The following is a 113185-nucleotide window of genomic DNA, read 5'->3' as shown; positions in this document are numbered from 1 at the left end:
CTGCCGCGCCTGGGCTCGACCCGCAACAAATCCACCGCCCATCCCATGGCCGACCTCGCCGAGGGCGTGCGCGCCGTCTTCCGCTCGCCGGTCCTGATGCCGATGACGGTGATCATGATCGCCATCGGCCTCCTCGTCGTGGGCGGCTCCTTCCTGGTGCTGATCCCGCTCCTCATCCGCGAAACCTATGGCGGCGGTTTCCCCGAGATCGCCAGCCTGATGGTGGCCTTCTGGGTCGGCGCCTTCCTGGCCAATGTGGCACTGGCGAGCTTCCCGCAGATCGAGCGCCCCGGCCGCGCCCTGATCATTGCCCAGAGCGTGACCGTGCTGGCGACCGGCGCCTTTGCCCTGCCCCTGCCCTTCTGGTCGCTCTACATCCTCGTCTTCGTGTGGGGGCTGGGCGCCGGCGTGGCGATCTCGCTGTCGCGTTCGGTGGTGCAGGAACAGGCCCCGCCGGACAAGCTGGCGCGGGTGATGTCGGTCTATCAGCTCGGCCTGTTCGGCGGCATGCCGGCCGGCGCCGTGCTGATGGGTTTCATGATCGGCTTCCTGGGACCACAGACCTCGGCACTGATCCCGATGATCGGCCTGGGGCTGGTTCTCGTGGTAATTTCCCTGACGACGCCCATATTGTCCGTCCGGCGCGGCCTTTCCCATCCGGCCGCCCTGCCGCCGAACGAGGACGCGCGCGACCATGCCGAAACTGACTGACGCCGAAATCGATGCCCTGAAGGCCCGGCTCGATCCGCAGACCTATGCGATCGCCTTCGAGGAAGGCACCGAGCGCGCCTTCACCCATCCGCTCAATGCGGAAAAGCGCGGCGGCGCCTATCACTGCAAGGTGTGCGGCGAGGCGCTGTTCTCGGCCGGGCACAAATACGAGAGCGGATCGGGCTGGCCCTCCTTCTACGATGTGATGGCCCCGGACGCGGTGGAGACGAAGACGGATTTCCGGCTGCGCCTGCCACGCACCGAGATCCACTGCGCCAACTGCGGCGCGCATCTGGGCCATGTGTTCTCCGACGGTCCCAGACCGACCGGACAACGCTATTGTACCAACGGGACCGTGCTGGATTTCCGGCCGGAGGAGACGGGCGGCGACTGAGGCCGGCCCTTGCACGAGGGGAAGACGATGACATCGCGAAAACTTGCCGGACGGATCGGCGCCGGGCTGACCGCCCTCGCGCTGGCCGCCTGCAGCCAGGAGACTGACATGACCGCCGACACCACCGCTGCCGCGCCGCAGACCTCGGCCCTGATCGAACGGGCACGGGGACTGGAAGCGCCGCGCGCCGAACAGCGCCCCGTGGAGATCGAGCAGCTGGGCTTTACCCGCGTCGACGAATACCAGTGGATCAAGGACGATAACTGGCAGCAGGTGATGCGCGAGCCGGATGTCCTGGACAGCGATATCCGCGAGCTGCTGGATGCCGAGAATGCCTATCTGGACGCGGTGATGGAGCCGACGGCCGATCTGCAGGAGCGGATTTTCCAGGAGATCCGCGGCCGCATCAAGGAAGACGACAGCTCGGTGCCCGAGCGCGATGGCGGCTATGAATACTTCACCCGCTACCGCGAAGGCGGCCAGTATCCGATCTATGCCCGCCGCCCGATCGATCCGGAAACCGGCGAGCCGGCCGGCGAGGAAGAGATCCTGGTCGACGGCGACGCCGAGGCGGCCGATTTCGACTATCTCGACTTCTCCTCGATGGAGCACTCGCCGGACCATCAATATGTCGCCTTCGGCGTCGATATCCGCGGTTCCGAATACTACGAAATCCGCATCCGCGAGATCGCAACCGGCGCCATTGTCGCCACGCTGACGGACGAGAGCTCGGGCGACTTTGTCTGGGCGAATGACTCCGAGACGCTGTACTGGGTGTGGCGCGACGAGAATTCCCGCTCCAAGCGCGTCTACCGCCAGTCGCGCAGCGGCGGCGCCAGCGAGCTGATCTATGAGGAGCCGGATGACGGTTTCTTCGTCTCGGTCGGCACCTCGGACGGCGACAACTACGTCGTCATCAATGCCGGCGGCCACACCTCGAACGAGCTGCGTCTGATCGACGCCAATGATCCGACGGCCGAGCCGCAGCTGATCGCGCCGCGCGAGGAGAATGTCGAATACTATCTCACCGAGGCCCGCGACCGTTTCTACTTCCTGACCAATGCCGACGGTGCGGTGGACTTCAAGATCGTCGCCGCCCCGATCGACAATCCGGGCCGGGAGAACTGGGAAGATGTCGTCGCCCACCGTCCGGGCACGCTGATCAATGCCGTCATCGGCTTTGCCGACTGGCAGGTGCGCATGGAGCGCCAGAACGCCCTGCCGCGCATCGTGGTGCACAATTACGAGAGCGGCGAGGAATACGACATCGCCTTCGACGAGGAGGCCTATTCGCTGGGCATTTCGGAAGGCTATGAGTTCGAGACCGACACGCTGCGCTTCTCCTATGAAAGCCCGTCGACGCCGGAAGAGACCTATGATTTCGACATGGCGTCGCGCGAGCGCGTGCTGCTGAAGCGCCAAGAAGTCCCCTCAGGTCACAATCCGGAAGACTATGTCGTGCGCCGCATCATGGCCCCGGGTCATGACGGCGTGGAGATCCCGGTCACCATCCTGCACCACCGCGACACGCCGGTGGACGGATCGGCGCCGCTGCTGCTCTACGGCTATGGCTCCTACGGCATCACCATTCCGGCCGCCTTCCGCGTCACCCCGCTGCCGCTGGTCGATCGCGGCATGGTCTATGCCATTGCCCATATCCGCGGCGGCATGGCGAACGGGTATCAATGGTATCTGGACGGCAAGCTGGAGCAGAAGATCAACACCTTCCGCGACTTCGTCTCGGCCGGAGAGGCCCTGGCCAGCGAAGGCTATACCAGCCGCGGCAATATCGTCGCCTATGGCGGTTCGGCCGGCGGCCTGCTGGTCGGTGCCGCGATCAATCTGCAGCCCGACCTGTTTGCCGGTGCCATCGCCGCCGTGCCGTTCGTGGACGTGATCAACACGATGTCGGACGCGGAACTGCCGCTCACCCCGCCGGAATGGCCCGAATGGGGCAATCCGATCGAGAACGCGCAGGACTATGAGACGATGTACGCCTACAGCCCCTACGACCAGATCCAGGAGATGGACTATCCGCACGTCCTGGCGACGGGCGGGCTGACCGATCCGCGCGTCACCTACTGGGAACCGACCAAGTTCGTCGCCCGCCTGCGCGACCGGCGGACCGATGACGGGCTGACCCTGCTGAAGATGAATATGGGGGCCGGCCATGGCGGCGCCTCCGGCCGCTTCGACAGCCTGCGCGAAACCGCCCTCAACTGGGCCTTCGCCCTGATGGTGGTCGGCCTCGCCGACGAGGAAGTCGAGGCGATCGCGGCCGAATAGGCCGCCCGCACGTCTGAATGAGGAAGGGCGCGTCCGGCCTGGACGCGCCCTTCTTCTGTCGCCGCTATTCCTCCAGCGAGAAGACGAGCTGGGTGGTGGCGCCGCGATAGATCACGGGCTCGCCGTCGCGAACCTGGGGATCATAGCGCCAGCCGGAAACCGCATTGATGGTCGCCCGCTCGAAGGCCGGGCTGGTGCAGTCGCGGGCCTGGATATTGGCCGTGCGGCCTTCGGCGGTGATGTCGAACACGACCGTGCACACGCCATTGCGGCCGCGTGACGCCTCATTGGCCGGAAAGACCGGCTGGACGCGCACGCGCGGCGAGGGCTGGCGGTCGATATTGACCAGGCCGCCACCCGTGCTGATCTCAACCGCCTCGATCGGCGGCAGGGCCCAGCGCGACCCGTCCGGTATGGTTTCCACGGCGGCGCGATCTGTCTCGATGGACGGTGGCCGCGGCGGCGGATCGAGCTCCGTGAACTCCGTCATCTCGATACGATCCTCGATCTCGACGGGATCGACCTCGAAACGGATCTGGACGGGCGGCAATTCCTCGACCGGTTCGGGCACGTAAGGCCCGATATCGATCAATTGCCGCATCAGCAGGAAAAGACCGACGGTAACGGCGCCGGCGGCCGGCAGCACCAGCGGTGTGCGGACGGAATGAAAGGTGGCTGTCATGATTACAGGCTCCCCGGTACGGGCGGCCCTGCATGGCCCCGACAGTTCTGCCCCCTGACCGGCCAGGCTCCCGGCGACGGTCATCGCGGCCGGGCGGGCCGGAGCGGACGGGGGCGCCACAACTCGGCGCCTCCCCCTCGGAACTACAACTCAGCTCCTTGCCGCAGGATCATGAGACCCTGCTGGTCCGGCGAAACCGGGGCGCAAAAAGGGTCAAATATGGCGGTCTCGGGGAAACATGCGGGCGAAGCGGACCGGGCCCGTCCACCTGGATGGACGGGCCCGGCCGCTCGATTGCCCTGAAAGGATGCAGGGTCAGGCCCGCTCGAATTCCGGTTTCAGACGGCCATTGACGTCGAAATAGGGCTCGCATTCGGCCGAGAGGTCGAAAATGCGCACGCCTTCGCTGTCGAGCTGATCCTCGGAGATCACCGGGCCACGCCGCATGCGCTCGATCTCCAGCTCGCACGCCTCGATCGTGGTGAGTTGGGCAAACCGCTCGCCATCGCGCTGGATGGCGATTTTCTGCTCGATGAAACCGATCCAGCCCTGGGCGGTGGCGCGGGAATAGTCCCACTCCAGCCCGCGCTCGAAGGCATCGATGGCGCCGAGAAGATCATCCTGTTCGACCCGCGTATTGCCGACCAGCGTCCACGTATCGCCCGGGCGGTTGAGCCCGCCGCGCGACAGGGCCTGCACGAACATCGCTTCGGCCTCGGAGAACTCACCGGCGCGGTAGAGGGCCTCGCCGAGGCGCTCATAATCGGCACCGGCACCGGTCAGGGTCGCAACCCGCTGCAGGACGGGCCGTGCCCGCTCCCACTCGCGCGCCTGGCGCCACAGGTCGGCCAGGAGGCGGAAATGGTCCGGCTCCGGCTCGACGCGGCCCGCATTGAGCTCGCGTTCCAGCATGGAGGCCCCGCCGAACGGGTATTCGTAGTAGGAATAGTATCGGGCGAGACGGATCAGCTCGTCGCTGTCCGTCAGCATGCCGTTGAGATAGAGGATGCGGTTCACCTCGAAGGCATCGGCCTCGCGCCCCGTACGTGCCAGCAGCGAGGCATAGCTGGTCCAGTAGGCTTTCTCGTCCGGCCAGCGGCCCACCATCTGCCCGAGAAGACCCGTCTGTTCGGGCAGCATGTCCAGTTGCTGGTAGAAGAAGAGCAGCAGCGAGAAATGCGGCCGGTCCGGCGTTTCCGCCAGATCGAAGGCCTGGCGGGCATAGTTGAGACCGGGGCCATAGGCCTCCAGCTGGCCATAACCCTGGGCCAGGCGCATGGCGAGATCCGCACCGAGCGGCACACCGCGGGCCAGGGCGGTCTCCATCAGATCGATCCCGGCCCGGTACTCACCCTCGGCCAGCAGCAACTGGCCGGTATTGATGCGCAGCGTATTGGCGTCCTCTTCCGGCAGTGCATTGAGCGCGATGGCCGCACGCCAGGCCGCGATGGCCTCGCGCGGATTGTCCAGCTCCCAGGCGCTGCGGCCGGCCAGCTGCAACAGCATGGCGCGTTCATAGGGGGTAAGGCCCTCGGTCTCGAGCATCTGGCGATAGCCCGCCAGCGCGGCGGCGTGCTCGCCGGCGCCCTCATGCTCCATCATTTCAAGAATACGCTCGCCGACACGCTGCGACAGCGTTCGTTCGACGGCTTCCGGTGGCCGGTCCGGCGCGCTTCGCTGCGCCGCTGCCGTCGGGCCGAGCGTCGTGAATGCGATGATGAGCGCGGCCAGACCGCCAGCCGCACCGGTGGTGAATTTCGGGTATCCCATGTGCACCTCCCCAGCACATGACGCGAACTCCCCAGCCCCGGTGCAACGTCATGATGCGGAAAGCTTGCTGTCACAATCGGGCGAGAATGGGGCACCTGCGATTGAAACCGGCCGGAAATCGCGCACAGGTTGGCTGCAGCCAATGCGGCAAAGAAAAACGCCCCGGCCACGCGGGCCGGGGCGTTGATCCTGTCACCGGATGACCGGACGCCTAGCCGGCGTCGGATTCGGTGTCGTCCTCGGCCGCTTCGGCCGGAGCCTCTTCGCCCTCGGCAACGTTCTGGTTCAGACGTTCGCCGTACTGGTTGTAGAGGTCGGTACAATTGTTCGGCACATCGATCACGATACGGCCGTTCTCGTCGACATCGCCCAGCAGGGTCGCGGTCTCACGCAGATCCTCGACCGCAAAGCGGCATTCGTCGAGGCGGACCCGCTCGCGGATCCGGACCCGGTCGGCCGCAGCGGCCCGCTGGTTGGTGATGAAGGTGATCCAGCCATTCGCCGTCGTGCGCGAATAGGGATAGCGCGCGCCTTCGCGGAAAGCGGCGAGAGCCGCATCCGTCCGGCCCAGCTCCTGGCGCACATTGCCCAGAAGCGTCCACGCCGTCCCCGGACGGTCGAGACCGCCGCGGTTGAGCGCTTCCTGGAAGGCATCCTCGGCTTCAGCCATCTGCCGCTGCTGGTACAGCGCTTCGGCCAGCTTCAGATAGTCATCCCCATCGCCGGTCATCTGGGCCAGCTGGCGCAGGACCGGGATGGCGCGTTCCCATTCACGCGCCTGACGCCACATGTTTGACAGCAGCTGCAGGTTTTCGCGGGTGCGCTCGACAGCACCGGCATTGAGCTCGCGCTCCAAGATCACAGCACCCCGATAGGGATATTCGTAATAGCTGTAATACTGCGCCACCGCCACAATTTCGCGGCTCTCGGTAAGCATGCCGTTGATATACATGATCTTGTTGGCTTCGAACGCATCTTCCTCACGGCCGGTCTGGGCCAGGAGGGAGGCGTAGGAACGCCAGTTATTCTTCTCGGTGGGCCAGCGCGCAACCATGCCCTCGATGATGCGGAACTGGTTCGGCACATCGTCGAGCTGCTGGTAGTAGAACAGCATCAGCGAATAGTCGCCGCGGGTCCGCTCGGCGGCCGGGCGCAATTCCCAGAAGCGTTCCGCCCAGCGCAGACCGTCGCGGTAGCGCTCGGCCTGGCCGTAGGCCTGGGCCAGCATGCGGGCCACGCCGACATTGACGGCGCTTTCGCCGCCCATCTCGACAGCCTGCTCGAGCGAGCGGATGCCCTCGTTATACTGTTCGTTGGCAATCAGCAGCTGACCGATATTGATGCGCATATTGACGATTTCCTCGGGCAACATTGCGCCCGTGGCAATCGCGGCCTGCCAGTCCTGAACAGCCTGGGTGCTGCGCTCGGTCTCGTAATAGGCCCGGCCGCGCAGCTGCAGACAGATCGACCGCTCGTACGGATTGATGTCGCTGATCGCAAGCGCACGGTTGAGGGTCTCGATCGAGGCCGTGAACTGGTCATTGCTCTGCTGTTCCTGGGCTTCCAGCACGATCTCGCCGACCCGGGCGGTGAATGTCCGGTCTGCACCGTCATTCTCCTCTTCCTGATCGCGATTGCGGCGCTGGGCATCGGCGTCGGCGAGCACGACCGTGGTCATGGCCGCAGCCAGGGCAAGCGTCGCGACGGAGCGCAACAGGCCCGATGTATCGAAACCGTTAAAACGGATCATCGATGGCTCCTTCATACCGGCCCAACTCCCCGAACCGGCTTTGACAATTCCTCCGGAACCACTCCAGCCCGAAGGCTTTCAAGTTCCGTCCCGCGGGAGGGCCGGACGGATGTCTTCGACACCCGCCCGTCTTCCCATTAATCGGACAGCTGGAAGTCGAAACGTGTTTCCACGCCACGACGTGCCACCGGCACCCCGTCCTCGACCTTCGGATTGTAGCGCCAACGCTCCACCGCCCGGATCGACGCACGCTCGAAGAGCGAGCTGTCGCACTGGTAGATGTTGATATTGGTCGGCGTACCGTCCGGGGTCACGTCGAAGCGGACCCAGCAGCTGCCTTCGACACCGCGCTCCGCAGCCCGCATCGGGTATTGCGGCTCGATCCGGACCAGCGGCTGCGCATCGCGGTCGGAGACCGAGAAGTTCACGCTGTCGCTGTTCAGCTGCGGCGCCTCGAACTCGGGAATGGCACCCATGACGGTGGCCAGACCTTCGGACGGCTGTTCCGCACGCTGCCGCTCGATCTGCGGCGGCGGGGGTGGCGGATCCACCTGCTGCACGTCCTCGATCGTGGTGTCGCGGCGGCGGGCTTCGATCTCCGCTACCTCGTCGTTGATCGAGAACTGGCGGTCTTCGACGTCTTCCGCAGGCGGGGCCCCTTCCACGAGGATGAGGCGGGTCATGACGAAGAACAGCACGATCGTGACGAAGGCGGCGATCGGAACGCCGATGATGAGACGGACAAGATTACCCATGTTGTCTCCTCCCTACGTCTGGAGTGTCGAAATATGCACTTCGACATCCATCTCGATGAGCAGTTCCTGGACGTCGAGGATGAGACCGATATTGGCTCCCTCATCGCCCTGGATCATTGCCCGGCCCTTGGGGTTCTCTTGCAGCAACTGCTCGATAACCCCGCGAAGTTCGTTCATCTCGTAGACCCGGCGGTTGACCCAGACCTCGTTCTCCGCTGTCACCGCGATCAGCATCGACGGATTGCGGTCTTCCTCGGTCATGGCGTCCGGGCGGGTTGTGTCCACACCGGGCTCCTTGATGAAGACCGAGGTGACGATGAAGAAGATCAAGAGGATGAAGACGACGTCCAGCATGGGCGTCATGTTCAGTTCGATCTCTTCCTCACCGGTATTCACTCGACTGACGCGTCGCGCCATGGCTTCCTCCCGGTCTAGCTGTCTTCATTCGTGCGCTGGATCGACACCGGCACGCCATTGGCGCCCATCTCGTCCCAGATCTGCACGATGATGCCGTGGTCGGCCTCGTCCTGGACTTCCAGGAGCACGGCGCTGTTCGGCTCTTCCGCCCGGAAGCGGTTGACGGCCGAGAGCACGCGATCGACATCGGTCCGCGTCCGGTTGACGAAGATATTATTATCGTCGTCGACCTGAACCACGATCGGAGGCGGGGCTTCCGCATCCGGCGGCGTGTCCGAGTCGGGCGGCGGGCGCATGTCGAGGCCTTCTTCCGAGAGGAAGGTGGCAGTGACGATGAAGAAGATCAGCAGGATGAACACGATGTCGAGCATCGGCGTCATGTTCACTTCGGCCTGATCGTCGTGGTGCTTGTTTCGGCGTCTCATGACTCGACACTCCCTTCACCGATCTCGAGCGAGTCGGCCAGTTTCGCAGTGCGCGACTGGGCGAGACGTTCGATCTGGTTGGCGAAGATGAGTCCCGAAAGGGACGCCACCATGCCGGCCATGGTCGGGATCGTGGCGCGCGAGACGCCGGCAGACATGGCCTGGGCATCCGAAGAGCCCGAGATTGCCATGACGTCGAACACCGAAACCATGCCCGTCACTGTGCCGAGCAGTCCGAAGAGCGGGGCGACAGCGACGAGGGTTTTCACCAGCTCGACATTCTGATCGCAACGCTGTTTGACCTCCGAGATGAGTTGGTCGCGGATGGCATGGGCATACCAGGACTTCCGGTCTGCCCGTGCATTCCACTCCCGCTGCGCCTGCTTCGCTAGCCCATCCTGGGCAAAGTAGAAGAAGACGAAGCGCTCGAGGATGAAGGCCCACATCACAAATGTTGTTGCCATGATGACAACGAGGACGGGGCCTCCCCGCTCGAGGAACTCCTGAAGGCCGGTTGATACGGCCTGGAAATCCATAGCGGTTCCTCCGATTAACCGTGACGCTCTTCAGCGTGACGCGCGACCATGCCTGCGGCCTGTTCTTCGAGCACTTGCTGAACGCCGCGCGCGAAGGACTGGGCGAAGGAGTGAATGAACAGCAGCGGGATGGCGGCAATAAGGCCAAGCACCGTGGTCATCAGGGCCTCGGAGATACCGCCGGCCATGATGCGCGGGTCACCGGTACCGAACAGGGTGATCTGGGTGAAAGTCTTGATCATACCCGTAACCGTACCCAGCAGACCCAGCAGCGGAGCAATACCGGCAGCCAGCTTCAGGAAGTTCAGACCGAATTCCAGCTTCGGCGATTCCTGCAGGATGGCTTCATCCAGCTTCAGTTCCATCGTCTCGACGTCTTTGTCCTTGGCACCTTCATAGGCCAGCATCACGCGGCCCAGCGGGTTGGACTTGGAACCGGACGACTTGCGCTTCTGACCGGCCACGGCGGCTTGCGTCAGCAGCAGCGAGACCAAGCGGAACAGACCGAAGACAGCGGAGATGACCAGCAGGCCGATGATGACCTTACCGACATTGCCCGACTGTTCGATACGCTCTTCCAGGCCCGGAACGTCCTTGTAGATGTCGAGGAGCGGACCGCGGGACGGGTCAACCACGCCCATGACGATTTCACCCGGATCGGCATTGTACAGGTTCGAGGCGCCGCCCACGAAGTTGGCCGGCGGCTGGGCCGGCAGGTCGCGCAGCGCCCAGTTGCCGGTCGTGTCGTTTTCCTGCCACAGGGCGAAACGCTGGTTGTTGTTGTGGTTGGTGAACACAACGAACGGACCGACGCGGGTGGTCGGAACGGCTTCGCCGTCGCCCAGGCCGGTGACGCGGGCGTTGAAGGTGACGACCTGCTGTTGCTGGATCATCTCCTCGATCACGCGGCGCCAGATGTAATCCAGCTCTGCACGCGTCGGCAGGGTACGGGAGTTGGACAGTTCTTCCAGCGCATCGGCGCGGCCCGGGAACTGGGCCGAGATGATGGAGCTGTCGATGATGGCGGCAAATTCGCCGGCGGCCTGGCGGGCAGCACCGAACAGTTCACCGAAGGCCCCCTGGCGCTGACGCAGCTCGGCATCGAGTTCGTCGATGCGGGTCTGGTTGGCTTCGAACTGGGCCGACAGCTGGTCGGCCTGGTTACGCAGCGCGCTCAGTTCAGCCCGCGCCTGGCTCAGCAGCGCCTGCTGCTGATTGGTGCTGGACTGGAACTCGCGAAGGCGTGCCTGGTTTTCAGCGCTGGCTTCGCGGGCATCGGAACGCACGCGCTGCAGAAGTTCGTTGAGGGATCCGGCCGGCTGGGTCTGTGCCACGGCACCGGCAGTGAGTGCCACGCCCATGGAAACGGCGGCGGCGAGCATCTTCATCGTGGTTTTCATAACTTTCACTCTCCGTTCCAAGCCGTTACTGGGCAACTGCCGGGCCAGGCAGCGGCGCCAGGAAGACGGACGGCGTCGTCACTTCCTGGGCGATGCGGATGGCGCGGGTCACATTGGCTTCATAGCTGCCGGGAAGCGCTTCCCAGTCGCTGGAACCGTTATGACGGATCGTCATGGAACCATCGTCATACTGGCGGATCATGGCGACGCGGCCGATCTGCAGCACGGTGACGTTCACCGGAACACCTTCTTCAAGGACCGTATCCTCATAGGCGTTCAGCGAACGGCCGTAGGAGGCTTCGATCTCGTAGGCGTTGAGAATGACGCGATAGCGCTCGGCCGGCGAGACGTTCGGGTCGTCAACCAGCTCGTAGAGATTCTCGATGCGGGCCAGACGGCCGTTCTCGCCTTCCAGGCGGAAGGGCAGGTCGAGGTTCACGAACTCTTCGAGGTTCTGAACCATCTCGCGCATCATCGGCGCCAGGTCGGTCTCGATGCTGTCGACGCGGTTGATCTGCGCCTGCAGCGATTCGACTTCATTTTCCTGCGAGCGGATGAAGACTTGCTGCTGCTCGACGAACAGACGCTGCGATTCGATCTGCTCGAGCAGAGCGCGATACTCCAGCTCGATATCGGTCCGCTGGTCGTCCAGCTGGTCGATGCGGCGCTGCGTCTGCGCGCCTTCCTGCGTGTTGTTGCGCGCAACACTGAGCGTTTGGTCCAGCTGCGCAACGGCGGCACCGCCGAAGGCGCCCGCCGCAACCGTCGCCATAAGCGACGCGCGAACCAAATTCTTCAAGTTCACCATTTCTCGCCTCACAATGGTCAATGCGGGTTCCCGTGCAGGTCCCCCGCCCCAAAAAAACTTCGATGCTGACCGGCAAAAAACCTGCCGGTTAGGCCCCCTACCCTCGTTCTCAAGCGGCCCGGTCTGAGCGGCCTGCAGACAGCGACCGCACAGGGCGGTTATGTGTTCCAGTCTTCGAAGGTATCGCTCCAGCAACCCTTCGAAACCCCGTGATGGTTGGCCCATCAACTTATAGGCGCATGCACGCCGCTTGCGAATTGGCATGAACGCTAACACCAGCGTTACACCACGATCAATACATCTTTGTGGCTGGAATGCGGCCTCAGCTGCGCTCAAATCGCCAAGATTCGCGTATCGCGACCACCCCCGGCCTGTCATTCGCGCAAAAATGGTATTCCGTTTCCGGTACGGTTGCACAGCGAAACGGGACGAAACGCGACATTTCGGGGACAGGCGAAAAATCGGAGTGGGTGTGCGCACGCGGACCGTGAACCGGACAGCCCGCCAACATCACAATCTCGCGATGCCGGCATGACCGACCGGTCATCCGGTACGGTCTTTTCCGGTATGATCTGGAAAGGAATGGCTGGGGCGCCAGGATTCGAACCTGGGAATGTCGGTACCAAAAACCGATGCCTTACCACTTGGCGACGCCCCAACCGGGCCCGTCAGCGAGGACGGAGCGCGGTAAATACATAACCCCCGGGGGGGATGCAACGGGGCAATGCCGTTTGCTGCAGCGCAAACTGCACATGACGCATGTCCACAGGTGAATCCGCGCGGCCCCGGCCCGGCTCCGGGGCGGACTGCAGCTTGCCTGTCATTGGCGCGTTGCGCCGTACAAAAGAGTTGGCTATAAGCCGCGCCTCGGTTCGGAGTATAGCTCAGCCTGGTAGAGCACCGTCTTCGGGAGGCGGGGGTCGCAAGTTCGAATCTTGCTACTCCGACCATTCACTGTCCCGCCCCTGATCTCACTGCACAGCATCCGCTTCCGGCCGCCGGACTGCGCCGTATTGCCGCCAGCGGGACTTTGCCGGACACGATCCCTCGACCCAAATCCCCGCGCGCCCTACATTATGGTGCAAAAGGGGACCGCATCTTGCACTGCGGCGTCTCCGTGTGTCTGCGTGGGTCAAAAGGGCTTCCATGAAACAGTTCTGGGTAACGTTCTTCGGATCGATTGTCGGCGTGGTCGTCGGCTCGGTCCTCACCGTCATCGTCGTCTTCCTCATGATCGGCGCCATGATCAACTCCGCCATGGAAGGCGCCCAGCGCGAGACCGCCCTTCCCCATGACGGTATTGTCCTGGAACTGGATCTGCGCACACCGCGGCTCGACAGCCCGTCGCGCTCCCCCTTCGCCTTCGCCGAACCGCTCTCGGTCGTCGATATCGTCCAGACCCTGGAACGCGCCGAAGACGATGCGCGCGTCCAGGGCGTTTTCATTCGCGCCAACGAGTTCGGCCTGTCGCCAGGCATGGCCGAGGAGATGCGCAACGCGATCGCCGATTTCCGTGAGGCCGGCAAGTTCGTGATCACCCACGCCCAGGGCTTCGAAGGCACGAGCGTCACCGGGTATTTCGCCGTTTCCGGGTCCGACGAGATCTGGCTGCAGGACACCGCGTCCTTCACCCCGGCCGGCCTGGCATCCGAAGTGATGTTCCTGGGCGGCCTGTTCGAACACTTCAATGCGGAACCGCAATTCGAGCAGTTCCACGAGTACAAGAACGCTGCCAATACCTACACCCAGACCGGTTTCACCGACGCACACCGCGAAGCGGCCGAATCCTATCTGGGTTCCATCTACGACACCGCCGTTGCCGCGATCGCCGGCGACCGGGGCTTCTCGACCAGCGAGATCCGCAGCGTGTTCGAAACCGCGCCGCATACGGCTGAAGAGGCGCTCGATGCCGGCCTTGTCGACCGTCTCGGCCATGTCGTCGAAGCCCGCGAAGCCGCCCTCGACCGCGCGGGTGCCGGCAGCGAGGTAGTGGAGATCGCCGTCTATCACGAGCAGGCCTCGCCTGCCTGGAGCAATGCGCCGGTTATCGCCCTGATCGAAGGCCAGGGCGCCATCGTGACCGGCGATGCCGATGCCAGCCCGCTTGGCGGCGACGAGATGATCGGCGGCGACTTCACGTCCGAGGCCATTCTGGCGGCCGCTGACGATCCGAACGTCCGCGCCATCATCATCCGGGTCGATTCGCCCGGCGGATCGGCGATCGCGTCCGACCAGATCTGGCACGCGATCAACCGGGCCCGCGAAGCCGGCAAGCCGGTCGTGGTGTCGATGGCGTCTCTCGCCGCATCCGGCGGCTACTACATGGCCGCGCCGGCCGACTATGTGCTCGCCCATGCCACCACGCTCACCGGTTCGATCGGCGTTCTGGGCGGCAAGATCGTGCTGGACGAGACGTTCGGCATGGTCGGCCTGAATGTCGAGACACTGTCGGTGGGCGGCGAATACGCCACGGCCATGTCCAGCCAGGAAGCCTGGACGGAAAGTCAGCGCGCCGCCTTCCGCGCCCAGATGGCCAACGTCTACGAGGACTTCACCCAGCGCGTGGCCGATGGCCGCGATCTGCCGCTGGAGCGGGTGCTGGAGATTGCGCGCGGCCGGGTGTGGACGGGTGCCCAGGCGCTCGATCTGGGTCTGGTCGACGAAATCGGCGGTTTCCGCGACGCCGTCGACGCCGCTCGCGAGCTCGCTGGCCTGGCACCGGAAGACGCGGTGCGCCTGCGCCGTTTCCCGCGCCAGCGCACCCCGCTGGAAGCCTTCCAGGAGCTGTTCGGTGTTTCAGCCGAGTCTGCCGAGACGGCCGCGCGCCTGAACGCGCTCATGGAGCTGCCGGAAGTGCGTGCCGCCATCCAGGCCCGCCAGGAAGCCAGCCAGACCGGCGTGCAGATGCGCAGCCGCGTGGCCGTGCCGCAATAACGCACCGGCCATTGCTCAAGACAGGAAAGGGCCCGCTCCGGCGGGCCCTTTTTTGTGTCCGGTATGAAGGCGGAGCGCGCTGGCTAGGACGCCGTAAACAAGCCGACGAAAACCAGCACCAGCACCCCGAAGCTCAGGACAATCATGTAGAGAAAATCCATGAAGACCGTCCGCAGGAAGGACGAAAACCGGCCGTGGGCATAGACGGTGCGGTGCAGCCTGTAGAGGTAGTAGTTCGACCACACGAAGAAGACCAGAAAGGCGAGCGCGGAATCGATGACCAGGCTGACCACCCCGACCACGATAAACATGAAGAAGAGGAAGGCGTGGAAATGCAGCGTCACCACGAGGTGGTCGTAGAAATAGAGCCCGCGCTTGTAGAAATGCGTGACCGCCAGCAGCAGGGCATAGATCGGCAACAGACCGAACATCAGCCGCGGAGCCCAGGTTTTCATGGCCGCCCAGAGGGCCTGCCCCTGTGAATCGATGACCGCATCAATTCCATCGGCCAGGCGCAGCCGGAAGCTGAGCGGCAATTCCTCGATCCCCTCGAAATTCATCTGCATGCCCTCGGATATCTCGACAGTCTCGTCAGGGTCCAGGGCAGCTGCCTCGCGCGGATAGTATTCCGGCAGCAGACCATAGCGAACGCGCTGTTTGAGCTCGTCGCGCTCGGCCCGCTGGCGCAGTTCGCGCGCCTCGGGAGTTTCTGCGCTTTCTGCATTCTCGGCATCGTCCAGCGCGCGTTCGACCTGGCCGATCACCTCCTGTCGCGCGTCCTCGGGTATCATGGCGAGCTGGGTTTCCAGGTCACCGGACTCCAGGGCCTCGCGCGTCTCGGCAATCTCGGGACTGCCGGCCGGGTCCGGTCCGGTGTTCAGCCCCTCATTGACCGCAAAGAAAGCCAGGAAGAACAGCACACTGGCGGTCAGATAGAGACGGAAGGGCATGACATAGCGTGCCCGCACGCCTGTCAGATAATTCATCGTCAGCTTGCCGGGCTGGAACATCAGCGGCGGCAGGGTCCGCCACAGGCGCCCCTCCAGCCCCAGCAGACCGTCCAGCACGTCGAGCACAAGGTCCCAGACCGGCCGGTGGAAGGTATCGGAGGCCTGGCCACAGCTGTGGCAGACCGGGCCCGACAATTCCGTGGCACAATTCGAACAGGTACCGGCAGGCGTCGGTGAGCTGAAAACGGAAAACCGGTCGGACTTGCGGCGGCGCGATGACCGGATCGCGTCTTCCAGTTCGCCGGCGGCTGTGCCGCCGACTACGGCATCACTGACGACATCACTTCCAGACATGACGTATCCCCCGGCCTTGCCCTGTTATGCGCAGGCTAGGTCGGGGGTATGTCGTCTGGCAAGAGCGGCTAGCCGTCTTCGCCTTCGGCACCGGCCTCGCTTGCGCTGGCCAGGCAGAGATAACGCGTGCGGTGCAGGTCGACGATATTGTCTTCCCAGCCGGTCACGTCCGGGTTCACCAGATTCTTCGAGACATAGTAGACGATCGGAATGATCGGCATGTCGTCGACATACATCTGCTCGGCCCGGGCCAGCATTTCCCCGCGCCGTTCGAGATCGAGCTCGCGGTTCGCCTCGGTGACCAGCGCGTCATACTCCGGATTGTTGTAGCGGGAGTAGTTCATCGGCACCGAGCTGTATTCGCCCAGGAAGAGGAAGTTGTACGGGTCGTTATAGTCCGCGATCCAGCCGCCATCGGCGATCTGGAAGTCTTGGGCCCGCAGATTGTCGTAGTGGATCTGGGTGTCGTTGACGATCAGCTCGGGCTCGACCCATTCGGCAATCGCCGACCAGTCATTCTGCACCACCGGCGCAACGCGCGGATTATCGCGGGTGGCGCGATAGGTGTATTCGAAGCGCAGCGGATTGTCCGGACCGTAGCCGGCCGCCTCCAGCAGTTCGCGGGCCCGTTCACGGCGCGCCTCGATCGGCATGTCAGCCCACTGGGCGCGCACGCCGCCCGGATAGTTGGCCACGCCCGGCGGAACCAGCGAATAGGCCGGCTCGTATCCGGCACGCAGGATCTCGTCGGCAATGAAGTGGCGGTCGATCGCCATGCCCAGCGCATTGCGGACATCGGGATTGGAGAAGCCGTCCAGATCCGTGTTGATGGAGAAATAGATCGTGCCCATGTACGGCGCGATCCGCACATAGTCCGGAATTTCGCGGCGCAGGAAGTCGAGCTGCTGGCCCGGGAAATCATTGTTGATGTGCAGCTCGCCATTGCGCACCCGGCGGCCGGCCGCCGAGTTGTCGACAGTCGGGTAGTAGTACACGTCGTCGATACAGACGTTCTCGTTGTCAAAGAACATCTCGTTGCGCTGCAGGTGCACGAAATTGTTGGTGCGCCAGTCCTCGAGGCGGTAGGCGCCATTGACCTGGATATTCGCCGGGCGCACCCACTCGTCGCCATACTGCTCGACCACGTGCTGCGGCAGCGGGAAGGTCGTGTAGTGGGTCAGGAGACCGGGGAGATAGGGCGCCGGATTGACCAGATTGATCTCCAGCGTGCGGTCGTCGATCGCGCGCACGCCGATATCCTGCGGATCGAGCTCGCCCCGGGTCGCCGCTTCCATGCCGGCGATCGGATACAGGAGAGAGACATATTGCGCGCCCGTCGCCGGCGACGCGATACGGCGCCAGGCATAGACGAAGTCGTCAGCCGTCACCGGTTCGCCATCCGACCAGACAGCTTCACGCAGGGTGAAGGTCCAGGTCAGACCGTCTTCGGAGACATCCCAGCTCTCGGCCATGCCCGGAACCGGCGTCCCCGACACATCCTCGGTGAACAGACCGATGAACATGTCACCGATAATGTTGTTTTCCCACGTACCCGAGGCCTTGTGCGGGTCCAGCGACAGCGGCTCGGAGGAATTGCCGCGGTGCAGGACGACCGCATCGCTGTCGGTCGGCTCGCCGCCGCCGCAGCTCGCCAGCACAAGGGCGGAAGCGGACAGGAAAAGGGTGCTGATAATGGCTTTGCGGATCACGGTTCGGTCTCCCCTCCGACGCGTCACTGGAAGAAGTGACTCTCGTTCTAGCCGAACATGACGGGCCGGTCGACAGCCGCCTGCCGGTCGCGCATAGTTCGAAGCGAGCGCAACTTGACGGAAAGAAGATGAACGCCCGATTACTCCTTGTGATATCGCCACTTGTCCTGACACCCGTCGCTTATGCGCAATCCGGTGACTCGCCCCTGCAACCGCTGTTCGAGTGCCGCAACATCGCGGACGATGACGCGCGCCTGGCCTGTCTCGATGCGGCGGTGGAAACCCTTTACGGAAATGCCGAGTCCGGCGAAGTCGTCGCGGTCGATCGCGGCCAGATCGAAGCGGCGGAAGAATCGGTTTTCGGTCTGAGCCTGCCCAACTTCTCCATCCCGGGACTGGGCCGCCGCAGTGGCGGGGGCGAAGACGATCTGGTCGAGGCCGATGCAACGGCCCAGTCGCCGGACCGTATCGTCCACCGCACCGAAGACGGCGATATCGAGCGGATCGAGAACCTGTCGGTCACCGATATCGAGATCAATCGTTCCGGCGATGCCGTGGTCACCCTTGCCAATGGCCAGGTGTGGCGCCAGACAGACAGCACGCGCATCCAGGGCATTCGCAGCGGTGTCCGCCCCGGCCTGACAGCCAATATCCGCAGCGGCGCCCTCGGCTCCTACTTCATGCGCCTGAATAATGGCGGGCGCTGGTTCCGGGCCGAACGTGTCCAGTAGTTACACCAATAGGATTTCAGCCATGTCTGCTCTTTCCCGACTGACCCTGTCCGCCGCCACAATAGCACTTCTCGCCCCGGCAGCTCTCGCGTTCCAGGGCGATCCGGTGGACGATGTGCTCGCCTGCCGCTCGATCGCAGACATTGAAACCCGTCTGGCCTGTTTTGACGAGACCTCGACCCGGCTCGCCAACGCTCGTGATACCGGCGACATTGTGGTTGTCGAGCGCGAGGCGGTCGAAGCGGTCGAGCGTGACAGCTTCGGTTTCAACCTACCCAGCCTGCCGCGTTTCGCTCTTCCCAATCTGTCTTCAGGGCGCGAACAGCACGAAGCTGTAGCCGGCGCAGAGGGGACCGCGCCAGCGACGCCACAAGCACCGACGCCCGGTCGGGAGGCTGCCCCGCAATCAGCGACCGAACTGGCAGAGGAAGAGGTCCGCGTCGTTGCCCGGGACGACGAAGGAAATGTCGACACAGTCACGATGCGACTGGAACGCATCCGTATCGTTGGCTACGACACGATGCTGTTCGAAATGGAGAATGGGCAGGTGTGGCGGCAGACCGACGATGGTCGAAGAATCCGGCTCCGTGGCCGAGGGCCCCATTTCGCGGAAATCCGGCGCGGTGCGATGAGCAGCTACTTGCTCCGTGTAGACGGTGAGGGACGCGCTGTCCGCGTCCGCCGCGAGGAGTAGCAGTACATACAGACCGCCCCAGCTCACGGAAGAGCCGCCCCCTTCAGGAGCGGCTCTTCCGCGCGGCATGCGCAACCGCGCGTCCGGCGGGCTTTCTACCTGTCCTTCGGGTCGATCGCGTCGCGAAGGCCGTCGCCGATGAAGTTCAGGCAGAACAGCGTGACCATCATCGTCACCGCCGGACCGATCAGCGTCCAGGGCGCCGGCTCCATGTCCTGTGCACCGGCCGAGATCAGGCGGCCCAGCGAGGTCAGCGGCTCCTGCACCCCCAGTCCGAGGAAGGACAGGAAGCTTTCGGCCAGGATCACGACCGGGATCATCAGCGTGACATAGACCACGACCGGCCCGAGCACGTTGGGGATAATGTGACGCTGGATGATCTTGAAGCGGGACACGCCGGCGGCCTCGGCGGCCTCGACGAATTCCATATTCTTCAGCGCCAGCGTCTGGCCGCGCACGATCCGGGCCATGGTCAGCCATTCCACGGCGCCGATGGCCACGAAGATCAGGATGATATTCCGGCCGAACACGACCATCAGCATGATCACGAAGAAGATGAAGGGCAGCGAGTAGAGGATGTCGACGAAGCGCATCATCGCCTGGTCGACCCGGCCGCCGATAAAGCCGGCCGTCGCGCCCCAGGTCACACCGATCAGAAGCGACACGATGGTCGCCACCACGCCCACCATGAGCGACACGCCAAGGCCCACGAGGATACGCGCAACCATGTCGCGGCCCTGCGCATCGGTGCCCAGAATGTGCCAGTCTTCCCAGGTCGGTGCGATCCAGACCTTGTCGCGATAAATCGTGTCGTAGTCGTGCACCCAAAGCGCCTGCCCGACTGTCGCCAGCAGGATCAGGATGCCCAGGATCACCATGGAGGTGACGGCGGCACGATTGCGCATGAGGCGCGCCAAGGCATCGTCCCACAGGGAGCGGCCCTTCACGGAGGCGGCTTCGAGGATTTCCGCCTTTTCCCCGGGCGTCGACAGCAACGTCATTATTCGTACTTCACTTTGGGGTTGAGGACGCCGTACAGCAGGTCGGCGAGCAGGTTCAGCACGATGATCAGCGTGGCATAGATGATCACCACGCCCATCACGACCGTGTAGTCACGCTGAAGGGCGGCATCGACGAAGTGCTTGCCGATACCGGGCAGCTGGAAGACACGTTCGATCACAAGCGAACCGGAAATCACGGCGGCCGAAGCCGGGCCGAGATAGCTCACCAATGGCAGCACGGCAGAGCGCAGCGCATGCCGGAAGATGACGGCGTGGGCGGACAGGCCCTTGGCGCGTGCGGTTCGGATATAGTTCGAGCGGATCACCTCGATCATCGAGGCACGCATCAGGCGCGCGATGATCGCGATCTGCGGCAGTGCCAGCGTGATGATCGGCAGGATGAGCCGGTCCGGCGTCATGCCATAGCGCGGATCAAGGCCTCCGGTCGGCACAAGACCGAGATAAAGGCCGAAGACCAGCGCCAGGATCGGCCCCATCACAAAGGGGGGAATACTGATTCCCACCATCGCGAAGGTCATGACCGAGAAATCGCCCGCCGTGTTCTGCCGCAACGCCGCCACGGAGCCGAGGAAGGAACCGAGCGTGATCGCCAGCAGCATGGAAAACAGGCCGATCGTCGCGCTGACCGGAAAGCCTTCGGCGATGATCTCGTTGACCTGTTTGTCGCGCAGCTTGAGCGACGGTCCCAGATCGCCGCGCGCGAGATCGCCCATATAGTCGAGATATTGCCGCCACAGCGGCTGATCCATGCCGTAATTGGCCAGCAGGATCTGCCGCGTCTCCTCGGGCATGGGCCGTTCCAGATCGAAAGGCCCGCCGGGAGCGGCACGCATCATGAAAAAGGCGATCGTGATGATCACCAGGATAGTCGGGATGGCGACGCCTACGCGCCGGAGTACAAAACCAAACATGCAGTAATCGGCTCGTTCCGGAGTTCGCCGCAGTTTCAATGGGGCGCAGGCATTGTCAATGAAGCCTCTGCCGTTACTCCTGCATCAGGGCGGTGTCAGCCGGGGGCAAGGGGGCCGTCCGCGACAGTGCTGCCTGATCTGTCGCACCACTGACAAAAGACTCGGCCACGATCAGCAGGAGGACGAGCCAGCCCAGGCGCAGGACGCGCTTGCTTATGAATTCCCCGACGTTCACATTCGCCTCGCGTGTTCGGCTTCGCGCCATCTCACGCAAGATCCGCGCCGTCCGTGATCCAGCGTGAATTGCATGTGTCCGGCACATGCCTAGGATGCGGCGTGACGACAGGAGAAAGGCCCTTCCATGCACAGCGCGCTGTGGTGGCGAGACTTCGAATTTCAGGACGGTGTCGTCACCGTCAAGAAGACCGGGGCACGCCTGCGTCTCGAACCGGGGCTGATCGGCGAAGTGCTGGCCTGGTTCCCCTTCTATTTCGTGGTCGAGTCCTGGCGGCTGAAGGCGGCGGCACAGTCCGGCCCCCGCATCTGGTTCACCCCGGACCGCCCGCGGCCCTGGTATCTCGTCTGGTCAGTGCTTCACGCGGCAGGCGCCCGCATCGCCGATAGCCCCGAGACGGCCGACGCCGTCTTCGTGTTCGACGATTGTACAGTGTGCCACCCGGTCCAGGCACAGCCCGGCACACGCCTCATCAATGCCGGCTGCCAGAGCATCGCCAAGAGCCATGTCGCCCGCGTCTTCGAGCAGTGTTTCGGCTACCCGCTCTCGGTCGATCCGGAAAGCTGGACCGGCCCTATGGTCGAGAAATCCGAAACCAATGGCGCCCATGACGGCCGCATTATCCAGGGCCCGGCCCCGGCCCGCCACGGACATGTCTATCAGCGCGTGATCGACAACCGCAATGGCCGCGGCCTGGTCGAGGATCTGCGCTGCCCGATGATCGGCGGACGCATCCCGCTGGTGTTGCGCAAGCGCCGACGCGAGGCCGTGCGCTTCTGCAATTCCAATGACGAGGTCGACTTCGCCGAGACCCATACCGTCTTCACCCCGGCCGAGCAGGACAGCCTGATCCGCTTTGCCCAGGCCATGCGGCTGGACTGGGGCGGGCTGGACGTGCTGCGCGACCGCACCGATGGCCGCCTCTACGTCGTCGATGTGAACAAGACAGACATGGGTCCGCCCATCGCCATGAAGCTGCGCGACAAGATCACCGTGACCCGGCGGCTTGCCGCGGCTTTCCGCGACCTGGTCCGCCCCTCCCCGACCCAACAGCCCGACAGGCTTTCATGACTGCCATCCCCTTCGTCCGAGACTTTGAATTCGAGTATGGCCGCTGCGACCGGCTGTCAGGCCGGATTCGCCGCGTTGTCGCGCCCAATCCCGGCCCGTTCACCTATACCGGGACCGGTGTCTATATTATCGGCCATGGCGAGGTTGCCGTGATCGATCCGGGTCCGGTCCATCCCGACCATATCGACGCCCTGGACCGCGCGCTGGATGGCGAACGGGTAACGCATGTCTTTGTCACCCATCACCATCTCGACCACTCGCCCATGGCGCATCCGCTCGCCGAAAAACATGGCGCGACCGTCTATGGGTACGGCCCGCAGATCACGCCGCCCGCCGGCGGCGAGGTCCGCCTCGAGGCGGGCGACGACACCGGCTTCAAACCGGACGTCCAGGTGCGCGATGGCGAGGTTTTCCGGGGCAAGGACTGGTCCATCGAAGCGCTTCACACGCCCGGCCATACGTCCAATCACGTCTGCTACGCCCTGCTGGAAGAAAACACGCTGTTTGCCGGCGACCATGTCATGGCCTGGTCGACCAGCGTGATCAGCCCGCCGGACGGTCATATGGGGGATTATCTGCGCGAGCTCGCCCGCATCCGCGACCGCGATTTCGACATTCTCTGGCCGACCCATGGCCCGGCGATCACAGAGCCGCGGCCTTTCATCCAAGCCTATATCGACCACCGCATGCAGCGCGAGGCGCAGATTCTCGAACAGGTCCGCGCCGGCCGCCACCGCGTGCGCGACATGGTCGAGGCGATGTATGCCGATGTCGACAAACGGCTCCATCCCGCCGCCGCCCACTCGGTCCTCGCCCACCTCATCCACATGATCGAAACCGGCCGCATCGCCTGCACAGGCGAGCCGGGACTGGAAGCGGAATACACTCCGGGCGAGGCGGTGGCCTAGCGAGCGTCGTCCGCGATCGCCGCGCTGAACGCCTGGACGCGCCGGGCGTTGCGGCCGAGATCGTGGATGGGCTGGCGGGCGAGGGAGCGGATGTCGACGAGGCTGCCGCCCTCCCCGTCATCGCGCACGCGGACGACAATGTCGTCGCGCAGACCGTACCAGAAGCTCTCCGTGCCTGCTTCGAACATGCCGGCGCTTGCCGAGGCTGTCCCGACGCGCCAGCGATGCGTGTGCGCATAGCGCAGCGCGTCTGCAAAGACCGCCTCCGGCGCCCGGTCAACATGAACCGTGGCCAGCGCCGGATAGGCGTCGGCCTGTACGGCGGCGAGCGGACGCCCGTCCGCGCCCAGCTTGCCTTGATATTCGAGCGCCTGGTGATGGGCGGAGCGGCGCGCGGCGAAGGACGGCGTGAAGTGCGGCGGGCTTTCGATATCCGTTGTCACGTCCAGCAGCAGCGGCTGGGCGCCGCGTTGCCGGTCGATCTGCCAGGCCCAGCCCAGCCCTGCGACCCCGACCCCGACGGCGAGCACGGGAGACAGGAAGGCGCCGAAAAGGCGCCGGCGGGCGATCAGATGCACAAGCGACAGAAACAGGCTCAATCCGCCAGCCACGAGGCTTGCGAGCAGAAGCGGCCGGCCGATCGTGTGCGTCATCCACCCCAGGCCCGTCGCCAGGTCGATGAACTCCCACTTGGTCCCGAAGGCCGCCAGTGCGAACCAGAGCGGCACACCCAGGGCCAGAAGGGCACACACCCATCCGAGCGGGACGAGGATCGCCCGCAGGAATTTGCCGAAACTGCGCATATCAAGCCCCCGCTTGGCTTCGTATCAAGGATACAGCCGATCGACCTGCCAAGGCGAGTGTGAATCCGGTCGCGAAAACGTCATCCGGTCGTGCAGGCGGAAGGGCCGGTCACGCCAGAACTCGATCGACACCGGCACGATCCGGAAACCGGACCAGTGCGGCGGGCGCGGCACTTCGCCCAGACCGAAGCGCGCCGCCTCGCGAGCAACGGCCTTTTCCAGGGCGAAGCGGCTTTCCAGCGGGCGCGACTGTTTCGAGGCCCAGGCGCCGATCCGGCTGTCCCGGGCGCGGGACGCAAAATACGCGTCGGCCTCATCGGCGGAAACGGGCTGGACAAGCCCCCTCACCCGGACCTGGCGGCGCAGGGACTTCCAGTGAAAGCACAGCGCCGCCTTGGCATTCACCGCCAGCTGCTGACCCTTGGCGCTTTCCAGATTGGTGTAGAAGACGAAGCCGTCCGGATCGACATCCTTCAGGAGCACCATGCGCACATCCGGCAGGCCGTCGGCATCCGCCGTCGCCAGCGCCATCGCATTGGCGTCGTTCGGCTCCTTGCGCTTGGCGTCCTCCAGCCAGTCGGCAAACAGGGCGAACGGATCCTCGCGGTCGAAAATCTCCGCGGCATTGGCATCGGCGGTCTTGGCATATGCTTCCGCGTCCGGCGAGGGCGGAATGAGACCCGGCTTCGACTTCGACATGATTCACCTCCGGCGTGCTTGCCGCCTAGGTACGCTCAAAGTCAGCGGCGTCAACCTTTCGGGAATCTTCTCGGCCTAGATTCACGCTATGACAGCGCGTGTTACGAGTATCGGACAGGCCTATGCCGCCCTCGGACTCGCGCCCGGTGACGGGCGTGAGGCGGCCAAGTCTGCCTTTCGCGCGCTCGTGAAGACCCTGCATCCCGATGTCACACCCCCGACACCGCAGACGCTTGCGCGACTGGCGGAAATCGTTGCGGCCATGGACCTGATCAAGGCCAATGCACCGGTCTGTCTGGATATCGAGATCAGCCGGACCGAGGCCGCCACCGGCGTCACACGGACCCTGCGCCATGGCGAGCGCCCCGTCCTGGTGCGCATTCCGGCCGGCACACGCGACGGCGAACGCGTTACAGCGGTGGGCGAACCCGGTACGATCATCACGATCCGCATCGCCGCAGCACAGGAAACGGGGCCGTCCGACATCCCCTCCCTGCTCGACCGGGCGGATCTGGAAGCCTTCATCCACGAATATTCCCGTCCTTCCGCCCATGCGCGCCTGGCCCGCTGGATCCGCAAAGCGCAGTCGGCTGCGTGACGGACGCCTGATCCGCGACTAGTCTGCGCCAAAATGCGGATTGATCATGTCTCACAACTCATTCGGACACTTGTTCAGGATCACCACCTGGGGCGAAAGCCACGGACCGGCCATCGGTGCCGTTGTCGATGGCTGCCCGGCCGGAATTCCCCTGAGTGAGGACGATCTCCAGCCCTGGCTGGACCTGCGCCGCCCGGGCTCCAGCCGCCATGTCACACCGCGCCAGGAACCGGATCGCGTGCGTATTCTCTCCGGCACGTTCGAGGACGACCGCACGGGAGGCCCTGTCACCACCGGTACACCGATCGGGCTGATGATCGAGAATGTCGATGCACGGTCAAAGGATTATGGCGATATCCGTGACAAGTGGCGCCCGGGCCACGCCGACTACACCTATGACATGAAGTATGGCGTGCGGGATTATCGCGGCGGCGGGCGTTCGTCGGCCCGCGAGACGGCCATGCGCGTGGCTGCCGGCGGTATTGCCCGCAAAGTGCTGGGCGACGGGATCACGATCCGCGCCGCGCTGGTCCAGGTCGGCGCCCGCGCCATTGACCGCTCGCGCTGGGACTGGGACCAGGTGAACGAGAACCCCTTCTTCTGCCCGGACGCGGAAACCGCTGCCCTGTGGGAAGCGGACATGGACGCGCTACGCCGCGACGGCTCATCGACCGGTGCCATCGTCGAAGTCGTGGTCTCCGGCGTACCGGCTGGCTGGGGCGCTCCGGTCTACGGCAAGCTGGATAGTGACCTCGCCATGGCGATGATGACCATCAACGCGGTCAAGGGCGTGGAGATCGGTGCCGGCTTCGGCTCGGCTGCCCTGCGCGGCGAAGACGCAGCGGATGAAATGCGCATGGGCGAGGACGGCCCGCACTTCCTGTCGAACCATAACGGCGGCGTGCTGGGCGGTATTTCGACCGGCCAGGACCTTGTGATCCGCTTCGCCGTCAAGCCGACCTCCTCGATCCGTGTGCCCCGGCGCACGCTGGACCGCGACTTCAATGAGACCGAGATTGAGACCCGCGGCCGGCACGACCCCTGCGTCGGCATCCGTGCGGTCCCGGTCGGCGAGGCGATGGCAGCGCTCGTACTGGCCGATCACAAGCTGAGGCACGCCGGACAGAGCGCGTTCTGAACGGTTTTCCGGGTTCGGACGAAAGATGAAGGCCCTGTTCATGCTGGGCTCATCCGCGCCGAATTAACCTTCGGTCAACCTGGCCGGGTCCGTCCCGGCGTAGACCCGGAGGCGTGTCCCATGACATCACGCAAGCACCACCTGCTTGGCACCGCCCTTGTCGCCCTTGTCCTTCTGCCCGCCACTCTGGCGGTGGCCGCACCGGCGGACGCCCAGCGGCAGGAAAGCGGTAACAGCTATGGCGATCCCGACCGTCGCGAACACCGTCGCGCCGGCCGCGAAGCCCGGCGCGAGCAGGCCCAGCCTGATCGTGGCAACCGGGATGCACGCGAACGGCGCGGCCGGGACCGGGGCGACGCCCGCCGTGAGCGCCGCGATCCCCCGCCGGGAACGGGACGAGGCGATCATCGCCGGGACGGTCAACCGGGCGGACAGGATCGCAATCGCCGCGGTGCAGGCGATCATGATCGCCGTGACCAGGCCGGTGACCGCAACCGAAACGGCCGGGGTCCCGGCTGGGACAATAACCGGCGCGACCAGCGCAACTGGGACAATAACCGGCGCGACCAGCGCAACTGGGACAATCGTCGCGATCAACGCGATGCCCGGCGCGACCGCAATGGCCGCAATCCGGGCTGGGACAATAATCGCCGTGACCAGCGCGACTGGGACCGTCGCCGGGATCATCGCGATGCCGGCCGGGACCGCAATGGCCGGAACCCGGCCTGGGATCGCCGCGATCAGCGCCGGGACTATCATGACAATCGCCGGGACCGCCGGTGGGACAATGATCGCGGCCGCCGCCCCGGCGCCCATCACGACCGCCGCCGATGGGAGTATGCCCAGCGCCGCCGCGATTTCTATCGCGACCGGGCACGCCGCCAGGCGCGCCTGCACTGGGTGCATCACATGAATCGCGGCTGGTCGAACGCCCGCTATTACGGCCATTGGGGTCCGTCGGACCGCTGGCGCTATCACCGCCAGTATTACAGCCATGGCTATGAGGGCCGCCGCTTTGCCTATTATGACGGGCTGTGCCGCTATGACCGCAATGGCAGCGACGGCGCCATCGTCGGCGCCCTGCTCGGGGCCCTCGTCGGCGGTGCGGCTGCGGGCGATGACAGTGTCGGCGCCGGCATCCTGCTGGGTGCAGGGTTCGGCGCAGCCCTGGGCAGCAGTCTCGACCGCATGGATAACTGCGACCGGGCGCAATACCACTACGCCATGAACTATGCCTTCGAGTATGGCGAACCCTATTACTGGGCGAACCCGTATTCCGGCGTGCGCGGCACGATTGTGGTCCGCGAGACCTACTACACTGCCGGACGGGAATGCCGGTGGGGCGATGCCGAGATCTACATGCCTGACGGCACCTATAATTATGACCGCGTGCGCATGTGCCGCGACGGTTATGGCGACTGGCAGGTTGCCCACCGCCAGTAGATCTTCCACATCGGGCGCATGTCAGACGGGGCCGGTCATCACCGGCCCCGTTTGTGCATGTGGAAACCGTATCCGGAGGATTGCGAAGCCGTCACCTGCCCGTTCATCCTGGGCTCATCGCCGGCCGCCTAGGATCAGCTGGACATTGGGACAAAGCACTCCCGACGCATGGAGGCACACGATGAAACTGCTGACCCCCGCCCTGCTCGCCGCGACGGCGCTTTCGGCAACCCTGCCGGCCGTCGCCGAAGCCCAGTCCTATGGCGCCCGTTCGGGCCAGACCTATCAGGATTGTGAAGCCAGCCGCCAGAACCGGCAGGTTGCCGGCGCCCTGATCGGCGGCATTCTCGGTGCCGTGATCGGCAATGAGCTGGCTGACGACAGCAATAATAACCGCCATGGCCGTCCGGACCGCTGGGACCGTCACGCCCGCTGGGACGATGCCCGCCGCCATGGCCGGGGCTATTACGGCCGGCGCGACCGCCGCTATGAGCACCGCGATCGCGGCAATGCCGAGGAAGTCGGCACGATCGCCGGGGCCGGTGTCGGCGCCCTGATCGGGGCCGGCATCGCCAGTGGCGAGGACTGCGGCAATACCCGTTATCCGTCCAACAACCGCTACCCGGACAACCGTTATCCGGGCAAGCCGGACGGCTATTATGGCGACACCGGCTATTACGGCGACGATCCCTACTATGAGGATGACCGCTACTATGACAGCAATGCCGGTTATGGCGACGACCGCTATTACGATGACGACTACGGATCCTCGGGCGAACTCCTGGGCGGCCAGCGCAATGAGCCGGCCCGCACCTATTCGGCCTCGTCGACCTATACGACGGTGTCGGCAACGGGCCGGTGCGAGTGGCGGCGGACCCAGAGCGTCGACAGCTATGGCCGGGCCGTGAGCGACCAGGTGCAGATGTGTCAGGGTGCCGACGGTATCTGGCGCCCGGCTGACACCTACTGAGCCATTAAATCGCGGTCATTTCGAGCATTCATACTGGGTTCGAGCGGGTGGCGGCCATAAGGTATTCCCTGTTGCCGTCACCCCCTTCGACTGGACTGTCGATGACCGCGCCGACCCTGAAATCCGAACCGGCCTCGAGCCCGGAGCAAACCGCGTCAACGGCGCGCTGGCGATCGGCGTCATTCTTTACGAGACCGCCCTTGCCGATGGCCGCCCTGCCGACCTCGAACTGGGGTTTGATCAGGGCGATCAGTTCGGCGCTCGGTGCAGCCAGTTCCAGCGGCCGCATGATCACCTTGAGCAGCGAAATGAAGCTGGCGTCGCAGACCACGAGCGATGGCGGTTCGCTGAACACATCCGCCTCCAGCGCCCGCGCGTCCATGCCTTCCAGGGAGGTCACGCGCGGGTCGAACTGAAGCCGCGCGTGCAGCTGATCCCGCCCGACATCGACCGAATAGACATGCCGCGCGCCGCGTGACAGCAGGACTTCGGTGAAACCGCCCGTCGAGGCGCCGACATCGAGGCACACCCGCCCCGCCGGATCGATGTCGAAGGCATCAAGCGCCGCTACCAGTTTCAGCGCTGCACGCGACACCCAGGGAAACGCCTCTTCCGCCTCGATCCGGGCGCCGGGCGCGATCTTCTGCGAAGGCTTGCCGACCGGTTCGCCATCGGCCCGCACCTTGCCGGCCGCAATCGCGGCCTGCGCCCGGGCGCGGGTCTCGAAGTAGCCGTGTTCGACAAGGTAACGGTCAGCGCGCATCGACGTCCTGCGGATAATAAGTGACTGCGGTCACCAAACTGCGCATCCTGCGCCGATGACCGGCAAGAGAGAAAGCAAAAAGCGGGCGGTTCGCAAAGCCCTCTATGACGCAGCCCACACACTGATCGAACGGGACGGCTATGATGCCGTCAGCGTCGACCAGATCGTCGCGGCCGCCGGCGTGGCCAAGGGGACCTTCTTCAACCATTTTCCGAGCAAGGCCGATCTGCTTGCCGAATGGTATGCGGATGTCATCGCGCGGACACGCATCGAACCCCCGGAGCTGACCAATGCGCCCCTGCCCCGGCGCCTGACCGCCCTCGCCCTGCGCAGTTCGGACTTTGCCGCAGCATCCCCCCGGATGTGGCAAGCCAAACACATGCATGCGGTTGCGACACCATCCGTCCAGGCTGCCGAGCGCCAGGCCGACCAACTGGTCGCCGGGGACATGGCTGAGATGATTGCCGCAGCCCGTGACGCGGGCGCGCTTCCCGCATCGACCGATGCCGAGGCCATGGCGGATCTGGTTGTCACGCTGGTCACGGGCTCCATTCGCGAATGGCTGACTTCGGGTCAGAGCGGCCAGCTGGAAGACCGCGTGGAGCGGCGGCTGTCACATCTGTGTGCGCTGGCAGGCTATCAGGCCCTTGCCCACGAGCCGGCGGATCGCTAAAAGATGACCGTAGTCATTTTTTGAGCGTCCCATGTCCCGAGCTTCCTCTCTTGCGATCTGCGCAGCACTGAGTCTGGCCGCCTGCAGCGAGACCTCCGCGCTCGCCCAGCCTCAAGAAATCTTCGACGGAAACGGCACAATCGAGCCGGCGCGCGGCATCTGGCACTCCGCCGAGTATGGCTGGGTCCTGGAGATCGACGCTGAAGGAATCACGCGCTGGCAGGATACGCCCGCCGGCTGTTACGCGGCCGAGCAGCACGGTCCGACCCTGATGAGCCAGGTGGAGTATCGCTACATCACGCCGCTGGGCTCAGACCGCGCGAAGTTCGAATACCTGCCCAGTGACGGCAATACGGTTTTCGAACGGCTGGACGCTTTGCCGGACTCCTGCGGCGCACAGGACCTTTCGAGCCGGCGCGCGACCTTCGATGTCTTCACCTCGATCTTCGAACGTCACTACGCCTTCTTCGAACGCCGCGGTGTCGACTGGCCGGCCCAGGTCACCGAGGCACGGGCCCGGCTGAGCGACGATATGAGCGATGCGGACGTCTTCGCCCTTCTCGCCAGCCTGATCGAACCGCTGGGCGACAGTCACACCAAGCTGATTGCCGAATTCGACGGCGAGCGTCATCGCGCCCAGTACGGGCTGGGGACCACCCTGCCCACGATCACCGGCGGTATCGGTGAAACGCCCTGGCTCATCGGCCTGATCGAGCAGACCCTAGGCGAGGTCCTCGACCCGGGCGCACGTCATATCGGCAATGACCGCGTAATCACCGGCATGATCGACGGCCGTGTCGGCTACATCCAGATCTTCACCATGGGCGGCTTCACGGACACGCAAACGCCCGGCACACCGGAATGGGCCGCCGCCGAGCTCGCTGCCCTGGACACCATGCTCGACGAAGCGCTGACCGGGTTTGCCGATGCGGATGCCGTCATCCTCGACCTGTCCAACAATCGCGGCGGCTATGATGCCGTGACGCGTGCGATCGCCAGCCGCTTCACCGACACGCCCTTCACCGGCTATACGGTCCGTACAGGCTGGAGCGATGAGCCCGATGCGGTTTACCGCATCGAGCCGCATGACGGGCCGCGCTATACCGGGCCCGTCTACGTGCTGACGAGCGACGTGACGGTGTCCGCTGGCGAGATCACGACGATGATGCTACGGCAATTGCCGAACGTGACACAGGCCGGCACCACGACACGCGGCGCCTTCTCGACCCCGTTGGCCAAACCGCTGCCCAATGGTTGGTATGTCGAGCTGGCGAACGAGATCTTCGCCGACGCCGAAGGCGTGGTGCACGAGGGGCGCGGGCTTGAGCCTGAAGTCCCGCTCGACGTCTTTGCCGCGGACGATCCCGTCGGCTCACACGGGCGGGCTGTCCAGGCGCTCGCCGAGCACGCGCTCACCCGCCTCGACTGAGCGGTCAGCTTGCCGCAAGCGCTGCGGCGATGCGTTCGGCGGCGGCTTCGTCTTGGCCCATCGCTTCGAGCGCACGGGCCGCGATGTGACGGGCGTTGAGGCCGGCCTCTTCATACATGTTGAAGGGCGTGTCCTGGTCCTGGAAGACGTCCGGCAGGGTCATGGTGCGGATCTTGAGCCCGCGATCCAGCGCGCCTTTCTCGGCCAGCATGTGCAACACGAATGCACCGAAACCGCCCCGCGCGCCCTCTTCGACCGTGATCAGGACTTCATGCTCGCGCGCCAGGCGCAGGATGAGGTCTTCGTCGAGCGGCTTGGCAAAGCGTGCATCGGCAACCGTGGTGGAAAAGCCCTGGGCCGCCAGCGCATCGGCAGCCTTCAGGCTCTCGGCCAGCCGCGTTCCCAGCGACAGGATGGCGATCCGCGAACCCTCGCGCACGATCCGGCCCTTGCCGATCTCGAGCGGCTCGATAACGTCCGGCATCTCGATACCCGTGCCATTGCCGCGCGGATAACGGAAGGCGGACGGACGGTCGTCGATCTGCGTCGCCGTCGCCACCATGCGCGACAGCTCCACCTCGTCTGCCGCCGCCATCAGCACCATGCCGGGCAATTGTCCGAGATAGCCGACGTCGAACGAGCCGGCATGCGTGCAGCCATCGGCCCCGACAAGGCCCGCACGGTCGATCGCAAAGCGGACCGGCAGGTTCTGGATGGCCACATCGTGGACAACCTGGTCGTAGCCGCGCTGCAGGAAGGTGGAATAGATCGCCGCGAAGGGCTTCATGCCATCGGCCGCAAGACCGGCCGCGAAAGTCACCGCGTGCTGTTCGGCAATGCCGACATCGAACATGCGCTCGGGGAAGCGCTCGCCGAACAGGTCGAGCCCGGTCCCGCCGGGCATGGCCGCGGTGATCGCCACGACACTGTCGTCCTTCTCGGCCTCGCGGATGAGCTGCTGTGCGAAGACCTTGGTGTAGGACGGCGGACCGCCCTTCGACTTCTGCTGCTCGCCGGTCACCACGTTGAACTTGGCGACGCCGTGATACTTGTCGTCGGCCGCTTCGGCGGGCGCATAGCCCTTGCCCTTCTGCGTGACGACGTGAACCAGCACGGGGCCATTGTCGCCGTCGCGGACATTGCGCAGCACCGGCACCAGCTGATCGAGATCATGGCCGTCGATCGGGCCGACATAGCGGAAGCCCATCTCTTCGAAGAGCGTGCCGCCCATGGCCATGCCGCGCATGTATTCCTCGGCCCGGCGGGCGGCCTCCTCGACATGCAGCGCCTTGGCCACGCCCTTGCCCAGCTTGCGCAGGCTCCGGTAGCTCTTCGAGGAGACCAGCCGCGCGAAATAATGGCTCATCGCACCGACCGGCGGTGCGATCGACATGTCGTTGTCGTTGAGGATGACGATCAGGCGGCCGCCGATATGGCCGGCATTGTTCATCGCCTCATAGGCCATGCCGGCCGACATCGACCCGTCGCCGATCACCGCGATGACATTGCGGTCCTCATGCTTGAGGTCGCGGCCCACGGCAAAGCCCAGCGCCGCCGAGATCGAGGTCGAGGCGTGCGCAGCGCCGAAGGGGTCGTATTCGCTTTCGGCCCGCTTGGTGAAACCGCTCAGCCCGCCGCCCTGACGCAGGGTGCGGATACGATCGCGCCGGCCGGTGAGGATCTTGTGCGGATAACACTGGTGCCCGACATCCCAGATCAGCGTGTCGCGCGGCGTATCGAAGACGTGATGCAATGCCGTGGTCAGCTCGACCACACCCAGACCGGCGCCCAGATGCCCGCCCGTCACCGAGACCGCGTCGATCGTCTCCGCCCGCAACTCGTCGGCCAGCTTGCGCAGCTGGTCGATCGAGAAATTGCGCATGTCGGAGGGATCTCGGACCTGGTCGAGGGTCGGGGTGGTGGGTGCCATACGGGTCCAGCCTTTCACGAGCGCCGGTCGAGGATGAAGTCGACGGCCTCTCTCAAAACATCTGCTCTCGCGCCGAAGGGTTCAAGGTGGTCCTTGGCCTGTGCGGCCAAGTGCCGCGAACGGGCTCGCGCGCCGTCTACCCCCAGAATGGTGACGAAGGTGGCTTTTCCTTGACCGGCGTCCTTGCCGGCCGCCTTGCCCATCTCCGCCTGGTCCCCCGTCGCATCCAGAAGGTCGTCCGTGATCTGATAGGCCAGTCCGAGGTCGTGAGCAAATCCTTCCAGCGCCCGGCGGATGTGATCTTCCACCTCGCGCAGGATCGTGCCGATCTCGACGGCATAATTGATCAGCGCGCCGGTCTTCATCCGATGCATGCGGGTGACGACCGAGATGTCGAACTGTTCCGTCTCGGCCCGGATGTCGATCATCTGGCCGCCCACCATGCCATAGGGACCGGAGGCGCGGGCGAGACGTTCGACCAGGCGCGAGCGCACGCTGCCGCGCTGATGGGTGTCGGGATGCGCAAGAATCTCGAACGCCGCCGACTGCAGGGCATCGCCGGCCAGAACAGCCGTCGCCTCGTCATAGGCCTTGTGGACCGTGGGACGGCCGCGGCGCATGTCGTCATCATCCATGCACGGCAGATCGTCATGGATCAGCGAATAGGCGTGGATGCATTCCAGCGCACAGGCCGCGCGCAGGACGCCGCGCTCGTCGGCATTCACCAGCCGGCCGGCCTCGACCGCCAGGAAGGGGCGCAACCGCTTGCCCGGGCCAAGCGCGGCATAGCGCATGGCCGAATTGAGATGCGCTTCGGGACCTTCCGCGCGCGGCAGCAGGGCATCCAGCGCCACGGTCACCCGGTCGGCAGCTTCATTCAGGCGTTGTTCGAAAGAATCCATTCGGCAGCCCTAATGCATCCGCGCGCCGTTGGGCACGGGCTTGTCCGGCGCCAGCAGGATGATCGCGCCCTCCGGATCGGATGCCCCGAGAACGAGGATTTCCGACTGGATGGGGCCAATCTGGCGCGGCGGGAAGTTGACGACAGCAAGCACCTGACGACCCACCAGGTCTTCCGGCTTGTAGTGCACGGTGATCTGGGCCGAGCTTTTCTTCTCGCCCAGCTCGGGTCCGAAATCGACCCACAGCTTGATCGCGGGTTTGCGCGCTTCCGGGAAAGCCTCCGCACGCACGACCGTGCCGACGCGGATATCGAGCTTCAGGAAATCCTCGATCGTGGCGAGCGGTCCCGCCGGCTCGTCCTGCGCCATGTCAGTCGAGCCCGGCCGGCTCGGTGGCCGGCTGGCCGTCCTCGCCCCGCACGATCTTCTCGACCTTCAGTTCGGCGGTCTTCAGCTTGCCCTCGCAATGCGCCCGCAGGGCCGCACCGCGCTCGTAGATCTGGATCGACTTCTCGAGTTCGACCTCGCCCGATTCGAGCTGCTGCACGATGCGCTCGAGCTCGGCGAGCGCCTGTTCGAAACTCAGCGTCTCGATGTCGGGTAGCGGCGTATCGGACATGGCTTCCTCTCATCTCGGGGCAGCATAGAAAGCGGACTAGGGTGCGGCAATGCCGCGATTACGGGCTCAACGCGGCCGGTATTCATAACGGCGCCAGGACCAGTAGGTATCACCGCCATCGCGGACACACACCCACCCGGACCCGCGCAATTGCGGACGCAGCATGCGGTTGAACCAGCCATGGGCGCACAAGACAACCGGTCCGGCTGCAGCCGCCTCGATCAGCTGGTCGGCGGCCTGTCTTGCCCGGGCCTCGGCGTCGACCCGGCTTTCCCGGCCGCGTGACCAGCCCATCCACCAGGAACAGCGCGCAAACACGCCCCAGGTCTTGGCCATGTAGCGCCCCGGCATGGGCGGCGGCGGCAGTTCGGCCTCGATGAAGACCGGATCGATAACGGGCGCCCGGTCAGGTGACACAGCCTGCGCCGTCTCGATGGCGCGGCGCAGGGAACTGGCAAAGACGGTGTGTGATTCTGCGGCAGCCTGGATCAGCGCGTCGGGCACGGACTGGCCATCGACCAGCCCTGCTGGCTGATACTCATTATCCCACCAGTCCTCGTATCCGCGCCAGTCGAGCCAGCGCTCGCGATTGGCGTCCGGACGGCCGTGACGGGCGATGGTGATACTGCCCGGCGACAGGCTCTGTAGGTCTGTAGAAGAACGGGTCATCGGGGTCGCACGGGGGAGAGTCAGCCAGCCGGTACGCCCCGTCGTTACCTGCCGACACTTCAATCCTGTGATGACGGGGAATGCCCGTCCGCTCAGGCCCGGGCAAGCGCGCGGACAAAGGCCGCGGCCGACCGGCCCAGTGCCGGGCAGTCGTATCCGCCCTCCAGCACGGAGACAAGCCGCGAATGCGCAAATTCCGATGCCAGGGCAGCCAGGCGTTCGGCCGCCCAGGCATAGTCCTCGTCGACCAGGCCAAGCCCGCCAAGCGGATCGTCCGCATGCGCATCGAAACCGGCGGAAACGAGAATGAGGGCCGGCTGTGTCTTGCGCAGCGCCGGAACGATTTCGGCCTCGAACGCAGCGCGCCAGGCCGCGCCGTCGGTTCCGTCGGGCAGCGGGACATTCACGACATTGCCGCCCAGGCCGGTTTCCCCGCGATGTCCGGTGCCCGGATAGAGCGGCGACTGGTGCAGCGAAGCAAACAGGACGCGCTCGTCGCGCTCGGCCAGGCATTGCGAGCCATTGCCATGGTGCACGTCGATATCGACAATCGCGACCGATGGCAGGCCGTGGACCTCGAGCGCATGCATGGCAGCGATGGCGACGGTGTTGAACAGGCAGAAACCCATCGGACGGTCGGGTTCGGCATGATGCCCTGGCGGCCGCGCCAGCAGGAAGACCGCCCCCTGCCCGTCCCGGATCACCGTATCGACGCCGGCGATGGCCCCGCCGGCCGCTGACAGCGCGGCCCGCGCCGACTGGCCGCAGACGATGGTGTCCGGGTCCAGCCCGACAAAGCCCTCGACACCCGCCTCGGCACAGGCCGTCAGCACGCGATCGACATGCTCGACCGTATGAAACCGGGCCAGGGCCTCGACCGGCGCCTGTTCGGCTTCCGCCCAGACCGTGCCGGCAATCCCGGCCAGGGCCTCATGCACCGCAGTATAGCGGCCGTCATGCTCGGGATGCCCGTCAGGCAGACGATGGGCGAGACTGGCGGGGCTGTCGATGAGGGTCGTCTTCATGGCCATCTGTCCGCTGGCTGCTGCAATCGGCACCCTAGCGGAGACCGGCGTCCTGTGCAGCCGCGGAACGGGACGGCGTTGCAGCCGTTGCGACGCTGAGGGGCGTGATCGCCCCGCACCCAGGCTCAGCCACGACCCAATGGAGGCTTCCATGACGTCACGCATTCTCATCCTCACGACCTCCCACGGCACGCTCGGCGAGACCGGCAAGCCGACCGGCTTTCACTGGCAGGAGCTGACCGATCCCTACTGGGCTTTCCGGGATGCCGGCGACACGGTCGAGATCGCCAGCGTGCATGGCGGCCAGCCGCCGGCGGATCCCGGCTCGGATGACGGCGAAGGCGAGCGCCCCCAGTCCGTGCAACGCTTCATGGATGACGAGAACGCCATGCGGGCCCTGAAGCAGGCCCGGCCGGCAGCCCATCTGACGCCCGGCAAATACGACGCCATTTACCTGCCCGGCGGCCACGGCACGATGTGGGACCTGCCCGACAGCAAGGCGGTTGCCGAACTGATCAGCAAGGCGTGGGAAGCCGGCGCCATCGTCGCAGCAGTCTGCCATGGCCCGGCCGGCCTCGTCGGCGCCACGCTCGCCGACGGCACGCCCTTGGTGAAAGGCAAGCGCGTCAACAGCTTTACCGATGCGGAGGAGCGCAAGGTCGGGCTGGATGAGGTCGTGCCCTTCCTGCTGGAAAGCCGCCTGCGCGAGCTGGGCGCCATCTTCGAAGGCAATGACGAGGCTTTCGGCCCCCATGTCGCGCGCGACGGCCGCCTGATCACGGGCCAAAACCCGGCTTCGAGCAAGCCGCTCGCAGACCAGGTGCTGGCCGCGCTCAAGAACAGGCAGTCGGGACCGGCCTAGCGCGCCGGGCTGCGGCGGGTCTAACCGCTGACAGCGGCGATCCGCGCGGCCTGCCGGCGCCGGGCCGGTGTCGGCAGCAGCACGACATTCTCCATGAACTGGCTGTAGTCGCACAGGATTTCCTCGCCCTGGGCGATATCACGAATGGCGACGCCGCTTCCGTCAGCGGCCGAGAAGTCGAGGTTCGGCGTGCTGGAATGGTTCAGGAAGCGGGCGTGATCGCCATCGAGCAGATAGCCGTTCAGGCTCCGGTCGAAATAGGCGTAGCGCTGGATATAGCCACGGTAGACCGGCGGCCGTTCCGCCAGTTGCGCCTCGGTAAGCACGAGATCGGTCGCCGGATCGAGCATCCACATCAAAGTGCCCTTGCGGATCCGCTTGGCAGCAAACACGCCCAGCCCTTCCAGCGGGCTGGGTTGAAGATAGGTTTCGACCAGAAGCATGGGTCTGACACTCCGGCCGGCCGCGTCGACGGCCGGCGAGAATGAAGCGGCCGGGCCAGCCAGCCGCAGAGTGCGACGCTCCAACGCTCATATTGGCGAATTTTCGCGCGATGCAAGCGGTATTTTGAACCCGGGCGATCACCGCGCCGGCATCAATGCCCCAGCGTGACGTTCATGATTTTTACGCCCGGCGGTGCGGGCACATCCTCCGGCACGAAGAAGTCGGGCAGGAGCTCGATTTCGGGATCATAGGAATACTTGTCGAGATCGCGCTCGCCCTCTTCCCAGAGGAAGGTGTCGTCGATGATGAAATTGCCGGTGAATTCGGCCGCCGGCTTGTTCAGCACGGCATAGGCCGTATCGGCGAGGATTTCCGGCTTGCGGCAATTCTTCATCGCCTCCTCGCCAGCCAGCACGTTGGAGATCGCGGCTGTCGCGACGGCGGTGCGCGGCCAGATCGCATTCGCGCCAATCTTGCCCTTGAATTCCTCGCCCCAGCCCAGCACGCACAGGCTCATCTGGTATTTCGCCGAGGTGTAGGCGACATGGGGTCCGAACCACAGGCCACGCATGTCCAGCGGCGGCGCCAGGGCGATAATGTGCGGGTTCTCTGCCTTCATCAGGTGGGGCAGGCATTTCTGGGTGGTCAGGAAGGTGCCGCGGCCATTGACCTGGTGCATGAGATCATACCGCTTCATCGGCGTGTCGGCCGTGCCCCGCGGAAAGATTGCCGAGGCATTGTTGATCACGGCATCGATACCGCCGAAACGGTCAACGGCAGCAGCAACCGCGGCCTCGACCTCCTCCTCGTGACGGATATCGCATTTCACGGCGAGGGCCTGGCCGCCGGCCTTCTCGATGGTCTCGGCAGCCGTGTGGATCGTCCCCTCAAGGCGCGGATCCGGCGTGTCGGACTTCGCGGCGATGACGATATTGGCACCGTCACGCGCACAACGCTCGCCGATCGCCAGGCCGATACCGCGGCTGGCACCCGTGATGAAGATCGTCTTGCCCTTGAGGCTCATGGCCATGTCTCCCCGGCTGGATGTATCCGGAGAGGTTAGAGCGCCGCTACAGCCCGCGCCAGACCCGACCGCGCGGGCAGTACAGGCCATCCTCGTGACGGCATTGCTCGAACGTGTAGAGAACGGTCTCGGCCCGGCCGACAATATTCTCGAAACGCACAAAGCCCGGCCCTTCCGGCGCACGGCTGTCGGCGGAATTGTCGCGATTGTCGCCCATGACGAAGACATGGCCCGCCGGCACGACGTCCGGCCCGTACTCGTCCAGCCAGTTATTGTCGCCGCGCTCGTAAATCGGGTGAACCCGGCCGCCGGGCAGACGCTCTTCATAGAGACGCACGCGGATCGCGTCCTGCGGATCAGCATTCTCGCGATAGGTCCGGTCCTCGACGAGCGTGCGGTCGACCTGGGCCCCGTTGATGAAGAGACGGCCATCGCGCATCGCCACGATATCGCCGGGCAGGCCAATCACCCGCTTGATCAGGGTCAGATCCTGGCGGTCATCCCACAACACCACGACATCGCCGCGCCGCGGGCTGCCCCAGCCGATACGCCCGTCCCAGCTGTCAGGCAGGAGATTGCCCAGGCCCAGCGGCAGGGTGTGACGCGAATAGCCATAGGCCCATTTCGACACCACGATCCGGTCGCCCACTTCCAGCGAGGGCTGCATGCTTTCCGACGGAATATAGTAGGTCGCAAAGGCCAGCGAGGTGAAACCGAACCAGACCGCCGCCACGCCGGCGAACATGTTCACCGCCTCGCCGACCTCGGCCCCGATCCGGGCGGCCCGGATACGCAGACGCCGGAGCGAGGATTGTTTCATGACCTAGAGACCGCGCCAGACCCGCCCGCGCGGACAGTACAGCCCGTCTTCGCGGCGGCAGCGTTCGAAGGTGAACAGCACCGTTTCCGCCCTGCCGACAACATTCTCCAGCGGCACAAGGCCCGGCCCGTTCGAGGCCCGGCTGTCATTGGAGGCATCCCGGTTGTCGCCCATCACAAAGACCGTGCCCGGCAGGATCGTCACCGGCCCGTAGCTGTCGAGCTGGTAGTTGTCACCGCGCTCATAGATGGGGTGATCCCGGCCGCCCGGCAGGGTTTCCTCGAACAGGGTCGCGGTGACGATATTGTCGCGCGGATGATCCCGGTAGGAGCGCACTTCGATGAGTTCGCGCGGCACCGGCTCGCCATTGAGGTAGAGCTGGCCCTGGCGCATCTCGATCACATCGCCCTCGATACCGATGACGCGCTTGATCAGATTGCGCGGCGGCGACTGGCGCTCGTCACGGAAGACGACGACATCGCCGCGCTGCGGATCGTGCCAGGCCAAGCGGCCATTCCAGTTGTCCGGCAACATGTAGCCGATGCCCAGAGGCAGGGAATGGACTGAATAGCCATAGGCCCATTTGGACACCAGAACCCGGTCGCCGACTTCCAGCGAGGGCTGCATGCTTTCCGACGGGATGTGGAAGGCGGCGAAACCGAAGGTCACCAGCCCCAGCCAGACGGCCGCCACACCGGCGACAAAGCGCACGGTTTCCACAATCTCGCTCGCAGCCCGGCCGGCCAGGCGCTTCATCAAGGCACTCATTTCAGTTTTACCGCCGTTCCGTAGGCCAGGATTTCCGCCGCACCTTCCATCACCGACGAAGTCGACAGGCGCACAGTCACAATCGCGTCGGCGCCGAGCTCTTCGGCGTGTTTCGCCATCCGGTCGAGCGCGGTCTCGCGCGCTTCGGACAGAAGGTCGGTGTATTCGGGGACTTCGCCGCCGACGATATTGCGCAAGCCGGCGATGAAATCGCGGCCGAAAAAGCGGGCCCGGACGACATTGCCGCGCGCGATACCGACCACACGGTCGATCTCGCGGCCCGGCACGGCATCCGCCATGGTGACAATCAGGCTCATTCCTCGTCTCCGTCTTCGAACACGATCCGGTTCTCCCGTGCGCGCAGGAACATGATCGCCACGCCGGCAGCCGGCATGCCCGTCACCAGCAGCCAGAAACCGCTCACCGGGTAAGGCAGATACCAGCGGCCGATCAATCCGGCTGCCAGCAGAATGACATACCCCGCGATCCCGCCGAGAAGCAGGACGATACCGGCATGGTCCAGGAAACGCGCCAAGGGCACCCGAACACCTCCCGTGCTCACGCATCAGCCTTCCGAATACGTCGAAACGCCGTCACAACCAAGGCTTGGGCGCGGAGATGACAGCATTTTCAGCCTGCCGTGGCATCGCCGCCGCAGCCACACCGCGCAGAGACGGGGGACGGCAAGGTGTCGCATCCCCTGTCACGTGCCGCGCTTTGGCCATCTTCGTGGGAAAGGATCGATATTATGAACCAGACCATCTACGAACCGACCTCGACGCCGGCTGCCGACCGGGACGACCGCCTTCTGGCGGGGCTGAACTATGCCCTGCTGCTCGTCGGCAATATCATCGGCGTATCCAGCCTCGTCGCCGTGATCATCGCCTATGCCCGCCGCGACGGCTCCCCGCACTGGCTGCAATCCCACTTCACCTACCAGATCAAGAGTTTCTGGGCGGCGATCGTCGGCATTGTAGCCTGTACCGTCATGGTTCTGACGGTAATCCTGGCGCCCTTCGGCCTGATCGGCTTCGCCCTGATCTGGCTGTGGATGCTGGCGCGGTCGATCGTGGGCCTGGTCCGTCTCGTGGACGGACGCGGCCACCCCGACCCGCACGGCATGTGGATGTAGGGCGGCGGGCCGGTCACCGTCAGACGGAACCGGCGCGACGTTCCAGAGCCAGCGCAAAGGCCGCGACCTTCTCCGCCATCACGGGTTCGTCGAGATCGGCCTTGCGGGCCACAAGTGTTGCCGCTGCAGACTTGCCGATAATGTCCTCCATCTCCGCCAAGGCCCCTTCGGCCGGCGAGCCCTGATGGGTCAGGAAGACGGCCGTACGCGGCAGTCGCAAAACGGTCTGACGCAGGAAGCGGCGCACGGGCGGCGTAGGATGCGAGGCCCAGATCGGCCCGCCCACAATGACCAGATCGTAAGCGGTCACATTGCGGGCCAGTGGCTCGATGGGCGGCAGGTTGTTGCGCAGGCTGTCGTACACGGCCCGGATCATGCCCCACACGCCCCGCCCATAACGGGTGCAACCAATCTCCGCGAGATCGGCCTTCATCTGGTCGGCAATCATCTCGGCCACGGCCCGCGTGGTTCCGGTCAGGGAATAGTAGACAACAAGGGTTTTCATGACGGCATCTCCGCAAACCTGCCCGCAAGCATTGCGGGCCGTTGCCGCCGTCGCATTGACCTGGCGCAAGATATCAAAAAGGGACACCTGTCCCCTTTTGATCAGACGCCGAAGCCGACCTCGTCGATCATCTCCGCGCCCATGGTGACGTCGTCGACGCGCGACGGTGCCAACGTCATCACCGCTTCGGCATAGAAGTTCGCCAGGGCTATCCGCTGGGCCGCGAAGGCGGGGTCGCCGATATTCTCCTTCTGACGCCGGCGAGCTGCGACGGCCCCGACGCACAGCAGCCAACCGCCGATCGTCTCGCCCGCCAGGGTGAGGAAGGGGGTGGCGCCGGCCAGCCGGTCCTTCATGTCGACCTCTTTCAGCCAGTCGACTGCTTCACGCATGGCATCCAGACTGTCCTGCAGGCGATCGCCGAGTGGCGGCAAGTCCGGGTGTGACGAGGTCGTGCAGGCCTCGATGGTCTGCCCGATATCCGAGAACAGCTCGTCAAAGGCCGCGCCGCCATCCATGTTCAGCTTGCGGCCGACCAGGTCGATCGCCTGGATGGCATTGGTGCCTTCATAGATCGGCGTGATACGGGCATCGCGCAGATGCTGGGCCGCACCGGTTTCCTCGATATAGCCCATGCCGCCATGAACCTGGACGCCCAAGGACGCGACCTCGACGCCGATATCGGTCGACCAGGCTTTCGCCACCGGCGTGAGCAACTCCTCGCGGCGCTTGGCCGCGGCGCGCTCGTCGGCGTCCTCGGCATGCTCGGCCATGTCGGTCGCCACGGCGCAGGACACGCAGATGGCCCGCGAGGCGGCGATCTTGGCCTTCATCAGCGACAGGGTGCGCTTGATGTCCGGGTGATGGATGATGGCGTGCGGTGCCGGGCCCTCGGCGTCGATGGCGCGGCCCTGCTTGCGGTCCTGTGCATAGGCCAGGGCCTGCTGGAAGGCCCGCTCGGCGATGCCCACCCCCTGCACGCCGACATTCAGACGCGCCGAATTCATCATCGTGAACATGCAGCGCATGCCGGCGTTTTCACCGCCGATCAGCCAACCGGTCGCGCCGGTGTATTCCATGGTGCAGGTCGGCGAGCCGTGAATGCCCAGCTTGTGCTCGACCCCGATGGCGCGCAGGTCGTTGCGCGACCCGTCCGGCAGGATTTTCGGTACGATGAAGAGCGAAATACCCTTCGTGCCCTCCGGCGAACCCGGCGTCCGCGCGAGCACGAGATGGATGATATTCTCCGCACAGTCGTGTTCGCCCCAGGTGATGAAGATCTTCTGGCCCGAGATCGCCCAGCTGCCGTCGGCATTCGGTTCGGCCTTGGTGCGCAGCGCGCCCACATCCGACCCGGCCTGAGGCTCGGTGAGGTTCATCGTGGCCGACCACTCGCCGGTGAGCAGCTTGCCCAGATACAATTCCTTCTGCTCGTCAGTACCGTGAGCGATCAGCGCCTCGATCCCGCCATAGGTGAGCATCGGGCCGAGACCGAAGGACAGGTTCGCGCCCTGGATCATTTCCAGCACGGCCACGCCCAGCGCCCGCGGCAGCCCCATACCGCCCAGCTCGGCCGGGAATTGCAGCCCCTGCCAGCCGCCTTCGACGAATTGCGCATAGGCCGCCGGGAAACCGGTCGGCGTGGTGACGGCGTCATTCTCGAGCTTGCAGTGCTCGGCGTCGCCGACGCGGTTGAGCGGCGCGAGCACATTTTCCGCCAGCTTGGCAGCCTCTTCCAGAATGGCCGCCGTCAGATCGGAGGTGAAGTCCGGGAAGGCGCCCGTCGCCTTCAGCCCCTCAACAGCCGCAACTTCTTCCAGCGTGAAGCGCAATTCATCCAGCGGTGCGCGATATGTCATGGCCGACCTCCGTCATCATTTTTTTGTGGCCGGAACATAACCCGCCTTCCCGCCGATGCGAATCCGGAAACAGTGTTTTGTCCAGCCCGCGACTTTGTGTGGCTTTTCGGACGCGCAGACAGCGGGCATATACTGTGACGAGAGCCGCCCCCGCACGGGCGGGAAAGCCGTTGGGGGAGCCCGAACCATGACCGACACGCCACGCTACACCGCCGTCGCCATCACCCTTCACTGGATCCTCGCGGTCCTGCTGCTCGGCATGGTGTTTTTCGGCTGGTACATGGAAGACCTGCGCGAAGGCCTGTTCGCCGGCACCGTGCCGCTGGAAGAGGTTCAGCAGGCCTACAATCTGCACAAGACGACGGGCATGGCGATCCTGGTCCTGTCGCTCATCCGTCTGGCCTGGCGCCTCACCCACAAGACACCGGGCATGCCCGAAGGCATGAAACCCTGGGAAAAGCTGGCCGCCCACGCCGTGCACTGGGCCTTCTACGTGCTGATGATCGGCATGCCGATCATGGGCTGGATTTCCGCCTCCGCCTCGGAACTGCCCTCTTTCCTGTTCAACAATCCCGACATGCCGCTGCCGCGTCTGCCGGTTCCGCAAAGCGAGAGCCTGCACGAAGTGTCCGGCTCGATCCACGGGGCCGGCGGCTGGCCGATCCTGATCCTGTTCGGCCTGCACGCTGCAGCGGCCCTGAAACACCAGTTTTTCGACCGCGACGGGCTGATCGCCCGCATGATCCCGGTCCTGAAAGGATAAGTGCCGATGTTGCGTTACGCGTTTCTTCTCCCGCTGGCCCTCGCTGCCGCTCCGGCCAGCGCCCAGTCCTGGCAGGTCGATCGGGCCGACAGTTCCGTCGGCTTCGAGACGACGGTGTCCGGTGGTGCAGTGACGGGAGAGTTTTCGGACTGGACGGCCGAGATCGTGCTCGACCCGGCCGATCTGGACAACGCCTCGATCTCGGCCCGCGTGCTCACCTCCAGCGGCACGACCGGCAATGGCCAGATGGACAGTTCCATGCTGTCAGATTCCGGCCTGAACCCGTCGGAGTACGAGGCCGCGACCTTTGTCTCCGAGGATATCCGGGCAACGGATGAGGGCTATGAAGCGCACGGCACGCTCGCCATGGCCGGCACCGAACGCGACATCGTGCTGCCCTTCACCCTGGCGATCAATAGCGGCCGGGCCGTTGCGGACAGCCGCTACACACTCGCCCGCGCCGACTACGGCGTCGGCTCGTCCAGCTGGGGTTCGGCCGCGGCCGAGGTGACCCTCGTGCTGCATATCGAGGCCGATGCCGCCGAGTAGGCTTGCGTGGCAGGGGCGTGAAGCGCTAGCTCACGCCCCATGACCGCTCCGATCAAGCCTGCCAACTCTGCCGAAGCCATTGCCGAAGCCGCCGCCATCCTGCAGGCGGGCGGTCTCGTGGCCATGCCGACGGAGACCGTTTACGGCCTGGCTGCCGATGCTGCCAACCCGGACGCCGTCGCGCGGCTCTACGCCGCCAAGGGGCGGCCGCGCTTCAACCCACTGATCGCCCATGTCACCGGTCCGAAAATGGCCCAGCGCATCGCCGAGTGGCCGGAGCTGGGGGCAAAACTCGCCGCGACCTACTGGCCGGGGCCGCTCACGCTGGTTTTGCCGAAAAAGCCGGACGCCGACATCGCCGACATCGCCAATGCCGGACTCGACAGTATCGCCCTGCGCGCGCCGGCCCACCCGGCAGCCCGCACGCTGATCAGCGCTTTCGGCGCGCCCCTGGTGGCGCCCAGCGCCAACCCGTCAGGCTCGATCAGCCCCACCACGGCCCAGCATGTCGCCGACGGCCTGGGCGACAAGGTCGACCTCATCCTTGATGGCGGCGCCTGCCCCGTCGGGGTTGAATCGACCGTCGTCGCCATCGACGGCAAGCGCGCCATCTTGCTGCGGCCCGGCGGTCTGGCCCGCGTGCACATCCAGCCGATCACCGGACCTCTGGAAACTCCCGGGCCCGACGCCCCGCTCGCCAGCCCCGGCATGCTGAAAAGCCATTACGCCCCCAATGCAGCGATGCGGCTCAATGCCAGCGAAGCCCGGCCCGGCGAGCTGTTGCTGGGCTTCGGCGCCATCGGAGGCCATATCAACCTGTCGGAGGCCGGCGATCTCGCCGAAGCCGCCACACGCCTGTTTGCCGCCCTGCGTGATCTCGACGCACGCGGGCCGGAACGCATTGCAGTTGCGCCCATCCCGGATCAGGGTTTGGGTGAAGCCATCAATGACCGCCTGCAACGCGCCGCTGCGCCCAAGGACGACCCGACGCCATGACTGCTGCCGTGACCCTGCCCGCCGACCTGATCGACAATCTCAAGGCCGCTCTTGGCCCGAAAGGCTGGAGCCAGGATCCGCAGGAACTCGAACCGCATGTCCACGACTGGCGCGGCCGCTACAAGGGCGAAACGCCGATTCTGCTCAAACCAGCCTCCACCGGGGAAGTCTCGGCTGTGGTCAAGCTGTGCGCCGAGGCCGGCGTGGCGATCACGCCCCAAGGCGGCAATACCTCGCTGTGCGGGGCTGCGACGCCCCAAGGCGAAGTGCTGATCTCGCTGAAGCGCATGACCGCCGTGCGCGAGATCGACACCGACAATGATTCCATGACCGTAGAGGCCGGCTGCGTACTGGAAAGCTTGCAGCAGACGGCAGAAGGCGCCAACCGCCTCTTCCCGCTCTCGCTGGGCTCGCAGGGTTCGGCCATGATCGGCGGGCTGATTTCCACCAATGCCGGCGGCGTGCATGTCCTGCGCTACGGCATGACGCGGGAACTGGTCCTGGGACTGGAAGCCGTGCTGCCGGACGGCACGATCTGGTCCGGGCTGACAGGCTTGCGCAAAGACAATACCGGCTATGATCTCAAGCAATTGCTGATCGGCGCCGAAGGCACGCTGGGCATCATCACTGCCGCCACGCTGAAACTCTTCCCACGTCCCGGCCGCATGGAACTGGCCTTCATCGGCATGAACTCCGTGGACGATGCGGTGAAATTTCTCGGCATGGCGAAACAGGTCTCGGGCGGCGCTGTGACCGCCTTCGAGGTCATGCCGAACCTCGCGCTGGAATTTGTGCTGATGCGGATTCCCGGCACACGCGACCCGCTTGAGGCCAAGCATCCCTGGTATGTGGTCTGCGAGATGAGTTTCGGCCGCCCGGACGGCGCGCGCGAGACCATGGAGGCCGCGCTGGAGCAGGGCTTCGAGGCGGGACTGGTCCAGGACGCCGTGATCGCGGAAAACGAAGCCCAGATGCAGGATCTCTGGCGCCTGCGCGAAAGCATCGCCGAGGCCGAGCGCGGGCAGGGCCTCGCCGTCAAGCATGACGTGTCGATCCCGGTATCGAAGATGTCCGCCTTCATCGACGTCGCGACGCAGCGTGTGAACCGGGACTTTCCGGACGGGATCGTCGTCGCCTTCGGCCATGTCGGCGACGGCAATGTTCACTACAACATCGCCTGCATCGATCCGGACGCCCATGCCGGCTTCATGGCCCGCGCAGGCGAAATGTCGAAGATTGTCTATGACACGGTGGACGAGTTCGGCGGATCGATTTCCGCCGAGCACGGCATCGGCATCCTCAAGCGCGAGGAACTGGCCAATCGCAAGCCGGTCGACGTGAAGGTGATGCGGGCGATCAAGCAGGCGCTGGACCCCAAGGGCATCATGAACCCGCGGGTCTTGTTCTAAACCGTTCTGGACGCCAGGTATTCGCGCCCGAAATCGACTTTGATCGCCGCCCATAGCGGCAGATGGTCGGACATCTGGTGCGTGCGCCAATAGGTCCGGTAATAGAGCGATTTATTGCCCCGCGGCTCGCCCCGCGACGTGGTGTGATAAGCCTCGCCCATATCGGGCACGTACAGCGCCTCGTCATCCTCGCAATAGACGCAATCGTAGAAATTGAAGGCCCCGGCGGCGATGATCTGGTCGCGCGTCAGGTTCGGCGTCATGAAGGCCATCTGGTCGAAAAAGCGCTCTTCCCGCCCGACATTGGTGACCTGCTGCAAGCCTTCGGGGATGACGAAACCGGCATCGGTCAGGGCCGAGAAGGTGACATCGTCAGGTGCGAAAATGTTGAAATCGCCCAGAAGGATGAGATTGCGCGCCCAGGCGTGATCCTCCTTTGCCCGGTCCGCCATGAAGCGGGCCAGTTCGCGGATTTCGCGCTCGCGATCGGGATCGTCGGCCCGGCTCTCGCCATAGAGGATATGCACGGTCGACAGCATGAATTTGAACCAGCCGGCCTCGAAACCCACGACATAGGGCGTGCGGGCAAGCTGGCTCGCTGGCGAATAGACCAGCCGGCCCGACTCGTCGCGCGTCTCGATCGGCGGAATGACGATTTCCCCCGCCAGACCGCCAAAGCGCACCTTGCGGCTGTCATAGAGGAAAGCCATCCGCTCCTTATTGCCCCGGGTGCCGTCGGTGACATCGGTCACCAGGTATTTCCACCAGGGGCCAAGGAGCTCGCGCAGCCTGTCCAGCGGCGCAGTATCAAGCCGAACTTCCTGCAGCGCGACCAGATCGAAGCGCGAGATAATCTCGGCGATGTAATGGTAAGGCTCCATCCCGCGCAGACCATAGGCGGGACTATCGAACTCGCGGATATTCCAGGTCGCCAGCAGGAGGGTGGAGTCCAGTGTCTTGGCGGGAATTTCGGCGTCGAGCCGGGCGCCCAGTCTGAGGAGGCGCGCCGCGATGCGCCGCTGTACCGGATTCGTCTTGTCCAGGCTGTAGAAGAACGACATGGCGACACCTCGCAGATTGCCGCAACCATACAACCAAAACGGGAGGCGCGCCATTGGCTGCACGCCTGCCTCATTGGAAATTCCGTGGCCGGACATTGAGAAAACTCATAGCAAGAGCGGCGCCCGGTGCCTTTTCCTGCCCGACCGCCTCCCCTACCTTCGGAGGAGAAGGAGGCCTGCCATGCTGATTCTGCTGTCGCCTGCCAAGAACATGAATTTCGACCCGGTCGAACGCGATCTGCCCGCCACCGAGCCGCCGCTGATCGGCGAGACCCGCATCCTGTCGAAGACGACGCGCCAGCTGACGGCGCCGAAGATCAAGGCGATGATGAAGATCTCCGACGATCTGGCGCGCCTCAACCGCGAACGCTTCCAGGCTTTCGATGCCGATACACCGGGCGAAAAGCAGGCAGCTTTCGCGTTCAATGGCGAGGTCTATCGCGGGCTCGAGGCCGGCAGCTTGCCGGACGCCGATCTCGACTATGCCCAGGACCATCTGCGCATTCTGTCGGGCATGTATGGCGCGCTGCGTCCGCTCGATGCCATCCACCCCTACCGGCTGGAGATGGGCCGCAAGCTTCACACGCGGCGCGGCGAGAACCTCTATGATTTCTGGGGCGACCGGATCGCGAAACATCTCAACACTCTGCAGGAGGGCAAGGACGATCCCGTCGTGCTGAACCTCGCCTCGAACGAGTATTTCAAGTCGGTCGACCGCAAGAAGTTGAAGGGCCGCGTCATCACGGCGAACTTCAAGGAAGAGAAGGATGGGCAATTGCGCGCCCTGATGGTCTTCGCAAAGAAGGCGCGCGGCATGATGGCGCGCTGGGTCATCCAGAACCGCGTCGAGGATCCGGCCGAACTGCGCAAATTCGATCTGGGCGGCTATCGTTTCGAGGCGGACGGCTCCAGCGAGGACGAACTCCTGTTCACGCGCCCGCAGCCTGTGGCGGCGAAGGCGGCTTAGAACGCTCCACAATCTTGCCTCCAACAAAAAATCCGTCATCCCCCGGCTTGTCCGGGGGACCTCGACTAACCCGTTTGAAAACAAGACTTGCTGCTCTCCGCGCGCATTCTCTCAAGGGTTGGCTGAGGTCCCCCGGATCCCTGCTGACGCAGGGACCGTGGGATGACGGCGCTTGGTGGGGATTTAAATATATACAATCATAAATTGCATGAAGGATCGAGAGGCGACCATTGCCGTCTACATGATGGCCAACCGGTTCGACGGTGCGATCTACACCGGCGTTACCGCACACCTCCTCTGGCGCATCCAGCAGCACAAGAACGGCACGGCCTCCGGCTTCACGCGGAAATATCGCTGCACCAGCCTTGTATGGTGGGAAGCCCATGGATTGATTGTCGATGCCATCAAGCGGGAAAAGCGCATCAAAAAGTGGCCGCGCCAGTGGAAGATAAACCTGATCGAGGCGGCCAATCCTCGCTGGGAGGATCTATGGGACACGTTGTGGGCCGTTCCAACGAATCCGGAAATAGACCTGCGACCATGGAAGACGAGGTCCCCCGGACAAGACGGGGGATGACGGTGTGTGATCGGGTCGGATGCACACTTGACCCGGCCTCCGGCCTGCCGTTTCTTGCGCGGAGTGCAAACTTGAAAGGTGGTTCATGTCTTCCATCCGCACCGATCTGACCGGCCAGGTGGCCATTGTCACCGGCTCTACAAGCGGCATCGGCGCCGCCATGGCCGACGCCCTCGCGGCCAACGGCGCGAACGTGATCATCAACGGTCTGGGCGATGCGGATGCGATCGAGAAAGAACGCGCCGGGATCGCGGAACGGCACGGCGTCGAGGTGCGCTACCACCCCGCCAACATGCTGAAATCCGGTGAGATTGCCGACATGGTGGCGTTCGCCAAGCGGGAGTTCGGGCGCCTGGACATTCTGATGAATAATGCCGGGATCCAGCATGTCGCACCGGTCGATGAATTCCCGGAAGACAAGTGGGATGCCATCATCGCCATCAACCTCACCTCGGTCTTCCACGGCGCGAAGGCCGCCCTGCCGATCATGAAGCGCCAGGGCAGGGGGCGGATCGTCAACCTCGCCTCGGCCCACGGTCTCGTCGCCTCGCCCTTCAAGTCGGCCTATGTGGCCGCCAAGCACGGGGTGATGGGCTTCACCAAGACGCTGGCGCTGGAAGTCGCCGAACAGGGTATCACCTGCAATGCGATCTGCCCGGGCTATGTGAAGACGCCGCTGGTGGAGAACCAGATCGGCGACACCGCAAAGGCGCGCGGGATTACCGAGGAAGAGGTCGTGCGCGACGTCCTGCTCGCTGCCCAGCCGACCAAACAGTTTGTCACCTATGACCAGCTCGCCGGCGCGCTGCTCTATCTTGTCTCCGACGCGGGAGCCAATATGAATGGGTCCTGGATCAGCGTTGACGGTGGATGGACCGCGAAGTGACATTGCGCACACATAAGGATGACATAAGGGCCGCATACGGGTGATGTCCGGCCCCCATCCGGATACAGATGCGCCCCGTCCCGTCGCCGGCGCCGGCATCGTCGTTTTTCGCGGCGAGGAGGTGCTGCTGATCCGGCGCGGTAAACCGCCCTATGAAGGCGAGTGGTCGCTGCCCGGCGGCAAGATCGAATATGGCGAGACCGCCGCCGAAGCCGCCCTGCGCGAACTGGCGGAAGAGACCGGCACGACCGCCCGGATCGCCGGGCTGATCGATGTCATCGATTCCATTGGCACGCGCGAACCCGGCCGTCCGGGCGACTGGCACTATGTCCTCGTGGACTTTGCCGGCGTGTGGACGGGCGGCGAACCGGTCGCGGCTGACGATGTCAGCGAGGCCGGGTTCTTTCCCTATGACGAGGCCGTGGCGATGACCCGCTGGGACACGACGCGCAACGTGATCGGGCGGGCCCGCGCGATTGTAGACGCCCAAGCAGATCCAGCCTTGAGCGCGCCACAATCGGCGTCATGATGCCGGCCATGATCCCGACGCGTCTCCTGCTTGCGGCCGCCCTGGCCACGGCTTTGCCGGCCCTCGCCGAAGCGCAGAAGCCGTCGCGCCAGCCTGTACAGGGCGAGGCCCGCTACGAGCTGGATCTCGACCTCGACCGTACCCTGCCTTTCCTGGCCTATACGCTCGGCGAGCTGCACTATCTGGCCTATGCCTGCGAGGGCGACAATGCCCAGCAATGGCGCGACCGCATGGTCGAACTCCTCGCCATGGAAGCTTCGGACAATGGCCGCCGCCGCGACCGGCTGATCGAGAGTTTCAACGAGGGCTATCGTTCGCAGCAGCGCTACCGCGCCCGTTGCGGCGCCGAGGCCGATGCGGAACGCCGCGCGCTCGCCCATCGCGGCCGCGACCTCTCCGACATGATGCGCTCAGCCTATTTCGACTGACCGGAACGGGCGCTTCTCAAGGCGTTGCGGTGTTGAAATTCCGCAAGACCCGGTAGGTGATCGAGGTGTTGGTGGCCTCGAGGATTTCCAGCTGCGCGCCCTGATAGCCGATCAGCGTCGAGGCGGAGAGATCGTACTCCACGGCATTGGAAAAGGCGGGCCGGGCCATGTTTCCGGAGAATTCGCGATAGCCGACATTGATGCGGTCCCCGACGCGCCCGTTATAGATCAGGGTCTGCTGGAAGGAGTTGTCGCGCTCAAGCACGCGCTCGGTGCGTTCGAAGGCGCGGTCCCGGCAGGCGCGGATATTGAACGCCGTGACGACACACAGCTGGCCGGCCTCTCTGCTAGCCCGGATCGAGACCGGCGGGTCCATGAAGGCACCGGCGATCAGCCCGCCGGGCGCTGACGAACCGAAAGCGAAACCGTGATAGGTATCGGTCTCGTCCTGCCCGGTCTGCGGATAGAAGCCGCCCTGCAATGTGTAGCCGCCGATCTGTGTTCCCGCGGGGACGTCGATCCCCTGCGTCCGCGTCACCTCGCCCTGCGCCAGCAATACATCGCCGACACGCGCCGTGACCGTTTCCCCGATCGGCGGGCGGCTGAAGGCACTGCGCTCGGGCACGTAATTGTGCTGCGGTGTCGCGCAGGCGGCCAGCGCCATCGCGATTATTCCCAGACCTGCCAAGCTTGCCGCGCGCATCCTGCCCTCCCCGACAGACCATGTCAGACAAGCACAGGAACGCCCGAACAACAACCTTTAATTGCTTGTGATAAAAAAGCACTTTTTTGACATGTGGGACACAAGCCCCGATTGTCCCGTTTCAAATCTCTTCATGACCGTCTATTCATGCCCGGACGGGAATGAGGGGACAGGATGTCGGATCGCCGTTCACAACTGGAATCCTTGAGTATCGACCGCAACGAGCCGGAAGGCGGCGGCGGTGTCTCTATTGGCGTGACCGCCGCGATCGCGCTGGTGGTCGCCGGTCTTTCGGCCGGCGGAACATGGTATTTCACCCGCAGCGGCGCGCCCGATCCGGCGCCCGCGGCGCAACAGCCCGCCACACCCCCACCAGCCAGCGAGCCGGCGGCGCCCGCTGCCACGAGCACCGAACGCACGCCGCGTTCGTCCGGACTGGTCGCGACCGGCTATGTCGTGGCGCGGCGCCAGGCGACGGTGTCGGCCGAGATCACCGGCCGGATCAGCGAGGTGCTGGTCGAGGAAGGCACGGTGGTCGAGGCTGGCGAAGTGGTCGCCCGGCTGGACGATGACCGTGCCCGTATCCAGCTGCAATTGCTCGAGGCCCAGCGCGAGGCCGCGCAGGCGCGCACGCGCTCCCTCATGGCCCAGCTGGCCGAGGCCGAGCGTGTCTTCGAGCGCGCCCGCAGCCTGGCCGAACGGGATATCGGGTCGCAGGCTGCCGTCACGGCTGCCCGCGCCCAGGCCGACAGCCTGACCGCCCAGATCAATGCCGCCCGCGCCGACTACCAGGCCGCCTCAGCCCAGGTTGCCAGCCAGGAAGACCTGGTCGACCGGCATGTCGTGCGCGCGCCCTTTGCCGGTGTCGTTGTCGCGAAGAATGCCCAGGTGGGCGAGATCCTGTCTCCGGCCTCCGCCGGTGGCGGCTTCACCCGGACCGGTGTCGCCACCCTGGTCGACATGGCCTCGCTGGAGATCGAGGTCGACGTGAATGAGGGCCAGATCGGCCGCGTCTCGCCGGGCCAGCGTGTGGAAGCACGGCTGGACGCCTATCCGGACTGGCGCATCCCGGCCCATGTCGAGGCGATCATCCCGACTGCCGACCGTGCCCGGGCCACCATCCAGGTGCGGGTCGCCTTCGACGAGCGCGACGACCGGATCCTGCCGGAAATGGCCGCCCGCGTGATCTTTGTTGAGTAAAAGAACTTTATTTTGTAAAGTGCAATCCGAACATCATGACGGCACCCGCTCCGGGGAGGAGACGGGCGGACCGGGAGGACTGACAGAATGGCATCGCTCTACGAACTCAAGGACCTGTCCAAGCGCTATACGCGTGGCAAGGAGAGCATTACCATCTTCGAAGAGCTGACCATGTCGATCCCGCAGGGCGATTTTATCGCCATCATGGGACCGTCCGGCTCTGGCAAGACAACCCTGCTCAACCTGCTGGGCGGGATCGACCGCCCCTCCTCCGGTTCGGTGGAATGCGAGGGCGTGCGGGTGGACAAGCTGTCGGAAGGCAAGCTGGCCAAGTGGCGCTCGCAGCATGTCGGCTTCATCTTCCAGTTCTACAATCTGATGCCCACGCTCACCGCGGCCCAGAATGTCGAGCTTCCCCTTCTGCTCACCAAACTCTCGGGCAAGCAGCGCAAGGACCGCGTCGCCACGGCGCTGGACATTGTCGGCCTGGCCGACCGCAAGGGACACCGGCCGCGCCAGCTTTCCGGCGGTCAGCAGCAGCGCGTCGCGATTGCCCGCGCCATTGTCGCCGACCCGAAAGTGCTGTTGTGCGACGAGCCGACCGGTGACCTCGACCGCGCCTCCGCCGACGAGATCCTGGAAACGCTGCAATTGCTGAACAAGGAACTCGGCAAGACCATCGTCATGGTCACGCACGACCCGTCGGCCGCCAAATACGCCGCGCGCGAACTGCATCTGGACAAGGGCCGCTTCATCGAGGCCAAGGCGGAGCCGGCGCAATGAACGATCTCACGCTGATCCGGAAGAATCTCTTCCGCAAGAAGCTGAGGGCGATCCTGCTGACCCTGTCGATCCTGATCGCCTTCCTGATTTTCGGCGTACTGGGCGCCTTCTACAAGGTCTGGAATTCCGGCGCCGAGCTGGCGGCGGACAACCGGCTGGTCACGGTCAACCGGATCAACTTCACCGTCACCATGCCCTATGCCTACTGGGGCCGTATCCAGGCCGTCGAGGGCGTCGAGGCCGCCAGTTTCGCCAACTGGTTCGGCGGTTATTACCAGGAGCCGACCCGGCAGGTTCAGACCTTCGCCGTCGACCCGGAAAGCTATCTGAACGTCTATCCCGAACTCGTCTTCGAGCCGGAACAGCGCGCGGCCTTCATCGCCAACCGCACCTGCCTGGCCGTCGGGCGCGACATCGCCGACTTCTATGGCTGGTCGCTGGGCGACCGTATCCCGCTGCTGTCGAATATCTGGCAGAAGTCGGACGGCAGTTCGTCCTGGGAGTTCGACATCTGCGCCGTGTTTGACGGGCGGGAGGATTACCCGGCCAACTACGCGATGTTCCACTACGAGTATTACAACGAGGATCTGGCCTTCAATCAGGACCAGATCGGCTGGATCGTGATCCAGACACAGAGCGCCGACATGAACGCGAGCGTCGCCGATACGATCGACACCATGTTCGCCAACTCGCCGGCGGAAACGGAAACCGCGACCGAGGCCGCCTTCTCCGAGGGATTTGCCAACCAGTTCGGCAATATCGCGCTGATCCTGCTTTTCGTGGTCGGTTCGGCCTTCTCGACCATCCTGATCATTGTCGGCTTCACCATGGTGACCGCGATCAATGAGCGGACCGGCGAGATCGCCGTGATGAAGACACTCGGCTTCCCGGCCCCGCGCATCTTCCGCATGGTCCTGTCGGAATCGGTGATGCTGTCGCTGGTCGGCGGCCTGCTCGGCCTCGGCCTGGCCTGGGGCATGGTGACCCTCATCGCCGCCGCGCCGGGCGTGTCGGCCTTCCTGCCGGGCCTCTCCATGCCGCAGAACGTATTCATTGCCGGCGTCGGGCTGGCGGTCCTGCTCGGCCTGCTGACCGGCATCATTCCCGCCATCAATGCCCAGCGCGTGAAAATCGTCACCGCGCTCGGCAAGCAATAGGAGACGCGCCATGTTCAAACAGATCGGCGCCGTCACGATGATCAATCTGCGCTCCATCCCGCAGCGCGCCGGCCTGTCGCTGGCCACGATCATCTCCATTGCCCTGGTTACCGGCGTCCTGCTCGGCTTCCTGGCCATGTCCAACGGCTTCCGGGCGACCCTTCAGGGCACCGGGTCCGACAATGTCGCCGTTGCCCTGCGCGCCGGCTCCCAGGCCGAACTCAATTCCGGCCTGTCCAGCGAGGATGTCCGCCTGATCGAGGAAGCGCCCGGTGTTGCGCGGGACAGCGAAGGCCGCCCGCTCGTCTCCGGCGAGCTCTACGTCATCGTCGACGGCACCAAGCGCGCCTCGGGCACAGATGCCAACCTGCCGCTTCGCGGCGTGGGACCGCAGGCGCTATCCCTGCGTGAAGGCTTCGAAATGGTCGAGGGCCGCATGTTCGAGCCGGGCACCAACGAGCTGGTCGTCGGCGCCTCGGTACTGCGCGAGTTTTCCGGCTTCGATCTGGGCGAGACCATCCGTCTGGGCTCCAATGAATGGGTCGTCGTCGGCATTTTCTCGACCGGCGGGTCCGTGTTCGAAAGCGAGATCTGGGCCGATATCGCCGTCATCCAGAACCTCTATAATCGCGGCACTGCCGTGCAGTCCGTCCGCGCCCGCCTGACCTCCGTCGAGGCCATCGAGGACCTGCGCGCCTGGGAAGAGGACGAGCCGCGGGTCAATCTGGACATCGAGAGCGAGACCGATTTCTTCGCCAGCCAGGCCGGCGGCACCGCCGTGCTGATCGAATTCGTCGGCTGGCCGCTGGCCATCATCATGGCGATCGGTGCGCTCGCCGGGGCCTGGAACACGATGTATTCCTCGGTCGATACCCGCATGCGCGAGATCGCCACCCTGCGGGCCATCGGCTTTTCCGGCTTTGCCGCCGCCGTCGGCACGATGGTGGAATCGCTCGTCCTGGCCGCCCTTGGCGGCCTTGTCGGCGCGCTCGCCATCTATCTCCTGTTCAACGGCGTCTCGGCCTCCACACTCGGCTCGGGCTTCACCCAGGTGGTGTTCTCCTTCGCCGTCACCGGCGGATCGGTGATTGCCGGCATGGTGATGGCCGTGGTGATCGGCTTCTTCGGCGGCCTCGTCCCCGCCATCCGCTCGGCCTATGTACCGCTGCTGACGGTGCACCGGAGCGAATAGGTTTGCTGGCCGCGGCAGCGGCCACGCAAGGCCTACCCGTAATACGCATCCTCGGCTGCGCGGAGTTTTTCCTCGTCCTTGTGGGGGGGGAGGATTTCCATTTTTACGTGGCGGCGGCGATTGGTGGAGATCACGAAGAAGCGCTTGTCGGGATGATCCAGCTTGCTTTCGAGCATGGCCGAGGTGATCAGGTCGACATTCTTCAGATCGTCATCCGACATGCCGAAAGAGTGCGGCAGCTGGCGGCCATACTGTTCCAGCCCCATCTCGACGCATTGCCGGATGGCGCGGCGCTTCAGGCCGGCCGTGGTGAGATGCGGGCCCAGCTCGTCGCGGATTTCCGGATTGGAGCAGGGATAGATCGCCAGATAATTCGGCTCTTCGGGCAGATGCCCGTGTTCGACCAGGAGTTTCAGCCCTTCGCGAATGGTCTCGCGGGAGTGCTGGCGCGCCGTGATGATCGCCACCGGACGGCGCTTGAGCACGGCGTATTTGAAAATCTCCCAGGACGGGCCCTTCCAGCTGGCCGTGTCGAGCGCGCGGCGCACATCGCGCAGCAGGTATTCCTCGCCATTGCGGTCCTTGCCGTCGGCAAATTCGCGATAGGCGCGGGCCGGCGGATCGGCCCAGTCCTCCCACAGGCCCGGCACGCCGAGATAGGCCTTGATGTCCTCATACTCGTGCTGGCGCAGCGCCTGTTCTTCGCCGGTCATCGTGTTGAGCAGATGGATCCGGGTCGGCAGGTGGAGAATATTCTCGTCGATATCGAAGAAGTAGAAGCTCTGGCGATCCACGCTGGATGTCCTTGCTGTCGCGCTGTATGTTCAGCGCCGCATAACGGGACGCCGCGCCCGGTTCAATACTCGGCGTAGGATTTTTCTTCCACGATGGTCGAGCCCAAAAGGAGATTGATCTCCTTCTTCAGCGCCGCGCGCTTGTCATTGGTGACATAGACGGCGCGGGCCAGACGGATGAATTCCTCGCCGAAATCGCCCTTGCGCTCGCAGTCGCGGATATCGTCCTCGATCTCCCACAGCGCCTCGTTGACGGTCTTCAGCGCATCTTCCAGGCGCACCATCTCGTCGCTCTGCGGCACTTCTGCGGCTTGGGTCTTCTGCAGGATATCCAGCTCGGTGCGGACATTCTTCAGCTTCGCCTCGTCGCCGATGCGCTCGGACTTGATACGCAGAATGGTGATCTTGTCGATCAGCTCGCCCGGCGCAATGGCCGTCATGATGGTCGTGGTCACGGGGATTGTCCTATCCTAGCTGCGTTTCGGCAGCGCTTCCTGGAAGATGACGGGTTCGCCGGCGCCTTCGGTCACCAGGGCGCCGTCGCGCATGACGCTCTTGCCGCGCACGATCGTGCCGACGGGCCAGCCGGTGACGGTCATGCCGGCGAAGGGCGTCCAGCCGGACTTGGAGGCCGACCAGTCATCGGTGATCTCCACCGAGCGCTTCATGTCGATCAGGGTGAAGTCGGCATCCCAGCCGGCGGCCATGCGGCCCTTGCCGGCGATGCCGAAAATGCGCTGGGCGCCGTGCGAGGTGAGGTCGACGAAACGCTCGATGGTCAGCCGGCCGGCATTGACGTGGTCCAGCATGATCGGGACCAGGGTCTGCACACCGGGCATGCCGGACGGGCTGGCCGGATAGGGCCGCGCCTTTTCCTCCAGCGTGTGCGGCGCGTGGTCCGAGCCGATCACATCGACAATGCCGCGTTGCAGGCCGCGCCACAGGCCGGCGCGATGATAGGCGTCGCGCACGGGCGGGTTCATCTGGGCGCGCGCCTTGATGCGCTCGTAGATCTCCGGGCCTTCCAGGGTGAGGTGCTGGGGCGTGGCCTCCACCGAGGCGACATCGCGGTGAGCGGCCAGGAAGTCCATTTCCTCGGCCGTCGAGACGTGCAGCACGTGGATGCGCTTGCCGGTCTTGCGGGCCAGACGCACCAGGCGCTTGGTCGACAGGATGGCGGCCTCGGCATCGCGCACCACCGGGTGGCTGGTCCAGTCGCCCTCGACCGCCAGGCTGCGGCGTTCTTCCAGCCGGTATTCGTCCTCGGAATGGAAGGCGGCACGGCGCGAGATTGCGTTCAGCACGCGCTCGACGCCTTCATCATCCTTCACCAGCAGCGAACCGGTGGAGGCGCCCATGAAGACCTTCACACCGCAACAACCGACCATGCGCTCCATCTCGGGCAGCACAGCGGAATTCTCCGACGTCGCCCCGGCATAGAAGGCGTGATCGCAATGCATGCGGTTTTTCGCCCGGGCCAGCTTGTCCAGATGCATGTCCGGCGAGGTGGTGGTCGGCTCGGTATTCGGCATTTCGAACACCGCCGTCACACCGCCCATCACGGCGGCGAGCGAGCCGGTTTGCAGGTCTTCCTTCCACTCCATGCCCGGTTCGCGGAAATGCACCTGGGTGTCGATCACGCCGGGCACGACGAGCAGGCCGGTGCAGTCGATCGTCTCGGCCGCCGAGGCTTGCGAGAGATCGCCGATCTCCACCGTCTTGCCGTCGATGACGCCGATATCGGCGACGCCGCGTCCATTGTGATTGACGACATCGCCGCCCTTCAGGATCAGGTCGAATGTCCGGCTCATGGCTTGGTCCTTTCGAACAGGCTTCGGGCGGCATCATATACCGTATCGACGGCGAGGTCCGCGAGCAGGCTTTCCGGGTGTTTGCGCCGGTCGCCGTGGGCGCGGTCGATCTCGTCGAATGTGGCCGGGCCGCGCACCGCCTCGCAATGATCGCCCCAGGGCGCATAGCAGCGGTCGTCGGACGGGCCGAACAGGCCCAGCGTCGGCGTGCCCATCGCGGCCGACATGTGCATCAGCCCGCTGTCATTGCCGACATAGAGGCGTGCCCGCGCCAGGCAGGCAGCGGTTTCCGGCAGGCCCAGGCCCAGAAGGTCGACAAAGTCGAATTCCGGCAGGGCGTCATAGATCGGCTGGGCATAGGCGGCATCATGCGGCCCGCCCAGCATCACCACCCGCGCGCCGGGCATGACGCCGTCCGGCCCGGTAAAGCGCAGGATGAATTCGGCGAATTTCTCCGGCGGCCAGACCTTGAATATCCACGAGGCGGACGGGCAGATCGCCAGATATTCATGCCCCTCGGGCATGTGTTCCAGCGCCGCGGCGCGGTCGGTCTCCGACAGCCACAGGCCCGGATCGGGCGGTGTGTCTTCCAGCCCGAGAACGCTGGCCGCCTCGATCACCTTGTGCACCGGTTCGTCCGCCTGGCGCAGAATGCGGCGTTCGCGCGCGCGCAGCAGCCACGCCGTTGCCGAACAGCGCAGGTCGACAACCAGATCCCACTCAGTCCCCACCGTCTGGCGCCACAGGTCGAACCAGTGGCCGCCGGCCGGCTTCTTGGCCATGACGATGACCCGCTCCAGCCGCGGCACGGCGGCAAAGAGCGAGGCCGCCAGGGGGCCGCAGGCGATGGTGAAACGGGCATCCGGACGCGTTTCGACGAGATGGTTCAGCACCCCGGAATTGATGATGGCGTCACCGATCCGGGTCGAGGTGATGAAAAGGACGCGTTCCATGCCGCCGCAATAGCGCGCATGGCAGGTCTTGGCCAGACGCGAACACAATGCCATATGCCATTGCATGACCCTGCCCGACACCCCGCCCCGCCGCCTGCCCGGCCGCACCGTGATCTCCGTCGCCGGAGACGAGGCCCGCAGCTTCCTGCAGCGGGTGATCACCGCCGATGTCACCGGCCTGGAGCCTGGCGAATGCCGGCCCGGCGCGCTCTTGACGCCGCAGGGCAAGATCCTCACGGACTTCATGATTTTCGCCGAGAACAACACGGTCTGGCTGGACGTGCCGGAAGCCTCTGCCGAAGGGCTGGTGAAACGCCTCACCCTGTTCAGGCTGCGGGCCAAGGCCGAGATCGTCATGAATACCGATCTGGCCGCCGTGTGGGCGACCGCGCCCTTCCCCGGCTCGGCGCCCGATCCACGCCTGGGCGGCCGTATCCATCGCGGCATCGCCCGCGCCCTGGAAGCCGGCGAGGACAAGCCGCTGGACGCCTATGAATTCGAGGCCGGCGTGCCGGCCTTCGGCCGCGATTACGGCGAAGCGGAAGTCTTCCCCACCGACGTCAATCTGGACGTCTATGGCGGGGTGGGCTGGAAGAAGGGCTGTTTCATCGGCCAGGAAGTCGTCTCGCGCATGAAGCGCCGCGGCACGATCCGCAAACGCTCCATCCCGGCGGTCTTCGCGGGCGAAGCGCCGCCGCGCGGCACCGCCGTGATGGCGGGCACCGCCAAGATCGGCGCGATCAGCTCGTCGGCCGGACACACGGCGATCGTGCTGGCCCGGATCGACAAGCTGGCCGAGGTCGACCGCCATGCCGAGGCCGACGGCCAGCAGGTGCATCTGACCATCGACGAGGCGCTGCTGCCGCCCGTGCCGCCACAGCCGGTCGGCCCCGCTTGATTTTGCGGCCCTGAACGTCCATCACCCGCGCCAGTTTCAGGAGATGCCGCCCATGTCCACGCTCTGGCGCCTTGTCGCGCATGCCGATTTCGCGATCCTCGCCGACGCCGTCGAGCGGCTGGACGCTGCCGCCTCGGCGCCCGCCCTGTCCTGGTCGCTGTTCGAGGATGGCGACAGCGCGCGGCTGGACGTGCTGTTCGAAACCATGCCGGACATCGACACTTTCCGCGATATCTGCGGTCTGACCGAGGCCATCCCGGTGGAATTCGGCCCGATGCCGGAAGAGGACTGGGTGCGCCTGTCGCTGGAAGGGCTGAAGCCGGTCGAGGCCGGGCGCTTCACCCTGTTCGGCGCTCATGACCGCGATGCGGTCGCGGCCGGCCAGACCGGTATCGAGATCGAGGCCGGCCCCGCCTTCGGTACCGGCCATCACGGCACGACGCGCGGCTGCCTGATGGCCTTCTCGGACATGCTGGAGGCCGGCGAAAGCCCGGCAACCGTGTTCGATCTGGGCTGCGGCACGGCCGTGCTGGCCATCGCGGCGGCGAAAGTGCTGCCGGACGCCGAGGTGCTGGCTTCGGACATCGACCCGGAAGCGGTCGAGGAAAGTGCCGGGAACTGCGCCAAGAATGCGACGCCGGGGATCGACTGCTTCGTCGCCGAAGGCCTCGACCATCCCAAACTCGCCGGCCGCCGGTTCGAACTGATCTTCGCCAATATCCTCGCCGGCCCGCTGGTCGATCTGGCGCCGGGTATCGCGCAGGCCCTGACGCCGGGCGGCAAGGTGATCCTGTCCGGCCTGCTGACCGAACAGGAAGCCCGCGTGCGCGAGGCCTACACGGATGCCGGCCTCACCGTCGAGCGCCGCAAGCCGATCGAGGGCTGGGAAACCCTGATCGCGGTCAAATAGGGCTCACCCCGCTCGCGGGGGAGCTGTCCGCGTCAGCGGACTGAGGGGGTGGCGCGGAGCGCCATGGAGCGCGCCAGCGCGCAGACCTACCCCCTTCGACCTCCCCCGGCCCAGGCCGGGTTCGGCCACTTCCCCCGCTCACGCAGGGGAAGCCTTTTACTTCCGCTTCGCGTTGAGGCCGGCGCCGGCCAGGAAGGCGTCGACATCGGTGGTGCGCGGCTGGGTGCGCACGCCGGCGCGCTCGCGCGACCGGTCGAGGGCGCGGTTGATCATGGCGTTGGCATTCATGTGACGCCAGTCGTCGATCCCGTAGAACATGGAAAACTCCCTTGGTTTACCGGGCGTTTCCCATGAGTTTGTGCGCCGCACAATCTGCGTCCCGGCAATTCGCCCCTGCACAATCGCATGGCTTGGCGGAAGACCCGCTGCGACAAGGATTGAACCCGTTCGCGCGCGGGCATACCTTCCGCGCCATGACCCAGATGATTTCCCAGACTTTCGACGTCAAAGGCGGCCCGCACTATGGTCGCGAGAACGTCCCGAAGATCCGCGCCGCACTCGACGAGCTCGGCCTGGACGGTTTCCTGATCCCGCACGAGGACGAGTACGACAATGAGTACCTGCCCGACTGCAATGAACGCCTGTTGTGGGCGACCGGGTTTTCCGGCTCCGCCGGCGCCGCCCTGGTGATGAAGGACCGCGCCGCGGTCTTCGTCGACGGGCGCTATACCCTGCAGGTGAAAAACCAGGTCGATGGCGAGATTTTCGAATACGCCGACCTTGTGGAACAGGGCATGGCCGGCTGGATCGAGGACAAGGGCAAGGCCGGCGAAAAGATCGGCTATGACGCCCGCCTGCACTCGCCCGCCGCGCTGCACCGTCTTCAGGTCGCGGCAGGCCGGGCCGGTGTGACACTGGTTCCGGTGAGCGAGAATCCGGTCGACCGGGCCTGGACCGACCGTCCGGAACCGCCGATGACCCCGGTCATCCCGCACCCGATCGAATATGCCGGCGAGGATCACGGCTCCAAGCGCACCCGGATCGGCGCGATTGTCGGCAAGGAAGGCGCCGATGCGGCGGTCATCACGGCACCGCCCTCGATCGCCTGGCTGTTCAATGTGCGCGGCAGCGACGTGTCGCGCTCGCCCCTGCCCCTGTCGGCCGCGATCATCGACAAGGACGGCACAGCCACTTTCTTCGTCGCGCCGGAGAAGATCACCGACGAGACCCGCGCGCATCTGGGCAATGAGATCGCCCTGCGTCCGGAGAGCGAGTTCGGGGCGGGCCTGGCCGAGTACAACGGCAAGACCGTACGCGTCGATCCGACCACGGCCTCGGCCTGGGTGCTGGAGAGCCTGCGCGGCGGCGGTGCCGACGTGCAGCAGGCCGAGGACCCGGTGATGCGTCCCAAGGCGCGCAAGAATGCCGCCGAGATCGAGGGCGCCCGCCAGGCGCATATCCGCGATGGCGGCGCGATCGTGCAATTCCTGCACTGGCTGGACACGTTCGCCCAGTCCGGCGAGGTCGACGAGATCGAGGCCGCCCAGAAGCTGGAAAGCTTCCGCAAGCAATTGCCCGAATTGCGCGACCTCTCCTTCGACACGATCTCCGGCGCCCAGGGCAATGGCGCCTTTGCGCACTATCGCGTCTCCGAAGCGACCAATCTGAAACTGGCCGAAGGCACGCTCTACCTCGTGGACAGTGGCGGCCAGTATCCCGACGGCACGACGGATATCACCCGCACCGTGCCGATCGGCGCGCCGACGGCCGAGATGCGCACCCAGTTCACGCGCGTGCTGAAGGGCCATATCGCCCTGTCTATGGTGCGCTTCCCCAAGGGCACGACCGGCACCCAGCTGGACGTGCTGGCGCGTCTGCCCCTGTGGCAGGCCGGGTTCGACTATGACCATGGCACCGGCCATGGCGTGGGCAGTTTCCTGGGCGTGCATGAAGGGCCGCAGCGGATTTCCAAGGCGTCCAATACCGTGCCGCTGGAGCCGGGCATGATCGTCTCGAACGAGCCGGGCTATTACAAGGCGGACGGCTATGGCATCCGCATCGAGAACCTGCAATTCGTCACCGAGGCGGCCGATATCCCCGGCGGCGAACGGCCGATGCTGGGCTTCGAGACGCTGACCGTCGCGCCGATCCACAAAGGGCTGATCGACACGCATCTGCTGACCGCCGACGAGCTGGCCTGGCTGGACAGCTATCACGCCATGGTGCGCCAGCGCGTGCTGCCGCTGGTCTCCGGCGAGGTGGCCGACTGGCTGCTCAAGGCGACCGAACCGCTGGCCGGCGCCACGCCGTGATCCGCACCGGCCTTGTCATCATCACAGCAGCCGCCCTTCTGGGCGGCTGCTTTTATTCCGACCGGGCCCTGATCGGCCGGTTCTCGGCCGACTTCCCGCTGGAAGAAGGCGTTTATGCCCACACGCCCAACCATCCCGACGGCCGTCCCTTCGACCGGCCGATGTGGACGGGCTATGTGGAACAGCGCGGCGGGCGCTATCATTCCGACATCGCCAACTTTCCCCATGAAGGCGTGCGCCTGCGCGAGATCTCACCGGGCCTCTATGCCGGGATGAGACAGAATGACGATGTGTGGCTCTACGGGCTGGTCTATGTCTATGAGGGCGGTGTGGCCGCCTATCACCAGCCGCAATGCGACGACCTCGCCGAAGCCGAACGCAATCGCTACGAGATCTTCGAGAACGAGATCGAACCCGGCACCTGCCGCCTGGAAGACTGGGACGTGCTGGAAGCCGTACTGCTGAGCTATGTCGCCGGGTTTGACGGTGAGCTGCCGGTGGACGGGGTGTACCGGCGGGTGGAGGAGTAGGGGGCAGTTCTGCCTGTCATCCCGGCCGCACGGCCCGCGCAGGCGGGCCGCAGGGCCGGGACCCATACGCGCTATTGCCGGCCGGAAGCAGGTCCGCTGCCCGCGACAGCTGGATGGGCACCGGGATTATAGGTCCCGGACTTGCGCCCGGCCTTCGCCGGGCATCCATCCGGGATGACACCCGCGATGGTCCTCACCCTTCCCCGATCAGCACGAACCACTCGTCCTCGGTGAGCGTCTCCACGCCCAGTTCGGCCGCCTTCTTCGCCTTTGAGCCGGCACCGGGGCCGGCGACCAGATAGTCGGTCTTGCCCGAGACCGAGCCGGAGACCTTGGCGCCCAGCGATTGCGCCTTGGCCTTGGCCTCGTCGCGGGTCATGCGCTCCAGCGTGCCGGTGAAGACGACCGTCTTGCCGGCGACCGGGCTGTCATTGGCGACGGCTTCGGCGTCCTCGATGGAAAGTTCGGCCACCAGCCGGTCCAGCAGGTCGCGATTGTGCTGTTCGGTGAAATACTGGTCCAGCGCCTCGACGGCGGCATTGCCGATGCCGTCAATGCCCAGCATCTCGGCCCGCACGGTCTCGTCGGCGAGGTTTTCCGCCGCCTGGCGGAAGGCCGTCCAGCTGCCATAGGTGCGTGCGAAGAGCTGGGCGGTGTTCTCGCCCACATGGCGGATGCCCAGCGCATTGATGAAACGGTCCAGGGCGATGGTGCGTCGGCTGTCGATGGCGGCGAAGAGATTACCGATACTCGTCTCGCCGAAGCCTTCACGCTCCTGCAGGGGCGGCGTGATGTCGCCGGCCTCATTGCGCCGTTTCAGGGTGAAGATATCGGCCGGTTCGCGAACCAGGCCCTCTTCGTGGAACATGTCGATCTGCCGCGTGCCCAGCCCCTCGATATCGAAGGCCTTGCGCGAGACGAAATGCTTCAGCCGCTCCTTCAGCTGGGCGTCGCAGATCAGCCCGCCGGTACAGCGGCGCACCGCGTCCAGCTTGCCGGTTTTGGGATCGTGCTCGCGCAGCGCCTGGCTGCCGCAGACCGGGCATTCGGTGGGGAATTCGAAGGGCTCTGCCCGGCCCGCCCGGTCCGGATCGACCACCCGCACGACCTGGGGAATGACATCGCCGGCGCGCTGGATCACCACCGTGTCACCGATACGGATATCCTTGCGCTCCAGCTCGTCCTGATTGTGCAGGGTCGCATTGGTGACCACGACGCCGCCGACCGTCACCGGGGTCAGCCGGGCCACCGGCGTCAGTGCACCGGTGCGGCCGACCTGGATATCGATGGCTTCCAGCACGGTGGTGGCCTGTTCGGCGGGGAATTTGTGGGCGATGGCCCAGCGCGGCGCACGGGCGACAAAGCCCAATCTTTCCTGCCAGTCCAGCCGGTCGACCTTGTAGACCACACCGTCGATATCATAGCCCAGCGTGGCGCGTTTCGCCTCGATGTCGCGATAGACGGCGATGAGATCGTCCACGCTCTCGCAGCGCGTCATCAGCGGATTTGTCGGGAAACCCCAATCGCCCAGGCGCCTGACCGCGTCGAGCTGAGTCTCGGCCAGCGGCGCACTCACCTCGCCCCAGGCATAGGCAAAGAAGCGCAGCGGGCGCTGGGCGGTCATGGCCGGATCGATCTGCCGCAGCGAGCCGGCGGCGGCATTGCGCGGGTTCTTGTAGGCGGGCTTGCCGGCCTCTTCCTGCCGCCTGTTGAGCGCGGCGAAATCCTCATGCGACATATAGACTTCGCCGCGCACTTCCAGCACGTCGGGCCAGCCGGAACCCGGCAGGGTTTCCGGGATATCGTCCAGCGTCAGCAGATTGGCCGTCACGTCCTCGCCGGTCTGGCCGTCGCCGCGGGTGGCCCCATGCACGATGCGGCCCTTCTCGTAGCGGATGGAGGCGGACAGGCCGTCGATCTTCGGCTCGGCCGTGATCGCCACGGCTGCATCCTCTGCCAGGCCCAGGAAGCGGCGGATACGGCCCACGAAATCGGCCACGTCCTCATCATTGAAGGCATTGCCCAGCGACAGCATCGGCACGGCATGGACGATCTCGCCGAACTTGCCCGAGGGCGCCGCACCGACGCGCTGGGTCGGGCTGTCGGCACCGGCCAGATCGGGAAAACGCGCCTCGACCGCTTCCAGCCGCTGGCGCAGCGTGTCGTAGGCCGCGTCGGAAATCTTCGGCGCATCCTGCTGGTAATAGGCCTTGTCGTGCGCGGCGATTTCCTTCGCCAGCCGCTTGTGCTCGGCCCGCGCCTCGTCCGCGGTGAGAGTGTCGACATCCTTGAGTGCGCTCATCGCCGGCTCCGTTGCGATTCGAAGTGCGAGATTAGGGCATCGCGGCCCGCATTCGCAGCCAGAGTGGCAGGGCGGGACGGGTTTGTCGCGGGTTCCCGGAATTCACCAGTATTGTCACCCCGGCCGGATGCCCGGCCCCGGGCCGGGCGCAGAGCCGGGGCCCATAAACACCGGCAGTGGCCGAAAGCAGGCGCGGTTTCGATTTTTGAAGAACAGGATCGTCTCCGAGCGTATGGGTCCCGGCCCTGCAGCCCGCCTCCGCGGGCTATCCGACCGGGATGACACCTCACATGGTGTTGAAAAGCCTAAACCTTCACTGACATCAGCGCATCCGCCTGGGCGCGCGCTGCGTCGGTCACCTCTGCTCCGGAGAGCATGCGGGCGATTTCCTCGCGGCGTTCGTCGCCTTCAAGGCGGACGAGCGTGGTGCACACCCCGCCCTTGCCGTCATCATCCTTGACGATCTTCCAGTGGTGATCGGCCACGGCGGCGACTTGCGGCGAGTGGGTGACGACCAATGTCTGGCCTTTCTCGGCGAGGCGTTTCAAGCGGCGGCCGACGGCGTCGGCGACAGCCCCGCCCACGCCCTGGTCGACCTCGTCGAATACCAGGACCAGGCCCTCATCCTCGCCCGCGAGCGAGACTTTCAGGGCCAGGCCGAAGCGCGAGAGTTCGCCGCCCGATGCGATCTTGTCCAGCGCACCGAAGGGCGCGCCGGGATTGGTCGCGACCTCGAAGACCACGCTGTCGCGGCCATCCGGGCCGGCGCGCTCATCGTCGGAGGTGACGGAGACGCGGAAGCGCGCCTTGTCCATTTTCAGCGGCGGCAGTTCGGCGGCCACGGCCCCGGCCAGCGCCTCGCCCGCCTTCTCGCGGCTGCGTGATAGCGCATGCGCAGCATCGTCATAGCGGGCGCGGGCCGCGGTCACGGCCTTCTCGGCCTCGGCAATGCGGTCGGCGGCATTCTCGATCGCGTCGAGCTGTTCGGCGAGCCGGCCATGCAGGGCGGGCAGTTCGTCGACATCGACATTGTGCTTGCGCGACAGGCCGCGCAGGGCGAAGAGCCGCTCCTCCACCGCATCCAGCCGGCCGGGCTCGACATCGAAAGCCTGGGCGGCATCGCCCAGCGCGTCTTCTGCCTCGGTGAACTCGATCAATGCGCGGTCGATGGCGGAGGCGGCCCGGTCCAGCGCCTCGCCGGCGGCACCGCCGCCCTCGCCGATATGGCCGCGCACACGCTCCAGGCCCCGCAGGGCTGCGTTCAGCCGGCCTTCAAGACCGCCGCCATCGCCGGCCAGGGCCTCCTGGGCCTCCTGCAGATCGCCCAGCGCCCGCTCGGCGCCCTGCAGGAACTGACGCTCTTCGGCCAGCTCGGCTTCTTCACCGGTCTTCGGCGACAGGGCTTCAAGCTCTTCCAGGGCGTGGGTGAGAAAGGCCTTTTCCTCGTCCGAGGCGCGATTGGCACTCACCAGCTCATCCAGCCGGCGTCGGGCCCCGGAATACTCCTTCCAGGCCGTGCGGCAGGCGGCGCGCAGATCGTCATGCCCGGCATAGGTGTCCAGATAGCCGCGATGGGTTTTCGGATCCATCAGGCCGCGCCCGTCATGCTGTCCGTGGACTTCCACCAGCACATCGCCCAGCGAGCGCAGGAGGCCGATACTGGCCGCCTGGTCGTTGACATGGGCACGCGAGCGGCCGTCCTCGCCAAGCCGGCGGCGCAGGATCAGGGGCTCGCCGGGTTCGACCGCGATCCCCGCCTCGTCGAGCAGGGCACGGGCGGGATGGCTGTCGGGCAGTTCGAATTCGGCGACGGCCTGGGCTTCGTCGGCACCGGCGCGCACCTGGGCGCGATCGGCCCGTTCGCCGGCCGCCAGGCCCAAAGCCCCGAGAAGAATGGATTTACCCGCGCCGGTTTCGCCGGTCAGGGCACAGAGCCCGCTCTCGAAGACCGCATCCAGCGTATCGATCAGGACGACATTGCGAATGGAGAGGGAGAGCAGCATTCAGGGCGTTCGCACCCCCGACCCGTCAGCCGAACAGACGACGCCAGGCCCGTTCGAAATAGGACGGGTCCTCGCGCTCGGGATCGACCTCGAGCGTAATGCCCTCACGCGTCAGGAGGTCGTAGCTGTTCTGGTACCACTCGCTGCCCGGGAAATTGTAGCCGAGCACGGACGCGACCTGGCGGGCTTCCTCGTCGACGCCGAGCGCCACATAGGACTCCACCAGGCGGTGCAGCGCTTCGGGCACGTGCGAGGTCGTACCGTATTCCTGCAGCACATTGCGGAAGCGGTTGATGGCGGCCAGGTGATAATTGCGGCGCAGATACCAGCGGCCGACGCTCATTTCCTTGCCGGCCAGGTGGTCGCGCGTCATGTCGATCTTCAGACGCGCATCCGTGGCGTAGCGGCTTTCCGGATAGCGACGCACGACCTGCTCCAGCGCATCCAGCGCCTGCTGGGTCGCAGCCTGGTCACGGCCGACATCCATGATCTGCTCGAAATAGCAGATCGCGATCAGATAGTAGGCGTAGGCCGCACTGCGATTGCCCGGGTGCAGCGAGATGAAGCGTTCGGAGTCCGAGATCGCTTCCTCGTAATTGTTCGACTGGTAGTTGGCGAAGGCCGCCATCAGCATCGAGCGGCGGGCCCACTCCGAATAGGGGTGCTGGCGCTCGACCTCGTCGAACATCGCCGCAGCGATGTCGTACTGATTCCGGTCCATCCGCTGGATGGCTTCCGCATAGATGGTTTCCGCCGGGCGCTCGACATAGGCGACAGCCGTATCCGGACGGTTGGAAGAACACCCCGCAAGGACAACAGCAATGGCAAGCGGAAACAGAGTACGCGGCGAAAGGGTCATGGGGACACGGGGCTCGACAATTTTGGCGGCCGGACGACCACCCGTTCAATCAGCGTTGTAGCGGATGATTGGCCGGGGCAAAAGTACCCCTTCAGTAACCTTGACGGTCAACCGCGTGTCAGGAGTGCGCCAGCGCCATGTCGCGGGTGACGCCATCGCGCATGTTCACCCACTTCCAGGCGCTCGTATCCTCAAGCAGGGCACGCACGGCCATGTTGTTGATGGCATGGCCCGGACGCTCGGCGGAATAGCAGCCGATGATCGGCGCGCCGGCGAGATAGAGATCACCCAGGGCATCCAGCGCCTTGTGCCGCACGAACTCGTCCTTGAAGCGCAGCCCTTCCGGATTGGCGATTCCCGTGTCGTCGAGCACGACGGCATTGTCCATCGAGCCGCCGCGGGCGAGACCGGCCGCCAGCAGCGCGTCGTAATCCTTGCGGAAACCGAAGGTGCGGGCACGGGCGATATCGGTGGAGAAGATTTCCGGCGTGATGTCGAACACGCAGGCCTGCCGGCCGACGGCCTGGTGCTCGAAGGCGATCTCGATCTCGATCATCGGCTTGAGCGCAGGCAGGAAACGCGCGCAGCGATCGTCCAGATCCAGCGTCACCGGCTTGAGCACCTGGATGGCGCGGCGCGGCACGGACTGGGATTTCAGGCCGACCTGGCGGATCAGCTTGACGAAGGGCTCGGACGAACCGTCCATCACCGGGATTTCCGGACCGTCGACCTCGATCACGGCATCGTCGACACCCAGGCCGGCCAGAGCCGCCATCAGGTGTTCGACCGTGGCAATCGTCACACCGGCGTCATTCTGCAGGGTGGTACCGAGACGGACTTCGCTGACAGCGTCGGCGCGCGCAGCGATACGGTTGTCGCGATCATCAATGTCGGAGCGGATGAAGCGGATACCCGAGCCGGCGGAGGCCGGTTGCAGGACCATGCGGACCCGTTCGCCGGAGTGGAGACCGATACCCGCACAGACTGCGGGGGCTGCCAATGTCTGCCGGTAAGTCACTGTCTAACGCCGCCTGCTACTATCTTACTCAACGGTCTGACTCACTCGGCGGTCTGGCCAAGCGGGCCAGGCCCCGACGGAAGCCGTCGTCCCTGGCTGGCACACAACACCACGGGGCTCCAGCACGCAATTAAAGCATTGTTGCGTTTTGTTACGCACTCGCAGCAAGACGCTTCAAACAAAACGGCCCGCCGGCGACTGCCAGCGGGCCATCTTGTAATTCAATGCGTTAGCCTAGTTCGCCTGACGGCGCAGGAAGGCCGGAATTTCCAGATCGCCCTCTTCCAGGCTGTCACCGAACAGATCGCCCGATGCGCGCGGCTGGGAGGTCTGGACCGGTGCGGTCTTGGTCACGGGCGCGGCCTTGACCGGCGCCGGCTCGGCCGGCTTGCGGCGGCGGCCGAAAAGCGAGAAACCGCGCTTGGGTTCGTCGTCATCCGCGGCGACATCCGGCTGGCTCACCGTGGCACGGCGCTGCTCGTAACGGGCGTTGAGGCTGGCAGCCTCCTCGGCCAGACGGGCCTGGTCGCGCAGCACCTGCGGCTGTTGCACCTCGACCAGCGTCTCGGAGATCGCTGCGGGACGGGTTTCCATCACATAGGGATCGCTGTCACGTGTGATTTCGGTATCGGCAATCGCGTCGGACAGGTCTTCCGCACCGACCGCCCGCTTGAGCGGTTCGGCCTGCGGCTCGATTTCGGTTTCCGGCATTTCGCGCGTCTCGGTGCGTGTCGTGACCGGCTCCGGACGCGCGGCGACGGTGCGCTCGGGCGTGGCCGGCGGATTGACGCGGCCCGGACGGTCGGACCCGGTGCGCTTCCACGGCAGGATTGCATCGTTCGGGCTGGAGCGTTCGGCTGTCTGCGGCGCGGTGCGCTGACGGCTGCGCGTATCGTTCACGACAGCCGCCTCGGCATCGATACCCGTGGCAACGACGGAGACGCGCATGGAGCCTTCCATGGTCTCGTCGAAGGTGGAACCGACAATGATATTGGCTTCCGGATCGACTTCCGAACGGATCTCGTTGGCGGCTTCGTCGACCTCGTAGAGGGTCATGTCGTAACCGCCGGTGATGTTGATCAGCACGCCCGTGGCGCCCTTCATCGAGACATCGTCCAGCAGCGGGTTGGAGATGGCGGCCTGGGCAGCGTCGACGGCGCGCTTCTCGCCGGAAGCCTCGCCCGTACCCATCATCGCCTTGCCCATCTCGTTCATCACGGCGCGGACGTCGGCGAAGTCGAGATTGATCAGGCCCGGCATGACCATCAGGTCGGTAATGCCGCGCACGCCGGAATGCAGCACCTGGTCGGCCATGGAGAAGGCCTCGGCAAAGGTCGTCTTCTCGGTGGCGATACGGAACAGGTTCTGGTTCGGAATGACGATCAGCGTATCGACATGTTCCTGCAGCTGCTCGATGCCGGCCTCGGCCAGCTTCATGCGGCGCGAGCCTTCGAAGTGGAACGGCTTGGTCACCACGCCGACGGTCAGAATACCCATTTCCCGGGCCGCCCGTGCCACGACCGGTCCCGCGCCCGTCCCCGTTCCGCCGCCCATGCCGGCTGTGATGAAAACCATGTGCGCACCGGCAAGGTGCTCGCGAATGTCATCGATGGAGTCTTCGGCCGATTGTTCGCCGACTTCCGGCCGGGCGCCCGCGCCCAGGCCTTCGGTGATCGCCGCGCCCATCTGGATGCGCTTTTCCGACTTCGAGCGCGTCAGTGCCTGCGCGTCGGTGTTGGCGACCACGAAGTCGACACCCTCGAGGCTCGACTCGATCATGTTGTTGACAGCGTTCCCCCCGGCGCCACCGACACCGAACACGACAATCCGGGGCCGCAATTCGGTTGTTTCAGGAATGGAGAGATTCAGCGTCATGTGGGACCCCATGCACGAAGCGGTAAGGTTAACGGGCTCTTGAGTCGGCAGTCTCTACCAGAGACGCTTAATCAGGCGTTAAGTTCCTGCGGCGCGCCGCAAAAATGCTTAATCTTCGCAGGTCATATTTCAGTACCGGACCTCAACACCGCCGGACGACGGCGGTTTTCCGGTCACGGACGATCAGAAGCTTTCGGCAAACCAGCGCCACATCGAGCCGGCAGAGCCTGCTTCGGCGCGGTTGCGGCGCGCCGCAACGGTAAAGCCGCCCATGCGCGGCGGGCCTGAGATCGCCTCGGCCGCCCCGCGTGTCTCGCGGCGCACAATGCCGGCGACGGCGGAGAAGGCCGGACCGGACACGGCATCGCCCAGGCCGGTCACACCGGTCGGGCCGGCGATACGCACCTGTTTGCCGAACACCCGGGCCGCAAGCTCGCCGGCGCCGGGCATCTGGGCCCCGCCCCCGGTCAGCACCAGACGGCGGCCGGAGGACTTGCCCACACCGGCCGCGTCGAGGCGGTCACGGATCAGTTCAAAGGTTTCTTCCAGACGCGGCCGGATGATGGAGTTGAGCAGGGAACGCGGTGCGCTGTCATACATCGCGCCGTTCTCGCCGGAGACCGAGGGCACCTCGATCATCTGCTGGTCGTCTTCCGGGCTGTCCAGCGCCGAGCCGTACAGCGTCTTGAGGCGCTCGGCCGCCACCAGCGGCGTCGACAGGCCGCGCGCCACGTCGGACGTGACATGCGAACCGCCCACGGGAACCGCGTCGATATGCAGGAGCGCGCCTTCGGCGAACACGGCTGCCGTCGTTGCGCCGGCGCCCATGTCGATCAGGGTCGCGCCCAGCTGGACTTCATCATCGGCCAGGGCGGAAAGGCCCGAAGCATAGGGCGTGGCCACCACGCCGCGCAGATCGAAATGGCAGCGCTCGACACAGGTCAGAAGATTGCGCAGCGGGCCAATGGCCGCCGTGATCACGTGGACTTCCACACCCAGCGTACGTCCGAACATGCCGCGCGGGTCGCGGATGCCGCGATGATCGTCGACCGACCAGGACAGCGGGATGGCGTGCAGCACGACCCGGTCCTCGGCATCGAACTCGCTCAGCGCCCCGTCGAGCAGGCGGCGCAGTTCGCGTTCGGTGACTTCGCGCTGCGGCAGGTCGATTTCCGCAGCGATGCGTGTCGAGCTGGGCTGTCCGGACGACAGCGTGACGGTGACGGAGCTGACGGCCTGGGAGGCCATGCGTTCGGCCTGCTCGACCGCGGCGCGGATCGCCTCGGCGGCGGCGTCCATGTCGACAACCGCGCCGGCGCGCACACCGCGCGAGGACTGGTGACCGACACCGACCACGCGCGGACGGGGGCCGGATACGGTCTGATCGGTCCGGGCAATGAAGCAGGCAATCTTGGACGAACCGACATCCAGCGCGGCGCAGACACCGCCTGCGGACTTGCCGCCGGTTACCGAGTCCGCCTGCCGCGACCGAAAGAAATCCAGCACACTCACGCTTCACGCTCCCGCAATCCCGCCGCCTGTGCGCGGTCCGGCCGGGCCCGGACGATCAGATCGCCCTCGCCCCGCAGATCGAAACTCTCGGCCGCCAGGCGCAACACGCCCCGCTCGGCCTGCAATCGCGCCAGGATGGCAATCGATGCCGTGACATCGCCTTCCGGCAACTTCACATCGGCGCCGCTGTCCAGGCGCAGATTCCAGCGGCGCTCACCCACCCGCACCGCACCGACGACGCGGTCACGAACGATGGGGTAATTGTCGAGCGCCTCGACGATCTCGACGACCGCTTCATTGGCACCCTCTGCGACAACGAGCGGCAGCGGCAAAGGGTTCATCGGGTCGGCATGCGCCAGCACGACACCGTGGCGGTCGATCACACGCAGATCCCCGTCGACCTGCCAGAGCGCATACGCTTCGCGGGTCTCGACCACGATCGCGATCCGGTCCGGCAGCAGGCGCGCGACGGTCGCGCGGCGAACGGCCGGCAAGGCTTCGACGCGGCGGCGGATGATGTCGGGATTGACGGCGAAAATCGGCTGCCCGTCATAGACTTCGCTGGCGACGACAATGGCATGAGCATCGGCTCCGCTGGCGCCGGTGACATCGACGGCACGCACGGCAAAGCCGACACCGGACAGGCGATAGCCGGCAAAGTCGCGGATTTCCATGGCGGCGTCGTCGAGCTGGCCGAAGAGCGCAAGTCCGCCTACGGTGACCGCCACCAGGCCTGTCACCGCCAGCCCGCCGAGACGGGCTGTCTTCGCCATACGGTATTTCGCACCCCGGACCCGGGCCTCGGCCCAGTTACGCAAACGCCGCGGTGCGGACACCGCGGCGGATCGGGGTTGGGACGTGCGCCGGGTCGTCTTACGCGACCCGCCGCGCCTCACCTTCGACACGACGCATTCTCCGCCATCCATTGCACGAGATCGCTGAAGGCGATCCCGCAATACTGCGCCTGTTCGGGCGCAAGAGATGTCGGAGTCATGCCCGGCTGGGTGTTAATTTCGAGTAACCATAGCGGTTCTTCGGACGTGGAATCGTAACGGAAATCCGACCGCGTCAGACCGCGGCATCCCAAGGCCTTGTGGGCTTTCAGCGCCAGTTCACAGGCCCGCTCTGCGATTTCTTCCGGCACCGGCGCGGGTAAAATATGATCGGACCCGCCCGCAGCATACTTGGCGTCATAATCGTAGAAAGTCGTCTTCGGCACGATTTCGGTGACGCACAGCGCGCGGTCTTCCATCACGGCGACGGTCAGCTCGCGGCCGGGGATATAGCGCTCGATCAGAACCTCTTCGCCCAGCGCCCAGGCAGTCGAGCCCAGCTCGGCCGGCGGCCGGTTGGCACCTTCCAGCACGATATGCACGCCCACCGACGAGCCCTGCGCATTCGGCTTGGCGACATAGGGCGGCTTCATGGCATGCGATTTGGCCGCCTCGAAGCGGTTGGCGATGAAACCTTCCGGACAGGGAATGCCGGCCGCGCGCAGCACGTCCTTGGCTTTCTGCTTGTCCATGGCCAGCGCCGAGGCCAGGACGCCGGAGTGCGTATAGGGCTTGCCGAAATGCTCGAGCACGCCCTGCACCAGCCCGTCCTCGCCCCACTCGCCGTGCAGCGCGTTGAAAACAATGTCCGGCGCCGCCTCCTCCAGCTGACGATAGAGGTCGCGGCCTGCATCGATCTCGACGACGTCATAGCCCTTCTCGCGCAGCCCCTTCGCACAGGCCGCGCCGGAGACCAGGGACACATCGCGCTCCGGAGACAGACCGCCCAGCAGGACGGCGATACGTTTCGTCATGATCTAGCCTATCACATGGCCGGCATCGGGCCGGGCAGCCATCTGGCTGGCATCGCGGATGGACATCACCTGCGCGCCGCTGTCACGGGCGATCGGGATGAGTTCCGCCAGGGCTTCAGCCGGCGCAGACCCGAAATCGATCCGCAGCATGCCCGGCTCGACCCAGGCACAGATGTGCAGCACGCCGCTCGGCTTGTCGCGCACGGTGACCCAGGGCGTCTTGCCGTTGAAGCCGAACCAGCGATTGAACCACTCGATCACCTTGTCGCGATCCCAGATCGCGCCGGGGACCTCGACCACCGCGCTGTCCCAGCGGAATGGATTGAGCTGGACCGCGACACCGTCGATCCGGTCGGACATCGGCGCGAAGCCGAGCATGGATTTGAGGCTGTATTCATGCGGCGGCGCGTTGTCGCCCGGGGCCGAAACGAAATCGACGCGGCAAAGCTTGCGCGCGAAATTGGTCTGCGCCTGGATTTCGAACAGGTATTCGCCGGCACCCTGGGGATAGGCCTTGGCCTTGTCGGCCAGCCAGGTCGCGTAACCGTTCACATACTGGTTGCGGATCGGCTCGATGGCCGTGATGAAATCCTGGGTCATCTGGATTGCTCCTCCTGGCTCTTGCCGATGCGCCGCACTTCCCAGCGCAGGTCGATCCCGTGCGTCTCGCGGATGCGGGCCCGGATCGTCTCGCCTACCTCTTCCAGATCGGCCGCCGAGGCGGAACCGTCATTGATCAGGAAATTGCAGTGCTGTTCGGAAAACCGTGCGCCCCCGACCGAGAAGCCGCGGCCGCCGACACTGTCGATCAGCTGCCAGGACTTGCGCTGGTCCGGCGTGCCGGGCGGGTCGGGATTGGCGAAGGTCGAGCCCGATGTCTTTTCCCGGATCGGCTGGGTCTGTTCGCGGCGGGCGGTGATCTCGCCCATGCGCGCCTCGATCGCGGCGGGCTCGTCCGGCGTGCCCTGGAAGACGGCTTCGGTGAAGATCCAGTCCTCCGGCGCCTCGCAATGACGATAGGAATAGGCCAGCTCGTCCGGTGAGGCGACGATGCGCCGCCCGGACCGGTCGAGCGCCACGGCCTCGACGATCACATCGGCGGTTTCCTGGTCATAGCAGCCGGCATTCATGCGCAACGCGCCGCCGATCGTACCGGGCACACCGATCAGATACTCCATACCCGCCAGGCCTGCCTTGGCAGCGGCCTTGGCGACCATGCGGTCCAGCGCACCGGCGCCGGCCCGCAGACGATTGCCGTCCAGGGCCTCGGTCTTCGCGAAGGGCGGACCGAGCCGGATCACCACGCCCGGCACACCGCCATCGCGCACCAGCGTATTCGATCCGGCACCCAGGACATGAACCGGGATCTCGTCCGGTGTCTCGGCCAGGAAGCGCGCCAGATCGGCCTCGTCGGCCGGCAGGTAGAGCACATCCGCCGGACCGCCGACGCGCAGCCAGGTGATATCCCTGAGCGGCGCCTGTTCGATATATTTGCCGCGAACGGGCGGGAGCTGGGCGAGAAGGTTCGTCACAACAGGCCTCCATCCTTCCCCTCGACGGGGAAGGGGGACCGCGCCGAAGGCGGGGTGGATGGGGTGGGGGCGAGGTGTGTGAAAACGCCGGCACCGGGCTTCACCCCTTCCGGCCCGAAGCTCCGCTTCGGCCCACCTTCCCCATCAAGGGGAAGGACCGCGGTTTCACCGGCTTGCTCCACTAGCCCAACGCCTCCAGCTCACCCGGAAGCGCGTAGGCCCATTGCGTGATGTCGCCGGCGCCGAGGCAGACGACGACATCGCCCTTCCCGGCCCGTTTGGCGACTTCGGCAGCAACGCTGTCGCGGGTGATGGCCAGGGCGTCGCGATGGCCGTGCGCGGTCAGGCTGGCGACGAGATGGTCGCGGTCGGCCCCCTCGATCGGGTCCTCGCCGGCGGTATAGACCGGGGCCACCAGCACGCTGTCGGCATCGTTGAAACAGGTCGAGAAATCCTCGAACAGGTCGTGCAGGCGGGAATAGCGGTGCGGCTGCATCACGGCGACCACCTTGCCGGTCGCGGCCTGGCGCGCAGCGCGCAACACGGCAGCGATCTCGACCGGGTGGTGGCCGTAATCGTCGATAATGGTCGCGCCTTTCCAGCTGCCGGTCTGCGTAAAGCGCCGCTTCACCCCGCCGAAGCCCTTCAGAGCGCCCTTGGCGGCGTCTTCGGTAAGACCGAGCTCACGCGCCGTTGCCAGGGCCGCGACAGCATTGAGCACATTGTGCTCACCCATCATCGGCAAAACGATATCGCGCCAGGTCTCCGGCGCCTGGTCGCGCAGGCGGAAGGTGACGTCGAAAGTCGAACCGGACGGCTCCATACGCAGGTTTTCCAGACGCACATCGGCCTGCGGGTTCTTGCCGTAGGTGATGACGCGGCGGTCCTCGATCCGGCTGGCCAGCGACTGCACTTCGGGATGATCGGTGCACAGCACGGCAAAACCGTAGAAGGGCAGGTTCTCGACAAAGCGGAAGAAGGCCTGCCGCAGCGCATCGAAACTGCCGTAGTGCTCCATGTGCTCCGGATCGATATTGGTGACGATGGCCACCGTCGACCGCAGTTTCAGGAAGGAGCCGTCGCTTTCATCGGCCTCGACCGCCATCCAGTCGCCCAGGCCCATCTTGGCGTTCGAGCCATAGGCCGAGATGATGCCGCCATTGATCACGGTCGGATCGACGCCCGCCGCATCCATCAGCACCGAGACCAGCGATGTGGTTGTCGTCTTGCCGTGCGTGCCGCCGACGGCGACGGCGAATTTCAACCGCATGAGTTCGGCCAGCATTTCAGCCCGGCGCACGACGGGGATTTTCTTGGCCCGTGCCGCGACGAGTTCGGGATTGTCCGGCTTGATTGCAGAGGAGACGACGATGGCGCCTGCCCCTTCGACATTCTCGCCCGCATGACCGATCGCAACCCGCGCGCCCAGGCCTTCCAGACGCTCGACATTCGGATTGGCGCGGATGTCCGATCCCTGCACCTGATAGCCGAGATTCAGCATGACCTCGGCAATGCCGCTCATGCCGATGCCGCCGATACCGACGAAATGGACAGGGCCGACAGGGAAAGGCAGGGCGGCAAATTTCATACGAGGGCTCCTCGCACCAGGCCGTCGATCGATTTCGCCAGCGTTTCCGCGGCGTCGGGCCGGCCCAGCGTGCGGGCTGCGGCGGCCCGTTCGGCCAAGTCTTCGGGGTTGGTAAGGCGGGTTTCAAGCAGTTTGGCGACGCGATCGGCCGTGAAGTCGGCTTCGCGCAGCATGTCGGCGGCGACGGCCTGGACCAGACCGTCGGCATTGGCGGCCTGGTGGTCGTCTGTTGCGATGGCAAGCGGGCAGAAGATCGCCGGGCGTCCCACACCGGCCACTTCGGACACGGTGGACGCGCCGGAGCGGCCGATCACGAGATGGCTGGCCGCATAAAGCGCGCCGACATCCTCGAAGAAGGGTTCGCAAATGGCGTTGACGCCGGCTTGGGCATAGGTCTCGCGGGCCATGGGGAGGGATTCCTCACGGGTCTGTTGGACGACATCAAGGCGAGATCGCAGCTTTTCCGGGAGTTTTGCCACCGCCGCCGGCACGGTTTCCGACAGGATGCGCGCGCCCAGCGAGCCGCCGAGCACGAGCAGGTTGATCCGCCCGTCAGCCGTCAGCGCCGGATAGCCGGCCGCCCGCGCCTCGACGATGGGGGTGCGCAGCGGATTGCCGGTGAGGATGTGACGCTTGCGCGCCTTCTCCGGCAGCCTGTCCAGGCGCTCGAAGCCGGACGCGACAAAGCCGGCGCGGGCCGCAAACATGCGATTGACCCGGCCCAGCACCGCATTCTGCTCGTGAATGGCAAAGGGGATGCGCATCGATTGTGCCACGCCAAGCGCGGGAAAGGCAGGATAGCCGCCAAAGCCGGCGACCACGTCCGGCTTCCAGCGCTGTACGATGCCGCGCGTCTGGGCCAGGCCCTGGGTCAGCTCCAGCGCCGCCTTGGCCAGCTTGACCGGGTTTTTCGTCGACGGGCTGGCGGCATGGATCTCGTCGACCGCGACAGCCGGAAAATCCGCCGCATGGCGCAGGCCGCGCGTATCCGTGACGAGCCGCACCTGCCAGCCGCGCGCGATCAGCGCATCGGCCGCAGCGCGCGCCGGAAAGATGTGACCGCCGGTCCCGCCGGCGGCAATCAGGCAACGGCGCGGCGTCATGCCGAATGCCGCAGCGAATAGGCGCCGGGACGGCGGCGGGTGAAAGCCAGAAGGAGGCCGGCCCCGAAGGCGAGCGCAAGCATGGAGGACCCTCCGTAGGATACGAAGGGCAAAGTCATGCCCTTGGGCGGGATGAGGTTCAAGTTCACGCCGATGTTGACGAGCGCCTGCAGTGCAAATTGCAGCGCCAGCCCGGCGACCGCCAGCTGGGCGAAATTGTCCTGCAGCCGCATCGCCTGGGTCCAGGCGCGCGCCACCAGGATCGCGAACAGGCCGATGATGGCGAGCGAGGCCATCAGGCCGAATTCCTCGGCAGCGACGGCGAAGATGAAGTCGGCATGGGCGTCGGGCAGGAAGTTCTTCACCTCCCCCTCGCCCGGCCCGGCGCCGGCGATCCCGCCGCGCGAGATCGCCTCGATGGCCTGGTCGATCTGGTAGGTGTCGCCGCTCTCCGGATTCATGAAGCGGTCGACCCGGCTGGCGACGTGCGGGAAGGTGAAATAGGCCAGCGTCGAGCCGGTCGCCGCCAGCCCGCCCAGCACCGACACCCACAGCCAGGACAGGCCGGAGGCAAAGAAGACGCCGCCGAAACACAGGGTCAAAAGCACGGTCTGGCCGAAATCCGGCTGCGCCATCAGAAGCCCGATGGACACGATATAGATGCCGAAGGCGATCGCCCGGCCCGGGATCGGCGCGCCACGCTTTTCCTCGGCAAACAGCCAGGCGGCCGTGACGATCAGCGCCGGCTTGAGAAACTCGGAGGCCTGCAGGGAAAGCGGGCCGACGCGTATCCAGCGGGTCGCGCCCTTCACCTCATTGCCGATGAAGAGCGTCGCCACCATCAACAGAAGCGAGCAGCCCAGCGCAATCACGGCCAGCCGCCGCGCGCCCTTGGGATTGAGCGCCGATACGCCCAGCATGCCGACAAGGCCGGCCACCGCGAACACGCTCTGGCGGTAGAAGAAGTGGAAAGGGTCGTCGATGCCGATCCGCCCGGCGATGGCAGGGCTGGCAGCCATGGACAGGATCAGGCCGATCACGATAAGCGCGATGACCACGACCAGCAGCGTCCGGTCGACCCCGCGCCACCAGGTCCCCAATCCCCGGGAAACGTCCTGGATCACGAGACATGCTCCGCAGCATCGTCCGGCACGGTGAGGCCGGAGACGATCGAGCGGAAGGCATCGCCGCGCGCCTCATAGGAGGTGAACTGGTCAAAGGAGGCCGCGGCCGGCGACAGCAGCACCACCTCGCCCGGGCGTCCCTCTGCCCAGGCATCGCGTGCGGCAGCCGCCACAGCGGCTTCCAGCGTGCCGCAGCGTGTGAACGGGATCCGGCCGTCCAGTTCGCCAGCGAACCGGTCCTCGGCCTCGCCGATCAGATAGGCCCGGGCGATCCGTCCGGCGGCGCCCATGGCCGCTTTCAGCCCGCCTTCCTTGGCCCGCCCGCCGACAATCCAGCGGATGCTGTCATAGCAGGTGAGCGCCTGGATGGCGGCTTCGGCATTGGTGGCCTTGCTGTCATTGACGAAGCGGATGCCACCAAGGGTCGCGACGCTTTCCTGGCGGTGCGGCAGGCCGGGGAATGTATAGATCGCCTCGGCCGCGGCGCGGGCCGACACACCCATCAGCCGCACGGCGGCGAGCGCTGCGGCGACATTCTGGGCATTGTGGCGCCCCGGCAGGGCCGGTGCCCGTTTCAGATCGACCGCCGGATGCGAGGCTGTATCCAGCGCGTCATAGACCCGGTCGCCCAGCGCATAGACGCCCCGCGCAAACACGCGGCCGGACGAGATCGGAACGACCTGTTCCTCACGCCGGGACTGCCGCAGCCGGGAGAAGAAGGCGGCGGTGTCGTTGTCGTCGATGCCGATCACGGCCTGGCCCGACGGTGCCTGCATTTCGAACAGGCGCTGCTTGGCACGGAAATAGCCGTCGAAATCGCCGTGCCGGTCGATGTGATCCGGCGTGATGTTAAGCAGCACCGCGACGTCACAGGCGAGCGAATGCGTCAGATCGATCTGGTAGGAGGACAGTTCCAGCACGTAGTGCAGGCCCGGGCTGGGCGGATCCTGCGCCAGGATGGCGTCGCCGATATTGCCGCCGACGACAGTCTTGCGGCCGGTTTCACGCAGGATGTGGCCGATCAGTGCGGTCGTGGTCGACTTGCCGTTGGTGCCGGTAATACCGATCACTTTCGGCCGGCGCTTTTCCGGCACATCGCGAAGCGCCAGGGCGAACAGCTCGATATCGCCGATCACCGGCGCGCCGACACTGTTGGCCAGCTCGACCATGCGGTGCGGCTTGGGGTGGGTCAGCGGAATGCCCGGCGACAGGACCAGCGCGGCGATATCGCCCCAGTCGCGCCGGTTGAGATCGTCCGGCTGCAGGCCGGCGGCCAGGGCACGATCGCGCGCAGCCTCGCTGTCATCCCAGCAGGATACGTCTGCGCCGCCTGCGGCGAGGGCCTTGGCCGTGGCTATGCCTGTGCGCCCCAATCCGAACACAGCGACACGGCGGCCTTCATATGCATGGATCGGGATCATGAAGGGCTGTTATCTCAGCTTCAGGGTTGCAAGTCCAATCAATGCGAGCACAACGGCAATGATCCAGAAGCGGATGACAATGGTGGGCTCGGCCCAGCCATGCCGTTCGAAATGGTGGTGGATCGGCGCCATCTTGAAAACACGCTTGCCGGTCAGCTTGAAGCTGGCGACCTGCACCATCACCGAGACGATCTCGAGCACGAACAGCCCGCCGACGATTGCCAGCACGATCTCGTGCTTCACGGCGACCGCGATGGCGCCCAGCGCGCCGCCCAGCGACAGCGAGCCGGTATCGCCCATGAAGACCATGGCCGGCGGTGCATTCCACCACAAAAAGCCCAGTCCCGCGCCGATCAGCGCGCCGCAGAAAACCAGCAGCTCGCCGGTGCCCGCTGTGTAGTGGACCTGCAGGTATTCGGCAAAGTCGACCCGGCCGACGACATAGGCAATGGCGCCGAAAGTCGCCGCGGCAATCATCACGGGCACGATGGCCAGCCCGTCCAGGCCGTCGGTCATGTTCACCGCATTGCCGGCGCCGACAATGACGATACAGCCGAACGCATAGAAGAGCGGACCGATATTGATCACCAGGTCCTTGAAGAAGGGAAAGGCGATCGAGGTCGACATCCCGGTTTCCATGCCCAGGCCCCGCGCCGTCACCGTCGCCCAGACGACGGCGACCAGCGCGATGATGAATTCCGTCGCCAGCTTCAGCCGGCCGGAGAAGCCCGCCGTCGATTGCTTGGTGACCTTGAGATAGTCGTCGATGAAACCGATCACACCGAAACCGGCCGTGACGAAGACGACGATCCAGACATAGGCATTCGACAGGTCCGCCCACAGGAGCGTGCCGACCATGACACCTAGCAGGATCAGAAAGCCGCCCATGGTCGGCGTGCCGGTCTTCTCGACCACGTGACGCTCGATCCCCTCGGCGCGGATCGGCTGGCCCTTGCCCTGCTTCTTGCGCAGCCAGGCAATCATCGGCTTGCCGAGCAGGAAGGCGATCAGCATGGCCGTCATCAGTGCGCCGCCGGTGCGGAAGGTGATGTAGCGGAACAGATTGGCCAGCTGGAGGTCTTCAGCCAGCGGCGACAGCAACAAATACAGCATGGGCGGATCAGGCCTCCGTCAATCCGAGCGCGGAACCGTCGGCCAGATATGCGGCAATCCTGTGGAGACCGGAGGCATTCGACCCTTTGACGAGCACAACATCCCCCGGCCGGATTGCTGCCCTGATCAGGTCAAGCCCCTCGTCCGCATTTGCCGCATAGCCTGCGCGGCGGGTCGCGGGCAAGGCGTCGTGGAGGCTGCGCATCCGGCTGCCACACGTATAGACCTCGTCGACACCGGCCGCCTCGAGCGGTTCGGCGAGTGCGGCGTGCATGGCGCCCTCGTCCGGTCCCAGCTCCAGCATGTCGCCCAGAACGGCGATGCGACGCCCGCCCTCACCGGGACGTGCGGCACCGAGCGCCGAGATCGCGGCGGCCATGGAAACCGGATTGGCGTTATAGGCGTCGTCGAGCAGGGTGAAGCTGCCGCCGGCGGGATGCGCCAGGGTCAGCACGCGGCCACGCCCCGCACCGGCTTCAAGCCCCGCCAGCGCTTCGGCAACATCACCGGCATCGAGACCGGCCCCGGCCGAAGCGGCGAAGATGGCGGCGATATTCCAGGCCCAGTGCATGCCCGACGCCTTGACCGAGAAAGGCACGCGCATGCCCAGTACATTGGCGATGCCGCGCGATCCGTCGAGCCCCGTTTCAAACGACTCGATACGGATCGCGGCGTCCTTCGCCGTGCCGAAATCCAGCATGAAGGCCGCGCCGGAATGGCGGGCATGGCGCGCCAGACGTTCGGCCTGGGGATCGTCGGCGGGATAGATCGCGACGCCGTCCGTTTCCAGGCCCTCATAGATCTCCGACTTGGCATCGGCGATCGCCTCGATCGAGCCCAGATGTTCCAGGTGGGCCGGCGCGATACGGGTGATCATCGCCACATGCGGCCGGACCATGGAGGACAGGTCGCGGATCTCGCCGGCATGGTTCATGCCCATCTCGAAGACAGCACGCTGCGTGTCGCGCGGCATGCGCGCCAGCGTCAGCGGGACGCCCCAGTGATTATTGTACGACTTCACGCTCCAGTGCGCCGGACCGGCGGCGCGGAACACGGCGGCCAGCGCGTCCTTGACGGTGGTCTTGCCGACACTGCCCGTCACCGCGACCCGGATCGCGTCGCAACGGTCGCGGGCGGCCTCGCCCAGACTGCGCAGCGCGGCCAGCGTGTCCTTCACCTGCAGCGCCGGTTCGAGGGCCAGATCGCTGCGGGAGATCAGACAGGCCGCGGCACCGGCCTTCAGGGCCGCGGCGGCATAGTCGTGCCCGTCGCGCTCGTCCTTGAGAGCGACGAAGAGATCGCCGGGCTGGATCGTGCGGCTGTCGATCGAGATGCCGGAACAGGTCCAGCCGGTATCGCCGATCAGCATGCCGCCGGTCGCGGCCATGGCCTGTCGGGCTGTCCAGAGCGGTTCAGACATGCGCGGCCTCCCTTTCCCCCAGAGCTTTGCGGGCCTCCTCGCGGTCGTCGAAAGGCAGCGTGGTCCCATTCACGATCTGCCCCGTCTCATGTCCCTTGCCGGCGATCAGCAGGCAGTCGCCCTCGCCCAGCAGGGAAACGCCGCGGCGGATCGCGGCGCTGCGGTCGGCGATTTCCTCGGCCTCCGGACAGCCCTTGAGGACTGCCGCACGGATCGCCGCGGGATCTTCCGACCGCGGATTGTCGTCGGTGACGATGATGTGGTCGGCCTGGCTGGCCGCAATCGCCCCCATTTTCTGGCGCTTGGACGGATCGCGATCGCCGCCGCATCCGAAGACGACGATGACCCGCCCCTGCGTGTGCGGCCGGGCCGCGCGCAACAGCTTGTCCAGACCGTCCGGCGTGTGGGCATAGTCCACCAGGACCGGCGCGGCCTCCCGCGTCTCGCCAACTTTCTCCAGCCGGCCGGGCACGCCTTCCAGCTGCCGCAGCGTGGCCAGAACGGTTTCGGTCTCGACCCCGTCGCCCAAGGCGATGGCTGCGGCACACAGGGCGTTGAGGATCTGGAACTCGCCGACCAGCGGGATTTCCAGACTGTGCTCGGCACCCTTCCAGGCAAAGCTGACATCCTGGCTCGCCGGGCGCGGCGTGATCTCGCGGATCGACAGGTCCTCGCCGCGCCAGCCGATCGTGACCGTATCCAGACCGCGCCGCTGCGCTGTCTCGGCCATGCGGCGGCCCCACTCGCTGTCAACATTGACGACGGCCCGGCCACCTTCGGCGACGCGCTCTGAGAAGAGCAATTCTTTGGATGCGAAGTAATCGGCGAAATCGGGATGATAGTCCAGGTGATCCTGGGTCAGATTCGTGAAGGCGCCGACGCTCACCGTGACCCCGTCCATACGGTGCTGCTTGAGCCCGTGGCTGGAGGCTTCCATCGCCAGATGCGTGACCCCGTCGCTTGCGAGCGCATCGAGGGCACGATGCAGGGCCACTGCATCCGGCGTGGTATAGCCGGTCACTTCACGCGCTGTGCCCCGGGTCACGCCCAGCGTGCCCAGACAGGCGGCATCGCGCCCAGCGGCCGACCAGACCTGGCGAAGGAATTCCACGGTCGAGCTCTTGCCGTTTGTCCCGGTCACGGCCACCACATGCTCCGGCTGGCGCGGATAGAAACGCGCCGCCAGTTCCGCCAGCACGGCGGCCGGCTCGTCGGTGACAAGGACCGGAATGTCCAGCCCCTCGACCGCGATATCGGTCAGGATCACCGCCGCGCCCTGGGCGACCGCCTGGGGGATGAAGTCCCGCCCATGCGCCTTCACGCCCGGCAGGGCGGCAAACAGGAAGCCCGGCTCAACCTTCCGGCTGTCCAGGGTCAGGCCGCGCACCTCGACGGCGCCGTCTTCCGGCGCGAACTCGTCTTCGGGCATCAGCTCTGACAGTTTCACGGGATGATCTCCGGCATGAGGGCGGCGCGGATCAGGGCCGCGCGTTCACCGTGATCGGTTTCCGCACGCTCCACACCGAGAATGGGGGCAATACGGGAGACAATGTCGCCGACCGCGGGCGCGGCCGTCCATCCACCCGTGGCATAGCCATAGGTCGATTCATTGCCGTGCGGTTCGTCCAGCAGCACCAGAACTGCATATTGCGGATCGTCGGACGGGAAGACCGCCGAGAAGGAGGAGATCAGCCGGTTGCGGTCATAGCCGCCGCGCGAGGGTTTTTCCGCCGTGCCGGTCTTGCCCGCCACGCGATAGCCGATCGCCTCGGCATAGCCGCCCGAGCCATCGGTCACATTCTCGCGCATCAGATCGATCACCGTGCGCGCAGCCTCCGAGGACATCACCCGCTCGCCGACAATCGTCTCGTCGGCCGCAACCGGCAGAAGCGTCGGCGGCACATAGACGCCGTCATTGGCAATGGCCGCAAAAGCCGCAATCGTCGCGATCGGGCTGACGGCCAGACCGTGCCCGTAGGAGATGGTCGCCGTCTCGGTCGGCCCCCATTGGCGCGGCAGCAGCGGATCGGCGCTCTCGGCCAGCTCGATCGGCGCGCGCTCGAGAAGGCGCAGATCGCCCAGGAAGCCGCGCTGGGCCTCGGCGCCCGCTTCCAGCGCAATCAGGCTGGAACCGATATTCGAGGAGTGGGTGAAGATCTCTGTCAGGGTCAGCTGGCGGTTCTCGGCGTGGTAGTCGTGGATGGTGTGACCGCCAATGCGCAGCGGATTGGACGCGTCATAGCCGCTTTCCAGTGTCGCCGTTCCGTTTTCCAGCGCCATCGCCACCGTGAATGCCTTGAAGGTCGAGCCCATCTCGTAGACCGACTGTGCGGCGCGATTGAGGCGGCCGCCGGCATCCGCATCGGTCGGACGGTTGGGATCATAGTCCGGCAGCGAGACCATGGAGAGGATCTCGCCGGTGCGCACATTCATCACCACGCCGACAGCGGCTTCGGCCTCGAACTCGGCCATGGTCGAGCGCAGCACTTCGTCGACATGGAACTGGACGGACATGTCGATCGACAGCGCCACCGGGCGCCCGTCGCCGGACAGGAGTGCGCTGTCGAAAGCGCGCTCGGCCCCGGCCAGACCGGCCATGTCACGGTCGGTATAGCCCACAATGTGCGAAGCGAGCCGGCCGCGCGGATAGACCCGGCGCGGCTCCATGCGGAAGCCCAGCCCGGGCAGGCCCAGCGAGAAAACGGCCTGGCGCTGGCGCGGGGTGAGATTGCGCTGCACCCAGACAAAACGGCCGCGGCCGCCAAGTTCCTCGGTCAGCGCGTCGACATCGATATCGGGCAAAACGGTCGCCAGTGCCTCGGCAGTCTCGCGCGCATCCCACACCAGGCTTGGGTCGGCGTAGAGCGAGTGGGTTTGCAGCGTGGTCGCCAGCACCTGACCGGTCCGGTCGAACAGATCGCCACGCGTCTCCGCATGCGCAGCCTGGCGGATCACCGGCGCTGCATCGGCGGGGCCCATCACGGCAATATCGACGGCCCGGCCTGCCAGCAGCAGGAAACCGACACCCAGGCTCATGCCGATGATACGCAGGCGCGAACGCGCCGCATCCAGGGCCTTGGTCTCGTCGCTTTCGATGCGCAGAAGGCGCGACATGTCCGCCGGCGCAGCCTCGGCCAGCGGCGGCAGTGCAACACTGCGCGACTTGGCGGAAACCTGCCTGCGGAACGGCCAGAGGCGCATCAGTCCGGGCCTCCCACTTCTCGCGGCTCGGCCATTGCCAGCCCCTCGATACGCTCCTCGCGCACGATGTGGCTGTCGGAGCGCAGCGTGTCGCGGCGCTCGTCGGCGCCTGCCAGCAGGGGAAGATCGCTCAGATTGACCTCGCGCGAGGGATCCAGCGGCTCGAAACCGAGATAGCGGCGCGCCAGCGCGCGCAGGCGCTCGGGATCTTCCAGGTGGGCAATCTCGACATTGAGCACATTGATCTGCCGGCGCTCCTCGGCCAGTTGCGCCTGGATGCCTTCCAGCCGCTCCTGCGAGCTCTTCGCCTCGGCTTTCGCGATATAGAGTGCCACTGCCAGCGCCGCGGCGACGACGAACGCGATCGCATTGAACGTGCGGATCATAGCGCGGCCTCCAGACGGGCAAGCGGAACGACACTCCGATACAGTTCCGAACCGTCGGTGACGGCCGGTGCATCGGTACGAATGGCGGCGCGCAGCTTGGCCGAACGGGCCCGCGGATTGGCACCAGCCTCCGCCGCGCCGGCCTCGACGGCCTTGCGATACAGGAGACGGAAACTCGGCTCGGGGCCTGCTTCGGCGACTGGCGCATGACGCGAACCGCCCCCTCCTGCCAGCCCGGCACGGGCCCGCAGGAAGGACTTAACCATGCGGTCCTCCAGTGAATGGAAGGTAACCACGACAAGCCGCCCGAGCGGCGCCAGCAGGCGCTCGGACGCCTCCAGCGCGCGGGCCAGTTCACCCAGCTCGTCATTGACGAAAATGCGCAGCGCCTGGAAGACGCGCGTCGCAGGATGGATTTTCGAATGTTTTCCGCCAGTTGCGCGCGAGACGATTTCGGCCAGCCGGTCCGTCGTCTCGATCGGCGCCTCTTCGCGGGCGGTCAGAATGAACTTGGCGACACGGCGCGAGCGGCGCTCTTCGCCGTAAACATAAAATATGTCTGCCAACTCCTGCTCGCTCAGCAGGTTGACCGCATCGGCTGCCGTGGGGCCGGAACCGGCCATGCGCATGTCCAGCGGACCGGCCTTCTGGAAGGAGAAGCCGCGCTCGGCCTGGTCGATCTGCATGGACGACACGCCGATATCCAGCACGATGCCGTCGACATGCGAGCCGCCGCTGGTGCGCACCACCTCTTCCATCGCCGAGAACGGCGCCTCGACAAAGGCAAAACGGCCACCGGCCGCCTGCTTGAGATGCTCGGCGGCGGGGCGGACAGACGGATCGCGGTCGATGCCGATCAGGCGGCAGTCGGCCGCCGACAGGATGGCCCGCGAATAGCCGCCGGCGCCGAATGTGCCATCGATATAGAGCGCACCGTCACGCGGCTCGAGCGCGTGCAGGACCTCGTCCAGCATGACGGGGATGTGCGGCGAGCCGGTCATGCCCCCCCTCCCGTACGGGGCGGCAGGCGCAGCGACTTCTTGTTCTCGCGCGCGAAGTCGCGGGCATTGGCCTTGCGCTCGGCCAGACGGTCCGGATTCCAGATCTCGAAGCGCGAGCCGAGACCGACGAAGGCCGCCTTGCTGTCCAGGCCGGCATGCTCGATCAGATCCTTCGGCAGGGTGACACGGCCGGTACCGTCAAAAGCCAGACCGCGCGTGTCGCCGAAGATCGTCTGCTCGAAGGCGGCACGGGCGTCGTCATACGGGTCCATCTCCTCGAGCAGGTTCAGATAGCGGTCGAGCAGGGCCTGCCCGCCGCCTTCCAGATACCCGCCTTCGAACGAGGGCCACACGTAGATCTTCTCCTCGGGGTCGTTCTTGACGACGGCACGGAAACCCGCCGGCACGGAAACCCGTCCCTTTGCGTCCACACCATTGATCGTCGTCGACAGAAACACGCGCTTGACCCCCTGCGCCCATGCGGACGAACCCTGCATGGTTAATGATGGGATAACATGGGACAGCATGGGAAACAATGACGAAAGGTTCGTTTTTCATGGATTAACACGCCATCTGAAGTATTCAGATCACAGGAAAACAAGAACAGACGCGGAACATTAAGTTAATATCCACAGCCCCCGGGCGAGTGCGACATGGGATTGCCACCCACAGGGGCCACTTCGGAGATTGTTTCCGATCCGGAACAGATGGTTCCGTGAAGCGACTTTCCTCCACCGCCCCGGGCGGGGGAGGTGCTCCGAAGGGGCGGAGGGGCCGCCGCGCGAAGCACGGCGGAATGGTGGAACCCGGCGCGACCGCCCTTCCTCCGCCTTCGGCTGCAGAAGAGCCCCCTTCGACCCGCAGCTTTGCTGCGGCCCGCTTCCCCCGCTCACGCGGGGGCAGAAAATCAGGAAAGAAGGATCAGGCGGCCTGTAAGCCGGGTTCTGTCCCCCGGACCGGAGTCCGGGGTGGCGACCATTCATCTGCGACCGGCCTTGCGGCCGGCCTGGTGCGACCTACCCGGATGACATGCGGAGACACATGTGCGGCAAGCCGCGCTCATCCCTATTCGGTCTTGCTCCAGGTGGGGCTTGCCTAGCCCCCTTCCTTGCGGTCGGGGCGGTGCGCTCTTACCGCACCGTTTCACCCTTGCCGGGCCCGAAGGCCTGGCGGTCTGTTCTCTGCTGCGCTTTCCCTGGGGTCACCCCCGCCGGACGTTATCCGGCACCTTGTCTCCATGGAGCCCGGACTTTCCTCGACGGCGCCGTTTCCGGACTTGCCGCCGCGGCCGCCCGGCCACCTGATCGCGGTCTAGATCGGTCAAACGCGTCAGCCCGTCAAGCGGCCGACGCCACACGGGCAATGAGATCGCGCGTCTCGTCGTCCAGCTGCCCGTCGACCCGGTGTGGCCTCCAGCGCCGCTGGAACGCCTCGACCACCGCGGGCAGGCCCGGCTCCAGACCGTAACCGATCCGCTCCAGCAGCACGTCCGGCTCACCTGCCATGCGCGCCTGCGGCAGCGCCAGCGCGCAGCCTGCTTCCGCCAGCTGTGTCCATGGGAATTCCTCGCCCGGATCGATCTTGCGCCCGGGGGCGATATCGGAATGGCCGATCACGTCGCGCGGCGCAATCCCATGCCGTCCCATGATGTCCCGCACCAGGGCGGTCACCGCCGCAATCTGGACAGCCGGAAACCCGGGCAGACCGAAATCATGCCCGCCATTGACGATCTCGATGCCGATCGAGGCCGAGTTCAGATCGCGCTCGCCGCGCCAATAGCTGACCCCGGCATGCCAGGCACGGCGGGTTTCATCCACGAGCCGGCATACCGCGCCGTCTTCCTCGACCATGTAGTGGGCGGACACCTGAGCCTGCGGATCGCACATCCGCTCCAGCGCCGCGGCGCCCGTCTCCATGCCGGTATAGTGCAGCACGATATAGGCGAGCGGGCCCTTGCGGTCGTTGAAGTTGGGCGACGGCGTGTCCCGGAAAACCAGGCTCACAGCGTCTTCTCCCGCGCCAGTGCGGCGGTCGGCAATTTGCGGTTCCGGCGCAGGGCGATGATGCCGACACCCAGCAGGGTCAGCGCACCACCGGCGATCAGGCGCCAGCCGAGCGGATCGCCTGTGACCGTGAGCCCCGCGATCACGCCGATCAGCGGTGCCATCAGGGTCAGCGGCGCGATCAGGGTCGCGTCATAGCGCTGCAGAAGATTGTAGAAGACGCCATGGCCGAACACATTCACCAGCAGGACGGTGAAGGCGACGGCCGCGCCGATCGCCCAGCCGCCGCTGACGACCGACTGCATCTGCCCGGTCTCGAAGGTCAGCGACAGCGCCAGCAGCGGCGGCGCCGAGATCAGCCCGATCCAGGCCTGCATGCGGATTGAATCCAGCGGCATCTGCTTGACCAGGATCATGCCGACCGCCGAGGCGAAGGCCGCACCGATGCCGATCATCAGACCGATCGACAGGTCGAGCTCGGCCGGATTGGCAATCACCAGCGCCACACCGGCAAAGGACAGGAGAATGCCGGCGATCCGCGGCAGGCCGACCTTCTCCTTCAGGAAGAGAACCGACAGGATGGTCGCAAAGGGCACGCCGGTTTGCACGGCGATCGCCATCGCCGAAGGCGTGGCCCATTTCAGCCCCAGGAACATCAGCGCGTACTGGCCCGCCCCCATGGTCAGGCCGATGGCGATCATCGTGCCCAGCTTGGCCGGGATCGGGCGCAGCCAGGGCGCCAGCACCGCATAGAGAAGAACAAAGCGCAGGAAGGCGAAAAAGAAGGGCGGCACGCCCTCGAAGCCGTCGACCCAGCCCGGTGCACCGGTCACCGAGAACTTGGCCACCACGAAATTGATGCCCCAGACGACACAGACGGCAAACAGGGCCAGGAAATCGCGCAACCGCATGGCGATTGTCTTGGACTGCGCCGCCCGGGCGGGCAAGCGCAAATCCTTGGCTCCCCCGAACGGGGGATGGCTGATCTCGGGCGCCGTCGGCACCCTCCCTGCGCGTCTACTTGCCCAGGGGAGAGGACTATGACGACAACCCGTATCACCGCATTTGGCCTGACGGCCGCAATGGCGCTCATGGCGGCCGGTTGTGCCACCACATCCAGCTCCGAACCGGCCACAGCCCTGCTGCAGGTCAACAGCCCCGGCGATGCCGATATGAGCTGCGAGCAGCTCAGCGCCGAGATCGGCCGCATGGACCAGATGATGGGGGCCGACATGCAGGCGGCTGCAAACGCGGAAGCCCGCGGCAGCGCCGCGGCCGCCGGCACCAGCGCCGCCATCAACGCAGCCGCCTATTCCGGCGCTCTGGGCCGTGTTCCGGGCCTTGGCTTTGCGGCCAATGCCGCCGGTGGACACGCCCAGGCCCAGGCCCAGGCGGAAGCAGAACGCCGCGAGGAAAATGTGCGCCGCGCCGAACTGCGCCGTACCAGCCTGATGGGCATCTATCAGGGCCGCGACTGCTAGATCGTTTGATGAACCGGGCGCGTGGCCGGTCCGCGCGCCCGCATCGCCTATTCGCCAGCGCCGAAATGCGCATCGAGAAAGGCGAGGAAATGACGCCAGTCGGCGGCATTCACACCATGCAGGCCGCGGCGCATGAAGACGGCGATATCGGCCTCGGGGTCGAACGCCCCCAGCGCATCCTGCTCCAGCCCGTCCGAGCCATAAAGCGCATAGACCGGATTGGCGCCGCGCGCCGCGCGCCAGCTGCCGTTCGGATCGGACCACTGATCCCGCCAGGCCCCGCCGATCAGGAGCGGCCGCGGCGCCATCAGGCCGATCAGCTGATGCTGATCGACCGGGATTTCCTCTTCCCGGCCGGCATAGCTTTCGAAACGGTCGTTGAACCAGTAGGGATAGGCCTCGGTGATCTGGGCGACGCTCTCGCCGGCATCCGAGCGGGTCAGCGTCGTACCGCCGGTGCCTGACTGGTGTGCGATGACGAGGTCGATGCGCGGATCGAAGGCGGCGGCCAGCAGGGCCGACTTGCCGTTGCGCGAATGCCCCCACACCGCCATGCGCTGCCGGTCATAGCGGTCGTCGGCCTCCAGCACGTCGATGACGCGGGAATAGGCCCAGGCCCAGGCGGCGATGGCGCCGGTCTGAACATCCGCCGACAATTCGTCCAGGGCTTCGTCGGCCGCTGCAGCGCTGTCCGGCACGATATCGCCGGCATAGATGAAGGCCAGCGCATAGCCATGCGCGAGGATCTCGGCGACCGGCGGCTCCATGATGTGGCGGCCGAAAATCTGCCGTGTCGACCAGCTGGCAAAACCGGACGGCGCACAATCCGGCGCACGGTCGGTGGCCGGGCCGCTGACACCCTCATGCCAGCCGAGCGCCGCGTGATTGCCGCAGAACATCTGCATCACCACCACCGGCACCGGCCCGTCGGCCGCCACCGGGAGCACGGTGGCCAGATGGGTCTGCGCGCCCGCCAGGTCGAGCGTGTATTCCTCGATGCGGCCAGCCCCGTCATAGGCGGCGGCATCGACAACCGTGTGATCGAGAACCCGCGCCGGCCCGGCCTCAGGCCAGGCGCCATAGACCTCGGCCTCGAAGGCCGCGCGCAAATCCGCCTGCCCCGCCTCCCAGGACTGCCGTGTCAGCCCCGCTGTCTCGAGCGGCGGACGCGCAGCCTCGCCGCCATGACGCGCCGACACTTTGGGCAGGGCCATGGACACACAGCCGACCAGCATCAGCGGCAGGGCAACAATCAGGAAAAGCGGAATGAAACGGCGCACGGCGGCACGACCTCACGAGACGGGAATGACGTCCAGACTAGCAAGGGCCCGGGCGGCGGACAGTCACGATTGCGGGAGCGGCGGTGCTTACCGGCCCAGATCGACGGTCCAGCCATCGGGACCGCGCGTGGCGACGAGCACATCGTCTTCCGCCCCCCGGGGCGAGCCGCGCAGTTTGCGCCACAGCCAGTAGGCGCCGCCGGCAAGCAGGGCAATGCCGGCCAGGACCAGGAAGGCGGCCGTCAGCATGGCGGCCAGGAAGATCACCAGGCCCAGGAAGGCGAGCGCGATCAGGGCGGCCAGCACATCGCGCACGATGCGCCCCGCCTTGGAAGCGAAGAAGTCGGTATTGGCTTGACGGGCGTCAGTCATGTCGTCCTATCCAGTCCAGTTCGCCCCCTACTGTAAGCTCCATGTTGGCATTCTTGGGGCAACAGTCAATTGGCGGCGGATGCGACGAGACCGCGCTCCTGGAGAATCTGGCCGTAAGCACTGTTGATCGCAGCCATTTTCTCGTCGGCCATACGCTGGATTTCCGGCGGTGCGCCGCGGGCGATCAGGCGGTCGGGGTGATTCTGCGAGGCGATCCGGCGATAGGCCCGGCGCAGGTCGAGATCGGAGATGTCCGCCTCGATTCCCAGGATCACATACGGGTCGTGATCCCCGGCATCGATATGGGCCGAGCGAATGCGGCGGAACTCGGTTTCCGAAAAGCCGAAAATATCGGCCACGCGTTCCAGATAGTGCATCTCGTCCGGCGTGACGGCGCCATCGGCCTTGGCGATGTGGAACAGGCCGTCGAGCACATCTTCCAGAAGCGCGGGGTAGCAGTTGAAACGCTTGGCCAGGCGGCGGGCATAGCCGTCAAAGCCCAGCGTCGTCTGGGTTGCCAGCTGAAAGGCGCGGTCCAGCGCGTCGCGGCCCTCCGGCGGTGGCCGGAAGACCTCGTAAAAGGCCCGGACCTCGCTGCGCGTCACAGCCCCGTCAGCCTTGGCCATCTTGGCGCCCAGCCCGATCAGGGCCATGGCGAAATCGGCATCCTCGACCTGGTGCAGCCGCGCACGCTCGTCGCAGCCATCGCACTCCAGGAAGCATTCCCGGCCCCTCAGCCGGTCAGCCAGCCTGCTCCAGAAACTCATGCGCGCGCCCTCCGGTGTGCCCATGTAGGCACTGCCCGCGCGCTGCGCGAGCCCCTGGGGTTGAAGAATGACAGTTCCGCCCCAGCTTAATCCGGTTGCGTGGCTGCACGCCATGCTTAACCTCCCCCGCCCAGCAGGAACGGATGAAAATCGATGACCGGCAGCGCGCGCAGCGAATGGGAATTCTGGATCGACCGGGGCGGCACCTTCACCGATGTGATCGGCCGCGCACCGGACGGCCGGCTGCAAGCGCTCAAACTCCTGTCGGAAAGCCCGGACTATCCCGATGCCGCCACCGAGGGCGTGCGGCGTCTGTCGGGCGGCGAGCCGGTCGCTGCGGTGAAGATGGGCACGACTGTCGCCACGAATGCGCTGCTGGAACGCAAGGGTGCGCGCACGCTCTTCCTGGTGACGCAGGGCTTTGCCGATCTCTTGGTGATCGGCGACCAGACGCGCCCCGACATCTTCGCCCTCGATCTGAGCCGTCCCGACCCGCTCTATGACCGGGTGGTGGAAATCGCGGAACGCCTCGATGCCGAAGGTGAAATCGTGCAGGAGCTGGACGAGGACGCCGCCCGCCGCGCGCTCGACGCCGCCCGCGCTGACGGTATCGAGACCGTCGCGATAGCGCTCATGCACGCCTATGCCAACGACACGCACGAAGCGCGCCTGGAAGTCCTGGCCAGCGACGCGGGCTTCACGACGATCGTGCGTTCCTCGGTCGCCTCGCCGCTGGTCAAGATCGTACCGCGTGCCTCGACCACCGTGCTGGATGCCTATCTCACCCCGGTGCTGCGAAATTATGTGAACCGGGTCGACACGGGGCTGGAGGGCACGCCGCTCTTCTTCATGCAGTCCTCCGGCGGGCTTGCCCCGGCCGGAGCCTTCCATGCCCGCGACGCCGTGCTGTCCGGTCCGGCCGGCGGCGTGGTCGGCATGGCCAAGACCGCCAAGCGCGCCGGCCAGCCCAAGGTGATCGGGTTCGACATGGGCGGCACTTCCACCGATGTGTCGCGCTATGATGGCGACCAGTATGACCGGGTGCAGGAAACCCTGGTGGCCGGCCTCCGCCTGCGCGCGCCGATGATGGCGGTGCATACGGTCGCCGCCGGCGGCGGTTCCATCCTCACTTTCGACGGCGAACGTGCCCGCGTCGGCCCGGACAGTGCCGGTGCCATGCCCGGCCCGGCTGGCTATGGCCGCGGCGGACCGGCGGCGGTGACCGACGCCAACATCGTGCTGGGCCGCATCCAGCCGGACTGGTTTCCAAAAGTCTTCGGCGAAACCTCCGACGCGCCGCTCGATGTCGAGGCCAGCCGCACCGCCCTCTCCGCCCTGGCGGACGAGATGGGTCTGGCCAGCGCCGAAGAGGCCGCGGAGGGCTTTCTCGCCGTGGCCGTGGAAAGCATGGCCCAGGCGATCAAGCAGATCTCCATCGGCCAGGGCGTGAACCCGTCCGGCTATGCGCTCGCCGCCTTCGGCGGGGCCGGCGCCCAACATGCCTGCCGCGTCGCCGACGCGCTGGGCATGACGACGGTGCTGATCCACCCCTATGGCGGCCTGCTGTCCGCCCTGGGCATTGGCCTGGCCGATATCCGCGAAACCCGCATGGCTGCGGTCGAGGCGCCGCTGGAAAGCGCGTTCGACGAGGCCGGCCGTATTGCTGACCGGCTGGACGAGGAGGCCCGCAGCGCCCTCGCCGCCCAGGACCTGCCCGCCGGCGCCATCCGCTCGCACGGCGAGTGGCGGCTCAAGGTTTCCGGTTCGGACACGTCCATCCCTGTGCCCGCCGGATCGCGCGACATGATGGAAGCGGCCTTCCGCGAAGCTCACAAACGCCTCTTCGGCTTCATCCCGGAAGGAGAGCTGATCGTTGAATCGGTCACGCGTGAAGCCGAATGCTCGCCGCCCGGATCGTCCGACTGGTCAATCGACATGCCCGCACCGGAAGCCGGCACGCCGCGCCCGAAGGCGCGTGCCCGCATGTTCGATGCCGGCGAGTGGAACGAGGTCCCCGTCTACGCCATCGACCAGTTCGCAGCCGGCATGAGCGAGACCGGTCCGGCACTGATCATGGATCCCAATTCCACCATTGTGGTCGACCGCGGCTGGACCGCCACGCGCCTTGAGGACGGCACGCTGTCGCTGTCCCGCGCCGAAGCCGCAGACGATCATCGCGGCGGCACCGGGCTCGACCCGATCCGTCTGGAATTGTTCAACAAGCGCTTCATGTCCGTCGCCGAACAGATGGGCGTCGCCCTCGAGCGCACCGCGCATTCGGTGAATATCAAGGAACGCCTCGACTTCTCCTGCGCCGTTTTCGACGCCGAGGGCGGGCTGGTCGCCAACGCGCCGCACATGCCGGTGCATCTGGGATCCATGTCGGCTTCGGTCCGGGCCGCCGCCGAAGCGCATCCCGATCTCGGTCCCGGCGATGCGGTCGCCGTAAATGCGCCCTATGATGGCGGAACGCATCTTCCGGACATCACACTTGTCACACCTGTGCATGACCCTGTGTCGCAGGAACGTCTCTTCTATGTCGCATCGAGAGGGCACCACGCCGATGTCGGCGGCATCGCCCCGGGCTCCATGCCGCCCTTCTCGCAGACCATCGACGAGGAAGGTGTGCAATTCCGCAATGTGAAGGTGATGGAGAAGGGCCGCTTCCTGGAAGCCACCGTGCGCGAGGTGCTCGCCTCGGGCCTGCACCCGGCGCGCCGGCCCGACCAGAATATCGCCGACATGAAGGCCCAGCTCGCCGCCTGCGCAAAGGGGGCCGACGAACTCCACCGCCTGGTCGCCGATAACGGGCTCGACGTGGTGAAAGCCTATATGGGCCATGTGCAGGACAATGCCGAACGCGCCGTGCGCCGGGTGATCGATGCTCTGGATGACGGCGTGCACACGGTGCGTCTGGACGATGGCGCGCAGATCCGTGTCGCGATCTCCGTCGACCGCGAGAACCGTTCGGCGACCGTCGATTTCACCGGCACCTCGCCCCAGCGCCACAGCAATTTCAACGCCCCGTCCTCGGTCGCCCGCGCGGCCGTGCTCTACGTTTTCCGCTGCCTGGTGGGCGACTCCATTCCGCTGAATGAGGGCTGTCTGAAACCGATCGAACTGATCATTCCGGATGGCTGCCTGCTCAATCCGCGGCCGCCTGCAGCCGTGGTGGCGGGCAATGTGGAGACCAGCCAGCTGGTCGTCGATGCCCTGTTCGGCGCGACGGGCCGCATGGCGGCGGCCCAGGGCACGATGAACAATCTCACCTTCGGCAATGACCGCCACCAGTATTACGAAACGATCTGCGGCGGTGCCGGTGCGGGCGTGGACGCCGAGGGCGACGGCTTTGCCGGCGAGAGCGCGATCCACACGCACATGACCAATTCACGCATGACCGACCCGGAAGTGCTGGAGCGGCGCTACCCGGTCCGCGTCGATCATCACCGCATCCGCCACGGTTCCGGCGGCACCGGACGCTGGCGCGGCGGCGATGGCAGCCAGCGCCGGCTCACCTTCCTGGAACCCATGGAGGTCGCCCTCCTGTCCTCGCGCCGGTCGGAAAACCCGTTCGGCCTGGCCGGCGGCGGCGACGCCTATCCGGGACATCAAAGGGTGATCCGCGCAGGCGGTGCAGTGGAAGACCTGCCCGGCCTGTTCCGCATCGATGTGGAAGCCGGCGACGCCGTCGAGATCGAGACCCCGGGCGGCGGCGGGTATGGCGCCTAGCTGATCCTGCGCAGCACGTCAGGCAGCCGCTATTCCGCCACTTCCTCGGCTGAACGCGTGCGGCGTTTGCCGACCCGGCGCGGCGGGACCTGGCGCACATGCCCCTCGATGTATTCGACGATCATGCCAGCGACATCCTTGCCCGAAGTGCGTTCCACACCTTCCAGACCCGGCGAGGAATTCACCTCGAGAATCTTCGGCCCGGTCGACGAGCGCAGCATGTCGACGCCGGCGACAGACAGGCCCAGCGCCTTGGCGGCCTGGACCGCGGACGAGCGCTCTTCCTTGGTGATCCGGACCCGTTTGGCAGAGCCGCCACGGTGCAGGTTGGAGCGGAACTCGCCGCTCTCGGCCTGGCGCATCATCGAGGCCACCACCTTGCCGCCCACGACAAAGCAGCGGATGTCGGCGCCATCGGCCTCCTTGACGAATTCCTGGACGATAAAGTTGGCGTCGAGGCCGCGGAAAGCGTCGATCACCGACTCGGCCGCCTTGCGCGTCTCCGCCAGCACGACACCGCGCCCCTGGGTGGATTGCAGCAGTTTCACGACCAGCGGCGCACCGCGCACGTGGGAGATCAGATTGGCCGTGTCCTTCGGCGAGTGGGCAAAGGCCGTCACCGGCATCTGGATCCCGGCCCGTGCCAGCACCTGGTGGGCATAGAGCTTGTCGCGCGAAGCACCGATCGCTTCGGGGACGTTCAGGCAATAGGCGCCCATCATCGAGAACTGGCGCAGCACCGCCATGCCGTAGGAGGTCATGGACGCACCGATGCGCGGGATCACGGCATCATAATGCGGCAGCGGTTTGCCGTCGTAATAGACGTCCGGATCGGAGGCATCGATGGCCAGGGTGCAGCGCGCCGTATTGATCATCTCGACGACATGGCCGCGCGTCTCCGCGGAATCCTTCAGGCGCTGCGAGGAATAATTGTTGGGCTCGCGTGTCAGGATGGCGATGCGCAGCGGACGCTTCACCGGCCGGCGTTTCGGGAAATCCTTGTAGAGATCGTAGCTCAGCTCGCCCTGGCAATAAGACAGGGTGGGATTGACCATCATGTCCTCGCGGATCGCCTGACGCCCCAGCAGCATGCGATACATCATCGTCTCGCGATTGGTCAGCGTCAGCTCGACCGGCCATTCCCGGTCGCCCATGCGTACCGGCGTCTCGATCACCCAGCGCAGTTCACGTTCGCCATTCGAGGAAATCACTTCGCGGCGGTCGACGGCGGGTGCGGAACACACCACCTCGATCTCCGGCTTGTCGGGAATCGGGTGCAGCACGAAACGGACCTGCGGACTTTCCAGCGGACCGAAGGGCTCGACCGACACCGCATGCAGCGCAGAGGTCCGCGCGCCCGTATCCACCTTCGCCTTGACGGCCGGAATGTTGAGCTTGGGGAAGGCAGCCCACTCTTCCCAACCCAGCATGAAAGCATCCGCCATTCGAACGTCTCCCGTCTCGTTTGGTGAACCCGTTATAGCACAACGGGATATCTGCACAGGGGGCGGGCGCTATACGCGCATCCGGCCTCAGCCCTGGCGTGCGACCCAGATCTTCATGGTCAGCTGTCCGGACGGCTCCTCCGGATGCAGCGCGGCCTTCTCGACCAGCTCCAGCCCGGCCTGCTCGATCCAGCCCGCCATCTCCTCGTCGGAGAAGCCCAGCCGGCGGTGATAGTGATCCTCGCGCAGCGTTTCCAGCTGGTGCGGCGCGAAGTCGACAATCAGCAGATTGCCGCCCGGCTTCAGCACACGGGCGCATTCGTCGACCGCCAGGGCCGGGTCTTCCAGGTAGTGAAGCACCTGGTGGACGGTCACGAGATCGGCCACACCGTTCTCGAAGGGCAGCGCCCCGACATCGGCGTGGCGCACGGAACAGTGCCGCAGCCCGGCCTTTTCCAGATTGAGCCGCGCGACATTGAGCATGGAGTGGTTGATATCCACGCCGATACCGCGATCGACCCGGTCGGAGAAAAGCTCGAGGATACGCCCTGTGCCCACACCGACATCGATCATCAGGCCGAACGGGCCCTCGCCTGCCAGACGGCGCATCGCCGCCTCGACCTCGTGATCGGCCAGGTGGAAGGAGCGGATGCGGTCCCAGTCGTCGGCGACGCTCTCGAAATAGGCCTGGGCCGCCTGGGCCCGCGCCTGCTTGATGGATTCGAGCCGGGAGAAGTCGCGCGTCATCACCGGATCCTCCTCGGGCAGGAGATCATGGGCGATCTGGGCCAGGCGCCGGCCGCCGCCGGCATCGGTCAGGCGATAGAAGACATAGGCGCCTTCGGGCAGCCGTTCGGCCAGGCCGGCATCGGTCAGCAGTTTAAGGTGACGCGAGACGCGCGGCTGGCTCTGGCCCAGGATCTGGACCAGTTCGGACACGGTCAGCTCCCCCCGCGACAACAGTGCGACGATGCGCAAGCGCGTGGGTTCCGCCAGAGCCTTGAGCTGTGCAACCAGTGCGTCCATGAATTCCGAGTCGATAAGTGCGAATGCCCCCTTGCTTTTATCTGCATCCCCACGAAGTTCAAATGGCCGCATGTAGGCGGACCCGCCGGAGAGCGCTTTGACTACAAAGGAAATCCTCATCGTCGGCGCCGGGCTCGCCGGGATCGCCGCCGCCTGGGCCCTGCGACAGCGCGGTCATTCGGTCACGGTCATGGACATCCACGACCAGGCCGCCTGCGAAACCTCGTTCGCCAATGCCGGCGCGCTGACCCCGTCCGAGCCGGAACCCTGGAATGCGCCGGGCGTGCACTGGCAATTGCTGCGCTCGCTGCCGGACCCGCATTCCGCGATGAAGCTGCGCCTGAAACCCCTGCCGGGTCTTGTACCCTGGGGGCTGCGCTTTCTCGCGAACTCCACGCGCAAACGCTATGAAGCGTCCTGCCGCGCCAATTTCGCCCTGTCGCGCCACTCGCTCGCCCTTACCCAGGCCGTGCGTGACAGCGAGGCGCTGGAATTCGACAATCTCACCCGCGGCACGCTGAAGGTCTGCGGCACGACGGCGCCGATGGAAGAGCGGCGTCGCATGGGGGAGATGCTGCGCGATGCCGGACTGCGTCTGGAGCTGCTGGACCGCGACGCGACGATCGAGAAAGAACCCCTGCTGGCCTCCGTCGCCGACCGGATTGCCGGATCGATCTTCTATCCGGACGATGAGTCGGGCGATGCGCGCGCCTTCACGCGCGGGCTCGCCGCTGCGGCCGAACGGGCCGGTGTGCGCTTTGAATGGAATACGCAGATTGTCGACCTCGTCGACCGCGGCGGCCGCATTGTCGGCGTGCGCACCCTCGAGGAGGAGATCGAGGTCGACGATATCGTGCTCGCCACCGGCCACACGAGCTGGCGCCTGTTGCAGCCGCTCGGCCTGCATCTGCCGGTGCGGCCGGTGAAGGGCTATTCGCTCACCCTGGACATGTCCGGCCTCAACCAGCGCCCCGGCCTGCCGGTGGTGGACGAGGCGCGTCACGCCATTGCCACCCCCATGGGCGACCGGCTGCGCATCGCCGGCACGGCGGAGTTCGCCGGGCTCGATCCGGTGCTGCGCGAAGAGCGGATCGAGAATCTGCGCCGCATGCTCCGCGATCTTTATCCCGACCTCGCCCCGCAGCTCCTCGCCGGCGACCAGCAGGCCTGGACCGGTTTCCGGCCCATGTCGGCCGATGGCCGCCCCTTCATCGGCGAAACCCGCGCGAAAGGGCTCTGGCTGATCACCGGGCACGGCCATCTCGGCTGGACCCAGGCCATGGGCTCCGGCGACCTCCTCGCCGCCCTGATGAGCGAAGAGACGCCGCCGGTCACTACAGCCCCCTTCTCGGCGGCACGTTTCTAGGCGCCGCCGAGAAGGGCCGGGCCTTGAAGCCCGTGCGCGCCTAGAAGGTCATGCGGGCAAAGATGCGCGCACTGTCGCCATCGCCGATATCGTCGGACCAGTCGTAGGTGTAGCGCACACCCGCCGTCCAGCGGCCGCCGAACTCGACATCGAAACCGGTCGTGCCGTCGAACCGGTTCTCTGCCGCACCGGCCGAACGGATCGTCGAGGGCAGTGCCGTATTGTCGATCAGGCGCGAGGTCAGCGCGTGACTATCCGGTCCGAATTCATGCCGCCAGGACAGGCCGGCGACAGGACGTACCGAAACACCCGGCGACACGGCCCACACCTCACCGCGATACTCGGCTTCCAGCGTGTAGCGTTCGCTGCGCAGGGTCTGGTCCTCATAGGCCAGCGCCAGGCCGTCGGCACCGGTCTCGGCATAACCGTCGATCGCGGTTTCCGAGATGCTGATCGCATTGCGCAGGTCGACATGGCCCATCTCGCCGAGATCGAACCGGACCGAGGCTGCCAGGCTGACATCCCAGTATCGGCCCTGCGTCGATGCGCGTGCCGTCAGGAGGTCGACGCCCGTCTGGCGCTGGATGTCGTCGATGTCGAACACGCCGTAGACGGCATTGGCCGAGACGTCGAAAGCGCCCGCGCGATAGCCGGCCCAGCCATGGGCCGACCGGCCGCGGGAGGAGAAGGCGCCGCCCGTCGACAGGTCGGCATCGGTATCGGCGATACTGGCAGCCGCACCCGCATAGGTGCGCTCACCGATACGGGTTTCGCCGCCCAGCACGAAGCCACGCAGTTCGAACCGGGCGTCCGGTTCGCCAGCGGCGCCGTCCAGGCGCGGCTGGGCGTGGATATAGTCGGCAAAAAGCACCCGGTTTTCCGCCTCGGTGCGGAACCGGCTGCCACCTGCACTGCGGCCCACCATGTCCTGACCCAGCGCGATCACGGACGGCATTCGTCCGGTTTCGCGGGCCGCTTCACCATTGGCCCCTTCCAGGGTCGCCATCCACCATTGCGCCGCCAGGCGATGACCGGCTTCGGTCATGTGCAGATCGTCCAGGAAGAGGTAGCGGTTCTGGTCCTCGAAAGTTGTCGCGCAGAGCGTACCGGCTGCCTCGTCGAAACAGGCCGTGCCGATACTGTCGAAGCCGAGTGCCGCCGCATTCCGGTCGATATGCGCCATGAAGTCGGAGTACTTCATCGTCACGACATTCATGCCATCCGGCAGGTCGGCCGCGGCAATCGCATCGAACAGCGCCGTATTGGCCGCATCGACCAGCGCGGCAAGTTCTGCTTGCGTCTCGGCATCGCCGGCGACCAGCGGGGCGTATTGCAGCGGCTGGATCTCCGAGATGATCACCGTGCGGATACCGTGATCGGCGAGGCGCTCGATATTACCCGCGGCCGCCTCGGCGACATCGGCGATGATCGTATCGGCCGCCTCATTGGCGTCCAGCCGGTCCAGGAAGTCATTGGCACCGGCGATCATGAAGGCGACATCGTTCTGGCCGACCTCCAGCGCGCCCGCCTCGACCAGGGCGCCAAAACCCTCGGTCTGGACCGTCACGCCAGTCTCGACACCGAAGGGCACCAGATCGCCGCCGCGGGTCATGTGTGCACCGGAAATGGCGAAGTTGATGTTCGGGGAGTCGGCGTCCGGATCGAGGACGATATCGACATCGCGCCCCATCATCTCCGCCCACACAAGGCCGTTGGAGTCGCGCTCGAAGCCATTGTTCGAGGAATTCGGGAAGAAATCTTCGCCACGCGATCCGACAATGGCGGAGAAATTGCCCTGGCCGATATTGCTGTCACCGAAGAAATACCAGTTGCCGCTGCCGGCCTGGGCCTGGGCGACAGGCGCCAGCAGGGCTGCCGCAGCGGCTCCGGCGAGCAGGATGGAGGCGGAAAAAGGCGCGCACGTCTTCGGGCACGCAGTCGGTCTGCGAGTCATTCTTGTCTCCTGGGACCGTTGCGGTCCGTTGTGATTTCGGGGGAGGTCTGTTCAGTTAGCGGCCCGGCCGGTCTGCCGGCGAGCGAGTACGATTTTCAAAGCGCGGTCATGTCGTGTCATTCCATTTGCAGCGCGCAAGACCATTTGCTACGCTTTATGTAGCACTCATACTGCTACAGATTTTGTAGCGCAAGGGCGGGAATTGGCCGATATCAAGGCAAATTCGAGGCAGCCGGTCATGGCCGTGCTGGAGCTGGTCGGGCAGAAGTGGATGCTGCGCATCCTCTGGGAGCTGCGCGATGCGCCGCTGACCTTCCGCGCCTTGCGCGCACGGTGCGACAATGTCTCGCCAACCGTGCTCAACCAGCGCCTTGCGGCACTGCGCGAAGCGGGCCTGGTCGAGCTGGGCGATGAGGGCTACGAACCGACGGAATTGTGCCGCGGTCTCGGCGACATCCTCCCGCAACTGACCGACTGGTCCCGCCGCTGGGAGAAGGAACGCCCGGCGCCTGCGGACGAAGACTAGATGCGGCGATACCGCTCGGCGAATCCTTCCCGGTCCAGTGCCGCATCGAAGGCCCGGGCGGCGGCGAAGAAGTCGACGCCGATCTCGTCGAACAGTCCGGCATAGACCCGGTTCACCCGGGCCATGAATTTAGCGATGCGTTCCGCCTCCGCCTCGCCCTGCGCCGTCAGGCAGAGCGGTTTTCGCCGGGCATCGCCGGCATCCTGCCCGCGCTCAACAAGACCGAGTTTTTCCAGCATGCGTTCCGTTTTGATGACGGCGGCATGAGTGACGCCGAGGCGTTGCGCCAGCTCGGTCACGGTCTGGCTGGCCCGGGCGAGCAGCATGATCATGGAGAAGGTGCGCGGTGGCGCGGCGATGCCCGCCTCACGCGCCGGCGGCACACCCTCATCGACCAGCCGGTCGACGATCCGCCCGAGCAGAAGGCCGATAAAGCCCGGCGCCATCTCGCCGTGAATCAGCCCGTCCAGTCCGTTCCCGTCCACGTCTGCCATGCCCCGATTGCCTCGCTTCGAAATTTGCGTTACCAGTTACGTTACTAGTAACGCTTTATTGGAACACGGTTCGTCCCATGATGAAAGTACTCAGGCTGCTGGCGGGTCTGGCCGGTCTCGCCCTCCCCGCCCCGGCCCTTGCCGGCGGTGCCGATACCATCCCCGCCGACGCCGTCGCCGCGGATGTCGCCGAATGGCGCGACTGGCTGTTCGCGACCCACCCGCAGCCCGGTTTCAGCATGGATGTCGAGGCCGTGAATGCCGGCTTCGACGCCGTCATTGACGGGATCGAGGGCGACTATACCGAGCGCGAGGCCTGGCTCGCCCTGTCGCCACTCAATCCACTGTTCAATGACGGGCATGTCGCAATCCGCCTGCCGCAGGAGGCCTATGAGGCCGATCTCGCCCATGGCGGCATCGCCTTCACCCTGCCCGTGCGTCTGGCGGACGGCCGGCCCGTCGTCGCCGACACGATCGCGGCCGACAGCACGATCGAGCCGGGCGAGACCGTTCTTGCGATCAACGGCACCGACACCCGCACACTCGTCGAACAGGCGCTGCGCCGCACGCATGGCGATACGCCCGGCCTGCGCGCCCATCTCGTCGAGACCCGCTTCCCGCAATATCTCTGGGCGCTGACCGGTGGCGCTCGAAGCTGGACCGTCACCCTGGAAGCGCCTGACGGCGAACGCCGCGAGGTCACGCCCGACCCCACCATCGACCGCGCCACAGGCACGCCCAGCAACTGGGACCTCGCCTTCCGAGACGACGCCGCCATCCTCACCCTCAACACGTTCGCGCCGACCGTGGAGACCGAATTCAGGGCCTTCATCGACCAGGCCTTCGCCGACATTGCCGCGCGCGGCAGCGAGATCCTGATCGTCGATATCAGCGCCAATGGCGGCGGCGCCCACATGCTGTCCGACCACCTGTTGGCCTATCTGACGACACAGCGTCACACGCCCCTGTCGGCCGTCACGGCCCGCATCACCGAACAGAACCAGGCGCAGATCCCGGGTTCACAGATCGGCGACGTGATGTCGATGCCCTTTGCCCGATGGGTCGAGCCGCCCGCGGAGCTCGCCAACCGCTTCACCGGCCGGACAGCCTTTCTCGTCGGTGCCGGCACCTATTCCCAGGCCATCGTTCTGGCGGCCACGGTGCAGGATTTCGGCATCGCGCCGGTAGCCGGTCCGGGCACGGAAGGCCGCGCCAATTCCACCGGCCAGGTACAGCTGCGCACGCTCACCCATACCGGGCTGGAAGTGGCCGCGCCGATCTATGTCTTCATCCGCCCCTCCGGCGACACATCCAGCGCGCCGGTCATTCCGGACATTCCTCTGGAAGGTCCGCGCGAGACGCAGATCGACGCGCTGATCGCCCATCTGCGCGAGGCCAACTGACCGCTTCGCCGCGTCACGGTGTCAGCCAGGCGGGCAGATGCCCGCCGGCGGCCGCCGCGCCCAGGCCGATCCCGATCACGTTATTGGTCACATGCGCCGCGACCGACGGCCAGATCGAACCGGTGCGCCAGTAGAGCCAGCACAGCACCAGCCCCATCAGCGTCGCCGCGATCGCCTGGGGCGGCAGGATATGGGCGACGCCGAACATCACCGAGCTCACACCCGCAGCCAGCCAGACACGGTGATGCCCACTCATCCAGCGGAACAGGAACCCCCGGAAGAAAATCTCCTCGGCCACCGGCGTGATGGCGATGGTCATGACCAGGAAGGCCAGACTGCCCGCCAGCGAATTGCCGGCATCGAGCGCAAAGGGCGCCTGCGCGAAAGCCAGCCAGTCCGGCACGATGACGACGATCAGCTTCGCCAGCGCCAGCAGGACACAGAACCCGCCCACGCCCGTCAGCACGCCCAGCGCGATCCAGACCGGCGCGACCGGCACCAGTCCGATCCAGCGCGCCGGCAGGCCCTTCACCCGCAGTCCGACCAGCCAGAGCATGGTCAGTAGCGCGCCCGCCTTGATCGCCTGCCCGGCGACCAGGACATGCGGCGGCAGGCGCGGCCCCTCGCCCAGATAGGCCTGCATGCCGACGGTCTGGCGGACGATTTCCATATGCGCCCAGCTGAGCAGGATGTAGAGCGTCATCGCCGAGGCGAGCACGGCCGCCCCGTGCCAGAAACGCCAGGGGCTTTGGAAACTGGATGTCGTGGACTGCATGTACCGCCTCCGTCTTGATGCGGAGGCGAGCCTTGCCCGGCCCGCCCGGCCGGACCATCGACAGATGTCGGCAATCTGTCAGTCGACAGATGTTGAATACTGCAGAAGGGAACCGCGTCGTCGCACCGCGTCATCCTTCCCCTTGATGGGGAAGGTGGCCCAGCGCGCAGCGCTGGGTCGGAAGGGGTGAACCCCGGTGCTCGATAGCTTGCAGAAACCTCGCCCCCACCCCCTCCACCGCAGCAAAGCTGCGGTCCCCCTCCCCCATCAAGGGGGAGGACGGGAGCGTGACGCCGCCCCCGGAGATCAATCCTGCGCGGTCAGCCCCAGCCGGTCGGCAATCGGCACGGCCTGGGTGCGCCGGGAAATGCCCAGCTTGGCGTAGAGGTCGGAATTATAGGTCCGCACCGTCGCCGGCGAGAGATTGAGCTCGCGGGCGATTTCCTTGTCGGTCAGCCCCTCGGCGATCAGGCGCAGCAGATCGCGTTCGCGGCGGGTAAGATCGATATCCGCAGGGGCCTCGTCATGAACGGCCGTCCTGTCCTGACGGGCAATCGACACGACGGCCCGGCTGCGCGGTGCAAAGCGCACGGTATAGGTCTTGCCGGGAATGAGCTGCTCCGCCCAGAACGCGCCGATCTCGAAGGTCTCGTTCCGGATCCGCAATACATAGCGCGACGGGGCGATCAGGCCGACGCCGCGGCGTATATCGACCGTCACCTCGCCGCGGACACTGCGGATATCACCCGTGCGTTCGTCTTCACGCGCCCGGAGCCAGCGCACCGGCGCCCGGCCCAGCAGCCAGATCCAGAGAAGCCCCGCGGGGATCAGCACCGCCAGCGGCGTGCGAAACAGGTTCTCCGGCGCAGATGCAACCGCAACGATAGCCAGCGAGAGGGCCGGCAGAAGGACGAGCCCGAGCACCCATACGGCAAGGGCCTGGCGTGACCGCCAGGCCCTCAACTCGCGACGCTCGTCGTCCGCCAGCATGCCTAGCGGGCGAACTTCTGGAACTTGATGCGCCGGGGCATTTCGGCATCGGGGCCGAGCCGGCGCTTCTTGTCTTCCATATAGTCCGCGAAATTGCCTTCGAACCATTCCACATGGCTGTCGCCTTCGAAGGCGAGAATGTGGGTGGCCAGACGGTCGAGGAAGAAACGGTCGTGCGAGATCACCACGGCGCAGCCCGGATAGACTTCCAGGGCCTGTTCCAGCGCCGCGAGGGTTTCCACGTCCAGATCGTTGGTCGGTTCGTCGAGCAGCAGGAGGTTGCCGCCGGTCTGCAGCGTCTTGGCGAGGTGGACGCGATTGCGCTCACCGCCCGACAGCAAGCCGACCTTCTTCTGCTGATTGCCGCCCTTGAAATTGAAGGCACCAACATAGGCCCGGCTCGGCACTTCCTTGCCGCCCAGATCGATCATGTCATTGCCGCCGGAGATTTCCTCCCAGACGGTCTTGTTCGGATCGAGCGCATCGCGCGACTGGTCGACATAGGACAGTTTCACCGTCTCGCCCAGACGGATCGAACCCTCGTCCGGCTTGTCCTGGCCGGTGATCATCTTGAACAGGGTGGACTTGCCGGCGCCGTTGGGGCCGATCACGCCAACCACACCGCCCGGCGGCAGTTTGAACGACAGGCCGTCGATCAGCAGCTTGTCCTCGAACCCCTTCTTCAGGTTCTCGACTTCCACCACGACACCGCCCAGGCGCGGCCCCGGCGGGATGTTGATCTGGGCGTGGTTGATCTCGCGCTTCTCGGCGCTCTCGCGCAGTTCCTCATAGGACTTGATACGCGCCTTGGACTTGGCCTGGCGGGCCTTGGGCGAGGAGCGGATCCATTCCAGTTCGCGCGCCAGCGCCTTGTCCTTGGACGAGGCTTCGCGCTCTTCCTGGGCCATGCGCTTGGCCTTCTGCTCCAGCCAGGCCGAATAGCCGCCCTCATAAGGCACACCGCGGCCGCGATCGAGCTCCAGCGTCCAGGTGGTGATACTGTCGAGGAAGTAACGGTCGTGGGTGACGATCAGGACGGCGCCCTCGAACTTTTCCAGATAGGTCTGCAGCCAGTGCACGCTTTCCGCGTCCAGATGGTTGGTCGGTTCGTCGAGCAGCAGCATGTGCGGTTCGGACAGGAGGAGGCGGCACAGCGCCACGCGGCGGCGCTCACCACCGGACAGTTCGGCCACGCCCCAGTCGGACGGCGGGCAGCGCAGCGCCGTCATCGCCATCTCGATCTTGCTGTCGATATCCCAGGCGTTCTCGGCGTCGATCTTTTCCTGGAGCGCCGTCATCTTCTCCATCAGCTCGTCGGAATAATCCTCGGCGAGCTGCATGGAGATGGCGTTGAACTCTTCCAGAAGCTGCTTCTGCTCGGAACCCTCGATGACGTTTTCCCAGACCGTCTTGCTCTCGTCGAGCTGCGGTTCCTGGGGCAGATAGCCGACCTTCACGCCCTTCTCGGCCCAGGCCTCGCCGGTGAACTCCGTGTCCATGCCCGCCATGATCTTCAGCAGGGTGGACTTGCCCGCACCGTTGACGCCGACGACACCGATCTTGGCGTCGGGCAGGAAGTGGAGGGAAATGTCCTGGAAGACCGGCTTGGAAGCACCCGGATAGGTCTTCGACAGCTTGTCCATATGGTAGACGTATTTATAGGCGGCCATTGCGGTTCGGTTCTCTTGGTCTTGGGGGAAGCCTGAACCGCACCGTCTAACCGAGAGCGGCCGTTTGGGCAATCGGCATGGCAGGCTTGGCGCGCGGCGGCGTTCCGTTTTCACGAATGAAAGCTCTAGTCAATGCCGATGGAGACGCGTCTCGACCTTGGGAGTGGAGGTGTGAAGCGGCGCCCTTCACCCTAAACACCCCGCCGCTTTTCCCGGTCGCATGCCCGGCGGAGGCCGGGCGAAGCGCCGGGATCTGCGGGAAACACATCGCTTGAGATGACTTTCGGTCGGTCCCGGATCTGCAGCCTGCCTTCGCAGGCCTCCGTCCGGGAAAAAGTGAGGCGGTTGGAAGACAGAGTGAGAACGCCGCAACAAGCACCGTCACCCTGACACCCGCTTTCGCGGGCGCAGGCTTCAGTCAGAGCCCAGTTCATAGGGCGCGGTGGCCGCGAGTTCGCACATATCCCGCACGTCACCACCGCTCAGACCGAGCCCGCCTGGCGAAAATCTCCCTTTACGATCTGGGTCCTGACTTTCGTCAGGATGACGGAGTGTGGAGCGGATATCGGAAACTTATCCCCGCCCGTTCAACTGCGCGTAAGATCGTCAGTGGTTTCCGGGATGGGAGGCTTGAGCTCAGTCCCTTGTGCCCGGGAGCGTGCGGAGCTCGTACGCGCCTGGTGGGTGACATCATCAGGCTCCG

General features: G+C 65.7%; 108 protein-coding genes, 2 tRNA genes and 1 other RNA gene (1 of these 111 cut by a window edge). 39 read left to right on the top strand and 72 right to left on the bottom strand.

The features are described 5' to 3' along the window. The 3 genes in view from JJ918_RS09945 to JJ918_RS09935 are tightly spaced (at most 27 nt apart) and all read left to right on the top strand, a layout consistent with a single transcriptional unit that may run on beyond the window. Positions 1–711 carry the 3' portion of an MFS transporter gene (locus JJ918_RS09945; protein ID WP_291886551.1) on the top strand. Its footprint begins 606 nt before the window's first position, so 711 of the gene's 1317 nt are visible here — the last part of the coding sequence; its start codon lies off the left edge, out of view; the stop codon is at positions 709–711. After that, positions 695–1105, top strand: a complete 411-nt coding sequence (gene msrB / locus JJ918_RS09940) for a peptide-methionine (R)-S-oxide reductase MsrB (RefSeq protein ID WP_291886549.1) — start codon at positions 695–697, stop codon at positions 1103–1105. The genes JJ918_RS09945 and msrB overlap by 17 nt, the downstream gene beginning before the upstream one ends. 27 nt (positions 1106–1132) lie before the next feature. Next, positions 1133–3391 (top strand): S9 family peptidase, encoded by a 2259-nt coding sequence (locus JJ918_RS09935; protein WP_291886547.1) that lies wholly within the window; start codon positions 1133–1135, stop codon positions 3389–3391. 64 nt (positions 3392–3455) lie between these two features. On the opposite strand, the gene JJ918_RS09930 is transcribed toward JJ918_RS09935, so the two are convergent. The 10 genes from JJ918_RS09930 to JJ918_RS09885 all read right to left on the bottom strand — a co-directional run bounded on the left by JJ918_RS09930 (position 3456) and on the right by JJ918_RS09885 (position 12592). Then, on the bottom strand, positions 3456–4073 hold the full coding sequence (locus tag JJ918_RS09930; protein ID WP_291886545.1) for an energy transducer TonB: 618 nt from the start codon (positions 4071–4073) through the stop codon (positions 3456–3458). 315 nt (positions 4074–4388) lie between these two features. After that, a complete protein-coding gene (locus tag JJ918_RS09925) occupies positions 4389–5843 on the bottom strand; it encodes a tetratricopeptide repeat protein (RefSeq protein ID WP_291886544.1) in 1455 nt (484 codons plus the stop codon). 211 nt (positions 5844–6054) lie between these two features. After that, positions 6055–7593, bottom strand: coding sequence for a tetratricopeptide repeat protein (locus JJ918_RS09920; protein ID WP_291886541.1), 1539 nt, complete (start codon positions 7591–7593; stop codon positions 6055–6057). 137 nt (positions 7594–7730) lie between these two features. After that, positions 7731–8348 (bottom strand): energy transducer TonB, encoded by a 618-nt coding sequence (locus JJ918_RS09915; RefSeq protein ID WP_291886539.1) that lies wholly within the window; start codon positions 8346–8348, stop codon positions 7731–7733. A 12-nt stretch (positions 8349–8360) separates the two neighbouring features. Continuing rightward, entirely contained in the window at positions 8361–8765 is a 405-nt protein-coding gene (locus tag JJ918_RS09910; RefSeq protein WP_291886537.1) for a biopolymer transporter ExbD, read from the bottom strand. Between the two features lie 14 nt (positions 8766–8779). Next, entirely contained in the window at positions 8780–9190 is a 411-nt protein-coding gene (locus JJ918_RS09905; protein WP_291886536.1) for a biopolymer transporter ExbD, read from the bottom strand. Further along, positions 9187–9726, bottom strand: coding sequence for a MotA/TolQ/ExbB proton channel family protein (locus JJ918_RS09900; RefSeq protein ID WP_367277685.1), 540 nt, complete (start codon positions 9724–9726; stop codon positions 9187–9189). The genes JJ918_RS09905 and JJ918_RS09900 overlap by 4 nt, the downstream gene beginning before the upstream one ends. Before the next feature lie 14 nt (positions 9727–9740). After that, positions 9741–11126: a MotA/TolQ/ExbB proton channel family protein gene (locus JJ918_RS09895; RefSeq protein WP_291886533.1), complete on the bottom strand. Its 1386-nt coding sequence runs from the start codon at positions 11124–11126 to the stop codon at positions 9741–9743. Between the two features lie 25 nt (positions 11127–11151). After that, entirely contained in the window at positions 11152–11898 is a 747-nt protein-coding gene (locus JJ918_RS09890; protein ID WP_291886531.1) for a DUF3450 domain-containing protein, read from the bottom strand. Positions 11899–12517: 619 nt separating this feature from the next. Further along, a tRNA-Gln gene (locus tag JJ918_RS09885) sits at positions 12518–12592 on the bottom strand. A 215-nt stretch (positions 12593–12807) separates the two neighbouring features. Here JJ918_RS09885 and JJ918_RS09880 point away from each other — a divergent pair. Together JJ918_RS09880 and sppA are read left to right on the top strand one after the other, a co-directional pair. Continuing rightward, positions 12808–12884: transfer RNA gene (locus JJ918_RS09880), tRNA-Pro, on the top strand. A gap of 196 nt (positions 12885–13080) precedes the next feature. Further along, positions 13081–14868: a signal peptide peptidase SppA gene (sppA, locus tag JJ918_RS09875; RefSeq protein WP_291886530.1), complete on the top strand. Its 1788-nt coding sequence runs from the start codon at positions 13081–13083 to the stop codon at positions 14866–14868. 83 nt (positions 14869–14951) lie between these two features. On the opposite strand, the gene JJ918_RS09870 is transcribed toward sppA, so the two are convergent. Together JJ918_RS09870 and JJ918_RS09865 are read right to left on the bottom strand one after the other, a co-directional pair. Beyond that, complete coding sequence (locus JJ918_RS09870; RefSeq protein WP_291886528.1) at positions 14952–16172, bottom strand: DUF3667 domain-containing protein; 1221 nt, start codon at positions 16170–16172, stop codon at positions 14952–14954. 68 nt (positions 16173–16240) lie between these two features. Then, positions 16241–17881, bottom strand: a complete 1641-nt coding sequence (locus JJ918_RS09865; RefSeq protein ID WP_291886526.1) for a peptide ABC transporter substrate-binding protein — start codon at positions 17879–17881, stop codon at positions 16241–16243. Positions 17882–18009: 128 nt separating this feature from the next. On the opposite strand from JJ918_RS09865, the gene JJ918_RS09860 reads away from it, so the two are divergent. Further along, on the top strand, positions 18010–18612 hold the full coding sequence (locus JJ918_RS09860; RefSeq protein ID WP_291886524.1) for a hypothetical protein: 603 nt from the start codon (positions 18010–18012) through the stop codon (positions 18610–18612). 22 nt (positions 18613–18634) lie between these two features. Then, positions 18635–19306, top strand: coding sequence for a hypothetical protein (locus JJ918_RS09855; RefSeq protein ID WP_291886522.1), 672 nt, complete (start codon positions 18635–18637; stop codon positions 19304–19306). A 95-nt stretch (positions 19307–19401) separates the two neighbouring features. Here the strand turns inward: JJ918_RS09855 and JJ918_RS09850 are convergent, their stop codons facing one another. Further along, the gene (locus JJ918_RS09850) at positions 19402–20307 is read right to left on the bottom strand and encodes an ABC transporter permease (protein ID WP_291886520.1); all 906 of its coding nucleotides are present in this window, start codon (positions 20305–20307) and stop codon (positions 19402–19404) included. Further along, positions 20307–21239 carry an ABC transporter permease gene (locus JJ918_RS09845; RefSeq protein ID WP_271185038.1) on the bottom strand — a complete coding sequence of 311 codons (933 nt, stop codon included), beginning with the start codon at positions 21237–21239 and terminating at the stop codon, positions 20307–20309. The genes JJ918_RS09850 and JJ918_RS09845 overlap by 1 nt, the downstream gene beginning before the upstream one ends. 361 nt (positions 21240–21600) lie before the next feature. On the opposite strand from JJ918_RS09845, the gene JJ918_RS09840 reads away from it, so the two are divergent. Together JJ918_RS09840 and JJ918_RS09835 are read left to right on the top strand one after the other, a co-directional pair. Further along, entirely contained in the window at positions 21601–22545 is a 945-nt protein-coding gene (locus tag JJ918_RS09840; protein WP_291886518.1) for a hypothetical protein, read from the top strand. Continuing rightward, positions 22542–23453, top strand: a complete 912-nt coding sequence (locus JJ918_RS09835) for an MBL fold metallo-hydrolase (protein ID WP_291886516.1) — start codon at positions 22542–22544, stop codon at positions 23451–23453. Before JJ918_RS09840 ends, JJ918_RS09835 begins: the two co-directional genes overlap by 4 nt. Here the strand turns inward: JJ918_RS09835 and JJ918_RS09830 are convergent. Then, a complete protein-coding gene (locus tag JJ918_RS09830) occupies positions 23450–24256 on the bottom strand; it encodes a DUF1499 domain-containing protein (protein ID WP_291886514.1) in 807 nt (268 codons plus the stop codon). The two genes, JJ918_RS09835 and JJ918_RS09830, sit on opposite strands and share 4 nt — an antisense overlap. A gap of 24 nt (positions 24257–24280) precedes the next feature. Continuing rightward, positions 24281–24955, bottom strand: a complete 675-nt coding sequence (pdxH, locus tag JJ918_RS09825; protein ID WP_291886512.1) for a pyridoxamine 5'-phosphate oxidase — start codon at positions 24953–24955, stop codon at positions 24281–24283. Between the two features lie 88 nt (positions 24956–25043). Here pdxH and JJ918_RS09820 point away from each other — a divergent pair, with 88 nt between their 5' ends. From JJ918_RS09820 to JJ918_RS09805, 4 genes are all read left to right on the top strand, one after another. Further along, a complete protein-coding gene (locus JJ918_RS09820) occupies positions 25044–25553 on the top strand; it encodes a hypothetical protein (protein WP_291886509.1) in 510 nt (169 codons plus the stop codon). A 46-nt stretch (positions 25554–25599) separates the two neighbouring features. Continuing rightward, the gene (aroC, locus tag JJ918_RS09815) at positions 25600–26691 is read left to right on the top strand and encodes a chorismate synthase (RefSeq protein ID WP_291886507.1); all 1092 of its coding nucleotides are present in this window, start codon (positions 25600–25602) and stop codon (positions 26689–26691) included. Positions 26692–26811: 120 nt separating this feature from the next. Next, the gene (locus JJ918_RS09810) at positions 26812–28134 is read left to right on the top strand and encodes a hypothetical protein (protein WP_291886505.1); all 1323 of its coding nucleotides are present in this window, start codon (positions 26812–26814) and stop codon (positions 28132–28134) included. A 181-nt stretch (positions 28135–28315) separates the two neighbouring features. Next, positions 28316–29104 carry a hypothetical protein gene (locus JJ918_RS09805; protein ID WP_291886502.1) on the top strand — a complete coding sequence of 263 codons (789 nt, stop codon included), beginning with the start codon at positions 28316–28318 and terminating at the stop codon, positions 29102–29104. Between the two features lie 28 nt (positions 29105–29132). Here the strand turns inward: JJ918_RS09805 and JJ918_RS09800 are convergent, their stop codons facing one another. Further along, positions 29133–29867 carry a TlyA family RNA methyltransferase gene (locus JJ918_RS09800; protein WP_291886499.1) on the bottom strand — a complete coding sequence of 245 codons (735 nt, stop codon included), beginning with the start codon at positions 29865–29867 and terminating at the stop codon, positions 29133–29135. 55 nt (positions 29868–29922) lie between these two features. On the opposite strand from JJ918_RS09800, the gene JJ918_RS09795 reads away from it, so the two are divergent. Continuing rightward, complete coding sequence (locus JJ918_RS09795) at positions 29923–30540, top strand: TetR/AcrR family transcriptional regulator (RefSeq protein ID WP_291886496.1); 618 nt, start codon at positions 29923–29925, stop codon at positions 30538–30540. A gap of 31 nt (positions 30541–30571) precedes the next feature. Further along, positions 30572–31969, top strand: coding sequence for a S41 family peptidase (locus JJ918_RS09790; RefSeq protein ID WP_291886493.1), 1398 nt, complete (start codon positions 30572–30574; stop codon positions 31967–31969). Positions 31970–31973: 4 nt separating this feature from the next. On the opposite strand, the gene dxs is transcribed toward JJ918_RS09790, so the two are convergent. The 6 genes from dxs to JJ918_RS09760 form a co-directional block, all read right to left on the bottom strand. Further along, on the bottom strand, positions 31974–33899 hold the full coding sequence (dxs, locus tag JJ918_RS09785; protein WP_291886490.1) for a 1-deoxy-D-xylulose-5-phosphate synthase: 1926 nt from the start codon (positions 33897–33899) through the stop codon (positions 31974–31976). A gap of 14 nt (positions 33900–33913) precedes the next feature. Next, positions 33914–34801, bottom strand: a complete 888-nt coding sequence (locus JJ918_RS09780; protein ID WP_291886489.1) for a polyprenyl synthetase family protein — start codon at positions 34799–34801, stop codon at positions 33914–33916. A 9-nt stretch (positions 34802–34810) separates the two neighbouring features. Then, the gene (locus JJ918_RS09775) at positions 34811–35170 is read right to left on the bottom strand and encodes a tRNA-binding protein (RefSeq protein ID WP_291886485.1); all 360 of its coding nucleotides are present in this window, start codon (positions 35168–35170) and stop codon (positions 34811–34813) included. Between the two features lies 1 nt (position 35171). Then, a complete protein-coding gene (locus JJ918_RS09770) occupies positions 35172–35420 on the bottom strand; it encodes an exodeoxyribonuclease VII small subunit (protein ID WP_271185023.1) in 249 nt (82 codons plus the stop codon). A gap of 66 nt (positions 35421–35486) precedes the next feature. Continuing rightward, positions 35487–36089 carry a histidine phosphatase family protein gene (locus JJ918_RS09765; protein WP_291886483.1) on the bottom strand — a complete coding sequence of 201 codons (603 nt, stop codon included), beginning with the start codon at positions 36087–36089 and terminating at the stop codon, positions 35487–35489. Between the two features lie 92 nt (positions 36090–36181). Beyond that, complete coding sequence (locus JJ918_RS09760; protein WP_291886480.1) at positions 36182–37114, bottom strand: histone deacetylase family protein; 933 nt, start codon at positions 37112–37114, stop codon at positions 36182–36184. A 151-nt stretch (positions 37115–37265) separates the two neighbouring features. Between JJ918_RS09760 and JJ918_RS09755 the strand changes: the two genes are divergently transcribed. Then, entirely contained in the window at positions 37266–37976 is a 711-nt protein-coding gene (locus tag JJ918_RS09755) for a type 1 glutamine amidotransferase domain-containing protein (RefSeq protein WP_291886477.1), read from the top strand. Between the two features lie 20 nt (positions 37977–37996). Here the strand turns inward: JJ918_RS09755 and JJ918_RS09750 are convergent, their stop codons facing one another. The 6 genes from JJ918_RS09750 to JJ918_RS09725 form a co-directional block, all read right to left on the bottom strand. Continuing rightward, a complete protein-coding gene (locus tag JJ918_RS09750) occupies positions 37997–38419 on the bottom strand; it encodes an SET domain-containing protein (protein ID WP_291886474.1) in 423 nt (140 codons plus the stop codon). A gap of 152 nt (positions 38420–38571) precedes the next feature. Further along, entirely contained in the window at positions 38572–39444 is an 873-nt protein-coding gene (locus JJ918_RS09745; RefSeq protein WP_291886472.1) for an NAD(P)-dependent oxidoreductase, read from the bottom strand. A 46-nt stretch (positions 39445–39490) separates the two neighbouring features. Next, positions 39491–40264, bottom strand: a complete 774-nt coding sequence (lepB, locus tag JJ918_RS09740) for a signal peptidase I (protein WP_291886469.1) — start codon at positions 40262–40264, stop codon at positions 39491–39493. A gap of 3 nt (positions 40265–40267) precedes the next feature. Beyond that, the gene (gene lepB, locus JJ918_RS09735) at positions 40268–41020 is read right to left on the bottom strand and encodes a signal peptidase I (protein ID WP_291886466.1); all 753 of its coding nucleotides are present in this window, start codon (positions 41018–41020) and stop codon (positions 40268–40270) included. Between the two features lie 8 nt (positions 41021–41028). Beyond that, positions 41029–41349 carry a YbjQ family protein gene (locus tag JJ918_RS09730; RefSeq protein ID WP_271185015.1) on the bottom strand — a complete coding sequence of 107 codons (321 nt, stop codon included), beginning with the start codon at positions 41347–41349 and terminating at the stop codon, positions 41029–41031. Continuing rightward, positions 41346–41567: a hypothetical protein gene (locus JJ918_RS09725; protein ID WP_291886461.1), complete on the bottom strand. Its 222-nt coding sequence runs from the start codon at positions 41565–41567 to the stop codon at positions 41346–41348. The genes JJ918_RS09730 and JJ918_RS09725 overlap by 4 nt, the downstream gene beginning before the upstream one ends. A gap of 213 nt (positions 41568–41780) precedes the next feature. On the opposite strand from JJ918_RS09725, the gene JJ918_RS09720 reads away from it, so the two are divergent. Further along, a complete protein-coding gene (locus JJ918_RS09720; RefSeq protein ID WP_291886458.1) occupies positions 41781–42164 on the top strand; it encodes a hypothetical protein in 384 nt (127 codons plus the stop codon). A 19-nt stretch (positions 42165–42183) separates the two neighbouring features. On the opposite strand, the gene JJ918_RS09715 is transcribed toward JJ918_RS09720, so the two are convergent. Both JJ918_RS09715 and JJ918_RS09710 read right to left on the bottom strand, forming a co-directional pair. Further along, complete coding sequence (locus JJ918_RS09715) at positions 42184–42669, bottom strand: hypothetical protein (RefSeq protein ID WP_291886455.1); 486 nt, start codon at positions 42667–42669, stop codon at positions 42184–42186. Between the two features lie 101 nt (positions 42670–42770). Then, positions 42771–44528, bottom strand: a complete 1758-nt coding sequence (locus JJ918_RS09710) for an acyl-CoA dehydrogenase (RefSeq protein ID WP_291886452.1) — start codon at positions 44526–44528, stop codon at positions 42771–42773. Positions 44529–44715: 187 nt separating this feature from the next. Here JJ918_RS09710 and JJ918_RS09705 point away from each other — a divergent pair, with 187 nt between their 5' ends. Genes JJ918_RS09705 through JJ918_RS09690 form a run of 4 tightly spaced genes read left to right on the top strand, consistent with a single transcriptional unit; the run spans position 44716 to position 48245 of the window. Continuing rightward, on the top strand, positions 44716–45291 hold the full coding sequence (locus JJ918_RS09705) for a cytochrome b (protein ID WP_291886449.1): 576 nt from the start codon (positions 44716–44718) through the stop codon (positions 45289–45291). A 6-nt stretch (positions 45292–45297) separates the two neighbouring features. Beyond that, on the top strand, positions 45298–45840 hold the full coding sequence (locus JJ918_RS09700; protein WP_291886446.1) for a YceI family protein: 543 nt from the start codon (positions 45298–45300) through the stop codon (positions 45838–45840). 39 nt (positions 45841–45879) lie between these two features. Further along, entirely contained in the window at positions 45880–46836 is a 957-nt protein-coding gene (locus tag JJ918_RS09695; protein WP_291886443.1) for an L-threonylcarbamoyladenylate synthase, read from the top strand. Beyond that, positions 46833–48245 carry an FAD-binding oxidoreductase gene (locus JJ918_RS09690; RefSeq protein WP_291886441.1) on the top strand — a complete coding sequence of 471 codons (1413 nt, stop codon included), beginning with the start codon at positions 46833–46835 and terminating at the stop codon, positions 48243–48245. The genes JJ918_RS09695 and JJ918_RS09690 overlap by 4 nt, the downstream gene beginning before the upstream one ends. Here JJ918_RS09690 and JJ918_RS09685 read toward each other — a convergent pair. Beyond that, positions 48242–49306, bottom strand: coding sequence for an endonuclease/exonuclease/phosphatase family protein (locus JJ918_RS09685; protein WP_291886438.1), 1065 nt, complete (start codon positions 49304–49306; stop codon positions 48242–48244). The two genes, JJ918_RS09690 and JJ918_RS09685, sit on opposite strands and share 4 nt — an antisense overlap. Positions 49307–49487: 181 nt before the next feature. On the opposite strand from JJ918_RS09685, the gene yaaA reads away from it, so the two are divergent. The 5 genes from yaaA (at position 49488) to JJ918_RS09660 (ending at position 52693) form a co-directional block, all read left to right on the top strand. Next, complete coding sequence (gene yaaA / locus JJ918_RS09680) at positions 49488–50273, top strand: peroxide stress protein YaaA (RefSeq protein WP_291886434.1); 786 nt, start codon at positions 49488–49490, stop codon at positions 50271–50273. 208 nt (positions 50274–50481) lie between these two features. After that, a complete protein-coding gene (locus JJ918_RS09675) occupies positions 50482–50850 on the top strand; it encodes a GIY-YIG nuclease family protein (protein WP_291886432.1) in 369 nt (122 codons plus the stop codon). An 85-nt stretch (positions 50851–50935) separates the two neighbouring features. Next, positions 50936–51736, top strand: a complete 801-nt coding sequence (locus tag JJ918_RS09670; protein WP_291886429.1) for a 3-hydroxybutyrate dehydrogenase — start codon at positions 50936–50938, stop codon at positions 51734–51736. Positions 51737–51779: 43 nt separating this feature from the next. Continuing rightward, entirely contained in the window at positions 51780–52265 is a 486-nt protein-coding gene (locus tag JJ918_RS09665; RefSeq protein ID WP_291886427.1) for an NUDIX hydrolase, read from the top strand. An 8-nt stretch (positions 52266–52273) separates the two neighbouring features. Further along, a complete protein-coding gene (locus JJ918_RS09660) occupies positions 52274–52693 on the top strand; it encodes a TIGR02301 family protein (protein WP_291886424.1) in 420 nt (139 codons plus the stop codon). A 16-nt stretch (positions 52694–52709) separates the two neighbouring features. Here JJ918_RS09660 and JJ918_RS09655 read toward each other — a convergent pair whose 3' ends face one another. Continuing rightward, positions 52710–53396 (bottom strand): hypothetical protein, encoded by a 687-nt coding sequence (locus tag JJ918_RS09655; protein WP_291886421.1) that lies wholly within the window; start codon positions 53394–53396, stop codon positions 52710–52712. A gap of 174 nt (positions 53397–53570) precedes the next feature. Between JJ918_RS09655 and JJ918_RS09650 the strand changes: the two genes are divergently transcribed. The 4 genes from JJ918_RS09650 to JJ918_RS09635 all read left to right on the top strand — a co-directional run bounded on the left by JJ918_RS09650 (position 53571) and on the right by JJ918_RS09635 (position 57728). Beyond that, positions 53571–54596 carry an efflux RND transporter periplasmic adaptor subunit gene (locus JJ918_RS09650; protein ID WP_291886418.1) on the top strand — a complete coding sequence of 342 codons (1026 nt, stop codon included), beginning with the start codon at positions 53571–53573 and terminating at the stop codon, positions 54594–54596. 87 nt (positions 54597–54683) lie between these two features. After that, the gene (locus JJ918_RS09645; RefSeq protein WP_291886415.1) at positions 54684–55379 is read left to right on the top strand and encodes an ABC transporter ATP-binding protein; all 696 of its coding nucleotides are present in this window, start codon (positions 54684–54686) and stop codon (positions 55377–55379) included. Then, the gene (locus JJ918_RS09640; RefSeq protein ID WP_291886412.1) at positions 55376–56536 is read left to right on the top strand and encodes an ABC transporter permease; all 1161 of its coding nucleotides are present in this window, start codon (positions 55376–55378) and stop codon (positions 56534–56536) included. The genes JJ918_RS09645 and JJ918_RS09640 overlap by 4 nt, the downstream gene beginning before the upstream one ends. A gap of 10 nt (positions 56537–56546) precedes the next feature. Beyond that, entirely contained in the window at positions 56547–57728 is a 1182-nt protein-coding gene (locus JJ918_RS09635; RefSeq protein ID WP_291886410.1) for an ABC transporter permease, read from the top strand. A gap of 32 nt (positions 57729–57760) precedes the next feature. Here JJ918_RS09635 and JJ918_RS09630 read toward each other — a convergent pair whose 3' ends face one another. From JJ918_RS09630 to JJ918_RS09615, 4 genes are all read right to left on the bottom strand, one after another. Beyond that, entirely contained in the window at positions 57761–58522 is a 762-nt protein-coding gene (locus JJ918_RS09630; protein ID WP_291886408.1) for a hypothetical protein, read from the bottom strand. 62 nt (positions 58523–58584) lie between these two features. Continuing rightward, a complete protein-coding gene (locus JJ918_RS09625) occupies positions 58585–58962 on the bottom strand; it encodes a DUF6165 family protein (protein WP_367277688.1) in 378 nt (125 codons plus the stop codon). Between the two features lie 30 nt (positions 58963–58992). Then, complete coding sequence (locus tag JJ918_RS09620; protein WP_291886401.1) at positions 58993–60333, bottom strand: dihydroorotase; 1341 nt, start codon at positions 60331–60333, stop codon at positions 58993–58995. After that, a complete protein-coding gene (locus tag JJ918_RS09615) occupies positions 60330–61352 on the bottom strand; it encodes a glycosyltransferase family 9 protein (protein WP_291886400.1) in 1023 nt (340 codons plus the stop codon). Before JJ918_RS09615 ends, JJ918_RS09620 begins: the two co-directional genes overlap by 4 nt. Here JJ918_RS09615 and JJ918_RS09610 point away from each other — a divergent pair. Then, positions 61351–62184: a hypothetical protein gene (locus JJ918_RS09610; protein WP_291886398.1), complete on the top strand. Its 834-nt coding sequence runs from the start codon at positions 61351–61353 to the stop codon at positions 62182–62184. The genes JJ918_RS09615 and JJ918_RS09610 overlap by 2 nt on opposite strands. Positions 62185–62236: 52 nt before the next feature. Next, positions 62237–63094: a 50S ribosomal protein L11 methyltransferase gene (locus JJ918_RS09605; RefSeq protein WP_291886396.1), complete on the top strand. Its 858-nt coding sequence runs from the start codon at positions 62237–62239 to the stop codon at positions 63092–63094. A 156-nt stretch (positions 63095–63250) separates the two neighbouring features. Here JJ918_RS09605 and JJ918_RS09600 read toward each other — a convergent pair whose 3' ends face one another. Next, positions 63251–63412 (bottom strand): hypothetical protein, encoded by a 162-nt coding sequence (locus tag JJ918_RS09600; RefSeq protein ID WP_291886394.1) that lies wholly within the window; start codon positions 63410–63412, stop codon positions 63251–63253. 155 nt (positions 63413–63567) lie between these two features. Between JJ918_RS09600 and JJ918_RS09595 the strand changes: the two genes are divergently transcribed. Together JJ918_RS09595 and JJ918_RS09590 are read left to right on the top strand one after the other, a co-directional pair. Further along, positions 63568–65406: an aminopeptidase P family protein gene (locus JJ918_RS09595; protein ID WP_291886391.1), complete on the top strand. Its 1839-nt coding sequence runs from the start codon at positions 63568–63570 to the stop codon at positions 65404–65406. After that, positions 65403–65936, top strand: coding sequence for a hypothetical protein (locus JJ918_RS09590; protein WP_291886387.1), 534 nt, complete (start codon positions 65403–65405; stop codon positions 65934–65936). Before JJ918_RS09595 ends, JJ918_RS09590 begins: the two co-directional genes overlap by 4 nt. Positions 65937–66129: 193 nt before the next feature. Here the strand turns inward: JJ918_RS09590 and ligA are convergent, their stop codons facing one another. From ligA to JJ918_RS09470, 24 genes are all read right to left on the bottom strand, one after another. Beyond that, positions 66130–68238 (bottom strand): NAD-dependent DNA ligase LigA, encoded by a 2109-nt coding sequence (gene ligA / locus JJ918_RS09585; protein WP_291886385.1) that lies wholly within the window; start codon positions 68236–68238, stop codon positions 66130–66132. 305 nt (positions 68239–68543) lie between these two features. Continuing rightward, positions 68544–70241 carry a DNA repair protein RecN gene (gene recN / locus JJ918_RS09580; RefSeq protein WP_291886383.1) on the bottom strand — a complete coding sequence of 566 codons (1698 nt, stop codon included), beginning with the start codon at positions 70239–70241 and terminating at the stop codon, positions 68544–68546. A 25-nt stretch (positions 70242–70266) separates the two neighbouring features. Beyond that, positions 70267–71100, bottom strand: coding sequence for an outer membrane protein assembly factor BamD (locus tag JJ918_RS09575; RefSeq protein WP_291886381.1), 834 nt, complete (start codon positions 71098–71100; stop codon positions 70267–70269). Between the two features lie 118 nt (positions 71101–71218). Beyond that, positions 71219–72118, bottom strand: coding sequence for a UDP-3-O-acyl-N-acetylglucosamine deacetylase (gene lpxC, locus JJ918_RS09570; protein WP_291886379.1), 900 nt, complete (start codon positions 72116–72118; stop codon positions 71219–71221). Positions 72119–72352: 234 nt separating this feature from the next. After that, positions 72353–73993, bottom strand: coding sequence for a cell division protein FtsZ (gene ftsZ / locus JJ918_RS09565; protein WP_291886378.1), 1641 nt, complete (start codon positions 73991–73993; stop codon positions 72353–72355). 183 nt (positions 73994–74176) lie between these two features. Continuing rightward, positions 74177–75505 carry a cell division protein FtsA gene (gene ftsA, locus JJ918_RS09560; RefSeq protein ID WP_291886375.1) on the bottom strand — a complete coding sequence of 443 codons (1329 nt, stop codon included), beginning with the start codon at positions 75503–75505 and terminating at the stop codon, positions 74177–74179. Next, positions 75502–76278 (bottom strand): cell division protein FtsQ/DivIB, encoded by a 777-nt coding sequence (locus JJ918_RS09555; protein ID WP_291886372.1) that lies wholly within the window; start codon positions 76276–76278, stop codon positions 75502–75504. Before JJ918_RS09555 ends, ftsA begins: the two co-directional genes overlap by 4 nt. 119 nt (positions 76279–76397) lie before the next feature. Beyond that, the gene (locus JJ918_RS09550; RefSeq protein ID WP_291886370.1) at positions 76398–77312 is read right to left on the bottom strand and encodes a D-alanine--D-alanine ligase; all 915 of its coding nucleotides are present in this window, start codon (positions 77310–77312) and stop codon (positions 76398–76400) included. A 3-nt stretch (positions 77313–77315) separates the two neighbouring features. Then, the gene (locus JJ918_RS09545; RefSeq protein ID WP_291886368.1) at positions 77316–77912 is read right to left on the bottom strand and encodes a hypothetical protein; all 597 of its coding nucleotides are present in this window, start codon (positions 77910–77912) and stop codon (positions 77316–77318) included. Beyond that, the gene (gene murB / locus JJ918_RS09540; RefSeq protein ID WP_291886366.1) at positions 77909–78844 is read right to left on the bottom strand and encodes a UDP-N-acetylmuramate dehydrogenase; all 936 of its coding nucleotides are present in this window, start codon (positions 78842–78844) and stop codon (positions 77909–77911) included. Before murB ends, JJ918_RS09545 begins: the two co-directional genes overlap by 4 nt. Before the next feature lie 181 nt (positions 78845–79025). Then, positions 79026–80432, bottom strand: coding sequence for a UDP-N-acetylmuramate--L-alanine ligase (murC, locus tag JJ918_RS09535; protein ID WP_291886364.1), 1407 nt, complete (start codon positions 80430–80432; stop codon positions 79026–79028). Continuing rightward, entirely contained in the window at positions 80429–81535 is a 1107-nt protein-coding gene (murG, locus tag JJ918_RS09530; RefSeq protein ID WP_291886362.1) for an undecaprenyldiphospho-muramoylpentapeptide beta-N-acetylglucosaminyltransferase, read from the bottom strand. Before murG ends, murC begins: the two co-directional genes overlap by 4 nt. Continuing rightward, positions 81532–82659, bottom strand: coding sequence for a putative lipid II flippase FtsW (ftsW, locus tag JJ918_RS09525; protein WP_291886359.1), 1128 nt, complete (start codon positions 82657–82659; stop codon positions 81532–81534). Before ftsW ends, murG begins: the two co-directional genes overlap by 4 nt. Beyond that, complete coding sequence (murD, locus tag JJ918_RS09520) at positions 82656–84080, bottom strand: UDP-N-acetylmuramoyl-L-alanine--D-glutamate ligase (protein WP_291886357.1); 1425 nt, start codon at positions 84078–84080, stop codon at positions 82656–82658. Before murD ends, ftsW begins: the two co-directional genes overlap by 4 nt. Positions 84081–84089: 9 nt before the next feature. Then, the gene (gene mraY / locus JJ918_RS09515; protein WP_291886354.1) at positions 84090–85193 is read right to left on the bottom strand and encodes a phospho-N-acetylmuramoyl-pentapeptide-transferase; all 1104 of its coding nucleotides are present in this window, start codon (positions 85191–85193) and stop codon (positions 84090–84092) included. 7 nt (positions 85194–85200) lie between these two features. Next, a complete protein-coding gene (gene murF / locus JJ918_RS09510) occupies positions 85201–86613 on the bottom strand; it encodes a UDP-N-acetylmuramoyl-tripeptide--D-alanyl-D-alanine ligase (RefSeq protein ID WP_291886352.1) in 1413 nt (470 codons plus the stop codon). Then, positions 86606–88060 carry a UDP-N-acetylmuramoyl-L-alanyl-D-glutamate--2,6-diaminopimelate ligase gene (locus JJ918_RS09505; RefSeq protein ID WP_291886350.1) on the bottom strand — a complete coding sequence of 485 codons (1455 nt, stop codon included), beginning with the start codon at positions 88058–88060 and terminating at the stop codon, positions 86606–86608. The genes murF and JJ918_RS09505 overlap by 8 nt, the downstream gene beginning before the upstream one ends. Beyond that, positions 88057–89814 (bottom strand): penicillin-binding protein 2, encoded by a 1758-nt coding sequence (locus tag JJ918_RS09500; protein ID WP_291886347.1) that lies wholly within the window; start codon positions 89812–89814, stop codon positions 88057–88059. Before JJ918_RS09500 ends, JJ918_RS09505 begins: the two co-directional genes overlap by 4 nt. Continuing rightward, positions 89814–90200 carry a hypothetical protein gene (locus tag JJ918_RS09495; protein ID WP_291886344.1) on the bottom strand — a complete coding sequence of 129 codons (387 nt, stop codon included), beginning with the start codon at positions 90198–90200 and terminating at the stop codon, positions 89814–89816. The genes JJ918_RS09500 and JJ918_RS09495 overlap by 1 nt, the downstream gene beginning before the upstream one ends. Further along, positions 90197–91201: a 16S rRNA (cytosine(1402)-N(4))-methyltransferase RsmH gene (gene rsmH / locus JJ918_RS09490; protein WP_291886341.1), complete on the bottom strand. Its 1005-nt coding sequence runs from the start codon at positions 91199–91201 to the stop codon at positions 90197–90199. The genes JJ918_RS09495 and rsmH overlap by 4 nt, the downstream gene beginning before the upstream one ends. Further along, the gene (locus tag JJ918_RS09485) at positions 91198–91659 is read right to left on the bottom strand and encodes a division/cell wall cluster transcriptional repressor MraZ (protein ID WP_271184967.1); all 462 of its coding nucleotides are present in this window, start codon (positions 91657–91659) and stop codon (positions 91198–91200) included. Before JJ918_RS09485 ends, rsmH begins: the two co-directional genes overlap by 4 nt. Positions 91660–92118: 459 nt before the next feature. Further along, positions 92119–92505, bottom strand: an RNA gene (rnpB, locus tag JJ918_RS09480) — RNase P RNA component class A. A 33-nt stretch (positions 92506–92538) separates the two neighbouring features. Continuing rightward, on the bottom strand, positions 92539–93198 hold the full coding sequence (locus tag JJ918_RS09475) for an N-acetylmuramoyl-L-alanine amidase (protein ID WP_367277687.1): 660 nt from the start codon (positions 93196–93198) through the stop codon (positions 92539–92541). A 2-nt stretch (positions 93199–93200) separates the two neighbouring features. Beyond that, positions 93201–94115 (bottom strand): EamA family transporter, encoded by a 915-nt coding sequence (locus JJ918_RS09470; protein ID WP_291886331.1) that lies wholly within the window; start codon positions 94113–94115, stop codon positions 93201–93203. Between the two features lie 129 nt (positions 94116–94244). On the opposite strand from JJ918_RS09470, the gene JJ918_RS09465 reads away from it, so the two are divergent. Beyond that, a complete protein-coding gene (locus JJ918_RS09465; RefSeq protein WP_291886329.1) occupies positions 94245–94685 on the top strand; it encodes a hypothetical protein in 441 nt (146 codons plus the stop codon). A 47-nt stretch (positions 94686–94732) separates the two neighbouring features. On the opposite strand, the gene JJ918_RS09460 is transcribed toward JJ918_RS09465, so the two are convergent. The 3 genes from JJ918_RS09460 to JJ918_RS09450 all read right to left on the bottom strand — a co-directional run bounded on the left by JJ918_RS09460 (position 94733) and on the right by JJ918_RS09450 (position 97104). Next, positions 94733–95965 (bottom strand): hypothetical protein, encoded by a 1233-nt coding sequence (locus JJ918_RS09460; protein ID WP_291886327.1) that lies wholly within the window; start codon positions 95963–95965, stop codon positions 94733–94735. A gap of 87 nt (positions 95966–96052) precedes the next feature. Beyond that, positions 96053–96337 (bottom strand): hypothetical protein, encoded by a 285-nt coding sequence (locus JJ918_RS09455; RefSeq protein ID WP_291886325.1) that lies wholly within the window; start codon positions 96335–96337, stop codon positions 96053–96055. A 65-nt stretch (positions 96338–96402) separates the two neighbouring features. Further along, entirely contained in the window at positions 96403–97104 is a 702-nt protein-coding gene (locus JJ918_RS09450; protein WP_291886323.1) for a molecular chaperone DjiA, read from the bottom strand. A 153-nt stretch (positions 97105–97257) separates the two neighbouring features. Between JJ918_RS09450 and JJ918_RS09445 the strand changes: the two genes are divergently transcribed. Continuing rightward, the gene (locus JJ918_RS09445) at positions 97258–100833 is read left to right on the top strand and encodes a hydantoinase B/oxoprolinase family protein (RefSeq protein WP_291886320.1); all 3576 of its coding nucleotides are present in this window, start codon (positions 97258–97260) and stop codon (positions 100831–100833) included. 29 nt (positions 100834–100862) lie between these two features. On the opposite strand, the gene rimK is transcribed toward JJ918_RS09445, so the two are convergent. Beyond that, positions 100863–102278, bottom strand: a complete 1416-nt coding sequence (gene rimK / locus JJ918_RS09440) for a 30S ribosomal protein S6--L-glutamate ligase (RefSeq protein ID WP_291886317.1) — start codon at positions 102276–102278, stop codon at positions 100863–100865. A gap of 87 nt (positions 102279–102365) precedes the next feature. Then, the gene (locus JJ918_RS09435) at positions 102366–103304 is read right to left on the bottom strand and encodes a metalloregulator ArsR/SmtB family transcription factor (RefSeq protein ID WP_291886313.1); all 939 of its coding nucleotides are present in this window, start codon (positions 103302–103304) and stop codon (positions 102366–102368) included. Between the two features lie 97 nt (positions 103305–103401). On the opposite strand from JJ918_RS09435, the gene JJ918_RS09430 reads away from it, so the two are divergent. Continuing rightward, the gene (locus tag JJ918_RS09430; protein WP_291886310.1) at positions 103402–104670 is read left to right on the top strand and encodes a D-amino acid dehydrogenase; all 1269 of its coding nucleotides are present in this window, start codon (positions 103402–103404) and stop codon (positions 104668–104670) included. A gap of 40 nt (positions 104671–104710) precedes the next feature. Here JJ918_RS09430 and JJ918_RS09425 read toward each other — a convergent pair whose 3' ends face one another. Then, positions 104711–106624: an autotransporter domain-containing protein gene (locus JJ918_RS09425; RefSeq protein ID WP_291886308.1), complete on the bottom strand. Its 1914-nt coding sequence runs from the start codon at positions 106622–106624 to the stop codon at positions 104711–104713. A 238-nt stretch (positions 106625–106862) separates the two neighbouring features. On the opposite strand from JJ918_RS09425, the gene JJ918_RS09420 reads away from it, so the two are divergent. Then, positions 106863–107150, top strand: coding sequence for a helix-turn-helix domain-containing protein (locus JJ918_RS09420; RefSeq protein ID WP_291886305.1), 288 nt, complete (start codon positions 106863–106865; stop codon positions 107148–107150). Here the strand turns inward: JJ918_RS09420 and JJ918_RS09415 are convergent. Further along, positions 107147–107644: a MarR family transcriptional regulator gene (locus JJ918_RS09415; RefSeq protein WP_291886302.1), complete on the bottom strand. Its 498-nt coding sequence runs from the start codon at positions 107642–107644 to the stop codon at positions 107147–107149. The genes JJ918_RS09420 and JJ918_RS09415 overlap by 4 nt on opposite strands. A 77-nt stretch (positions 107645–107721) precedes the next feature. Here JJ918_RS09415 and JJ918_RS09410 point away from each other — a divergent pair, with 77 nt between their 5' ends. After that, complete coding sequence (locus tag JJ918_RS09410) at positions 107722–109047, top strand: S41 family peptidase (RefSeq protein ID WP_291886299.1); 1326 nt, start codon at positions 107722–107724, stop codon at positions 109045–109047. 13 nt (positions 109048–109060) lie between these two features. On the opposite strand, the gene JJ918_RS09405 is transcribed toward JJ918_RS09410, so the two are convergent. From JJ918_RS09405 to ettA, 3 genes are all read right to left on the bottom strand, one after another. Then, the gene (locus tag JJ918_RS09405) at positions 109061–109822 is read right to left on the bottom strand and encodes a CPBP family intramembrane glutamic endopeptidase (protein ID WP_291886296.1); all 762 of its coding nucleotides are present in this window, start codon (positions 109820–109822) and stop codon (positions 109061–109063) included. A gap of 306 nt (positions 109823–110128) precedes the next feature. Beyond that, positions 110129–110812 (bottom strand): response regulator transcription factor, encoded by a 684-nt coding sequence (locus tag JJ918_RS09400; RefSeq protein WP_291886293.1) that lies wholly within the window; start codon positions 110810–110812, stop codon positions 110129–110131. A gap of 2 nt (positions 110813–110814) precedes the next feature. Further along, entirely contained in the window at positions 110815–112482 is a 1668-nt protein-coding gene (gene ettA, locus JJ918_RS09395; RefSeq protein WP_291886291.1) for an energy-dependent translational throttle protein EttA, read from the bottom strand. Positions 112483–113185: the final 703 nt, after the last annotated feature.

This window comes from Maricaulis sp. (genome assembly GCF_017642925.1).
Classification (GTDB): Bacteria; Pseudomonadota; Alphaproteobacteria; order Caulobacterales; family Maricaulaceae; genus Maricaulis.
Note: the sequence above shows the minus strand (reverse complement) of the source record. Positions and strands in the feature narration are given on the sequence as shown.

Bases quoted from the DNA above. Each gene is read 5' to 3' on its own strand.
- msrB (WP_291886549.1), top strand. From the start codon at position 695: ATGCCGAAACTGACTGACGCCGAAATCGATGCCCTGAAGGCCCGGCTC.
- JJ918_RS09935 (WP_291886547.1), top strand. From the start codon at position 1,133: ATGACATCGCGAAAACTTGCCGGACGGATCGGCGCCGGGCTGACCGCC.
- JJ918_RS09930 (WP_291886545.1), bottom strand. From the start codon at position 4,073: ATGACAGCCACCTTTCATTCCGTCCGCACACCGCTGGTGCTGCCGGCC.
- JJ918_RS09925 (WP_291886544.1), bottom strand. From the start codon at position 5,843: ATGGGATACCCGAAATTCACCACCGGTGCGGCTGGCGGTCTGGCCGCG.
- JJ918_RS09920 (WP_291886541.1), bottom strand. From the start codon at position 7,593: ATGATCCGTTTTAACGGTTTCGATACATCGGGCCTGTTGCGCTCCGTC.
- JJ918_RS09915 (WP_291886539.1), bottom strand. From the start codon at position 8,348: ATGGGTAATCTTGTCCGTCTCATCATCGGCGTTCCGATCGCCGCCTTC.
- JJ918_RS09910 (WP_291886537.1), bottom strand. From the start codon at position 8,765: ATGGCGCGACGCGTCAGTCGAGTGAATACCGGTGAGGAAGAGATCGAA.
- JJ918_RS09905 (WP_291886536.1), bottom strand. From the start codon at position 9,190: ATGAGACGCCGAAACAAGCACCACGACGATCAGGCCGAAGTGAACATG.
- JJ918_RS09900 (WP_367277685.1), bottom strand. From the start codon at position 9,726: ATGGATTTCCAGGCCGTATCAACCGGCCTTCAGGAGTTCCTCGAGCGG.
- JJ918_RS09895 (WP_291886533.1), bottom strand. From the start codon at position 11,126: ATGAAAACCACGATGAAGATGCTCGCCGCCGCCGTTTCCATGGGCGTG.
- JJ918_RS09890 (WP_291886531.1), bottom strand. From the start codon at position 11,898: ATGGCGACGGTTGCGGCGGGCGCCTTCGGCGGTGCCGCCGTTGCGCAG.
- sppA (WP_291886530.1), top strand. From the start codon at position 13,081: ATGAAACAGTTCTGGGTAACGTTCTTCGGATCGATTGTCGGCGTGGTC.
- JJ918_RS09870 (WP_291886528.1), bottom strand. From the start codon at position 16,172: ATGTCTGGAAGTGATGTCGTCAGTGATGCCGTAGTCGGCGGCACAGCC.
- JJ918_RS09860 (WP_291886524.1), top strand. From the start codon at position 18,010: ATGAACGCCCGATTACTCCTTGTGATATCGCCACTTGTCCTGACACCC.
- JJ918_RS09855 (WP_291886522.1), top strand. From the start codon at position 18,635: ATGTCTGCTCTTTCCCGACTGACCCTGTCCGCCGCCACAATAGCACTT.
- JJ918_RS09850 (WP_291886520.1), bottom strand. From the start codon at position 20,307: ATGACGTTGCTGTCGACGCCCGGGGAAAAGGCGGAAATCCTCGAAGCC.
- JJ918_RS09845 (WP_271185038.1), bottom strand. From the start codon at position 21,239: ATGTTTGGTTTTGTACTCCGGCGCGTAGGCGTCGCCATCCCGACTATC.
- JJ918_RS09840 (WP_291886518.1), top strand. From the start codon at position 21,601: ATGCACAGCGCGCTGTGGTGGCGAGACTTCGAATTTCAGGACGGTGTC.
- JJ918_RS09835 (WP_291886516.1), top strand. From the start codon at position 22,542: ATGACTGCCATCCCCTTCGTCCGAGACTTTGAATTCGAGTATGGCCGC.
- JJ918_RS09830 (WP_291886514.1), bottom strand. From the start codon at position 24,256: ATGCGCAGTTTCGGCAAATTCCTGCGGGCGATCCTCGTCCCGCTCGGA.
- pdxH (WP_291886512.1), bottom strand. From the start codon at position 24,955: ATGTCGAAGTCGAAGCCGGGTCTCATTCCGCCCTCGCCGGACGCGGAA.
- JJ918_RS09820 (WP_291886509.1), top strand. From the start codon at position 25,044: ATGACAGCGCGTGTTACGAGTATCGGACAGGCCTATGCCGCCCTCGGA.
- aroC (WP_291886507.1), top strand. From the start codon at position 25,600: ATGTCTCACAACTCATTCGGACACTTGTTCAGGATCACCACCTGGGGC.
- JJ918_RS09810 (WP_291886505.1), top strand. From the start codon at position 26,812: ATGACATCACGCAAGCACCACCTGCTTGGCACCGCCCTTGTCGCCCTT.
- JJ918_RS09805 (WP_291886502.1), top strand. From the start codon at position 28,316: ATGAAACTGCTGACCCCCGCCCTGCTCGCCGCGACGGCGCTTTCGGCA.
- JJ918_RS09800 (WP_291886499.1), bottom strand. From the start codon at position 29,867: ATGCGCGCTGACCGTTACCTTGTCGAACACGGCTACTTCGAGACCCGC.
- JJ918_RS09795 (WP_291886496.1), top strand. From the start codon at position 29,923: ATGACCGGCAAGAGAGAAAGCAAAAAGCGGGCGGTTCGCAAAGCCCTC.
- JJ918_RS09790 (WP_291886493.1), top strand. From the start codon at position 30,572: ATGTCCCGAGCTTCCTCTCTTGCGATCTGCGCAGCACTGAGTCTGGCC.
- dxs (WP_291886490.1), bottom strand. From the start codon at position 33,899: ATGGCACCCACCACCCCGACCCTCGACCAGGTCCGAGATCCCTCCGAC.
- JJ918_RS09780 (WP_291886489.1), bottom strand. From the start codon at position 34,801: ATGGATTCTTTCGAACAACGCCTGAATGAAGCTGCCGACCGGGTGACC.
- JJ918_RS09775 (WP_291886485.1), bottom strand. From the start codon at position 35,170: ATGGCGCAGGACGAGCCGGCGGGACCGCTCGCCACGATCGAGGATTTC.
- JJ918_RS09770 (WP_271185023.1), bottom strand. From the start codon at position 35,420: ATGTCCGATACGCCGCTACCCGACATCGAGACGCTGAGTTTCGAACAG.
- JJ918_RS09765 (WP_291886483.1), bottom strand. From the start codon at position 36,089: ATGACCCGTTCTTCTACAGACCTACAGAGCCTGTCGCCGGGCAGTATC.
- JJ918_RS09760 (WP_291886480.1), bottom strand. From the start codon at position 37,114: ATGAAGACGACCCTCATCGACAGCCCCGCCAGTCTCGCCCATCGTCTG.
- JJ918_RS09755 (WP_291886477.1), top strand. From the start codon at position 37,266: ATGACGTCACGCATTCTCATCCTCACGACCTCCCACGGCACGCTCGGC.
- JJ918_RS09750 (WP_291886474.1), bottom strand. From the start codon at position 38,419: ATGCTTCTGGTCGAAACCTATCTTCAACCCAGCCCGCTGGAAGGGCTG.
- JJ918_RS09745 (WP_291886472.1), bottom strand. From the start codon at position 39,444: ATGAGCCTCAAGGGCAAGACGATCTTCATCACGGGTGCCAGCCGCGGT.
- lepB (WP_291886469.1), bottom strand. From the start codon at position 40,264: ATGAAACAATCCTCGCTCCGGCGTCTGCGTATCCGGGCCGCCCGGATC.
- lepB (WP_291886466.1), bottom strand. From the start codon at position 41,020: ATGAAGCGCCTGGCCGGCCGGGCTGCGAGCGAGATTGTGGAAACCGTG.
- JJ918_RS09730 (WP_271185015.1), bottom strand. From the start codon at position 41,349: ATGAGCCTGATTGTCACCATGGCGGATGCCGTGCCGGGCCGCGAGATC.
- JJ918_RS09720 (WP_291886458.1), top strand. From the start codon at position 41,781: ATGAACCAGACCATCTACGAACCGACCTCGACGCCGGCTGCCGACCGG.
- JJ918_RS09715 (WP_291886455.1), bottom strand. From the start codon at position 42,669: ATGAAAACCCTTGTTGTCTACTATTCCCTGACCGGAACCACGCGGGCC.
- JJ918_RS09710 (WP_291886452.1), bottom strand. From the start codon at position 44,528: ATGACATATCGCGCACCGCTGGATGAATTGCGCTTCACGCTGGAAGAA.
- JJ918_RS09705 (WP_291886449.1), top strand. From the start codon at position 44,716: ATGACCGACACGCCACGCTACACCGCCGTCGCCATCACCCTTCACTGG.
- JJ918_RS09700 (WP_291886446.1), top strand. From the start codon at position 45,298: ATGTTGCGTTACGCGTTTCTTCTCCCGCTGGCCCTCGCTGCCGCTCCG.
- JJ918_RS09695 (WP_291886443.1), top strand. From the start codon at position 45,880: ATGACCGCTCCGATCAAGCCTGCCAACTCTGCCGAAGCCATTGCCGAA.
- JJ918_RS09690 (WP_291886441.1), top strand. From the start codon at position 46,833: ATGACTGCTGCCGTGACCCTGCCCGCCGACCTGATCGACAATCTCAAG.
- JJ918_RS09685 (WP_291886438.1), bottom strand. From the start codon at position 49,306: ATGTCGTTCTTCTACAGCCTGGACAAGACGAATCCGGTACAGCGGCGC.
- yaaA (WP_291886434.1), top strand. From the start codon at position 49,488: ATGCTGATTCTGCTGTCGCCTGCCAAGAACATGAATTTCGACCCGGTC.
- JJ918_RS09675 (WP_291886432.1), top strand. From the start codon at position 50,482: ATGAAGGATCGAGAGGCGACCATTGCCGTCTACATGATGGCCAACCGG.
- JJ918_RS09670 (WP_291886429.1), top strand. From the start codon at position 50,936: ATGTCTTCCATCCGCACCGATCTGACCGGCCAGGTGGCCATTGTCACC.
- JJ918_RS09665 (WP_291886427.1), top strand. From the start codon at position 51,780: ATGTCCGGCCCCCATCCGGATACAGATGCGCCCCGTCCCGTCGCCGGC.
- JJ918_RS09660 (WP_291886424.1), top strand. From the start codon at position 52,274: ATGATCCCGACGCGTCTCCTGCTTGCGGCCGCCCTGGCCACGGCTTTG.
- JJ918_RS09655 (WP_291886421.1), bottom strand. From the start codon at position 53,396: ATGCGCGCGGCAAGCTTGGCAGGTCTGGGAATAATCGCGATGGCGCTG.
- JJ918_RS09650 (WP_291886418.1), top strand. From the start codon at position 53,571: ATGTCGGATCGCCGTTCACAACTGGAATCCTTGAGTATCGACCGCAAC.
- JJ918_RS09645 (WP_291886415.1), top strand. From the start codon at position 54,684: ATGGCATCGCTCTACGAACTCAAGGACCTGTCCAAGCGCTATACGCGT.
- JJ918_RS09640 (WP_291886412.1), top strand. From the start codon at position 55,376: ATGAACGATCTCACGCTGATCCGGAAGAATCTCTTCCGCAAGAAGCTG.
- JJ918_RS09635 (WP_291886410.1), top strand. From the start codon at position 56,547: ATGTTCAAACAGATCGGCGCCGTCACGATGATCAATCTGCGCTCCATC.
- JJ918_RS09625 (WP_367277688.1), bottom strand. From the start codon at position 58,962: ATGACGGCCATTGCGCCGGGCGAGCTGATCGACAAGATCACCATTCTG.
- JJ918_RS09620 (WP_291886401.1), bottom strand. From the start codon at position 60,333: ATGAGCCGGACATTCGACCTGATCCTGAAGGGCGGCGATGTCGTCAAT.
- JJ918_RS09610 (WP_291886398.1), top strand. From the start codon at position 61,351: ATGACCCTGCCCGACACCCCGCCCCGCCGCCTGCCCGGCCGCACCGTG.
- JJ918_RS09615 (WP_291886400.1), bottom strand. From the start codon at position 61,352: ATGCAATGGCATATGGCATTGTGTTCGCGTCTGGCCAAGACCTGCCAT.
- JJ918_RS09605 (WP_291886396.1), top strand. From the start codon at position 62,237: ATGTCCACGCTCTGGCGCCTTGTCGCGCATGCCGATTTCGCGATCCTC.
- JJ918_RS09600 (WP_291886394.1), bottom strand. From the start codon at position 63,412: ATGTTCTACGGGATCGACGACTGGCGTCACATGAATGCCAACGCCATG.
- JJ918_RS09595 (WP_291886391.1), top strand. From the start codon at position 63,568: ATGACCCAGATGATTTCCCAGACTTTCGACGTCAAAGGCGGCCCGCAC.
- ligA (WP_291886385.1), bottom strand. From the start codon at position 68,238: ATGAGCGCACTCAAGGATGTCGACACTCTCACCGCGGACGAGGCGCGG.
- recN (WP_291886383.1), bottom strand. From the start codon at position 70,241: ATGCTGCTCTCCCTCTCCATTCGCAATGTCGTCCTGATCGATACGCTG.
- JJ918_RS09575 (WP_291886381.1), bottom strand. From the start codon at position 71,100: ATGACCCTTTCGCCGCGTACTCTGTTTCCGCTTGCCATTGCTGTTGTC.
- ftsZ (WP_291886378.1), bottom strand. From the start codon at position 73,993: ATGACGCTGAATCTCTCCATTCCTGAAACAACCGAATTGCGGCCCCGG.
- JJ918_RS09555 (WP_291886372.1), bottom strand. From the start codon at position 76,278: ATGGCGAAGACAGCCCGTCTCGGCGGGCTGGCGGTGACAGGCCTGGTG.
- JJ918_RS09550 (WP_291886370.1), bottom strand. From the start codon at position 77,312: ATGACGAAACGTATCGCCGTCCTGCTGGGCGGTCTGTCTCCGGAGCGC.
- JJ918_RS09545 (WP_291886368.1), bottom strand. From the start codon at position 77,912: ATGACCCAGGATTTCATCACGGCCATCGAGCCGATCCGCAACCAGTAT.
- murC (WP_291886364.1), bottom strand. From the start codon at position 80,432: ATGAAATTTGCCGCCCTGCCTTTCCCTGTCGGCCCTGTCCATTTCGTC.
- murG (WP_291886362.1), bottom strand. From the start codon at position 81,535: ATGACGCCGCGCCGTTGCCTGATTGCCGCCGGCGGGACCGGCGGTCAC.
- murD (WP_291886357.1), bottom strand. From the start codon at position 84,080: ATGATCCCGATCCATGCATATGAAGGCCGCCGTGTCGCTGTGTTCGGA.
- mraY (WP_291886354.1), bottom strand. From the start codon at position 85,193: ATGCTGTATTTGTTGCTGTCGCCGCTGGCTGAAGACCTCCAGCTGGCC.
- murF (WP_291886352.1), bottom strand. From the start codon at position 86,613: ATGTCTGAACCGCTCTGGACAGCCCGACAGGCCATGGCCGCGACCGGC.
- JJ918_RS09500 (WP_291886347.1), bottom strand. From the start codon at position 89,814: ATGCGCCTCTGGCCGTTCCGCAGGCAGGTTTCCGCCAAGTCGCGCAGT.
- JJ918_RS09495 (WP_291886344.1), bottom strand. From the start codon at position 90,200: ATGATCCGCACGTTCAATGCGATCGCGTTCGTCGTCGCCGCGGCGCTG.
- rsmH (WP_291886341.1), bottom strand. From the start codon at position 91,201: ATGACCGGCTCGCCGCACATCCCCGTCATGCTGGACGAGGTCCTGCAC.
- JJ918_RS09470 (WP_291886331.1), bottom strand. From the start codon at position 94,115: ATGCGGTTGCGCGATTTCCTGGCCCTGTTTGCCGTCTGTGTCGTCTGG.
- JJ918_RS09465 (WP_291886329.1), top strand. From the start codon at position 94,245: ATGACGACAACCCGTATCACCGCATTTGGCCTGACGGCCGCAATGGCG.
- JJ918_RS09455 (WP_291886325.1), bottom strand. From the start codon at position 96,337: ATGACTGACGCCCGTCAAGCCAATACCGACTTCTTCGCTTCCAAGGCG.
- JJ918_RS09450 (WP_291886323.1), bottom strand. From the start codon at position 97,104: ATGAGTTTCTGGAGCAGGCTGGCTGACCGGCTGAGGGGCCGGGAATGC.
- JJ918_RS09445 (WP_291886320.1), top strand. From the start codon at position 97,258: ATGACCGGCAGCGCGCGCAGCGAATGGGAATTCTGGATCGACCGGGGC.
- rimK (WP_291886317.1), bottom strand. From the start codon at position 102,278: ATGGCGGATGCTTTCATGCTGGGTTGGGAAGAGTGGGCTGCCTTCCCC.
- JJ918_RS09435 (WP_291886313.1), bottom strand. From the start codon at position 103,304: ATGGACGCACTGGTTGCACAGCTCAAGGCTCTGGCGGAACCCACGCGC.
- JJ918_RS09425 (WP_291886308.1), bottom strand. From the start codon at position 106,624: ATGACTCGCAGACCGACTGCGTGCCCGAAGACGTGCGCGCCTTTTTCC.
- JJ918_RS09420 (WP_291886305.1), top strand. From the start codon at position 106,863: ATGGCCGTGCTGGAGCTGGTCGGGCAGAAGTGGATGCTGCGCATCCTC.
- JJ918_RS09415 (WP_291886302.1), bottom strand. From the start codon at position 107,644: ATGGCAGACGTGGACGGGAACGGACTGGACGGGCTGATTCACGGCGAG.
- JJ918_RS09410 (WP_291886299.1), top strand. From the start codon at position 107,722: ATGATGAAAGTACTCAGGCTGCTGGCGGGTCTGGCCGGTCTCGCCCTC.
- JJ918_RS09405 (WP_291886296.1), bottom strand. From the start codon at position 109,822: ATGCAGTCCACGACATCCAGTTTCCAAAGCCCCTGGCGTTTCTGGCAC.
- JJ918_RS09400 (WP_291886293.1), bottom strand. From the start codon at position 110,812: ATGCTGGCGGACGACGAGCGTCGCGAGTTGAGGGCCTGGCGGTCACGC.
- ettA (WP_291886291.1), bottom strand. From the start codon at position 112,482: ATGGCCGCCTATAAATACGTCTACCATATGGACAAGCTGTCGAAGACC.